The following is a 108,715-nucleotide window of genomic DNA, read 5'->3' on the forward strand; positions in this document are numbered from 1 at the left end:
GAACCTCCGCCGGGTCTTTCTGCTGGTCGATTCCCGCCGCGGCCTCATGGACACTGACCATGAAGTCATGGACATGCTGGATTCAGCGGCCGTGACCTATCAGATCGTTCTCACCAAGGCTGACAAGATCAAGAAAACTGAAGCCGACGTCGTGCGCGCCAAGGTGGCTGAAGCGCTCAAGAAGCGCCCGGCCGCTCACCCGGTCATCAGGCTGACCTCCGCCGAAAAAGGCGGCGGCCTGCCTGAACTTCGCGCCGAGATCTATCAGCTTACTGTCTGACGACACCGCGATCGCGGTCACGCCGGCTGATCGGCTCGGGGCGGCCGCCGCGTAGTTCATCATTGGACTGATTGTTATTGTTCTGCGCCTGGCGGGCGCGGTCGCGTTCCTGCAGGGCTTCACGGCGTGAAACGCGGCGTTCCTGACGCGCTTGCTGGGCAGCTTGCCGGGCCTGCTGGCGGTTATTGTTCACGTTCGCGCCCTGCTGGCCGCGATTTCCACGTCCCCTGTTTCCCCGGTCTTCCTGGTTACGGTTACCGTAATTGCGATGGGAGCCACGCTGATACTGAGTGCCGGACTGCTCGCCGCGGTTTGCGCCGCGATTGCCCCGGTTGTCGCGATTGCGATCGCGGTTGCCACCACCGCCGTCGCGGCGCTGGTCGCGATTATTATAGCGGTCGCGATTTCTGTCCCGATCGCGGTCCCTGCCTCGATCACGGTCGCCATAGCGGCCCCGGTCGCGGTCATAGCGTGGGCGGTCTGGACGCTGGTCGCGGACATTGTCCGGGCGCTGATCGCGGAAGCGAGGCGGCACGCCGCGTCGTCCGTCCTGTCCCCGATGGCCGCGCTGGGATGGCCGGGCATCGCGGTGGCGGTAATTCCTGTTATGGCGGTTCAGCCAGCCATCGCGGGTCGGGTAGTAGACATATTGCGAATAAACGATGGAACTGCCGGAGTAATAATAGCCGTCACCATAATAACCCGCGCCGTAATACCCGTCGCTCAGATAGCCCGTGCCATAGCCGCTGTCATAGTAATCGTCGGAATAGTAGCCGTCGCCATAATAGCCATCATCATAGTAGCCATAGGCGTCATAGGTGGTGCAGGCCGTTGCAAGAAAACCTGCAGAAACAAGGCCGAGCAACATTCCTGCGCGGCGGAAAGAACGGGACATGATGTCTCCAGTACGTGTCGGTTTCGGTCAGTCTGCATTCAGACTAACAGCCCCCGCCTGACTGTGACATGAACGTAAATTCAGGCCCGGCAAGCCCGCGACAACCTTTAGCGCTCGCTGGCTTCAGCCGCGTCGGAAGCTGGCATTTCTGCCTCCTTCGCCGTCTCAGTCTGGACGGCTGGCTGAGCGCGAAGTTTCCCGCTGGCGGAGGCGTTTCCGTTATAGTTCGCGGTATAGGCGGCGTTGGCGACGCCTTCGCTCGACATGTAGGGGACCGCCTCTTTTCGTGGGCCAACGCAGGCGGTGAGCGCCATGCCGGCGAGGAGGAGGGCGAGTGTTTTCACGTGTCGGGATCTGGATGCCATGCCTGCCAGCATTGAGGTTTTCCGCTTTCGTTTCAAGCCGTCCTTTCAGGGCCGGTGTCACAAGATTTTGGCTTGCAAGACGGCCCGCCGCGCGGCAATTCTCCTCCTCAAGATGACCGTTTCCATCGCGCCCGCCAACCTCGACGCAGAGGATTTCAGAGGCCTCATCGGCGCTCACAAGGCGCTGATGCTTGAAACGACCCCGCCGGAAAGCTCCCACGCGCTCAAGATTGAGGCGATGCGCGCGCCGGACCTGACGGTCTGGGAAATGCGCGACGGCGACAAGCTGGTCGGCTGCGGCGCGCTGAAAAGCCTGTCTGACGGAAAGTCAGGGGAAATCAAGGCGATGCACACGGTCGCCCAGTTCAGGCGGGGCGGGCTCGGCAAGTCGATGCTGCGCCACATCCTCTCGGCCGCCAATGAGCGATATTATTCAAAGCTCTACTTAGAGACCGGCAGCCAGCCTGCCTTCCAGCCCGCGCGTACCCTCTATGAGAGCCACGGTTTTGTCTCCTGCGGTCCGTTCGGAGACTATCGGGAAGACCCGAACTCGGTCTTCATGGTGAAGGCTCTGGCCTGAGTAGCACGTGCGGCCGCGCTGCTAGTGGGCAGGGCGGTTCAGATTTCAATTTTTATCCGCTCATCCCGGCGCAGGCCGGGATCTCGTGAAGCAAGCTCACACCCGAATTGGCCGAGATCCCCGCCTTCGCGGGGATGAGCGGTTTTTCTCTAGGTGGCGGCGCGCGCGCCGCCGGGTGCACCCCGGGTGGTGCATGGAGGGTGCAGCCACGGTGTATGGGCGGTGTTTCTGCGGTGTACGGGTCTGGCAGCGGCCAGGCCGGCGCAAGGTCCGGGTCGAGGCGTGTCCAGGGGGAATAGTCGAAACTGCGGGGCAGGGCGCCGCGCGCCGTGCGCTCGTCGTCTGACTCCGGCCAGTGCGTGACGCGGATGACGCCTGTCTTCAGAAGCTCCCATCCAAAGCCGCCGCGCCCTTCGGCGCGCGCAAGCTCTGCGGTGGCTTCCAGTCTAGCAAGATAATGCCAGAGGACCGGCCAGTACCAGACGGGTACGAGCGCATGCGCTTTCACAAGTGTTGGCCAGTCCAGCATGCGGGGAAGTGTAGGGCTGGTTCCTGGGGAGGGGGATGTTTTGGGTTTTTCCTCGGGGGGGGTGTGGCGCCCTCGTCCTTCGACCCGCATGGTGAGCCTGACGAACCTCGCTCAGGATGAGGGCGTTTGAGGCGGTGGATTTGAATTGTTGAGAGGGGACGAAAGTCTTCTCCAAGTTCGCCGGAGATACCTGCGCAGGCAGGTATCCATGGAGCTGCGTCAAAGCTGGTGCTTGGCTGATAGGAGGCACCATGGACCCCTGTCTTCACAGGGGGCTTCGGGACGGTGGAGATGGGTTTGGGAGATCGGTTTAAGTCGGCGTCACCCTCGACCGCGTAGCGGTCTGAGGGTCCATCTTCTGACGTCGGTTTCAGTGCCTGCAGCGGTGGCAGGAGATAGGCTCCCAGATGAGCTTGCGCTCATCGGTAGTGACGCCGGAGAGCGGGCGGCCCGCCCCTGCCTAAGGCACCATATTCAGGTCCGGCCAGCCGCCGGGGGGCGGGGTTGCGCTGGCGACTTCGCGGTAGGGTTTCCATTTGCCGTCATGCTTCTTGAGCAGCATGAGATAGGTGTCGCGCAGCTCCAGCGGCTCTGTGCTGCCTTTGGGGGTGTAGGTGATGATCGAGGTGCCGAAATCATAGGCCCAGGTCTCATTGATCACGACGGTTTCGGTGGGCGTGATCTCTATGGTGGCGCCGGCCGGGAAGGACGGCTGCTCGGCCTGTTCATACATTTTGAGGTGCTCTGGCCCGCCGGGCACGACCATGATGACCTGCGGATGGAGGAGGGCGCCCAGCTCTGCCATTGCGCCGGTGGAGATGGCGTCCATGAAGCCGGTGCGCGCCTCATCAATGGCGGCGGCTTCGGCGGCCGGGTCAAACTCTGCGTGATTGTCGGCGAAGGCCGCCGGTGCGGCGGTAATGGCCGCAGCGGTGAGTGCGGCGGCGATATTGGTGGAAAGTTTCATGCGTGTCCCCCTCTTGATTGGCAGGGAGGATGCGCGGGGTTCGCCGGGTTGGCAAGGTTGGGGGGATTGAGGGGCCTAGCTATGGGGGCTTGCATTAATTGAGCGGGGGCGCGTGTCCGATCTGATTTTCCGGGTCAAGGGCGCTTCGCGTCCGGAGGATTACACCCTTGGCCCGGAAAAGCAGATCGAAAGAGGCTGGCTGTGGCCGAATGGCAGGCTCTGCCATTCGGCCTTACGCTTCTTCTCCCTTCTCCTTGGGGAGAAGGGCCGGGGATGAGGGGGAGCTATTTCTCGGCAGGCGGTGACAGTGGCAGTGATGTCCTGTCCGGAGCATCACTGCGGCTCTCAATGATTGGTGCGGGCGTTGTACCCCCTCACCCCTAACCCCTCTCCCCAAGGAGAGGGGAATTCGAACTCACTGTCTGAAAACCAGCGGCTCTGTCGCAAAGCCCTTTTCGCGGGCGGCGTTCAGCATGCGGTCGATCACGGCCTGCTCGGGCGTTTCCTCGCGGGCGAGGATCCAGAGGTATTTGCCGTCGGGGGAGCCTACGAGGGCAGCTGAATAGTCGGCCTCCAGCGCGAGGATCCAGTAGTCGCCCCAGGCGAAGGGCACCCAGTCCGGGGCGAACTTGACCTCGAGCTTGGAATTGTTCGAGCCTTCGACGACGCGGGCCGTACCCTCGGCGCGTTTTGTCTCGCCGGTTTCGCTGTTGGTGCACTGATTCACGACGCTGACCGTGCCGTCGTCATTCAGGGCATAGGTCGCCGTGGTGTCGATACAATTCTTCTCGAAGCTGTTGGGATAGCGGGCAATCTCATACCAGGTGCCGGCATAGCGGGTGAGGTCCACCTCATCGACGGTGGCGGGCTCTCCGCTGGCCTCGCGATAGTCAAGCTGGCTGAGCGCGCAGGCCGCCGCCAGCGGGATCAGCGCGAGAAGGGGGAGGGCGAAATAGAGTTTGCGCATGCGGGCTCTCGAGGGTTGTGGATTGGATGTCGAGAGCGGGTAACGCGTGAGGTTGGGATTGGTTGGCTTCGCTTTTGAGCTAATCAACTAAGCCGAGATTGGACAATAGCTTTTCGAAACTTTTTGGGGCCAATTCGTCGATCAAAATTAGGTCGAGAACTTTATTGTATGCAGATCTGATAATCTCCTTTCTGGTGTCTATGCTCCAGTCTTTGAGAATATCTTCATGCCTCATTTCATTTCCACGAAAACGTAGTTTTTGATAAGTGAAATCGCCTGGAGTAACTGCTCCATTGGTTCCATGCAGAGCGAGTTCCAGGGACACAGGTAGGTCGGCTCCATATTTCTGTCCGAATTTCGCGGCACTCCGTAAAAAATTCCACCAGTGCTTGAGAGCGAACGTTGGGGCCACTACCGGCCCTTCGCCGAAACTATTCATGCGTGACCAGCTTCTGAACTCTCCTTCTTCACTGAAGTATTTTGTGATTCCTCGAGCTTCCGGCACCTGATTAGAGCCAGCGAACCATATGTTGACAAAGCCGTCTTCGGTCGCGCCAGAGCTGCCGTTGCTTGCTCCTCCAGCTGGGCAATATACCTGTTCGTCCATTGGTAGATTAGAGTACTTCGCCGCAGACAGTGGCTTTGGATTCCAGCTCACGGGAGCAAACCTGCTAAGCGAGCAGGCCCCATCAGGGACAATAAAATTCTGATCTGGTTCGCCGGGGAATGCCCCGCCAATAGTAATGTGCTCTGGATATCCTGCCCACAATGTCCGGGGTATCGCCTTACTCCCAATCTTGCCTTCCACCACTAACTTGCGTGAATTCTGATGATGGCTCAAATTGAGTTTAAGTGCCGAAGACAATTGGGTAACCAAATATTGTTTGGCTGATTTGATCTGCGATTTTGTTGCATCGGCTGGGCAATTATATGTAATGCAACGTCGGTTTCTTAAATCGAAGGGCAGATCGTTTGGAGAAGAACCGAACGCTTCGTTTAGGACAAGAATTGTTCGCTCAAAACCCACTGAATGCAACGCGAAACCAAGCTCGATCAATACATTAGGATTGGGCGAATGCTTTCCCCTGTCGGTCACAAAGATAGGTGTGATATCGGCGATGAATGCATTTGACTCCGATATTTTTCGGAAAAGAGCTTGGACGATATCGACGGCACCAGGTTCGCCCTTTGTGTCGTGATCCAAATGCAAGCGCTCAGCTTCCTTGATTTCCAGTTCAAGTTCGACCTGCTTTATCGCTCCCGTTATTGCTGACTTTATCAGATGTCTGTTGCTCTTATTACTTAAGTCGCTTTGCCAGGACCAAAACACCTTCATCTCTGAAAGATCTCCGCATCTTAATATTTTAAGGTAGAATGAGTCGGAGATTTCTTCCTACCTTCCCCCACCCGCCAAAACCCGCTAAACGCAGCGCCATGAGCGACACCCCCCATATTCCCGCACAGTTTACCGCTGAAACCCTGTCTGAGGCGCTGCCCTATATCCAGCGTTATGACCGCCAGACCGTGGTCATCAAGTATGGCGGGCATGCCATGGTGGATGAGGCCTTGTCTGAGGCGTTTGCGCGCGATGTCGTGCTGTTGAAGCATCTGGGTGTGAACCCGGTCATCGTGCATGGCGGGGGGCCGCAGATTGCGAGCCTGCTGGACCGGCTGTCCATCAAGTCAGAGTTTCGGGACGGCCTGCGGGTGACCGATGATGCGACGATGGAAGTGGTCGAGATGGTCCTGTCTGGCCCGATCAACAAATCCATCGTGCGGGCGATCAACAAGGCGGGCGGCAAGGCGGTGGGCCTCTCTGGCTCTGACGCTGACATGATGCGGGTGAAGCGGGCAACGCGCACGACGCGCGACCCCGATAGCCATGTCGAGCAGGTGATCGACCTTGGCTATGTCGGTGAGCCTGAAGCGGTCGATGTGGCGGTGCTGAAACTGCTCACCAATTACGACCATGACTTCATCCCGGTGATTGCACCTGTGGGCGTCGATGCGAATGGGAAGAGGTATAACGTCAATGCCGATACGGCGGCGGGGGCAATTGCCTCTGCGCTGAAGGCGACGCGCCTTCTGCTGCTGACCGATGTGGCGGGCGTACTGGACGGCAAGAAGGAACTTATCCGTGAGCTTCAGGCCGATGATGTGCCCGCGCTGGTGCGCGATGGGGTCGCGTCCGGTGGTATGATACCCAAGCTTGAAACGGCCGCGTCCGCCGTGAAGAATGGCGTCGGCGGGGCGGTCATTCTGGACGGACGTGCGAAACATGCGCTTCTCATGGAGCTTTTCACCGAACACGGGGCCGGGACGATTGTCCTTTAGGCGGTTTGTAAGCGGGCTTTTCGCGGGCGCGGCGCTGGCTGTGGCGCTGCCCGGTGCGGCGGTGGGCCAGGGCGATAGCGGCCTTCCGGCGAGCCCCGGCGGCTGGCAGCTGTGTAACCAGACAAGCTATGTGGTTGAGGCGGCGACCGGCCGGTTCGAGGGCCAGGGCGTGACGGTCGAGGGGTGGACGCGGCTGCGGCCCGGGGCCTGCGAGGTCGCGCTGGAAGGGCCGCTGGAGCCGGGGGTGCATTACCTGTTCGGGCGGTCTTCGTCGGCGCACCGGGGCGGTCGCAAGGTCTGGGGCGGGGACAATGCCTATTGCGTCGATACGACGGGGAGCTTCTCTGTCGAGAGCCCGTCGCAATGCGCGTCCATGGGGCTGTCATCGCGCAAGTTCAGGCCGGTCCTGATCGAGGAGGCGGATGCCTGGACGACGAGTTTCAAGGAGCTTGAGGACTATGACCTCGAGACGGCGGCGGCGGCTGGTGTGCAGCGCCTGCTGAACGAGGCGGACGTCTATGAGGGGCGGATCGACGGCTATATCGGGCGCAATACGCGCGGTGCGATCCGCACTTTCCTGAATGAGAATGAGCTGAGCGCCGAGACGAGCGATGCCGAACTGGTCGATGTGCTGGAACAGATTGCGCGCGAGAAGGGGCGGGAGGTTGGCCTCACCCTCTGTAATCGTACGCATGAGCGGATCTGGGCGGCGATTGCGCGGCGCAAGGGCGAAGGCTGGGAGAGCCGCGGCTGGTGGCAGCTGGAGTCTGGCGGCTGCGCGCGGGCGATCGATGATGCGCTGCTGAACGCGCCGCACTTCGTGTTCGCGGAGATGGAGACAGAGGATGGTACGCGGCGCCTCAAAGGGGCGAGCGACCTTTTCTGCGTGTCGCGCGGGCGGTTTGCGATTGCCGGGCGTGAGGATTGCGAGGCGTCGGCCTATCGCACCGTGTCCTTCAAGGGCACGGCGCCGGCGGCGGACGGAAAGCTCACCTATGAGTTCTTTGAGCGCGATTTTGGTGAGGCGGCGGGCTGATGGCGTTGGCAGGTGAGTTTGAGGCGCTGGCGGGGCGCGACACATGGGTGTTCGACCTCGACAATACGCTCTATCCGGCCGAGTGCGACCTCTTCGCCGAGATCGATCAGCGGATGACGGACTTCGTCGCGGGATTCCTTCGCATGGAGCGGGAAGAGGCGAGGGCGCTGCAGAAGCGGTATTATGCCGAGCATGGCACGACGCTGCGCGGCATGATGACGATGCATGGCATGTCGCCGGAAGACTTCCTCGCGCATGTGCACGAGATCGACCTCTCACCGCTGCCGCACCTGCCGGACCTCTGTGAGGTCATCGCGGCGCTGCCGGGGCGCAAGCTCGTCTATACCAATGGCTCTCGCCGTCACGCCGAGCGCGTGACCGAATACATGAAGCTGGGCGCGAGTTTCGATGGCCTGTTCGGCATCGAGGACAGCGACTACACACCGAAGCCGACCCAGTCTGCCTATGACGCCTTCTGCCGCCACCATGATGTCGACCCGGCGCGGGCTGTCTTCTTCGAGGACCTGGAGCGCAACCTGAAGCCAGCCCATGCGATGGGCTTTGCCACAGTGCTCGTCCACTCAAAGAAAGACTGGAGCCATGAGCCGGTCGAGGCGCGGCCTGCGGGGGCGAATGACGCAAATCACCCGCATGTCGATTATCTGACCGACGACCTCACGGGCTTCCTGCAAGGCGTCCTGCAGGTGGTGCGCCCGGAGGTCATTCGCGGCAGCTAGGCGAGCGTCAGGACGTCACTTTCTTGAAGACCGTCAGGCCGAGGATGAGCAGGGCGGCGAAGATCACCAGTGCGGCGATGAAGAGGAACATCGCAATGTCGACGGCGACGCCGGCAATGCCTGTGAGGCCAAGCAGGCCTGCGATCAGGGCGATAATGAGAAAGACGAAGGCGAGCTTGATCATGGGGTGCGCTTTCACGGTCGGTTTGAGTTCGTTCTGATGAGAAAACCCTGCTGACGCTGATCCGGTTCCGCACGTGTATTGTGCGGGCGCGAAAACTGTTGCCGCCGCGTGAGCTGTGCCTCTGCAGCAACGCTCTTCGAGCAATCCGCCGTGCATCTCGCCCCGCTTGCAAGTAATTCTCATTAACAGGCTTTACACGCCGCCTCAGCTGTCATTATGCGGATGCGAATAAGTTGCAATCGCGTGGGCGAGGGGACGAACGACATGAAGAAGACCATATTGATCGCATCGGCGAGCCTGTTCGCCCTGGGTGCGGCTGCGCAACAGCCCGGTGAGGCGCCGACCGCTGATGCCGGGATGCCCGCTGAAGCCCGCCAGCAGACCGTGATCGTCAAGGGTCAGAAGATCGACACCGAGCTGCAGGATGTCGCCGCAAGTGTGGAAGTCGTGACGGGCTTTGAAATCGCGCGTGAGCCGGTCAGCGATCTCTATGACATCGTCGAGCGTATTCCGAACGTGACAACCTCCTTCGGTGACCTCGGCTTTGCCATTCGCGGGATCGATCAGAGGGGCATTGGTGGATCTGGCCGGGGGCAGACACTGACCGTCTATGTCGATGACGCCTCGCTTGGAAACTACACGACGTTCTTCGGGCCGCTGGATGCCTGGGACCTTGGCCAGGTCGAAGTGTTTCGTGGGCCGCAATCGACGAATTTCGGGCGCAACGCACTGGCCGGCGCGATCTATGTCCGCTCGCAGGACCCCTCCTATGACAGTGACTTCCGTCTTCGCATGGAAGGCGGCGAGTATGAGACCTACCAGCTGGCGGTCGCAGGTGGCGGAGCCATCATCGATGACAAGCTGGCCTGGCGCGGCTCCGCCCAGCAGCGCAGCAGCGAAGGCTTCATCGACAATGTGTTTCTGGACGAACCTGCCGACGCGTCGGAACTGACCTCTGGGCGCTTCAAGCTGCTCTGGGAGCCGACGGACGATATTTCGGTCATCTCCACGACGTCCTACACCGACAACTTTGCCGGTGAAGACGGGGTCACGCCGACCAATGATTTCCGCCGTGAAGCAAACTATGATGTTGCCGGATCGGAAGGCACCGAGACGTGGCTGCAGTCGGTGAATGCGACCTGGGCGATCAACGATACCTGGGAAGTACAGTCGATCACCGCCTGGCAGACCACAGATTACACGCGCATCGAAGACTACGATGTGACGCCAGCACCTGTCTCTTCACTCGACCGGCTGGGCGAGGACACGTCGATTTCACAGGAAATCCGGCTGAAGTATTTTGGTGAGCGGCTGAGCGCGGTCGGCGGCATTTACTACACCGATGCGTCGACCGACTATACGGACAGTTTCACGCTGCCGCTGACCTTTGTCTATCCACAGCTGCCGGTGAACAACCTCGTCTCGCGCGAAAGCTTCATCGAGTTCGGCGCCGAGAATTATGCCTTCTTCCTGGACGGCGAGTATGAGTTGACCGAGCAGGTCGACCTGCTGTTCGGCGCGAGATACGACAATGAGAAACAGACCAATGACGCAATTGCGGACACGCAGATCCTCGGCCAGCTGCCGCCTTTGCCGCCACAGATCCTGGCGCTGCTTGAATCCCAGACGGGCGTAACCCGCCAGGTCAGCGAAACGGAGTATGACGCGTTCCTGCCAAAGGTTGGCGTGCGCTTCGAACCTACGGACAATTCAACCTACGCCTTTGTGGTACAGAAAGCCTATCGTGCCGGTGGCTCTGAGATTTCCAATCTCGACGGATCGGTCACTTTCTATGAGCCTGAATACCTCTGGAACTATGAGGCGTCCTCACGCCAGCGGCTCATGAATGGCCGTCTGATCTGGAATACCAATGTCTACTACGCCGACTGGACCGATCAGCAGGTCTCGGTACAGGTCCCGAATTTCCCGAACTTTTTCTCCACGGTGAATGCAGGCGAGTCGACGATCTACGGCCTCGAAAGCGACCTCACCTACATCGTGTCCGAGCAGGTCGAGATCTATGGCGGACTTGGCTATGCGCATACCGAGTTTGACGACTTTCCGGACCCGAATAATCCCGGCAATAACCTCGCCGGAAACAGCTTCCCTTTTGCCCCGGAATGGACGGCAAATGCTGGCTTTGATTACGAGGCCGAGAACGGCCTGTTCGGCGGCGTCGATGTGAGCTATCAGGCGTCGAGCTATTCGGATCAGGATAATCTGGAGCTCAATGAGGTTGATGCCCGCACGCTGGTCAATATTCGCGTCGGCTATGCCTTCAACGACCAGCTGCGCCTGTCCTTGATCGGTCGCAATGTGCTGGATGAGGAGTATTACAGCTTCCTCAATCGTTCAGCGACGGGTGGTTTTGCGCGACTTGGCGACCCGCGTGTTCTGAGCCTGCGTCTGGACGCAAACTTCTAGGGGGCGGACCTCAGCGGAATGATCGCGACGGTAACAGGAATTGGAACGCTTATGGGCGGGCTGGGCAGTCTGCGCCTTGCCTGGTCGCGTCCGGCGACCAAGCGCCCCGTAATGATCCTTGCTGGGTGGACGCTTGTCGCAATCTCTGTTGCTGCCTTCGGCTTTGCCATAGGCTGGGAGACAGGCATTCCGTTTGCGCTCGCTATGCTGCCGGTGGCGGCGCTAGGTTTCGTTCTCGCCAATCGTGAAGTCCGCCCGCGTAAGGAAGGGCGTGAGCGCGAGGCGGTGATCGACCCGTCAGACCGGAAAAGCCGGTGGTGGCGCGGCGTGCTGCGTGTCGTTCTGGCCGGGCCGCTATCGGGTGCGGCGGCGATCCTTGTTGGTGTGGCGCTCGCCAAACAGCTGCCACTCAGCGATGTCGATGCTATCGCGATCGGGGGGCTCACTGTCCCGCTCCTCTGGGCTGGCGGCATGGCGTGGACATTGTCAGACGACAAGATTCTGAGGGCGCTTGCTGCACTTCTGCTTGTTTCTGGCGCCTCTTATGTCGCAGCATTCGTCGTCTAAGGGGGACCGATGGCTCAAACGATCTGGCCGAAAGTCAAACCAAGCTTCGTCAGCTCCATGCTGGCAGGCCACTCGGCGCTTGGGCTTCTCTTTGCGGCGCTCATCTATGTGGTCTGCATATCTGGCACTGTGTTGGTGCTCGCGCAGGAGATCGACCGGTGGGAAAATCCCAACGCGCCGATGATGGAGACGGTCGAAGCCCCGATACTCGCCGCAGCATTGCAGGCCGGTATCGCTGAAGCGAAGGCGGCCGGAGTCACTGACTATGTCAATGTGACCACGCCCAATGACGGCACGCCAAATCTTTCTGTGCGCTATGTCGACTTCGCCACGGGGGATGAGAAGGTTTTCGCGCTGGACGAGACGGGCGCCATTGCAGGCGAGCGCGCAGACGGCTTCGGACATTTCATGGAGCACCTGCATTTCTATCTCCATCTGCCCCATACGATCGGTCTTTTCGTTGTGGGCCTTATCGGTGTCGCGCTGCTTTCGTCGGTCTGGTCCGGTGTGTTGTCGCATCCGCGTATTTTCCGCGATGCTTTCCGGTTCAGGCGGGGCGGGACAAAGCGGTTGGAAGAGGCCGACCTGCACAACCGCCTGAGTGTCTGGGGCCTGCCCTTCCATATCGTCGTGCCGCTGACCGGTGCGATCCTGGGGCTTTCGACGCTGGTGCTGGGCATTCTCGCCATGGCCGCCTTTGATGGCGATCTGGAGCGCGCCGCCGAAGTTGTTGGCGGCCCAAGCGTCGAGGCGAACGAAGCCGCGATGGCAGTGCCGGATGTTCTTCCAATCATCGAAGGATTGCTGGCAAACCATCCAGACGCCAGCGTCGCGCGGCTTGGCATGCGCAATATCGGCACGGCTGGGCAGTCCGTGCAGGTGGACCTTTCCACGGCTGACGACCTGACCATCACCGACCGTTATATTTTTGACGGGGCAGGTACCTATCTCGGCTCGCGAGGGTTTTCCGATGGATCGCTGGGTAATCAGGTGATCGGTGCGCTGGGTCCGCTCCATTTTGGCTGGTGGGGCGAAGGGGCTTGGGCGGGCCTGATCAAGGCGGCCTATGTAATCCTTGGCTTTGCGCTGACCTTCATCACATCCAGCGGCGTTGCGATCTGGATTGCGCGGCGCAAGGCCAAGGGCAAGCCTGTGCCCGGTTGGGAAAAAGCCTGGATCGCGGCTGTATGGGGCCAACCTGTTGCTTATGCCGGCGTTGCACTTGGAGCGTTGGCCGGTGTGCCCGTTTCCGATCTAGCGGTTTACCTGCTCGTCTGTCTGGCGGCCTTTGTGCCTGCGTTCTTTATCTCCGCGCTGTTGCTTTCGCGGATCTTGCGAATTGCATCTGCGGTTGGGGTGACGCTCGTCGTGCTGGTGCATGTTGGCAAGCATGGTCCATTTCCGCTCGACCCTGCAGCCATCTGGATGAATGGCCTTCTACTGGTAACGGCAGGGATTCTGGCCGCGACCGTCGTGAGACCAGGTGAGGCCCGTGCCCATCAAGGGCGGAGCGTCGCTGCAGAATAGCGGCCAACGCTGCCAGACACATCCCGTCAGACGGGGGCCAATCGCACCGCTTTCCCTTGCGTGCACGATTGCCATAACGCGTTCCAAAAGCGAGCATGGCAGCAAAAGACAAGGGAGAGACAGGCCATGAAACTGGATATTGCGACAACTGCATTGCTGGCCCAGTTCGCACAGGCGGACGGCCCGCCCATGTATGAGCTGAGCCCGGACGAAGCCCGGATGATCGGCGAGGGCATGGCGAGCGCCTATCCCGACGGGCCGGAAATGGCCGAAACGCGCGACATCGAGATCCCGGCAAGCGACGGCGCCAAGATCCGCGCGCGCATCCATCGCCCGGTCGACAAGCCGAAAGGCGTGATGGTCTTCTATCATGGCGGCGGCTGGGTCCTGTCGAACATTGACCAGTATGATTGCGTCGGGCGCCAGCTGGCCGAGCGCACCGCGTGCACCGTGCTGCTGGTCGACTACCGCAAGGCCCCTGAGCATCGCTATCCGGCGGCGGCGAATGATGCTTGGGACGCGCTGAACTGGACGGCAGCGAACCTGAAAACGCTGGGCGGGGACGACCTGCCCATCATGGTGGGCGGCGACAGTGCGGGCGGCAACCTGGCCGCGATCGTCTGCCAGAAGGCGAAGGCCGCTGGCGCACCGAAGATCGCGCTTCAGATGCTGGTCTATCCGGTGACTGATTGCGACATGACGCGGCCGTCCTACGCGAACATGGACAACCAGCTGCTGCTCAACACGCCGATGATGAAGTGGTTCTGGGACCATTACGCGCCAAACGAGGCCGACCGGAAGAATGTCGATGCGTCGCCGCTGCACGCCAAGGACCTGTCCGGCCTGCCGCCAGCGGTTGTGGTGACGGCGGAATACGACATCCTGCGCGAAGAGAGCGAGGCCTATGCCGACGCGCTGCGCAAGGCGGGCGTGCCGGTCACCTTCAAACAGTTCGACCGGCAGATGCATAATTTCTTCGCCATGCCGGGGCTATTGCCTGCGCAGGCAAAGGCCATCGACTATGTCGGCGACCAAATCGACCAGCATCTGGGGCGCTATTCGCAGGCCGATGCGGTTGTCGTGGGCGCGGGCTTTGCGGGCATGTACCAGCTCAAGCGCCTGCGCGAGATGGGCCTCAAGACACGCGTCATCGAGGCGGGCGACGATGTCGGCGGGACCTGGTACTGGAACCGCTATCCGGGCGCGCGCTGCGATATTGAAAGCCTTGGCTATTCCTATGGCTTCGACCCGGAGCTGGAGCAGGACTGGAGCTGGAGCGAGCGCTATGCGACGCAGCCGGAAATCCTGTCCTATGCCGAACATGTCGCCAAACGCTATGACCTGAAGAAGGACATCACCTTCGAGACGCGCGTGACGCGTGCGGTCTATGATGAGGATACGTCGCGCTGGACGATCTATACCGATACGGGCGAGGCGATCTCTGCAAAGTATTTCATCATGGCGACGGGCTGTCTGTCTGTGCCGAAGGAGCCCGATATCGAAGGCGCTGACAGCTTCAAAGGCCCGACCTATGTCACCGGCCGCTGGCCGCATGAGGGTGTCGACTTTACCGGCAAGAAAGTCGCAGTGATCGGCACCGGCTCCTCAGCCATCCAGGCCATTCCGCACATTGCAGAGCAGGCAAGCCAGCTGACCGTCTATCAGCGCACGCCGGCCTATTCGCTGCCTGCGGGCAACCGGCCGCTGACCAATCAGGAAGTCTCTGACATGAAGGGCCGCTACCGCGACTTTCGTGAGGAGCAGAAGTATAATTTTGCGGGCATTCCAAAGCCGGAACGCGCGCTGGAGCCTGCGGCCATGGTGCCCCCTGAGGAGCGCCAGCGGCGCCTCGAAGAAGGCTGGACGCAGGGCCTGACGGGGCTGACGACCAAGTTCGCGGACGCGCTCGCGGACGAGGAGTCCAATGCGATCATCGCTGACTTCATTCGCGAGCGGATCAAGGCGCGCGTGAAGGACCCTGAAATTGCCGAAACGCTGACGCCGTATTCCTATCCGTTCGGCACAAAGCGGCCATGTCTCGACACCAATTTCTATGAGACGTTCAACCGCGATAATGTGACCCTCGTCGACCTTCGCAAGACGCCGATGGAGAAGGTCACACCGAAAGGCATCAAGACGAGCGCAGGCGAGGAAGCCTTCGACGTGATCGTCTTTGCGACCGGGTTCGATGCGATGACCGGTGCGCTGCTCAAGGTGGATATTCGCGGCAAGGGCGGCACGGCCCTTCGCGACAAGTGGGCGAACGGGCCTCATACTTATCTTGGCATTGCGATTGCCGGTTTCCCGAACCTCTTCACGATTACCGGGCCGTCCAGCCCGTCGGTTCTTTCCAACATGATGGTCTCCATCGAGCAGCATGTGGACTGGGTGAGCGACTGCATCGGCTGGATGCGGGGGCGCGGTCTTGAAACGATCGAGCCAACGGAGGCCGCCGAAGAAGAGTGGGCCGAGCACAATGAGGCGATGGCAAACCAGACGCTCTTCCCGCAGGCCAATAGCTGGTACATTGGTGCCAACGTGCCGGGCAAGCCGCGCACCTTCATGGCCTATGTGGCAGGCGTCGATGTCTATCGCATCATCTGCGACCAGATCGCCGCCAGCGGCTATCACGGCTTCGAAACGGCAAAGGCGAAACAGCGGCTGGAAGCGGTTTCAGCTTAGGCTTCGCCGAGCAACTGTCAGTGACAAAAGGCGGGCAAGCCCCCTCGAGGGGCTTGCCCGTTTTGGCATTTGTTCAGGACGTGGTCGCCTCTGCCGTAGCAGGGACTGTCTTCTTTTTCGGTAGAAGGTGGTTGAGCGGGTAGAAGGCTTCTTCAGCCCAGTGAGGTTGCTCGCCCGGCACGCCGTAGCGGGATGGTTTGCCCTCTGGCAGGTAAAGCGTACCGAAGGCCCAGTCGAAGACGGCGAGACAGAGGCCGAAATTCTTGTACATCTTGCCGTTCTTGCCATAGCCGTGATGGGCATGGTGCATGCTGGGCGTGATGACCACGTGCATGATGGCGCGGCCGAAACGAGTGTTGATGAATTTGCCATCCACGCGCCAGTGCATGTGCGTCAGCGTGTTCCAGACATACATGACGATCAGGGTCAGCGCGATGCCCGCCTCCATGCCGAGATAGACAAAGAGCGCGGTCAGCCAGATGTGCGGCGTGAACAGGGCCCAGAAGATGTTCTGGCGCTGGACGACCGTGACATTGATTTCGGTCGCTGAGTGGTGCGTGCGGTGCACTTTCCACAGCCAGTTGAGCCGATGTCCCTTCTTCTGGCCTTCATGGGACCAGCGGTGGATCCAGTAGAAAACGAATTCCGAGGCTACGAAGGTGACAAGGAACGCCGCCCAGAGCGGCACGCCTGACCCGGCGCCTGCATAGGCCGGTAGTGCCCAGGCCGCGAGGAGGCCTGCGCCGAAGCCGAAAAGGGGGCGCGTAAGCGCCGAGTTGGAAAGAAAGCAAAGCAGGGTGAGGCCAAAGTCGCGGCGCGTGCAGTTTTTCAGCTGCCCGGTCACGATCTCTCCAGCGAGTACGACAAAGGTTGCAAGATAGATCCAGAGCCCATCGGCGAGCGTGATTATCGGTTCATTCATGGCGGTCCTCCGAAAGCCCGGTCAGAAGCGAGCTGTTTGTGTATGGCGCTGGATTAATGCATATGCATTAAAAATGCAACGTATTTAGAGGTAATGATAGCTCTCGCTCCCAAATGGCGTCTGCCTGAAAGCGATTGCATTAGTGCTCCTGCTGTCGTCCTGGCCAGCGCGATCAGCAAATCTGGCGCTCCATGTGGAGCAAAGGCGGCGGATGGTTGCGAATTTAGCCTGGAGGATTCACCGCAAACAGACTGTCTAAGGCAGGCGTCTTAGACAGTACATTCAATCCGGGCGAACTGTGGTAAGCGGTGCGGAGTTACCGATTTAAGCGAGATATCCTATGCCGGATGGCGTGACCGAAAAACGAGACGGCCAGCATGCGATCCTGATCGCTGCAGAGCGTATGTTCGCTGATTACGGGCTGCATGGCGCGTCGCTGCGCCAGATCAGTGAGGCGGCCGGGCAGAAGAATACGTCTGCGATCCAGTATCACTTCGGCTCACGCGACAGGCTCGTCGAGGCCGTTTTCGCCATGCGGATGTCACTCATCAACCCACGTCGGCAAGCGGCGCTGGAGAAGCTGAGGGCTGCGGGCCAGACAGGGAATGTGCGAGCCCTTGTCGAAGTCATGGTCTGGCCGATGGCTGAAGAGCTTCGCCCGCGCGCCGAGGGCAATCACTATGTCCAGTTTCTCAGCCGAGCGAGCCGGGAGCGAAAACTGGCCATCGAACTCGCGCCCTCTGATTTCTTGTCTGCCTGGACCGATACGGTGAACCATCTGCGCGAAGCGATCCGCTATCTGCCCGAAAAAATCGCCGAGACCCGGGTGGAGCTTGCAAGTGAGCAAACGATTTCAGCGCTCGCTGCCTATGAGGCGCAGGATTTGGGGTCGACCGGGCAACTCGACCTGTTCGTAGAAACATTGATCGACATGATCGCCGCCGGCGTGACCGCCCCCGTGTCCTCGCAGACGCTTGCGGCCTATTCCTAGCATTCGCGCCGCGAGCAGCCTGATCAGCCAGTCGTCTCTTCAGTGAGGCCAGAAAGTTCATCGAGAAGGGATGCCCATGCCGCGTCCCTTTTTTCGTCCCAGCTCTCGCCCAGCGTATCGCGGCAAACGTCCCGAATGGCGGCAAAGATCAGGTCGAGATCGGCGGCGGTGAGGCCGTAGCCATCATGCTGGAGGCGGGCAGCTTCGAGATGAAAGCGCGGCGCCTCGCTGCCTGCGGCCTGCCCGAGGACACAATCGAAGCAGGTTTCGAGCATGTAGGCGCGCACGCCGCCGTCCCGGTCGAGCTCGAACATGGGTTCAAAGTCCGGGCGCAGTGTGAAGAGCCTTGCATAGATGAGCGGCTGCGGGTCACCGACGGTATCGGCGAGGCGCTGGAGCGTGTCTTCGATGAGGGCGGCTCTGTCGTCCATCGGGCGATGATAGGCAAGGCGCGCAGCATTTGCGAGTAAGTTCGCTGGCGGCTGCGATGATGACGCCGAACGCTAGCGCACCTATGCTGCGGGCAGAACGCGGAGGAGGCGCAGAAAATGACAGAACGCAAACCAGTCATACTGGTCCTTGGAGCTGGTGCCGGGATAGGCGGGCATGTGGCGCAGCGCTTTGCGGCAGGCGGCTATCATGCCGTGCTGTGCCGCCGCTCTGATGAGGAAGGCCTGCAGAAGCTCGTATCGGGGATACAGGACAGCGGCGGCGAGGCGACCGGCATGCTGCTCAATGCGGTCGAGGAAGGCGCGATTGAGGACCTTGTGTTCCGGGTAGAGCGCGACATCGGGCCGGTTGAGGTCGTCCTGTTCAATCTGGGGGCCCAGATCGGCAACCGGGCGCTTGGCGATACGCCGCTGAAGACGTTTGAGCTTGGCTGGCGGATGGCGACGTTCGGGCTTTTCCGGCTGGCGCAGGCCTTGCTGCCGCAGATGGAGGCGCGCGGGTCAGGCACGTTGCTGGTGACGTCTGCGACGGCTGCGGTGCGCGGCAATGCCGGCCAGCACTCGCATGCGGCCGCGATGGGTGGGCGGCGCATGCTGTGCCAGACGCTGAACGCCGAGTTCGCGCCAAAGGGCATTCATGTCGCGCACATCCTGATAGATGGGCCGGTCGAGGCGCCAGATACGCTGGGCAAGCTGCTCGGGCCAGCGCGGTTTGCTGAGCTGAAAGCCGCCAAGAGCGAAGGCAAGGATGAGCTGATCCTGCCGGGCGAGCTTGCGGAGACCTATTGGCATATCGCGCACCAGCACCGCTCTGCATGGAGCCATGAGATCGATATCAGGCCGTTCAAGGACAAGCCCTGGTGGAACAGCTAGGCAGCTGATTTCAGCATTGCAGGACGGCTTTTGCGGCGGGGCGGGCGCGGTAGCGTGTGTCCCAGTCGCGAAGGCGAGGGCGCTCGCCCAGAATGTCGATGTCGATGAAGCGGACGAATTGAAGGTGCGAGGCGAGGGTGAGGTCTGCAGTCGAGACGCTGTTGCCCGTTAGCAGCTCTCGCCCATCGCCCAGCGTCTCTTCAACGAAGTCGAGCGGGGCCTGGATCTGCTTTTCGATGGCGGCGGCCTGTACCGGATCAGGCGGCATGCCGAGTGGGGATTTCTTGTAGTGGACATAGATCGCGAGCGGATTGGCGATCTTGAGCTCGACGATGCGTTCAAGATCGCGGGCCCTGGCGCGGGTTTCGGGCTCAGAAGGCGCGAGGGCACCATCCGGATACCTGCTTTCAAGATAATCGATGATGGCGAGCGACTCGCGCAGATATGACCCGTCGTCCAGTTCGAGGACGGGCAGCGTGCCGAAGGGGTTGCGGGCCAGGTGTTCAGGCTCACGCTGGCGGCCCTTCAGCGTGTTCACGATTTTCTGTTCGATGGGCAGCGCGTGTCCCGCCTCTGCGCGCTCTGCAAGATAGAGCATGACTTTGGTCGGGTTGGGCGCGACGGGGACGGTATAGAGTTTCATGCACTGAGCATTCGCCCGAAGTCGCAGTTTTGGCAAGCTGACGCAAAGTTAGTGCTGGACGGGAAGGGGGCTGCCGGGGTGTATGTGCGGCAAGAAAAGGAGGCCTGATTTGGCTGTAGAAGACATGTTCGCCCCGATGACACTTACCCGCGGTCCGGCCTGGAAGAACCGGCTGGCGCTCGCGCCGCTGACCAACCAGCAGAGCCATGCCGATGGGGTTCTGTCCGATGAAGAGTTTCACTGGCTGACCATGCGGGCCGATGGCGGCTTTGCCATGGTGATGACGGCGGCCGCGCATGTGCAGGCGGTGGGTCAGGGCTTTCCGGGGCAGCTTGGCTGCTGGGATGACAAGCATATCGAGGGGCTGACGCGGCTCGCCGATGCGATCAGGGCCAAGGGAGCGGTTTCGTCGCTCCAGCTTCACCATGCTGGCATCCGGGCGGACAAGACGGCCGTGCCAGAACCTGTCGGCCCGTCGGAGCACGCCGAGACGGGCAGCCGCGCACTGTCACGCGCCGAGGTGGACGGCGTTCGCGATGGTTTCATTGCAGCGGCTAGACGCGCCGAGGCGGCAGGCTTTGACGGTGTCGAGATCCACGGCGCGCACGGCTATATCCTCGCTCAGTTCATGTCGCAGGACACCAATCAACGCACGGATGATCACGGCGGCAGTGTCGAAAACCGCACACGCCTGACGCGCGAGATTATGGACGGCATTCGCGCGGCCTGCGGGCCTGACTTTCAGATCGGCATTCGCCTGTCGCCAGAACGGTTCGGCCTCAGCCTGCCGGAGAATGTCGACTTCGTGCGCGAATTGATGGCGGGCGGAAAGCTCGACTATGTCGACCTCTCCTTCTGGGACTACAAGAAGCTACCGGATGATAAGGCGCTCCAGAGCAAGAGCCTGCTGGAGCATTTCGTGGACCTGCCGCGTCATGGCACGCGGCTCGGCGGGGCGGGCAAGATCCGCGATGGGGCGGATATTCGCGATGTGCTGGATGCCGGGCTCGATTATGCGATGATCGGGCGGGCGGCCATCCTGCACCACGATCTGCCAAATCGCGTGAAGGCTGACGCCGATTACAAGTCACCGCAAACGCCTGTGTCGGTTGCTCATATGGAAGCTGAAGGGGTCAGCCCCGTCTTCGTGACCTATTTGCGCGACACGTTCCGCATGGTTGAGCCCGCAGAGAGCTGAAAGGCCTGATCAGACTGACAGCGCGACACTGGAGGGTCTTGCCCATCCGGCTCAATCGCGCTTGAAGACGCGGGCTATAAGAACAGGACGGAGACCGCCATGACTGCAGCCCTCGAAACCGCGATTGAACAGGCTTGGGAAGACCGCGCCGGTGTCTCGACCGACACGAAGGGCGAGGTTCGCGATGCTGTCGAGGAGGCGCTTGCCATGCTCGACAGTGGCAAGGCGCGTGTTGCCGAGAAAGGTGCAGATGGTGACTGGACCGTGCATCAATGGCTGAAGAAGGCGGTGCTCTTGTCTTTCCGCCTGAATGCGAACGGACCAATCAAGGGCGGCCCTGACGGTTCGACCTGGTGGGACAAGGTGCCGAGCAAGTTCGATGGCTGGACGAGCGATGATTTCGCGTCCTCGGGCCTCCGCGCCGTGCCGAACGCTGTCGCGCGCCGTGGCTCCTATATTGCCTCCGGTGTCGTGCTGATGCCGTCTTTCGTCAACATCGGCGCCTATGTCGATGAAGGCACAATGGTCGACACATGGGCGACGGTCGGCTCCTGCGCGCAAATCGGCAAGAATGTGCACCTCTCGGGCGGCGCTGGTATCGGCGGCGTGCTTGAGCCATTGCAGGCCAACCCGACCATCATCGAGGATAACTGCTTCATTGGCGCCCGCGCCGAGGTGGCCGAAGGCGTGATCGTGCGCGAAGGCTCTGTGCTCGCTATGGGCACCTTCCTCAGCCAGTCGACCAAGATCGTACATCGCACGACCGGCGAAGTCGTCATGGGCGAAGTGCCACCTTATTCTGTGATCGTGCCGGGCTCTATGCCTGCTGCCGATGGCAAGGGGCCGGGCCTTTATTGCGCGGTCATCATCAAGACGGTGGATGAACGCACGCGTAGCAAGGTCGGCATCAACGAGCTGCTGCGGCCGTAGCTTCGCCACTGCGAGTGCTATGACCGAGACGATTGAGAAGCCGAAGGCGCAGGTTCTGGTCGGCGAGACCTCACCAGAGCCTGGTGGGCGTTGGGAACTTCAGCTGACCATTCGCACCAAGATGATCGGCGTTGGTGCGATCAAGGCGGTGGCAGATTTCGTCCGGATCGGGGCGCAGTTTGCAGGCCAGACGCAGATTGCCATTGGCGTGAAAGGCCAGGAGCTTCCGAGCCGGCTTGGTGACATCGAAGGCGAGATGACAGCAAGCGACGTTGCGCTAGACCTGCAGGTCCATGAAGGTTTTCTCAAAGCCTACCGGTTTCACTGCACGGGGCAGGCCGTCGATGACGGCGCCCGGTATGAAGGCAGCTGGCATGCGCCCTGCGTCCACCCTGCGGACTGCAATTGCGAGGGCACGACGGACGACTTCGTCATGGTCCGGCTGGACTGAGAGTTACTTAGCCTGCGGCCCACGGTGGCGATATTCTTCCATCAGTGTGAGGGCAGGCGCGTAGTCCGGGTCCATGAGAAGGGCGGATTCCAGAGCGTCGCGGGCCTCGTTCGGGTTTCCACGCTCATGGTGAGCGAGCGCGAGCGCCATCTGGTCCTGCACCCTGTCAATCTGGCTTTCGGGCCGAGCCTCTGTGGCTTCCTCGTTCACCGCTGAGACTGTGATAACGACCAGAGCCGTGAGACCTGCGGCAAGACTTATATGTCCCATATCTATCTCCCTGACGAAGTGGCTGCGTGTCATGAGTGGAAGATGAGGGGTTGAACCGGCGAGCGGTATTGGCGATATTGACATGATGTGGTCGATTTTTGCCAAACTTGTTTTCCTCTGCCCACCACCGGGTGCCGGCGCTTGAAACCGTCTGAGTTCAGCTTGCCGCACCGCGTTGTCGTGCTGGCCTATGACCAGCTCTGGCCACTGGAGTTTGGCGTTGCGGTCGAGATCTTTGGCTGGTCGCGGCCAGAATTTCTTGGGGCGGCCTGGTACGATTTTGCCGTCGCAGGCCCAGAAGAAGAGATACGCAGTCTCGGCGGCATGACGATGAAGCCCGACCTCGGCTACGAAGCCGCGGGCGATGCCGATACGCTAATCATTCCTGCCTGGCGGGACGTGAATGAGCGCCCGCCCGAAGACTTGCTGGAGGCGGTCAGGCTGGCGGGCAGGAATGGCGCCAGGCTGGTGTCCTTCTGCAGCGGCGCGTTCGTCCTTGCGCATGCAGGTGTGCTGGCGGGGCGACGGGCGACCACGCACTGGCGCGATTTCGACCTGCTGGCGCAGCGCTTTCCGGACATCGAACTCATCGATGATGTTCTCTATGTCGATGATGGCGACGTGATTACTTCGGCCGGGTCCAGCGCGGCTGTGGACTGCAGTCTTCATATCATCCGGCGCGATTTCGGTGGGGAAATTGCCAACAAGGTCGCGCGTAGCCTCGTAACCCCGCCTCATCGCGATGGCGGACAATCCCAGTATATTGAAGCGCCCTATCAGGAACGCGCGGGCCAGTCTGTCGCTGTTGTCCTCGACTGGGCGCGTGAGCATCTGCATGAGCCGATCGATATCTCCGACATGGCAGAAGCGGCCGGTATGAGTGGGCGGACCTTTCTAAGGCGGTTTCGCGATGGCACGGGCACGACGCCGCTGAAATGGCTTCGCCGGGAGCGCGTCCTGCGCGCGATGCGCCTGCTGGAGAAAACAGAGAGCAGCCTTGGCGATATTGCCGATCAGTGCGGCTTTGGCTCGGTCGAAACCTTCCGAACAGCTTTCAGGGACATTGCAGGCGTCGCGCCGCATAGCTACCGCAGGCGCTTTGATCCGGCCCGGCCAGCCGATGTGGCACCCCGTATCAGTTGATAGACACCTGCAGCGCCATAAGGCCGAAATAGGTCACGAGGATGCCGAGGCCTTCGAAACCAACGCCGCGGCGTTCCCTGAGGATGAGGCCCATCAGCAGGATCGTGGTGATCACCGTCGCGCCGATCAGCATCAGCCCGTCAGCCTGTGTCATGGCGTGATAGATCGAGCCATCACGGTAGGCGATGTCCGATAGTGACAGGAACAGGACGTCGAACGTATTGCCGCCAATGATGCCGCCAACAGCGAGCTGCAGCGCGCCCCGGCGGACAGCGGCGAGCGTGGTGACAAGCTCTGGCAGGGAGGTGGCCACCGCCGTCATCAGCGCGCCGACAATTGTCTGCGAAATGCCGAGATTTGACGAGATGACCGCGCCTGACTGGGCAATGGCGAAGCCGCAGCCGGCGAGAACCAGGCTGAGGCCGACGAAGATCGCGATCATCACCGGCAGGCTGTGGATCTGCGCCTCTTCCTCGTCTGGGGCGTCTTCGCGGGTCTCATCGGTCTCTCGCGGTTTCCACATGGGCTTGTTGCGCAACTGGACTGCTGCGCGTGTGCCAAAGAAGTAGACCGCAAAGAGAAGAAGCGAGACCGGGTGGATGCCGAACAGGGTGTATTCGGGGACGTAATTGGCCGCGAGGGGCAAGCTCATCAGGAGGACCAGCATGGCGGCCATGAGCATGTTATTGGCGTCGGCGGCGGCGTGCTCAAGGTTGACGCGCTTATAGATGAGGTCAGCGACAACGAGGAAGGCGGTTTGGGCCGCGATGCCGCCAACCGCATTGGAAACGGCGAGCGAGGCGAGACCGGCAGAGGCCGCCGTCAACGACGTTACGATGCCCGAGAGGGAAGTACTTGCGCCGAGAAGGACGCCGCCAAAAACCGCTTCGCCAAGGCCGGTTCGGTCTGCCAGCCTGTCTGCGGTTGAGATGATACGGATACCGGCAAGCGTGACGACGACCGTCGCCGCCAGAAAAACGATAATAGCGATCTGTGTAGAGATAGTGCGCGCCCCTTCAGCCCAGAATCGTGACCCTTTCTGAATGCGCGCCTGAGGGGCAGGTTCCGGAGGTCGCCGCTATGCGGGTGCCTTGGCCTTGATCGACCAGCATCCGGCTGTGTAGCGGACCTCATCACCGTCGATATAGGCGCCGTAAGCCTCTCGCACGGCAGCGCGGACAGCGTCCTCGTCGGCCTGCGGGTTCATTTCGAGGAGCCGGGGAAGCGGACCGAGCCTGTCGAGGAAGAGCGGAAGCTCACTGACCGGAAAGCTGCAGGGGACGTCTTCCGGCGTGATGTCGATGCCGGTCCATCCGGCGTCTTTCAGGATGGAGTGGACATAGTCCCTGTCTTCGAAGCCGAACTGTCCGGGGGCGTTTTTCTCACGCTTCGGCATCTCATCTAGAAAAGGGGCGGCGGCGCGTGTGCCGGCGCTCATGAAGGGATTGTCGGCGGGGCTGCGCCAGGCATAGAGGTGCAGGATGGCACCATCCGTGGCGGCGGATTTGAGGTTCGAGAACGCCTTTACCGGATCAGCAAAGAACATGACGCCGAAGCGGGAAATCATGAGGTCGAAATGATTGTCGCCGAAGTCGTGGGTCTCTGCGTCAGCCTTGATGAATTCGGCGTCGAGGCCTGCGGCGCTGGCCCGGCTGCGGGCCAGAGCGAGCATCGGGCCTGAGATGTCGATCCCGGTGAGGTGTGCAGACTGCGCTGCCTTGGCGGCTGCGAGTGTAACAGCGCCCGTGCCGCAGCCAGTGTCGAGGATGCGGGAGGCACCGCTTTGCGCCGCGCTGGCCGCGAGACGGCTCTCGATCCCTTCAAACATGGCGTCCATGACGGACTGGGCGTCGACCCAGGTTTCCCCGCCAGCGCCGTCCCAATGAGATTTCTGCTGGGCGCGGATGTCTTCGGCTTGGCTCATGCGGCGGGCTCGTCCTCAATCGGCGCCTCGGGGTCGCGGACCTTTATGAGGCCATTGCCGATGAAGCGCATGACGAGCTCATTGTGCTGGTTGTAAACGCGGTTCTCTGAGCGGGTGAGGCCCATATCGGGGCGGCTTTTCATGCGCCGCTTGGAGATCATCTCCATCTCGATGCGGATTTCGTCGCCCGGATAGACGGGCTTGATCCATTTCAGCTCATCAATGCCGGGGGAGCCGAGACCGGCCTGCGGTTCGCCGTCCTGCATGGTCTCGACCATGAGGCGCATCGTCATGGCGGCGGTGTGCCAGCCGGAGGCCGAAAGGCGACCGAAGAAGGTCTGCTTGGCGGCTTCATCATCAAGGTGGAAGGGCTGGGGGTCGTATTTGGAGGCGAAGTCTATGACCTCCTCACGCGTGACCTTATAGGACCGCGGCGAATGGGTGATCGTGCCCGGTTCCATGTCTTCGAAATAGCGCATGCGCTCCCCTTCCTTTTTGTTGCCGAGCATAGATGAGGGAGAGGGTGGGGGCGCGCAAGATGGCGGAGGGGAAGGTTGCCAAACAGGCTGACGCAGGCTTCATGGCAAAATGAGAGAGCTTCTTCCCCTTGCCGAGGAGATCGGCACCATCCTCAAGGCGCGTCGTCAGACCGTTGGCGTCTGGGAGTCTTCATCTGGCGGGCTTGTGTCGGCGGCGCTGCTCGCGCAGGCGGGCGCGTCGGCCTATTTCCGGGGCGGCGGTGTGATCTATGCGCCGGCGGCCTTTCGCGGGCTGGTCGGGCTGTCGAAGGAAGACCTTGGCGGAATGCGATCCTCGAGTGAGCCTTATGCGCGCTTTGCTGCCTCGACCATCCGTGAGCGGCTGCGCGCTGATTGGGGTCTATGCGAGACCGGTGCGGCGGGGCCGGACGGCAATGGCTATGGCGATGCGGCGGGGCACACCTGTACGGCGCTGGTCGGCGATGGCGTCGAGATTTCCCGCACGCTGGAAACCGGGCTGAGTGACCGGGTCACCAATATGGAGCTGTTCGCGCGCGAGGCGCTGGAGCTGCTCCTGGAGAATATTCGCTAGGCGGCGAGGTCAGGAAGGAGGAAGTCGGTCATGGCGGTCAATGTCGAGGCATGGCGGTTCGGGGCGCCGGTGGCGGGCTATGCCTGGCGGGTTGAGGGGGCGAAGGCGAACCTCCTCCTCATGCATGGCTATGGCGAGTATGCGACGCGCTATGTCGCCGAATACAACCGGTTGATCCCTGCGCTGAACAAGGCTGGCATCAGCGTCTTTGCCTTTGATGCGAACGGGCATGGCGCCTCACCGGGCCCGCGCGGCGCGACCGACATGAAACAGGCCGTGCACCATCATCAGATGGCCCGCGAGGCACTGGCACTGGAGAGCAAGGCGCCACTCCTTCTGTTCGGCCATTCACTGGGCGGCCTGATCACGGCGGCGAGTGTGGCGGGCAAACCAGCGGGTGTGCAGGCCGTGGTGCTGAGCGCGCCTGCCTTGCAGATCGAGCTCAACCCCGTGCTGAAGACGCTGGCCGGCCTGATCGCAGCGATTGCGCCAGCTGCACGTCTGACACCGCCGCTGGAAGCCGAAGCGATCTCGCGCGACGAGGCTGTGGTGGAAGCGTACCGCAATAATCCTGACGTCATCACGAAGCCGCCCGCTGCGCGCCTCGGCGCGACTGCCGTGTCGGTGCTGGAGACGGCGTGGACGAAATTCTCGGCCTGGAAAGCGCCGGTGCTGATCATCCATGGCGACGCGGACCGGCTGACGCCTATTGAGGGTTCGCAGCGCTTTTTCGAGACGATCGGTGTAAGCGACAAGACGCTGGACGTGTTCGAGGGTGGGTATCATGAGCTGCTCAATGACACTGAGCGCGATAGGGCGCTCGCGGTCATCCTGAGCTGGCTTGAGCGGCACCTGCCGTGAAACTTCGCACTTACAGGGCGGGCGATGCCGCGCGCCTGGAAGAGATATTCCGCGCCGCGATCCTTCAGCTGGGAAGCCGGGACTATAAAGCTGAGCAGGTCGCCGTCTGGTCCGGGGCGCGTGTGACGGCAGAGCGCCTGCACGAGATGTATATTGATGGCCGGGCGACATTCATCGCGGTGGACGAGGCCAACGCCGCCATCGCATTCAGCGATCTGGAAGCCGATGGCCATGTCGATATGCTCTATTGCCACCCGGACCATGCGGGCAAAGGCGTCGCCAGTGCGCTGCTCGCCGCGATCGAGGCCACGGCGCGGCAGGCAGGCATGACGCGTCTTCACACCGAGGCAAGCGAGACGGCGCGGCCAGTCTTTGCGCGGGCGGGCTATGAGACGGTGTTGCGCCGGCCGCTCGAAATTGATGGGGTGGCCCTCCATAACTGGAAGATGGAGAAGCTGCTTTGACCAAGCCCGTGGCCGAAACTGACATCGCTGTGCGCATCCATTCGAGCCAGGGCGACGGGTTGGAGCAGGCCGTGCGGGAAGCGTTTCCAGATGTCGAGGTGTTTCGCGGGCCCATGGAGAGCGATCGGCCAGAAAAGGTGCTCGTGACCTTCTATCCGCCAGAGGATGAGGATCTCTCCAAATATCGCTGGGTGCATTGTGTCGGCGCGGGCGTGGACGCGATCTGTAAGGCTTTTGCGGACATTGAACCTGCGCCGCTTGTGACCCGCACGACTGGCCGAATGGGCCAGCAGATTGGCGAATATTGTGCCGGGTATGCACTCTCTTGGCTGCAGAAGATGGCGCTCCGCAGGGCGCTGGAAGAGGCGCGCGACTGGGACCGGGAACGCGCAGCCCCTGCATATCTGTTCGAGACGCAGGTCGCCATTATCGGCACCGGCTCTATCGGGCAGGGCGTTGCTGGTGCGTTCAAAGGGCTGCAGGCACTAGTGCTGGGCCTGTCCCGGACGGGCGGGGCCGTGGAGGAGTTTGACGAGGTGATGCGTCTGGCGGATTTGTCGGCTGACGCCGGGGCGAAGATCGTGGTCGGGGCGCTGCCCTTTACGCCGCAGACCGACAGCGCCATTGGCGCGGATGTGTTCGACAAGCTGGACGGCGCGCTGTTCATCAATGTCGGGCGCGGGGCGACACTGGATGAGGGCGCGCTGAAGGCGGCGCTTGATAGCGGCAAGGTGGTTCATGCCGTGCTGGACGTCTTTCGCGATGAGCCGCTGGACCCCGGGCACTGGTTCTGGAGCGATGAGAGGGTCACGGTCACGCCGCACGTATCCGGACTGACATTGCCGAGTGATGGGCAGGCGCGCCTTCTCGAGCTGCTGGAGAGGCGTCTCAAAGGTGAGGCAATTGAGGCGGATGTGGATGTCGCGCGCGGCTATTGAAGCGCTTCGAGGGGTAGGCCGAGCGTACGGAGCATGAAATCGGCACGTGTCTCGACGCTCGTCTTCGGCAGGTCGATCAGGCGATAGCCGCGCGCCGGATAGGCGATGCGTAGCCAGTTGTATTCGCGCACGGCTTCTTCGAAAGGCAGCGGTCGCTCCTCATCCTGAACGTATAGGGCAGCCCATGGCGGCGCGAAGAATACCGTACGGTAATAGAGACAAGCCTCGCCCAGCGATTTGAGGTCGGCAGGCGTGTCGATGGACAGCCGTTCGAAATGGGCGAGCGCGTCCACGGCAGAGCGGTCGAAGAAGATGGGGCCATCAATGTCCCGCACGGCGCGCAGGCTTTCGGCGGCGATCTCGATCGCCCGGCGCACGAAGGCTTCCGGATTGATCCAGGGCAGGGCGTCGGAGCCCGTTTCCAGCGCTTCGCGGACGATCTGGCGACCGGGTTCTTCGACAGTCGCGAAGCCCCGCGTACCAAGCTCTTTCAGGAGGGTGGACTTGCCGCCCGACGAGCAGCCGGAAATGACGATCCGGCGCCGCTCCATATCAGTCCTGGTCGCCATACATGACGCGTTCGAGATAGAGCCCGTCCGCTGGGGCGACCGGGCCGCAGGCGGTGCGGTCGCGGGCTTCGAGGATTTCCTTCATCCATGCAGGCTCACGCATGCCGCGGCCGACCTCAACCAGGCTGCCCGTGATGGAGCGGACCTGACGGTGCAGGAAGCTGCGCGCCGTTGTGGTGATCTCCACCCGGTCTGCAAGGCGGAAGACTTCCAGCGTATCCAGCGTCTTCACCGGGCTTTTGGCCTGACAGGCTGCGTCACGGAAGGTGGAGAAGTCATGCTCGCCGATAAGGTGGTTGGCCGCTTCCTGCATGGCGTGGACGTCGATTTCAAACGGGATGCGCCAGATGAGGCCCTTGTCGAACGTCAGGTGCGCGCGGCGTGTCTGTATGATGTAGCGATAGGCGCGGCCCGTCGCATCAAAGCGGGCGTGGAAACTCTCATCGACTTCCTCCACGGCGAGCACGGCGACCGGGTCGGGGCGGAGATGGTAGTTCAACGCGTCGCAGAGCTTGCGGACAGGGCGCGGCTTCTGCAGCGTCACATGGGCGACTTGCCCCGTGGCGTGGACGCCGGCATCGGTACGCCCCGCGCCCTGAACCACGACTGGCTGACCGTCGAGCTTGGCGGCGGCGCGTTCAAGTGCGCCCTGCACGGTCGGCTGTCCGTCCTGTCGCTGCCAGCCATAATAGGGTCGGCCATCATATTCGACGAGAAGGCGAAGGCGCTGGCTCATTCGGCATCCATGAAAGCTGCTGGATAGGTAAGCGTGCCGGAGCGCGGCGCGGTTTCGAAAAGCTCGATCGCCATGAAGGCCTCCCCGGACCAGGGGGCATCATAACGGGCGGCAACGGCCGGATTGAAGCCAAAGCGCGGATAGTAGCCGGGGTGGCCGAGGACGAAGACAAGCTGGCGGCCAATCTGCTCGACCTGCGGCATGCCTGCTTTGATGAGCGCATAGCCGATGCCGCGGCGCTGCTCATCCGGGGCGGCGCACATGGGCCCGAGACCTGCGGCGACATCCTTGCCGTTCACGAGGATGCGGAAGAACTCGATATGGCCAATGAGGCGGCCCTCTTCATCTTCGGCGACGAGGGAGACGAGGCTGTCGCCATCCTTGTGAAGCTGGCGCGTGATGCGCGCTTCGTCCGGCGTGCCGAAGGCGGCGTCGTTGAGCGCGGCGACCGCATCGAGGTCAGCAGGGGTGGTCGCACGGACGGAGGCGCTCACGCGAAGCATGTCCCGGCCTTGATCTCGTTTCCGCGCAGGAAATCGCCTGCATCCATGGCGCGCGAGCCCGGCTTCTGCAGGCGGGTCAGGCGCACAGCCTTGCCGCCGCCGCAGGCGACGAGAAGCTGGTCATCGAGCAGCGTGCCGGGCGCTGCGTCATGGGCGTGATCGGCATATTCGCTCATCAGCGCCTTGATGCGCAGCGGTTCCTTGTCGCCCGGCGGTGTCCAATGAAACCAGGCGCCGGGGAAGGGGGAGAGGCCGCGTATCTGCTGGTCGATCTCATGGGCCGGGCCTGTCCAGTCGATACGCTGGTCGGCGGCGGTCAGCTTGGCGGCATAGGTGACGCCGTCCTCGCTCTGCGGCTCTGGGGTGAGCATGCCGCCTGCCAGGCCTTCGAGGGCGCGGGGGGCAAGCTGGGCGCCAAGGCTGGAGAGCCGGTCGTGAAGGCTGCCGCCGGTCTCATCGGCGGCGATTTCAGTCGTTTCTGTTGCGAGGACGGGGCCTGTGTCGAGGCCCGCTTCCATCATCATGGCCTGAACGCCCGTTACCTTGTCGCCCGCCATGATAGCGCGCTGGATCGGCGCGGCCCCGCGCCAGCGCGGCAGGAGCGACGCGTGGAGGTTCATGCAGCCAAGACGCGGCGCATCCAGAACGGCTTGCGGCAGGATGAGGCCATAGGCGACGACGACAGCAGCATCGAGCTCCAGCGCAGCGAAGGCGGCTTTCTCGTCCTCGCTTTTGAGGGATTTGGGCGTGCGCACCTCTATGCCCTGTGCCTCGGCATAGCGGTGTACCGGGGTGGGCGTCAGCTTCTTGCCGCGTCCGGCCGGGCGGGGCGGCTGCGAATAGACGCAGGCGACCTCATGGCCCGCCTCTATCAGGGCGGCGAGCAAGGGCACCGAGAAATCCGGGCTTCCCATGAAGGCGAGGCGCAAGGGTTTCGTCATGCTGCGGGGTCTATCGCGAGGCTCTGAAAGTGCAAGATGTTTGGGGGGACGGCCGCAGATGCCTGCGCAGGCAGGTATCCATAGAGTGTGCTCTCAGCAGGTTTGAGGCAGTTTAGAAGTCGCTCCATGGACCCCTGCCTTCGCAGGGGTCTGCGGGGCGGAGGCAAGACTGAACTCAGGCGTAGCGCATTGCCCCGGCCATACCATTTCCAGAAAGCCCATTGCCCGCGCAGATAATGACAATCAGCGCCGCCAGTATCAGCACGAGTGTCCAGCGGACCCAGGCTTTGGCGAACAAGCGGGCGATCAGGCCGCGCTTCTCGATTTGGATTTCGAAAGCTTGTCAGCGAGGCGCTTGGCCTTTTTCACCTTGTCGACGGCGCGCTGGCGTTTCAGGCGCGAGAGGTGGTCGATGAAGAGCGTACCTTCGAGGTGGTCCATCTCGTGCTGGATGCAGACGGCGTACATGCCCTCGGCAATCTCATCGACTTCCTTGCCATTGTAATCAAGGTATTTCACGCGGCAGCGGGTCGGGCGCTCCACTTCGTCGAACACGTCCGGCACGGAGAGGCAACCCTCTTCGTATGGGGCCAGATCCTCGGTCAGCGGCAGGATTTCCGGGTTCACGAAATAACGGGGCGCAGGCTCTTCATCCGGGCCAGCAAGGTCCATCACGATGACGCGCTTGGGCACGCCGATCTGGATCGCCGCAAGGCCAATGCCGGGGGCGTCGTACATGGTTTCCAGCATGTCATCCATGAGCGCGCGGAGTTCATCCGTCACGCCGCCTTCGACGGGCTTGGAGACTTCCTTCAGGCGCGGGTCCGGGACGGTGAGAATTTCGCGAATAGCCATGGCCGGAAAATAGGAGGAGGAGGCCGAGAAATCAACGCCGGGGCGCTGCTCGCTGGAGTAACGCCCTAATCCTCACCCAGATCAAACTCCAGCTCGCCGGTTCGGTCGGGCAGGGTGGCGCGTTTTTCTATGCTTTCGATTTCAGGCACGGATTTTTCCGGCGGTGCGATCTGCAGGTCTTCGAACTTGCGCGCGGCGGGCAGGACGCGGGAGGTGAGGCTGGAGCCCATCTTGTTATAGGCGTCGACCGCGGAATTGAGCGACTTGCCCATCTTCTCGACATGGCCGCCGAGCGTGGTCAGACGCGAATAGAGGTCCCGGCCAAGTTCTGCGGCTTTCTTCGCATTCTCTGTCGCCTGTTCCTGGCGCCAGCCATATGCAACCGCCTTGGCGAGAGCGAGCAAGGTCGACGGGGTCACGACGATGACCTGCCTTGCGGCTGCAAAGTCGAAGAGGTCCGGCTCAAATTCGAGTGCGGCGACATAGAAGCTCTCGCCCGGAATGAAGAGGGCGACAAAGTCGACGCGCTGGGAAAAGGCGCTCTGATAGTCCTTCGAGCCGAGCGTCTTGATATGATCGCGGACCTTGCGGGCGTGGGCGCGCATTAAAGCCTCACGGCGGGCGGGATCGCTTTCATCGAGCGCCTTGAGATAGTCCTCAAGCGAGACCTTGGAGTCGACGACGATTTCGCGCCCGCCGGGCAGCTTGATGACGACGTCGGGGCGCTGGCGGCCGCTTTCGGTCTCGCCGTGAACCTGTTCGGAAAAGTCGCAATGGGCAGACAGGCCAGCGTGCTCCATGACATTGCGCAGCGTCGTTTCCCCCCAGCGGCCACCGCCGCGCGGCGCTGAGAGGGCGCTGACGAGCTTGTTGGTCTCACTGGTATGGACTTTCAGGCTCTCGCCAATGGCTTTGACCTGTTCCTGCAGGACCGATTTGTCGTCGGCGCGAACTTTCTCAATCTCCGAGACTTTCTTGGCGAACTCCTCAAGGTTCTTGGTGATCGGGGTCATCAGCTCCTTGAGGTTGGTTTGCGCGCCTTCCTTGTGGCGTTTGAAATGCTCGTCGGCGAGTTCGAGGAATTGGGTGTTTGCGCGTCGCAGCACCCCTTGCGCGAGTTCTGCGAACTTCTTCTCGTCCTCTTCGCTGCGCGCTTCGGCCTTGGCGAGGTCGATGCGGGCCTGCTCGGCGACAGCGTCCTTGGTCTTCACCTGCTGGCGCAGTTCTTCGCGTTCGGCTTTCAGGGCAGCGACGCTGTCTTCGGCGTATTCAAGGTCCCGCCGGGCATTGGCTGCCTTTGCGCTGAGCCGGCCGCGAATGACGAACAGGGCAACGGCAAGGGCTATGGCCGCAAGCAGCAGGACAAGGTGAATGAGATCGAGGCCGATAGAGCCAATAGTGACGAGCGCTTCCATGGGTCCTGCCTAATCCGATTCGGGGCTTGACCTTTTCATGCCCGCATCTGAACATACGGGGAACAAATGGGCGCGTCCAGAGCGGGCGTCGTCTAGGGAGGATTTGGGGGCCGCCAGGATGACTGAGCCATGGGTAAGACGGCTGGGCGCGGTTGCGCGACGCCATGCAGGGCGGCCTGACGAGGCAGAGGATCTTGTCCAGCTCGCTTGCCTCGCAGCCGTGGAGGCTGGCCGGACCAATTTTGAGTCCGAAGAGACGCAAAAATGGCTGCGCGGTGTCATCCGCAACCAGGCCCGCCAGGTGGCCCGCACGGCTGTGCGTCGGCGTGAGAGAGAAACGGGCTGGCAGCAGGTGTCGGATACTTCGGTCGAGCTGACCGACAGGGATGCCATCCGTCTCGGCGGGCTCAGCCCGTCCCTGCGTGTGACGGTGCTGCTGGCGCTCAACGGGGCGACGCGTGCTGAGATCGGCTGGCTGCTTGGCCTGTCGGATACGGCGCTGCGTCAGCGTATCTCGCAGCTCAAGCGTAGTATCGAGACCTCGCCGGACGTGGATCTGACGCTGGATGAGGTGCTGCCCTATGGCGCGATGCGGCAGAGGATGAGAGCGCGGCTCGCCCGGCGCGGCGGGTTTCTGGCGAGCCATGATCCGGACGGTCATTTTTTTGTACTGACGACCTCACAGATTGCCGATCGGCGGCAACAGGTATGTGAGCGAACCAGCTAGAGGAGGTCTTCATGCTCACGAAAACAGGAATTGGTGCCATCGTCTTTTACGTGGCCGACATCGACCGCACAGAGGTGTTTTACCGCGACAGTCTCGAGCTCGACCTGACGCGCATGCCGGGCGAAGAGGGTGAGGCTGGCGGGGCCGACTGGCTCATGGCGGAGGCCGCGAATGGCGTGTCGCTCATCTTCTTCCAGCAGGACGGCAAGCGCGGCGACAGCCCTGTCGTTGTCTTTCATCTGGAGGAAGGCGGGATCGACGGCGTCGTGGAGGGGCTCGCCTCAAAGGGTGTGACGATCGTGACACCGGTCTCCCACGCCCCGGATGGCGGGCTGACGGCTGACTTTGCTGACCCTGATGGGCACACGCTGTCGATGTATCAATCGCCCGGTGCGCCGCGCTGACAAAAAGACATCCGCCTCGTGGTGAGCGTGGTTCGTCAGGCTCACCACGAGGCTGTGTTGGGTTTCCTTAGAAAACACCCATGGCGAGACCCGCGGCCATCGCGGCGCCGAGCTCGCGGCATTTGTCGAGGTCATCCTCGCTGATCTTTTTGTCGGCGAGGATGTCTGCGCGGGTCTGTGCGTGGGTACAGATGATGAAGGGTTCCTGCGCGATCTTGAGCCGCCAGCCTTTAGCAATGCGGGCGGTCTGGCGCATGGCGTTTTCACCGTCTGAGCCTGCGCAGATCATCTGCGCATAAGGGCGTCCTTCGATCTTGCCGAGCACCTCATAATAGGAGCGGTCGAAGAACTCCTTCATGCCGCCCGCAATGGCGGCGAGGTTTTCCGGTGCGCAGAAAATGTAGCCATCGGCGGCGAGGAGGTCTTCCGGGCCTGCCTCGGTCGCGAACTTCAGAATGGTCTCACAGCCTTCTTCGGACTGGGCGGCCTCATGTGCAGCCTTCGCCATCTGCTCGGCGCCGCCGGTGCGGGAGAAATAGACGATGAGGAGTTGGGGCATGGTGAGACTTCAGTTGCTCACTCGGATCAAGCAGGTCCGCCTCCCCAACGCAAGTTGGGGCCAATGGCGGCTGGGAGGTTCGGTCTCAACCGCCATGGGTCCCAGCTTTCGCTGGGAGGGCGGCGGTAGGCCGGGCTTCTACACGTTGAACCGGAAGTGCAGGACGTCGCCTTCCTTGACGATGTATTCCTTGCCTTCCTGGCGCATCTTGCCGGCTTCCTTGGCGCCTGCTTCGCCATTGTTGGCAACGAAGTCGTCAAAGGCGATCGTCTCGGCGCGGATGAAGCCTTTCTCGAAGTCGCCATGGATGACGCCTGCGGCCTGCGGAGCGGTCCAGCCCTTGCGGATGGTCCAGGCGCGGGCCTCTTTCGGGCCGACAGTGAAATAGGTCTGCAGACCGAGCAGCTGGTAGCCGGAATGGATGAGTCGGTTGAGACCCGGCTCTTCGAGGCCCTGCATCTCAAGGAATTCGGCGCGTTCGGCGGGCTCCAGAACGGCCATTTCAGCTTCAATCTGGGCAGAGATGACGACGGCCTCGGCGCCTTCCCTGGCGGCACGCTCCATCACCATTTCAGAATACTTGTTGCCGGTTGCGGCGCTGTCTTCGTCGACATTGGCGACGAGAAGGACGGGCTTGGCGGTCAGCAGCTGAAGCATGCGCCAGGCCTTCATCTCTTCTTTGGGCACCTCAGCCATCCGGGCCGGGCGGCCTTCATTCAGCTCAGCCAGGGCAAGGTCGAGCAGGGCGAGCGTTTCCTTGGCGTCCTTGTCGCCGGATTTTGCTTTCTTCTCGACGCCTGCGCGGCGCTTCTCGAGGCTTTCCATGTCGGCGATCATCAGCTCGGTCTCTACGATGTCGAGGTCGGCAATCGGGTCGACGCGGCCCGCAACGTGCGTGATGTCGTCATCCTCGAAACAGCGCAGCACATAAAGAATGGCGTCGGTTTCGCGGATGTTGGCGAGGAACTGGTTGCCAAGGCCTTCGCCCTTTGACGCGCCTTCGACGAGGCCAGCGATATCGACAAAGTTCATCCGGGCCGGGATGATTTCCTTGGAGCCCGCGATCGCGGCGAGCTTTTCAAGACGCGGCTCTGGCACGGCGACTTCGCCGACATTCGGCTCAATCGTGCAGAATGGATAGTTGGCGGCTTGCGCAGCTGCCGTCTGGGTCAGGGCGTTGAAGAGGGTGGACTTGCCAACGTTTGGCAGGCCGACGATCCCGCATTTGAAACCCATGTGCGCGCTCCTTCTTGCCGATGGTGTACCGGTCTGGTCTGGCGCGCGGCATAACGCATTTTCGCCGTCAGAACAGGGGGGAATGTCGGGTTGGGCTGGTATTCAATTGTGTCTGGCACAGGTAATGTTCTTATAAAGGCATCCGCCGAGAAGAGGTTTTCATGGCTTTCGACGTGCTGCTGGTCTCTGCAATGGGGGACAGCAAGAAGGCAACGGTACTGGCACGGCGGCTGCGGGCGCTGAAATTCAGGGTGCGCCACGATGCAAAGCGCGCCCATACGACACCAAGTGCGCGTGACCTTAGCGATTGTAACAAAGCGACCAGCGTCCTGGTGCTGTGGTCGGCCAAGGCGTGCGACAGCGACGGGACTGACAGCGACTGGGTGCATGCGATAGCGCATCTCGCACGCTCGCGTCCGGGCGCTCTGGTTCAGGCGGACCTTGATGAAACGGTGCCTGACGAGCCGTTCGACAAGGATCAGCGTTTTGATCTTGCCGGGCTGACGGCGCGCGCGACGCCTGAAGGGTTCAAGGCCCTGTGTGAGGCGCTGGGCGAAAAGGATGGGCGCGAAGGGCTGGCCGACTGGCTGTCGCTCTCTTCTGGAGATGAAGAGAGCAAGGCAGAATGGAAGGCGGCGCACCCGAATGATCCGCTGGCGCAGAATGGCGGCGGACGCAAAGCCGCCGCGGCACCCGCGCCAGAGCCCGCAAAGCCTGCAAACAAGCCGAAGAAAGATGCTGGCGAGCGGGTTACGACCGCTGCGGCTGCGAGCGCTGCGGCGACTGCGCAGCTCGTGGATGCAGCGGCTGGAAACAGGCTGGAGCTCAACCCGCCCAAGCCTGAAGTGGACTTTGCGCGCCCTCAAACGGAGCGTTCGAGCGGGCTGTTCATGCTAGTGCCGACCGGGCTTCTGCTTGTTGGTATGATGGTGATGGCATTCATGTCCCGGACCTCGCCTGCGCAGCTTTCTGGCGGCGGCGGTGGCGGCATCGTCAATATCGTGGAGAGCTGTCCGGCCGGGCAGGTGCCGCGATCACTGGTGCACAGCTCGTTATTGCCGTCCGAAGACGATGCAGGCGGCGACATGTCGGAAGCGCCTGACGAGGCTAGTGGCAACTAGTCCGTCTGCTTCGGATCGCGCTTTGGAGCGGGGGCAAGACGCATGACTTCGGACTGGAACCGGTCGTCATTGTCTTCAAAGAGAAGCGGAAGCGCGCGCGAACATGCGTCCAGCGTGGCCTCAAGCCAGTCTTTCTCTGCCTTGGCAAAGTCGTTCAGCACATACGGCATGACCAGCGACTTGTCGCCGGGATGGCCAACGCCGAGACGTATGCGGCGAACGTCCGGGGAGAGGTGGGCGAGCATGGAGCGCACGCCATTATTGCCTGAATGACCGCCGCCGCGTTTGACGCGAACCCGGCCGGGAGCAAGGTCGATCTCGTCATGAAAGACGGTGACGTCATCAGGGCCGAGCTTGTAGAAGCGCGCCGCTTCGCCAGCGGCACGTCCGCTCTCATTGTAGAAGGTCTGGGGTTTCAGGAGCAGAAGCTTGACCGGGCCTGACGCGGTCTGAATCGTGCCTTCGGCAGCTTCGCTCTGAAATCTGGATTTCCACGGACCAAATCCGTGATCGGCGGCGATCCTGTCGAGGACCATGAAGCCGATATTGTGCCGGTTGCCAGCATATTTGGCACCCGGATTACCCTGTCCGGCAAGAATATGCATGACAGGCTCCGTCGGACCGGTGCCCGCAGTAGCGGGCTGGCCCGAAAGCCAGCCCATAAGTTTGCGGACTATTCCTTGGATTCTTCTTCGCCTTCGCCTTCAGCGTCGCCTTCACCGTCCTCATCGGACTGGTTGATGGCTTCGACGTCGCCGGCTTCGGTTTCTTCCTCGGTCTCTTCGACGATCTCAGCCATCTTGCCGACGATGGTCGCGATGGTGAAGTCGCGGTCGGTGATGGTCGGCTCTGCGCCTTTTGGCAGAGTGATGTCGGAGATCTTGACGTTGTCGCCAACGTCGAGGCCGGTGAGGTCTGCTTCCAGAGCTTCCGGGATGCTGTCCGCGCGCACGTTTAGTTCGACTGCGAAGCGAACGATGTTGAGCGAGCCGCCCTTCTTGAGGCCTGGCGCTTCTTCTTCATTGGTGAAGTGGACCGGAACTTCGACCGCGATGACCTGGCTGGCCTTCACGCGGTAAAGGTCGACGTGCAGTGGCATGTCGGAGACAGGGTCGAGCTGGATCGCTTGCGGGATAACCAGCTGCTTCTTGCCGTCATGGACGAGGTTTGCGGTCGAGGTCAGGAAGTGGCCGGAATTGATGCCCTTGATGACTTCGTTGAGCTTGAGGTTCACGGCAACCGGATCTTCGCCGCCGCCATAGAGAACGCCTGGCACCTTGCCATTGCGGCGGGCTTCGCGTGCGCCGCCCTTACCGGTGCGCTCACGGATTTCGACGTTGAAATTAAGTGTATCAGCCATTTTGCTTCCTTTCGTCCTGAAGTCCGCCGCCGGTCTCTTTGCCGGTCAGTGACAGCCTGACAGGTACGGCCTCGCGCCGTCCTTTCTGAAGCTGGGGCCAATACACCAGCGGGCCTGCCTTCGCAACCGGCGAGCTGACAGGGGTTGACGCATGCGTGTTACAACTGTAACGACACTACAGATGTAACGCGGAAGCCCTTCATGTCGAAACCCAATTCCTCCGAACTTGTGATCCTGAAACAGCTCTGGGCGAAAGGCCGCCAGACAGCGCGTGAGATCCACGAAGCCGTCGGGCCCGAACAAGGCTGGCAGCTCTCGACCACACGGACTGTCATCAACCGGATGGAAGGCAAGGGCTGGGTGAAGCGCGACGGGGAAGCACCCGACAATGCTGCCTTCTATGCGGCCGTACTGGACCGGGTCGAAACGCTTGGTGGTCTGGTGCGCCAGCTGGCTCGGCAGGTTCTGGACCTGAAAGGCCCGCTGCCAGCGTCGCTCTTCGCAGATAGTCCGCATCTTTCTGCCGAGGAGCTTGATGAGCTCGACGCGATTATCAATGCGGCCGAGGAGCGGGCAGACGACAATACGGGCGGCAAGTCATGAGTGCGGCCTGGTTCATCACGCTGTCGCTGGTGTGGACGGGCGGCCTTGCCGGGCTGGCGCGGTTGCTGACAGGGCAGGCAGCTGGCGCCCGGTATGCGCAGCTTGTCTGGCGCGGCGCGGCCTGTCTCTCGCTTGCGCCTTGGCTGATCCTGGGCGTGCTGTCGCTCCTGCCGAGACGGTTTCCGGAAGGCCTGCCTGAAATCCCGTATCTATACCCTCTGTCTGAAACAGTTGAGACTGCGTCGACCGGGCTTCGCGCTGTGGTGGCTCGGCCTGACTGGAGCGTTGCCGAGGCGGCGCTTCTGGTCATCCTGATTACGGGATGGGGTGTTCGTGCGGGTTTGTCGCTTGCAGGGCAGGTGCGGCTGCAAAGGCTGAAAGCAGCCGCGGTGGAGGCAGACGAGAACGCTCTGGTTTCGCCGCGGAATATGCCGCCCCTGCGCATCATACCGGCCGGGTCGCCCTTTATTGCCGGGCTGTTGAAGCCTGCCATCTATATTCCAGAGGCGATGAAGTCGTCCGAGGACCGACGTCATGTCGTCATCCATGAATGTGTCCATATGGAGCGCGGCGACCTGATCACGCGTCCTTTCGAACGGCTCATCGCAGATATCTTCTGGTTCTCACCCTTTGCCTGGACGATCCGGCGCGAGCTCGACTTCTGGCGCGAGGCGGTGTGCGACGAGATTGCCGCTGAGCGTAGCGGCAACCCGATCGGCTATGCCCGGACGCTGGCACGCGCGGCCCGTTCCAGTACGCCGCTCAGAACCCTTCCCGTTTCAAGTTTCATCCTGCCCCGCAAAAGGAGCCTACCCATGCGATTGACCCGTATCCTCGATAAACAGCAAAAACGGCAAAGGCCGGTGCTCGCGACCGTCGCAGCCCTGCTTGCCCTATCGGCTGCTCCGTTTGCGGTCGGGCAGGGAAGTGCGCTTTCCTCCAGCATCACCTACACCCACCCGGTGCTGATTGAAGCGAGTGCCAAGGTGACGAGCCAGTACGGCATGCGCACCCATCCGATCAGCGGCAAAGAGCTGATGCATAACGGCATGGACATCAAAGGTCCGATGGGCACGCCGATCTTTTCGCCCGCAGAGGGCGAGGTCGGCTTCTCTGGCTTTAAGGATGGCTATGGCGAGATGATCGAGGTCATCTATGCCGACGGTTCGAAGCTCATCTATTGCCAGCTGTCGGAACGCCTTCTGGAGACTGGCGATACGGTTGCGGCTGGTGAGAAAGTTGGCCTGCTGGGCGCCAGCGGCCGGGCAACAGGACCTCACCTACATGTGGAATACTGGCGGCCCGTCACAGCGGCCGACGGGACGGTCGAAATGAAGAGCTTCGATCCAGCTTCGGTGGACGGGCTCGTCATCTATCAGAACTAGGTGACGCCTGAGCGCACAAAAAAAGGCCCTGCCGGAATGGCAGGGCCTTTCGCTTTTAAGGTGTAATGGTTCGGGCCTAGCCTATCACATTGATGGCTTTGGCGTTCACGAACTCTTTCATGCCGAAGCCGCCATGCTCGCGGCCATAGCCGGAATTCTTGACGCCGCCGAATGGCATGTTGGGCTGGGCGAGACCGAAGCCATTGATGAAGACCATGCCGGTGTCGAAATACTTTTCGGCAAGCTCGATGGCCTTTTCTTTGTCCTTCGTGAAGATGCCGCCGCCGAGGCCAAACCGGCTGTCATTGGCAATGCGCATGGCGTCGTCGGCATCCTTGGCACGGATCAGCGAGGCAACGGGGCCGAACAGCTCATCATCATAGGCAGGCTGGCCGGGTTCGACGTTGTCGAGGACGGTCGCTGGATACCACCAACCCTTCTGGTCCGGCTTCTCGCCGCCGCAGAGGATCTTGGCGCCTTTCTGGACGCTCTTCTCGACCTGCTCATGGAGGTCATCTCGAAGATCTTCGCGCGCCATCGGGCCGATATCGCCTTCATTCTTGGATGGGTCGCCCATCTTGACGTTTTTCATGGCTTCGACGAAGGCGTCTCGAAATTGGTCATAGACGGCATCGACCACGACGAAGCGCTTTGCCGCGACGCAGGTCTCACCGTTATTGAACACGCGGCCCGTCACGCACTGTTTGACAGCCTGTTCCATGTCGGCGTCTTCAAGAACGATGTAAGCGTCGTTCGAGCCAAGCTCGAGCACAGTCTTCTTGAGCTGCTCGCCCGCCTTCTTGGCAACGATGGCACCAGCGCCAGAGCTGCCCGTCAACGTCACACCGCGGACCAGCTTGTGCTCGATGACCTTGTCGGACTGGTCATGGCTGATCCGGAGGACGGTGAAGAGGTTCTTCGGAAGGCCTGCATCCTCGAAGATTTCTGCAAGCATAAGCGCGGAGCCGGTGACAGACTCGGCATGCTTCAGGAGGACGCCATTGCCCGCCATTAGGTTGGCGATGGCATAGCGGACGACTTGGTAAGCGGGGAAGTTCCATGGCTGAATGCCATAGATCACGCCAATCGGTGAATAGGTGATGACGCCCTTGCCGCCATTCGGCAGCTCACGCTCTTCATTCTTGAGCTCTTTCGGGCCGTTCTGTGCTGTCCAGTCACAGATGCCGACGCAGAGATCAATCTCCGCTTCGCCCTGATTGACGAGCTTGCCCATCTCATCGGTCATCAGCTTGGAAAGCTCAGACTTTTTCGCCTTCAGGCCTTCGCCAATTTTCTTGATGATTTCGGCGCGCTTCTCTGGCGCTTCGTGGCGCCAGGTCAGGAACGCTTCGTGGCATTGCTCGATCGCTGTCTCATATTCGCGGTCGGTCATCACCGGGTAGCGATCGAGTTCTTCGCCGGTCGCCGGATTAATGGTCGTGAGCATGTCGCCCAGTCTTTGACTGTCAGCCATTTCTTGGCCCTTCCTTCTTGCTGGATAAGTTACCTAACCAACACAAAGGGGGCAGGGCCGTTCCCGCCTCAAAGGGCGGTGCGACATTACAAATCAGTCGAAGAGTTTCGAGACACTCTCATTGTTCGCGATCCGCCGGATGGCCTCGCCGAGCAGCGGCGCAACAGAGAGAACGCGCAGGCTTTTGGACTGAAAGTCTTCCTCGGTCGGACGGATCGTGTCGCAGATGACGATCTCGTCCATGACGGAGTCTTCGATCCGCTTCACGGCATTATTAGACAGCACGCCGTGCGTGACATAGGCGCTGACGCCGACGGCGCCGGCATCTTTCAGGGCAGCGGCCGCATTCACCAGCGTGCCACCGGAGTCGCAGATATCGTCGACCAGGATGCAGCGGCGACCGGTCACGTCACCGATGATGTTCATCACTTCCGATTTGCCAGCTTCCGGCCGGCGCTTGTCGACAATCGCAAGGTCGCAGCCAAGACGGTTGGCAAGGTTACGGGCCCGCACCACCCCGCCAACGTCGGGGGAGACGACCATGAGGTCGGCGCCGTTGTGGGTCATGCGGATATCATTCTCGATGACCGGCATGGCGACGAGGTTGTCGGTCGGCACATCGAAGAAGCCCTGAATCTGCCCCGCATGGAGGTCCATGGTCAGGACGCGGTCGGCGCCTGCGGTGGAGATCAGGTTTGCGACCAGCTTGGCAGAGATGGGCGTGCGGCCATCGGTTTTGCGGTCCTGACGGGCATAGCCGAAATAAGGGATGACGGCCGTGATCCGCTCTGCCGATGCGCGGGCCAGCGCGTCGATAGCGATCAGCAGCTCCATCAGGTTGTCATTGGCGGGCTTGGATGTGGACTGGATCAGGAAAACGTCTTCGCCGCGGACATTCTCATTGATCCGCACGAAGATCTCATCATCGGCGAAATTCTTGATCTCCGCCTTGGAGAGAGGGCAGTCCAGATGGTCGGCAATTGCCTCGGCCAGGGGACGGTTCGCATTACAGGTAATGAGTTTCATCGCGGGGGCTGCCTTCCCTTGAGATCAGTTTCGAGGTGCTTGTGGCGCACGAGGGGCAGAGTCGCAAGAAAAAGGGTGCAGGTATTGGCCCTGCTGCGTCGCTCAGCTCAAAATATATCTGCTTCATCCTTCGACAGGCTCAGGATGAGGTGGAGTTTGATTGCGGCGCGGCAGAAGGCCTCATCCTGAGCCTGTCGAAGGAAAAGGCCTTTCAGAGGGGCAGTCCTACCCCTCCAGCATGATCACTGAGCCCTGACGGCCATAATCCGGTTCGCCGAAGTGATTGCGGCGGCGATTGGAGAAGTACATGTCTTCCAGCTCGCACGTGTCGTGGCCGATCACATCGACGAAGGCGAGGCCCGCCTTGACGAGGCGGTTCTTCACGAAGGTCTCGATATTGAAGTGGTAGCGGTCGCCTTCGCCCGGATGAAACAGGTTTCCCGCCCATGGGGCGCCGCTGAGGATTTCATCGCGAAATTCCGGGCCGACCTCATAGCTTTTCTGGCCGATGCAGGGGCCGACCGCGGCGTAGATGTCTTTGCGGTTCGCGCCGGTCTCTTCCATCTTGGCGATGGTCGCTTCGCAGATGCCGGCAAGCGCGCCTTTCCAGCCCGCATGGCAGGCGCCGATGACGCTCGCTTTCCTGTCAGCGAAGAGAACCGGCACACAGTCGGCGGTCAGGATGCAGAGCGCGATACCGGGTAGGTTCGTGACCATGCCATCGGCCTGCGGGCGGTCCGGTCCCCAAGGCATCGTGGCCAGGATCGCGCGGTCAGAATGGACCTGATAACAGGAGAGCATGTGATCGACTTCGCGCGTGCCGATCAGGTCTGACACCAGCCGCCTGTTGCGCATCACGGCTTTCGGTTTGTCATCAGAGCCGATGCCGAGGTTCAGGCTATCATAGATGCCTTCGGACGTACCGCCCTGACGCCCGAAAAAGCCGTGCTTGATGCCGTTCATTCCGGCAAGCCGGGGCGCGAGGACGTGAGGGATCTTGGTCAAGGATAAGGCCTAGCTTGGCTGGTGTTCTGTGGTTGGCTCGTCTGGCGCGGACGTCTGCAGGTCTTCGTCGTCCTTGTCACGTGACTTCCTGCCGAACCGGCCAGCGATCCAGCCTGCGCGCTCTTCCATCTTGCGAAGCTCACCGTCGAGCTTGGCCATGGTGCGCGAGAGATCGCTGCTGTCTTCCTTGCGCCAGGCAGTTTCTGCCTGCGCCAGCGCCCAGGCGATCGCCGTGGTGCGGATCGGTTTCGGAAAGTCGCCCGAGCCATCGAGGCCTGAGCAGGACAGCGCCCAGCTGGCAGTGGTGTGTCGGGCGGCGATGAGGTTCAGCAGCCGGGCAGGCTGTGTCTGGCGCCATTCGATCAGGGAGAGCATCGCTTCGCGGTGCTCTTCCATCCTGTCGAAACGCATCATGATGACGTCGAACAGCCGCGTACGTCGGGTCTCGTCTTCGCTGGTGGAGCCTTCGCTCATCGCTTCGTCGAGCCAGTCTTCGACCGCGTCAGAGATCTTCGCCTTGTCGGCGACGCCGTGAAAGTCTTTCAGCGACAGGCCAGCGCGCTCAGCGATTGCGCTAAGCGTCAGATCCCGCCAGTCGATGGTCTTTGCGAGTTCGAGCGCGGCCTCAACGCCCTTGTTGAGTAGGTCCTTGCGCGCGTCGCTCATGTGTCAGTCTCCTGAAAGCTCGCGGTCGCGCCGGATGGCTTCTGCGACCGCCTCCTTCATCAGAGATGGCATGCCCCCGTCCCGCATCAAGACGTCGAGCGCTGCCTTGGTGACACCGCCGGGCGAGGTGACGTTCTCACGAAGCATCGATGGCGGCTCATCGCTGTCCATCATCAGGGCGCCTGCGCCCTGCACGGTTTTCTGCGCAAGGCGGAGGGCAAGCTGCTCATCAAGGCCGTGAGCGACACCTGCGGCGGCCATGACTTCGGCAAGCAGGAACGCATAGGCGGGGCCGCAACCGGAAAGAGCGGTGGCAGCGGAAATCTGGTCCTCGCCGAGCGGGCCTTCGACGGCGCCGAGGGGCGTCAGCAATTCCTGAAGATAGGCGGTGTCATCGCTTGCTGCGTCTTCTGGCATGCAGAGGAGGGTCATGCCTTCGCCGACAAGGCCGGGCGTATTGGGCATGGCGCGCGCGACGCGGGACGTGCCGAGCTTCTTAGCCAGTGAAGACAGGGTGATGCCCGCCATGATCGACAGGACCAGCGTGTCCGGCCCGACAAAGGCGCGAAGGTCATCGAGGATCTTTGGAAAGACCTGCGGCTTTACCGCGACGATGAGGGTGCTGGCCGGGACCGGATCAGGGTTGAGGCTGATCTTGCCTGCGTCGTTCCAGGATTTCAGCTGGTTCGATGGTGCCGGGTCGTGGATGGCTATCGGGCCTGCATAGCCGGATTTGATCCAGCCACCCGCCAGTGCGGAGCCCATGCGACCACCGCCGACAAGCGTCAGGCCCGGCTCAGGCCTCGCCATCGGTTTCGAACATCGCTGCGTCGATGGCTTCTTCTGGTGTCTTGCCCGCCCAGATGACGAAGTTGAAGGCAGGAACGAACATGTTCACTGCGTCAGTGGCGGCTGCCATTACGGCGCGGATTTCGCCGGCTTCCGGTTCGACGCGGTCGAGCAGTGGAAGCGTGTGGCGGAAAAGAAGGACGCTGTCCTCGACCCAATAGTCGAAGTGACCAAGCCAGAGGCGCTCATTCGCCATCAGAACCAGCTTGGCGATCGCGTTCGAGCGCGCGGCGGTCGGCTTCAGGTCCAGCGTAATGGTAAAATGGAGGGCAGGCGGTTCGCGGCGCGACGCGATGAGCGCGCCCATCTCACCCCAGCGGGTCTGGGCGATGCATTGAATGGCGGCGTCGTCTTCGCGCTGGTGTTCCCAGCCTGCGTGCTCAAGACACGCTTCGACCATGTCGAGCGGGTCGCCATCCATATTATAGCTTTGTTCGAGATTGAGGCTCATCGGCGATTTCCTCCGAATCAGCGTGGCAGGCCGCCACTGGTCGAACGGTAACACGGGGCGGCTCCCCTGCAACCTGACTCCAAATTTCATTTGTGGAAGCCTTCCTGCTCACTCGCACGCCTTTGGACCCGTTTCAATTGATGAGCACAGCTATACGGAATGGGCGCGCGGCCGCTCGATCTGTATGCGTTGCTGACAGATATGCAGGGTGCTAGACGATTGAAATGTCGAGATTGCTCTGGATCAGACGTGCCGGGATGGCTTTCGCACTGCCTCTCGCCCTGATCGCGGGCTGCGGGCAGGCGCATCAAGGCGACGTGATGGTCGCGGTCGCCACCAACTTCCTCGATACGGCAAAAGTGCTCGAGGCGGAGTTCGAGGCAGAGACCGGTCTGGAGGTCATTCTTTCGTCAGGGTCGACCGGCCAGCTCTATTCGCAGATCGAGAATGGGGCGCCCTTTGACATCTTCCTTGCCGCCGATACAGACCGCCCGCGCCGACTGGTTGATGCCGGAAACGGCGTGGAGGGCACACAGTTTACCTATGCGACCGGGCGCCTGATCCTGTGGATGCCAGCGTCGCAGACGCCTGATTTCGATGGCGAGAATGAGCTTCGGGACGGGAGCTATCGCGCTCTGGCGCTCGCCAATCCGGCTCTTGCGCCATATGGCGCAGCCGCCGAGGAGACGCTGGTCTCTCTTGATCTGGCGAACGCCCTGTCGGACCGGATCGTCTATGGCCAGAATATTGGCCAGGTCTACGCACTCGTCGCCAGCGGTAATGCCGAGCTGGGCTTCGTTGCGGCGTCGCAGCTGGTGAAAGGTGAGGCAGGTGAAAAGGGCGGGGTGTGGAGCGTGCCGGGTGACCTTCATGCGCCGATCCGGCAGGATGTCGTCCTGATGCAGCGTGCGGCAGGCAATGAGGCCGCATTGCAGTTTATCGCCTTCCTTCGAAGCGACAGGGCGCTCTCCATCATGCGCGACTATGGTTATGAGGAACGCTGACCCGTGATGCCTGATCTTGGGCCGGTCCTGCTCAGCCTGCATCTGGCGGCGGTGACAACCGTGATCCTTCTCGTGATCGGTGTGCCGCTGGCCTACTGGCTTGCGACGACGCAGGCCCGTCTGAAGCCCGTGGTCGAGGCCGTGACGGCGCTGCCGCTAGTTCTGCCACCGACGGTGATCGGCTTTTATCTCCTGATCCTGATGAACCCGTCAGCGCCGCTTGGCGCGGCCTGGGTCAGCCTGACGGGCGGGACACTCAGCTTCTCTTTTGCGGGGCTGGTGTTTGCCTCTGCCATCTATTCGCTGCCCTTCATGGTGCAGCCGCTCCAATCGGCTTTCGAGGCAGTCGGGCGCGGGCCGATGGAGGCGGCGGCAGCGCTGCGGGCGTCGAGACTGGACGCCATCTGGACTGTGCTACTGCCGCAGTCGGCGCGGGGTATCCTGACGGCGTGCGTGCTGACCTTTGCGCACACAATCGGAGAGTTCGGCGTCGTGCTGATGGTCGGCGGCAACATCCCGGAACGTACACGGGTCATCTCCATCGCGATCTATGAGCACGTGGAATCCGTTGAATACGCTGAGGCGCATATTCTCTCGGCGGGGCTTCTGGTGTTTTCGTTTGTGACCTTGGTTGGCGTCTATGCCCTGAACAGGAGCTACCGCCTCCGTGTCAGCTGATCGCCTCTCTCTCGACATTGTGCTTGCTCGCCAGACGTTCAGCCTGAAGGTGCGCGAAGACGTGGCGCTGGAAGGTGTGACGGCAGTGTTCGGACCGAGCGGTAGCGGCAAGACGACCCTGCTGAGGGCGATTGCCGGGCTGGAAGCGCAGGGCGAGGGCCGTATCGGCTTCGGAGAGACTGTCTGGCAGGACAGTGCCGCGGGCGTCTTCGTTCCGGCGCATCAGCGCGCTGTCGCTTACGTGTTTCAGGACGCGCGCCTCTTCAGCCACCTTGATGTTCAGGGCAATCTCGATTTTGCGGCGAAGCGAGCGCGCAAAGCGGGGCGAAGCCCGGATATGGGTGCAGCCATTGCTACCTTCGGCATCGAAGGACTGCTGGAGCGCCGCGCGGTCTCTCTATCCGGCGGCGAAAGCAGGCGGGTGGCATTGGCGCGGGCGGTTCTTTCCTGTCCTGACCTCATGCTGCTAGATGAGCCGCTGACCGGCCTCGACAGGGCAGCACGTCGGGACATCCTGCCATTCCTGAAAAGCCTGCCAGAGCACTCGGGCTGCCCCGTCCTATATGTCAGCCATGACCTGGAAGAAGTGGCGGCGCTAGCATCCGGTATTGTCGTGATGGAGGCCGGGCGGGTGCTGGCGAACGGCCCGGTTGCCGAGATAGGCAGGAGCCTTGACCTCGGGCCGCTGTCTGAGGGCGCTGGGCCTGCGTCCTTGATCGAAGCGACGGTGGCGCGGATTGATGCCGATAGCGGCCTCATGGCGCTGGAGGCAGGTGGCGAAACTCTTCTTCTGCCAAATGTCGCTGGCGCGCGTCAGGGTGACAAGCTGCGCCTCTTCATCGATGCACGGGATGTCGCGATCGCCGTAGAGCGTCCGGGGCCGATGTCGATCCGGAATGTTCTACCTGCCCGTGTTGGCCGAATTGTCTCGAGCGATACGGCGGCGGACGCGCTGGTCGATCTCAAGATTGGCAGTGAGTTGATCCGCGCGCAGATCACGCGCCATGCCCTGTCAGAGCTGAAGCTTGAAACCGGCCAGCAGGTATTCGCCCTGATGAAGAGCGTCCGTCTGGCCGGTGATTTTCGCTAAAGAGCTATTTCTTCTCGAGTGCTTCGACGCGCGCTTCGAGCGCCTCGACTTTCTCAAGTGCACTGATTGCGATGGCCCGAAGAGCCTCGACTTCGTCACGCTCGACAAGGTCCATGTCCGCGATGAATTCGCGCACACGCGACTGAACGGCGGTGCGCGCCTCTTCGCCTGCAGAGCGGGCGGCGCCCATGGCGCCTGTCATCAGACCTGCGAGATCATCAAGCAGTGGATTTGTATTGGCCATGCGGTTACTCCTTGCCGCGACTAAGGGGAGAGACTAGCCGGTATCGGTCAACAGATAGGCGACGCCGCGCGACGGGAAAAGGCAGGCAATGCACGCACTCTATACAGCAGCGCTCAGTTTTCCGGAGTTCAATCCGGCGCTTGTCGAGATTGGAAGCTTTCCGATCCGCTGGTACGCCCTGGCTTATATCGCCGGTCTGGTCCTTGGCTGGCGCTATGCCGTGATGCTTGTGAAGCGCGAACGCCTCTGGGGCGGAACGAGCCCGGCAACGCCCGACGATATCGATGATATCCTGTTCTATGTGACGCTGGGCGTCATCCTTGGCGGGCGTATTGGTTACATCCTATTCTATCAGCTGCCCTTCCAGTTCGAGACGGTGCAGCGCGACCCGTGGAGCCTGCTGCGCATCTGGGAAGGCGGCATGTCCTTCCATGGCGGCCTGCTCGGCGTTGCGATTGCCATTCTGATCTCGGCAAAGATGCGCGGCGTGAAACTGCTGCCGCTTGCCGACATCGCGGGCGCTGTCGCGCCGATCGGCATCTTCTTCGGGCGCTGCGCGAACTTCATCAATGCAGAGCTCTATGGCCGGCACACCAATGCGTCGGTCGGCATGGTCTTTCCGGAAGCCAATACGGGCGGCACGCCGTCAGCCTATGACTGGCAGTCCAATGAGTGGATTTATTGCCGCGACCAGAACCCGGCCTTCCGTCTGTGTGAGCCGGAAATGCCGCGCCACCCTAGCCAGCTCTACGAGGCTTTCCTCGAAGGCCTGCTGCCATTCCTCGTCATCTCATTCCTGATCTGGAAGTTCGATCTCCTGAAGCGGCGCGGCCTCGCGGCTGGCATGTTTCTGCTCTTCTATGCGGCGGGTCGCACGATCTCCGAACAGTTCCGGGAGCCTGATAGCTTCACCATGGGCGTGCTGCCTGACTTCATCACGATGGGGCAGTTGCTGTCGCTGCCCATGTGGATCGGCGGGGCGTTCCTCGTCTGGCACGGCCTTAGCAAACCGCCGGCTGGCGCTGCGAGGGCATGACGGGACTGAAGGCAAAGCTGAAGACGCTGATCGAGGCGGGCGGGCCGCTGCCCGTGTCGGCCTATATGAATACCTGCCTGCATGACCCGGAATTTGGCTATTACGCCACACGGCCGGGCATTGGCCGCGACTTCATTACGGCGCCAGAGATCAGCCAGGTGTTCGGCGAGTTGCTGGGCCTCTGGAGCCTGCATGAATGGCAGGCGCTTGGCGGACCAGATCCGTTCGACCTGATCGAGGTCGGCGCTGGCCGTGGCACGATGATGGACGACATGATGCGGGCGATCGCCAGTGTCGGCGGGGGCGAGCGTTTTCGGCTGTCCATCAGCGAGGCAAGCCCGGTCTATGCGGCCGCCCAGAAAGCACGGCTCTCAGAGTTTCACCCCGACTTCCTTGGCGCCTTCGAGACGCTGGGTGAGCGGCCTTTTCTGCTTGTTGCCAATGAGTGGCTCGACTGCCTGCCTGCGCGCCAGTTCGTCAAGGGCGGCGAAGGCTGGCTGGAGCGGGTCGTCGGCCTGACAGACGCGGGCGACCTCACTTTCGGCCTTGCGACGGACAAGGTGGAGAAGCTGTCGGGTGAGCCAGCAGAGGGCCAGACCTCAATTGAGGTGCAGCCGGCGCTCGATACGCTTTGCGAAACGCTGGCGAACGCCTTTGCCCGCGCGCCGGGACGGGCGCTGCTGATCGATTATGGGCCTGCAGGCAGTGCGCCCGGAGATACGCTGCGCGCCTTCAAGGATGGGGCGCAGGTCGGGCCTCTCGACATGCCGGGGGAGAGCGACCTCACCGTCGATGTGGACTTTGCGCGGCTGGCCCGTCTGGCAGAGAAGCGCGGGCTTGAAGTGTCTGGCCCGGTCGAGCAGGGGCCGTTCCTGATGGCGCTTGGCGCAGAGGCGCGGATGCAGACGCTTATCAAGGCCAATCCGAACCGCGCTGAACAGATCTATGAAGGCGTGAAGAGGCTCGTCGATCCAGCTGAACTGGGAAGCCGGTTCAAGGTGATCTGCCTCAGCGCGCCGGGCCTTCCGCCGCCAGCAGGCTTCTAGGCAGGCAGACGCAGGCGCACCCGCAGGCCGCCAAGCGGGCTTTCCTCAAGCCGGATATCGCCGCCATGCTGGCGGGCCGTGTCACGCGCGATGGAAAGACCAAGGCCAGTACCGGGCACATTCTGGTTTCGCGAGTCATCGAGGCGGTGGAAAGGCTTGAAGGCTTCCTCGCGCTTTTCCTCAGGGATGCCGGGGCCGTCATCATCGACAATCAGTTCGGCCATATGCGGGCCTTCGATGACCTCGATCTCCACCTTCTCAGCAAAGCCCTGGGCATTGGAGATGAGGTTTGAAACGGCGCGCCGGATCAGCCCCTGTCGCGCGATGATCGTGACAGGCGTCGTTGCGCGGATGTGCGCCTGCCCGCCAAGGGCGGCCACGATCTCGTCGACCAGTTCGTCGAACCGGAAGGTGGCCGACTGTTCGCCTTCCTTGCCGCTCGCAAAGGCAAGGTACTCGTCCAGCATGACCGACATTTCCTGAAGGTCCTGACGGGCGTCCTGTATCTCCGGCGTGTCGTCCATCATGGCGAGTTGCAGCTTCAGCCGCGTTAGCGGTGTGCGCAGGTCATGGCTGATGCCGGCCAGCATTGTGGTGCGTTCTTCGGCGAAGGTCGTGAGGCGAGTGCGCATATCCATCACGGCGCGAGCGGCGTCACGGATCTCGGTTGCGCCAGATGGGCGGTAATTGCCGGCATCGCGGCCCCGGCCATAGGCCTTCGCCGCCTCGGTCAGCTTCAAGATCGAGCGGACCTGATTGCGCAGGAAGCCAAGGGCGAGGGCGATCAGGATGCCCGTGGCACCGATGACCCAGACGATGAAGATGTGGCCTGTGGTCGAGAACGTCCGGTCGCGTTCTGCAAGGAAGCGCAGGACATCGTCGCCGTCCTGCACGCGGATCTCGACCGTTTCGCCATAGCCGGAAATGTCAAACCAGAAAGGCTGGTCGAGCGACACGTCGAGCTCTCGCGAAAGAATGTCGTCGAGCGCGGAGAAGAAGAGTTCTTTCTGTTCGGTTGGCAGCGTCTCATTCTCAAGCACGGTGACGTCGAGCTGCATCGCTTCGCGCGCATCATCGCGCAGCATGTCGAACTGGCCGGGATACCTGTCGCGCAGGCCAACCATGAACTCGATCTCGCTCGCCATGGTCTGGCTCAGCTTGCGCGAGGTGTGGCGCCAGTGGCTGTCATAGAAGATGTAGGTCACCGCGCTTAGCAGCAGGATCACCGGCAGGATTACCATAAGCACCGACCGCGGATAGAGCCCGCGGGGCGTAAAGTCTCTTAAGCGAAGGCGAGGGAGGCGGGACATCAGCTGCAAGCCTTAGCGGCGGGCGGGCAATTGGCAAAGCGGCACATGTAAGCCGGTCAGTCAGGCATCAGGCGGTAGCCAATGCCGCGAACAGTCTGGATGTGGATTGGCTGGCGAGGGTCAGGTTCGATCTTGCGGCGAAGGCGTGTCACCTGGACGTCGATTGAGCGCTCGGTGCTGTTGGGTGACTTCGACGCCAGCTCCTCGCGGCTGACCGGTTCGCCCGCTTTGGCGGCGAGCATGGAGAGAAGCTGCAGCTCTGCCTCAGTGAGGCGGACACGCCGGGCACCGGAAGTCAGCTCCTGGTGCTTTGCATTGAAGACGAGGCCCGACATCTCGATTTCCTCAGGCGGCGGCTCGACATGGGTGCGCCGCAGGATGGCGCTGATGCGAAGGAGTAGTTCTTCAGGTTCAAACGGCTTGGAGAGATAGTCGTCCGCGCCAGCTTTCAGCCCTTCGATCCGGTCGCCTGTCTCTCCTTTCGCCGTTAGCAGCAGGACCGGGACGCGCTTGCCAGAGCTGCGGAGGCTCGCCAGCAGCTCTAGTCCTGTCTCCCCCGGCATCATGATGTCGAGAATGGCGAGATCGAAGTCGAACGTCGTCATCAGCTTGCGTGCGCTCGCAGCGTCGGCGGCAGCGGTGACCCGGAAGCTGTTGCGGGTGAGGTACTTCTTCAGAAGGTCGCGAATGCGGTTGTCGTCATCGACGACGAGAATGTGTTGGGCCTCACTCATTGGGTCAGGGCCTCCAGAACGGCGCGGGTGCCGGATACGGCGTTGGCGCCAGCGTCGCGGTATGCTTCGCGCAGGGCAGAGCGCAACTTGTCCACAAGCGGACGCAGCATCTGTTCGCCCTCAGCAGACAGGGTCAGCCGGCGGCGCCGGGCATCGCGGCCACCTTGTGTTTTTACGACAAGGTTCTTCTTGTCGAGCTCCCCCAGAAGCCGCGCAATTGTCGGCGTTGTCGCGCCCATCTTGTCGCGCAGTTCCGTCACTGTCAGGCCAGGTTCAAAGCGGATCGTCATGAGAAGCCGCAGCCCTGATGCGTTGAGGCCTGTCTGGCGCTGCGCCTTGCGCGTGATGTCGCTGATAATGCGCTCACTGGCGAGCAGGAGTGCAATACCGCTATCGAGCTCTTCCTCCCTGAGAAAAAGCCGCGGATCGACACGAGCGCTTTCGCCTGTCTTCTGGTTGACTTCGGATGCCACAGTCTGAGAATGGAGCCTCTTTCGAGTATAAGTTCAAGCAAGGACAAGAAATAATGGCCGACGCCTCCACACCGTATCACGACCGCGATGGATACATCTGGATGGACGGCGAATTCGTACCGTGGCGTGAGACGACGATTCATGTCCTGACCCACGGCCTACACTATGCGTCGTCCGTATTCGAGGGTGAGCGTGCCTATGGCGGCCATATCTTCGAATCGCGCCGGCACACTGAACGTCTTCACCGGTCCGCCAACATCCTCGGCTTTGAGCTTCCTTACACGGTCGATGAGATCGAGAAAGCCAAGCACGAGACGCTGGCGAAATCCGGTCTTGAGAATGCCTATGTGCGCGCCTTTGCGTGGCGCGGCTCAGAGATGATGGGCGTCTCGGCCCAGAACAACAAGATCCACGTCGCGATCGCTGTCTGGCACTGGGGCGACTATTTTGCCGACAAGATGAAGGGCATTGCGATGACGCATGCCCAGTGGCGCCGCCCGGACCCGAAGACAGCCCCATGCGAAGCCAAAGCGGCTGGTCTTTACATGATCTGCACCCTGTCCAAGCACGCCGCAGAGAAAGACGGGTTCGCCGATGCGCTGATGCTCGACTATCGCGGCCATGTGGCAGAGGCGACGGGCGCGAACATCTTCTTCCTGCAGGACGGCGCGCTGCACACGCCAACGCCTGACTGCTTTCTGAATGGCATTACGCGCCAGACGGCGATCAAGCTGGCCAAGGCGCGCCAGATCGAGATCGTTGAGCGGACCATCATGCCGGATGAGCTGAAGAATTTCTCCGAATGCTTCATCACGGGCACCGCCGCCGAGATCACGCCGGTTCGCCAGATTGGCGATGTGAAATACAAGCCGGGCAGCGTCACCGAGGCGCTTGTCACGGATTACTCCGATCTCGTGAACGGCAAGATCAAGATGCCGGCCTAGGCCACTTCGCCTGAAGGTGCGTCTGAAGCTTCCAGACGCACCAGCACGGCGCTCGCATCGTCTTCCTGCTTCACGCGCGGCGCGGCCGTGCGGTCCGGGTCGCCTGCCTCGAGCGCACGCAATTCTTCATAGAGCGGATCGAGCCCGCGCTGGAGCGCTGCGTCGAGCAGCCTTTCGGGCGTATAGGCGTGGAAGTGGTCGATCAGCCGCGCAAAGCCGTCTGTCATCATCAACAGGTCCGCAGGGCTGCGCAGGCACAGCGTGCATTCGGTAATGTGGCTTGCCGCCTCTGGCGCAATCGAGAAAACCCAATAGCCATCGGGCTTGTTCATGCGGCTACGCTGTTGCTGCAGGAAGGCGCGCAGCTCGTCTTGAGCTGTCTCGCTTTCATCGCCGTGAAAGGCAGCAAAGCGGTCCAGCATATGCGCATCGCCGCCGCTGGAGAGGTCGCCGATAATGTGAAGCAGTCCGGTCGCCTCGCGCACGATCGCGCTGCAATCGCCAAGGCCGGAAAAGCGGATATGGACGCGGTGGCCGCTCTGTTCCCAGCCGCAATAGAGCGCGGCGGCGGACGGAATGGCGAAGTCAGGCACGGTGGAGGGGGATGCCTGCAGCAGGTAGTCGTCGCGCACCCGTCCGATGATGCGCCGAAGGGCGACGCGGATCGGCTCGGACGTCTGGGGCAATTCAGCGAAATGCGTGTCGAGCTGGGCAGCCAGCCAAGCGGCATCGCTGCCTTCAGTACTGACATAGGTCTGGTCGCTGACCCCGGTTGCCCCATCAATCACCCAGGCATGCCCTCGCGATGCGCCCTCAGCACCGTTGGCGCGGTCATCATTGGGCGAGATTCCGCCCGCGCGGGATAGGGATTGAATGAAGTCGAGGGCCGCCATGATTCGCGTATGACGCGATTCTTCGACAGATTTACGTCTGAGACGTGAAGGTTTTCTGTCACGGCCGACGGGGCGCCGTTTTGGTCAGCGCGTGCTGATGTGTTAGGCTTGGGGTGCGAGAGAGGGAGTTAGCTATCCGACAGAAAGCGAAATCAACGCCGCGCGCACAGGGCGCCTTGAAGCGTCTGCAGACCATCAGGGCGGTCTATGATGCGCCTGATCGCGTCCGACGTAAATTCGGGCTGAAGCGTCGCCGCCTCAGCCCGAGTCAGAAATTGATCAGAATGTTTAGCCGATCATTCGGCTGACGGCATCACGGCCAGCCCAGGTCCGGTTTACTTGTTCGGCTGCGCCGTGGTGCGCAGATAGGGCTTGATCGTCTTGTAACCCTTCGGGAACATCTTGTCGGCGTCCTCATTGGACACGCTCGGCACAATGATCACGTCTTCACCATCCTGCCAGTTCACTGGCGTTGCGACCTTGTAGCCGTCGGTGAGCTGAAGCGAGTCGATCAGGCGCAGGATCTCATCAAAGTTACGACCGGCGCTAGGCGGATAGATGATCGAGGCGCGGATCTTCTTCTTCGGGTCGATCACATAGACAGCGCGCACCGTCACTTTCGCATCCGCATTCGGATGGATCATGTTGTACAGCGTCGCGATCTTCCTGTCCGGGTCGGCGATAAGGGGAAATTCCACTTTCGCGCCCTGGGTTTCCTCGACATCCTTGATCCACTCCTTGTGATCCTCAAGGCTGTCTGCAGAAATGACGATCGCCTTTGCGCCGCGCGCAGCCAGCTTGTCTTTCAGCTTAGCCGTATAGCCGATCTCCGTCGTGCAGACCGGGGTGAAGTCTGCCGGGTGGGAGAAGAAGACAACCCAGTCATCCCCGATCCAGTCGTGGAAGCTGATATTGCCTTCGGTCGTTTCGGCGTCGAAATCGGGTGCTGTATCACCTAGCAGAAGGCTCATGGCATTCTCCGTTGATTGCTATATCTTCGCCACACAAATTGGCGTCGACGGGCTGGAGGACAAGTTCAGGGTGCTGATTTCGGTCTTTAATTTTACTAAGGCCAAGCTGGCCGTCGAGCACGCATGAAACGTCTTATCCTGCTTCGCCATGCCAAGACCGAGCTCTGGAATGAGGGCGTTTCGGACCGGGACCGCAAGCTTGTGGCTCGCGGGCACAAGGATGCCGAAGCGATTGGCGATGAGCTGAAGGCGAGAGGCTGGGTGCCGGACGCAGCGCTTGTCTCAACCGCCCGGCGCACGCGGGAGACATGGCGCCATCTGCACGACTTTTTTCCGGGCTGCGAGGCGACGCTTTCAGACGCGCTTTATCTCGCCAGCGTGCCGACCATTATGGACCAGGTTTCTCTGGCGGCACCGAAGGTCTCTACACTTCTTGTGGTGGGGCATAATCCGGGCATGCACGAGACGGCGCTGTCGATCCTTCAAAAGGCTGGAACGTGCGATGACGCTGCTGCCCGCAAGCTTGGCGAGAAACTGCCAACTGGCACGGCTGTACTTTTCGAGTCCGAAGAGGACGAAGCTTTCATCCCGGTTCACTTCAGGATGATCGGCTGGATAAGGCCAAAATTTCTTCGTGCCTAAATGTAGAACCGCCCTGCCGGGCGGGGCAGGGCGGTCAGTTTTCAGGGCCCCGACAGGAGGGGCGCGATGAGAGTGAGAGTTCCTGCCGGGGTTGCCTGAAGCTTGATCAGACGCGTCCGGCAAGCCTGTTCTGGCGGCGGCGACGCTGGACCAGAAGAGTAGGCTTCCAATTTCCAGCATTGTCGTTAGCGGCCTTTCCGGACACGCGTCCGGCGGTGCCTGCGAGCACCGGCGTCATGCCGGTTCTGGTCGCAGTCTGTTCCAGACGGGGTTGGCGGGTCTGGGAGGCGAGCGGTTGCATCTGATATAACTCCTTCGTTGCAAGTTTCCGGTCTTCTTGTGCCGGTTGGTTGGTTGTCTGCCGGGGCGGGTTTGTCTCTGTGCCGCCGACGAGATTGATCTAGCAACGAAATTATTGCTTTTCAATAAGCAATTATCGAAAAACAATGCGATTTCTTAAAATCTGTATATGATTCAGGGGGATAAAAATTACTGTTTTTCGATAAACAGGCTTGCGTCAGCCCTTTTTGGCTTCGCCGCGGCATCGTTTGGAACAGTAAATCACCTCGTCCCAGACCGATTCCCACTTCTTGCGCCACGAAAAGGGGCGCTGGCAGACCGGACACGTCTTCTGCGGAAGGTCGCTCTTGCGGACCATTTTGTTGGAGGTGCGTTTTCTGTCTGACATGAACCTTGCCTTCCTCGCCGGTAAACTAGGTCTTTGGCGGGAGCAGGAGAAGTCGCAATGACGATAGCAATCATCGGTGCAGGTGTCGCAGGCCTCAGCGCAGCCGCAAGTCTGAAGGCCGCAGGCCGCGAGGTCGTCCTCTTTGATAAGGGGAGGGGCGCAGGCGGGCGTCTGTCGACCAGGCGTGCCGCGTCTCCAATCGGAGAGGTCCGCTTCGATCATGGTGCGCAGTTCTTCACCGCGCGCGACGAGGGTTTTCGCAGACTGGTAAACGACCTCGAAAAGCGCGGCCACGTCGCAAAGTGGATGCCGAGGCGTGTTTCCCTCTCGAAGACGGACGGGTTCTGGACTGCAGCGGCGCTCCAATCAGACGATGACTGGTATGTCGGCGCGCCGTCGATGAATTCACTCGTCAAGGCGATGGCGGAAGGCCACGAGGTGCGCTGGGGAGAGCGGGCGACTGCGCTCTCGATCCGCGAGGATGGGCGATACGTACAATTTGATCCGTCCAGATGGCAGGGGCCGTTCGATGCAGTCATTCTCGCCGTTCCCGCTGAGCAGGCAAAAGATCTTCTGGCTGAGACGAACGCCGAACTTGCCAGTGACGCTGCTGCATCGGAGACCGCGCCGTGCTGGGCGGCGATGCTGGTTTTCGATAGGCCTCTAGAGACAGGATGGGACGTCGCCGAGGTCGCAGGCTCGCCTCTGGGACTTGCGGTTCGCAACAGCTCCAAACCGGGGAGAGGAGATGAAGAAACCTTCGTCCTTCACGCCACGCCAGAATGGACCCGGGCAAATGTCGACATGGCCAAGGACGATGTCGCTGCTGAGCTCAGCCGTCTCTTCTGTGAGATGACGGGCGCAGATACGCCTTTGTTCGCTGCTGCCCATCGCTGGCTCTATGCGAAAACAGAGACACCTGCCGCCAGCTCCTTCGGCTGGGATGAGAGGCAGCGCATCGGTGTAATCGGCGACTGGCGAATTGCGCCGCGTATCGAGGCAGCGTGGCAAAGCGGTCACGCACTCGCCCGCGTCTTGACTGATTGAACAGCCGCAACCTTGAATTAAGCAATCATATTGCTTCTATCCGCCCATGCGAGTGGGGGGACAGGAAGACAATGTCGTCTGGTTGGATCCGGGCGAACCCAAGCCGGCGGCTGGCGCGCCGCGGCTTCTGGAGGCGCTTGCCTTCTCGCAGGCCCTTCCGCCCATCCTCAGCGCCCGTGAGCGCCTGACCAGATGGCAGTGGGAAATCTTCGGCGCGTTCCTGACGTTGGTGATCATCATGCTCCTGCTGTGGCCCGTCCTCCTGGGGGTGGCCGCGAAAGTTGTATTCTGGTTGCTCTTCTCGCTGACGGTCGTCTGGCGGCTGGCCCTGACAGTTGTGGGCGCGCTAGAGCGGGTTGCGGGGGCGCGGCAGCCTCCGCTCACGGATATTCCAGATGATGAGTTGCCGATCTATTCGGTCCTGATCGCGCTTCGTCATGAGCGGAACATGATGGAGCAGCTGGCGGCCAGTCTGAAAGCTATCAACTGGCCAGCAGAGCGCCTCGATATCCTTCTGCTGATCGAGGAGGATGACGTGTCGACCTATGAAGCGGCGATGGACGCGGATTTCCCCGTCGGAACGGTCTGCGTCACCATCCCGCCCGGTGAGCCGATGACGAAACCGCGCGCATTGAATTATGGCCTCGCCGCAGCCTTGGGCGAATTCATTACGGTCCTCGACGCTGAAGACCGCCCGCACCCCGATCAGCTGCGCGAAGCATATGCCGCATTCTCACAGCGGGGCGACGGTGTGCGCTGCGTGCAGGCGCCGCTTATTGCCAGCAATGGCGCCGATGGCTGGCTGCAGGCCCAATGGACGCTTGAATATGCCGTACAGTTCGGCCTGCATGTTCCCGCACTGGCAAGTCTCGGACTGCCGGTCATGCTGGGCGGAACGAGCAACCATTTCCGCCGCCACGATCTCATCGCGTTTGGCGGTTGGGATGCATGGAACGTGACAGAAGATGCGGATCTCGGGATACGGATCGCACGCCTCGGTGGGCGGACCGCAACGATCCGTTCCGGAACGGAAGAGACCGCACCTGAATCGCTGCCCATCTGGACCAGCCAGCGCAGCCGATGGATCAAGGGCTTCGTCCAGACCTGGCTCGTCTGCATGCGCACGCCTGTCACCCTAATGCTCGAACTTGGGCTGCTCCGCTGGGTGAGCCTTCAACTTACGCTGGGCGGCGCGATCGTAAGCGCGTTCCTCTATGGGCCGATGGTTCTGATGATTTTGCTAGGGACGCTGTTTCCATCCCTATTCAACTACACACCGGTGGACTTCGGCCTGTTCATGGCCGGGATGACGGGCTGCGTCGTTGCAGACTGTCTGGCCCCCGGAAAGTGGACGGTGTCACGCGTCATCGCAATCGTCACGCGGCCATTCTACTGGCCGCTTATGACAGTGGCGGCGGCAAAAGCAGTAATCGGGCTTGTCCTGCGGCCTTTCTACTGGGCGAAGACGCCCCATATCCCTTCGGCATAAACCCTTGGGACTTTCATGCTGGACTGGATCGTATCCATCGGGCTCATCGCCCTTTTTGGCGCCGTCATCGTCTACTCAAACCTGCGCCTCGGAAAACCGCGCCGGGACGGACGGCCGAACAAGCTGCCATGGGGCTTCATCATGGTGTTCTGCGTCCTCGGCATATTCCTGATGGTCGTGCATTTGTTCAACCTTGCAGGTTTTGAGACCGGCCCGGAACACAGCCTCCTCGGGCGCTTCTAGCTCCTATCCAGTTTGTGCTTGCCGGAATTTCGTTTCGGGTCTAGAACAAAGTGAGAACATGAGAGATGGAAATGAGCAAAGATTCATTGAGATCCGTTGGTGAGACGCTCGTCGCGGCAAATAATGATGGCAGTTACAAGGATCTGATCAACACGATCTATGCCGCCGATTGCGTGTCGGTCGAGGCAGCCGCGCCGCCCGGCGGGAGCGCGGAGGCGCACGGCATTGAGGCCATCAAGGGCAAATGGGCGTGGTGGGAAGACAATCATGACGTCCACGATACTGAGGCTGTTGGTCCGTACCTGCATGGTGAGGACCGTTTCGGCGTCGTTTTCAGCATTGATGTGACGAACAAGGCCTCCGGTGAGCGTGTGAAGATGCAGGAAATTGCTCTCTACACAGTGAAGGACGGCAAGATCGTGCGCGAGGAGTTCTTCTACTAGGCAGGAATTTGGCGTCATTCTTCGACGATGCGTCAGATCGGCCTTGTCGCAGCGTCGGGTCGTGACGCAGAGCGCGGCAACGGCTATGTCACTATCAGATACGACAGGATAGCTTGAGGGAGCCGAAACAATGCCATTTGACGCGCCATCCGATCCAGATGCCTTCCGCGAGAAAGTTCGCGGCTGGCTCGAGGAAAACTGCCCGGAATCCATGCGCACGCCGATGCCGGAAGACGAAGTCGTCTGGGGCGGTCGCCGTGAGAAGTTCAAGAACCCGGACTCCAAGGTCTGGCTTGAGCGTATGGCCAACGAAGGCTGGACGGCCCCGACCTGGCCAAAGGAATATGGCGGCGGCGGTCTGACCCGCGAGCAGGCCAAGATCCTTGAGCAGGAAATGGCACGCATCGGTGCACGTACGCCGCTCTTTTCGTTCGGTCTCTGGATGTTTGGTCCGGCCCTCATTGAATTCGGCAATGAAGAGCAGAAGAAGCGCTTCCTGCCTGATATTGTCCATGGCCGGACGCGTTGGTGTCAGGGCTATTCCGAGCCAGGCGCCGGCTCTGACCTTGCAGGTCTGCAGACCAAGTGTGAGGACAAGGGCGATCACTATCTGATCAACGGTCAGAAAGTCTGGACCTCCTATGCGAATGAGGCCGACTGGATTTTCTGCCTCGTGCGCACCGACAATACGGTGAAGCATGAGGGGATCAGCTTCATCCTGTTCGACATGGAAAGCGAAGGCGTTGAGACCCGTCCGATCAAGTTGATCTCCGGTTCGTCGCCTTTCTGTGAGACTTTCTTCTCTGACGTGAAAGTTCCCAAGGACCAGCTGGTCGGCGAGGTGAATGGCGGCTGGAAGATCGCCAAGCGCCTGCTTCAGCATGAGCGTTCCTCGATCTCGGCAAGCGGCTTCGGCTCGACCCGTGGCACTGGCATGTTGGAGCTTGAGGAATATGCAAAGATCCACGTCGGCACGGATGGCGATGGAAAGCTTCTCGACGGTGACCTGCGCGGCCGCATTGCGGACCACCAGATGTATGCCAAGGCGTTTAATCTGACCGTGCAGCGCAGCCAGCAACAGGCTAAAGCTGGGCAGGAAGTCGGCCATACCGCCTCCATCATCAAATACGCTGCGGCAAAGATGAACCAGGACAAGCACGAACTGATGGTCGAAGCGCTCGGGACTGAAGGGCTCGGCTGGGAAGGCGAAGGCTTTGACCGCGGCGCCAAGATGGTGACCCGTGGCTGGCTTCGCTCCAAGGGCAACTCGATCGAGGGCGGCACGAGCGAGATCAATCTCAACGTGGTTTCCAAGCGCGTCCTCGGCCTGCGGGACCACCAGTAATGCGCGCTCTGATCGCCGCTGGCATGGTGCTGGCCATCGCGCCAGTCGCCACAGCCGACCCGGCCGCAAAAGGCTGGTGCTTCAAGCATCCCGCCGCTGATGCACAGGCGAACATCTTCGCGACGACGCTGAGCGAAAGTTCAGGCGTAAAGAAGCTGGTCTTCACCGATGCTGAAGAGCACCAGAACACTTTTGACCTGAATGCTGTCGGCGTGAACGAATACGCGCTGAAAGGCGGTCGGGATGGCGACGGCGTCATCTTCCGCGCTGACGGCCACCTGGAAATGTATGACTCGGATGGCGCGAGCGGATCTGCCGCGCCCAGCACCGAGCAGGACTGTATAGGATAAGAGACCGATGACCTTCATTCTGACTGAAGACCAGGAGATGCTGCGCGATACCGCAGTGAACTTCACACGTGACGAACTGCCGGTTAAGCACCTGCGTGCGCTTCGCGACGCTGGCAAGAACGGCGTTGATCCCGAAGCGCGCCAGAAGCTCGCAGAGCTCGGCTTTTTCGGGGTGCTGATCCCGGAAGAGTATGACGGCGTTGAAATGAGCATGACCGCTTTCGGCCAGGTTATGGAAGCACAAGGCCGTACACTGGCCTCGACCCCGCTGCTGCAGACCGCTTGCATTGGCGCCAGTGCCATCCTCATGGGCGGTACTGAAGCCCAGAAGAAAGAGTGGCTGCCAAAGATCGCGGCTGGCGAAGTGACGACCGCTCTGGCGCTCGATGAGACAAGCCATCACAATCCTGCGGGCGTCGCCACCGAAGCAGAACGTGACGGGCAGGGCTACACGCTGAACGGTGCCAAGAAGTACGTTCAGGACGGCCATCATGCCGACATGTTCATCGTCGTCGCCCGCACTTTTGGTGAGGCAGGCGATAGTCACGGCCTGACGCTGTTCCTCGTGCCGCGCGATGCGAAGGGCCTTACGGTACAGGCACTGAACACGGTCGATAGCCATGGTGCAGCTCACCTGACGCTAGACGGCGTCCACGTTGATGACAGCCACGTGCTCGGCGCCGCCGACAAGGGGATGGACATTCTTGAGCCTGTCCTCGACCGCGGCCGTATCGCGCTCGCCGCCGAGATGCTGGGCTCATCGCTCGCTGCATTCGAGATGACGCATGAGTACATGCAGACCCGCAAACAGTTCGGCCAGCTGATCGGCTCCTTCCAGGCGCTGCAGCACCGCGCTGCAAAGATGTTCACTGAGCTGGAGCTGACCACCTCTTGCATCGCAGCGGCGCTTTCTGCCGTCGACAGCCAGCGCAACGATATCGCTGAACTGGCAAGCCTCGCCAAGGCCCGCGCCAGCGAGACTGTGCATCTGGTTTCAAACGAGACGGTTCAGTTGCATGGCGGCATCGGCATGACCGACGATCACGACTCTGGCTTTTACATGAAGCGGGCACGTGTTCAGGAAGCGCTGCTGGGCTCTGCGAGCTTCCATCGCGATCGCTACGCAAAGCTGAACGGCTACTAGGCCCTTTTTGCCTGCCACCAAAATGAAATGGACCGGAGCCATAAGGCTCCGGCCCATCATCCATGCACAGGTGAATGGTCCGGATACGCGTGCATGGAATTACGTTCTATCTACAATTCAGGAAACAAGGTCAGGGCAGCGAGGTTCCGCCCGAAGCTGTAGGTTTGGCTGAATAGTGCAGCTTGCGCGGTCCGGGTCGGCGCCGATTGATCTTGGATGACGGCGTGCTAGCTCCTTGCGCGTCGCAGATACGGGATCGTCCGGCATGTATCGTTTTCTTCCGCTCTTCGCTTCGCTCTCCATGCTCGCGCTGTTTTGCGCGATGATCCCGGTCAGCTCATTCTTCTGGATCGGCGTCATCCTGATGGGCGGGCTATCGGCGCTCGGCCTCTATGATTTCTTCCAGACGCGCCACACGCTGTGGCGAAATTTCCCGATCGCGGCCCGCATTCGCTGGATCGCGGAAGAGCTGCGCCCCTTCTTCCGCTCCTATATCGTCGAAAGCGACACGGAGGGGCGGCCCTTCAACCATGAAGAGCGCGCCATGGTGTATCGCCGGGCCAAGGATGTCTCATCGGTGGAGCCGTTTGGCAGCCAGCTGGATATCGACAACCCGCCCTATGAGTGGCTGTCCCATTCCATCGCGGCGCGCCATCCAAAGAATAAAGATCCGCGCGTGAAGGTCGGTGCGCCGGGCACCGCCAAGCCGTATGAAGCAAGTGTCCTGAATATCTCTGCCATGAGTTTCGGGTCGCTCGGTGCACACGCCATCGAAGCGCTGAACCGTGGCGCGGCGAAGGGCGGCTTCTATCACGACACCGGCGAGGGCGGCGTTTCCAAATATCACCGCGCGGGCGGCGGCGACTTGGTCTGGGAACTCGGCTCAGGCTATTTCGGCTGCCGCGCGAAAGATGGCGGCTTTGACCCGGCCCGCTTTGCCGATGTGGCGGCGGATGACCAGGTCAAGATGATCGAGATCAAGCTCAGCCAGGGCGCAAAGCCCGGCCATGGCGGCGTCCTGCCGGGCAATAAGGTCACCGCAGAGATTGCCGAGGCCCGCGGCATCCCGATCGGTGAGACCTGCTATTCGCCTGCGGCTCACACGGCATTCTCCACGCCCAAAGAGATGATGGATTTCATTGCCCAGCTACGTGAGCTTTCGGGTGGCAAACCGGTGGGCATCAAGCTCTGCGTCGGCAATCGCTGGGAAGTGCTCGCGCTCTGCAAGGCGATGCGGCAGACGGGTATCATGCCGGACTTCGTCGTTGTCGACGGCGCGGAAGGCGGCACGGGCGCGGCCCCGGCAGAGTTCATGGACCATATTGGCGCACCGCTCCGTCAGGGGCTTGTCCTTGTCCGCAATGCGCTGGTCGGCTGCGACCTCAAACAACATGTCCGCGTCGCCGCCAGTGGCAAGCAGATCTCGGCTTTCTCCATGGCCGCGTCGATGGCGCTCGGTGCGGACTGGATCAATACGGCGCGCGGTTTCATGTTCTCGCTGGGCTGTATCCAGTCGCTCAACTGCCACAACAATACTTGCCCGACCGGTATCGCGACGACGGACAAGGGCCGCCAGCGTGGTCTCGTCATCCCGGAAAAGGCAGAGCGCGTCTACAATTTCCACCGCAACACGATCAAGGCGCTGATGGAGGTCGTGGGCGCGGCCGGGTGTGAGCATCCGGGCGAGCTGACGCCGCGCCACATCATGCACAAGGTCACACAGGACGTCGCCCAGCCGGCACACCGTGCCTACAATCTGCTGGAGCCGGGGGTGCTGATCTCCGGCGCCGAGGACACGCATCTCGCGCGTGAATGGGGCATGGCGCAGGCCGATAGCTTTGCGCCGCTCCGGCTCGATTAGACTCTACTGCGTTGCTGAGAAGGCCGCGCCGACATCACGGTAGAAAGCGATGCGCCTGCGTGTCTGCGGCGACAGCGTCACGAGCGAGCCGGCACCTGCCAGCGGCTGAGGCTCCAGCTCCTCATGGGCGATCACCATCATGTCATGCCAGAGCGTTGCCGGAAGGCCGCCGCCAGTGACGCGGGTCATTGGCGTATCGTCATCATTGCCGACCCAGACACCGCCAAGCCGTGCGGCTGAAAAGCCCACAAACCATGCATCGCGCCAGTCCTGGCTGGTGCCCGTTTTGCCTGCAACCTGCCAGCCTTCAAGCTGGGCGCGCTTGCCCGTGCCATCGGTGATGACGCGCTCCATCATGGCGACCATGGTCTCAGCATCGCGCTGGTTCATCACGCGCTGGGGGTCGTAGGCCGGGCGCTCATAAAGAACATCGCCGCGCGAATTTGAAATACGCTCGATAAGGTATGGATCGACCCGCGTGCCCCCGGTCATGAAAGCACCATAGGCGCGCACGAGATCGCGCAAATTCATGCCCTGGCTGCCCAGTGCGATGGACGGGAAGGGCTGGAACTCCCCGCTCACGCCGAGCGACTTGATGAGGGAGATGATATTCTCCTCACCGACTTCCTGACCAAGCTGGGCGGCGATGGTGTTGACCGAATCCTGCAGCGCTTCGGTCAGTGTCATTGGCCCCGCATAATTGCGCGAGTAGTTCTGCGGCGACCATCCATCGATCGTCGTCGGCTGATCCCGGCGTACATCATAGGGCGTCAGCCCCTGACGGATCGCGGCGGCATAGACGAAGGGTTTGAAGGAAGAACCCGGCTGGCGGCGCGCCTGCGTCGCCCGGTTGAACTGGTTCTCGGTGTAATCGACGCCGCCATACATGGCGAGGATACGGCCCTTTTCATCCATCAGAATGCCGGCTGCCTGACCTGCATTCTGGCCAGCGCCTTCCTCTTCCATACGCTTGTCAAAGGCGTCGTTAATGCGCGCCTGAAGGTCCGCTTCGATGGTCAGCGTGACGACCAGGTCGCCCGGCAGGCTAGGCAGGATCTCGTTCACGCGTTCAGTGGCGGCATCTAGGGCATAGCCAAACTGCGGGTCACGGGCAGGCGGCTCAGCCAGCTCCACTTCTTCTGCAGCGGCGCGCGCGGCTTGAGACTCAGACAGGAAGCCAGCCGCAACCATTTCGCGAAGAACATAGGACTGACGCTGCTTTGCATCGGTCATGTTATTGGTCAGCGCTAGGCGGGACGGGGCCTGCGGCAGCGTGGCCAGTAGGGACGCTTCGCCAACGGTCAGCTCTTCAGGCGCCTTGCCGAAATAGAAGCGCGACGCTGCGCCAAGGCCGTAGAAGCCGGCACCGAAATAGATACGGTTGAGGTAGAGCTCGAGGATCTCATCCTTGGAAAGACGCTCTTCCAGCTCCCGCGCAAGGCGCACTTCCTGCGCCTTCCTGCGAAGGGTCTGTTCTGGCGTCAGGACAAGGTTCTTGATCAGCTGTTGGGTAATAGTCGACGCACCGGAAACCGTCTCACCGGACGTGAAGTTCGCCCAGGCCGCGCGGATGATGGCCTGCGTATCGGCGCCATTATGCTCATAGAAGCGCTTGTCTTCAGCGGCGATAAAGGCCTGTGCCACATGCGGAGGTAGTTCCTCGACGCGTACGGCGCGGCCATAGCGCGGGCCCCGGATCGCAATTGTATCGCCGTCGCGGTCGACAAATTCGATGGCTTGCTCGCGGCCTTTTGCCCAGAGCTGCTCTGTGGTCGGCAGGCTCGGCATGCCGCGATAGAGGCTCTGGACATAGATCCAGCCTGCCAGCAGCCCGATCACCATCAGGGCGAAGATGGCCACGAGGCTCCATGTCAGGATTGGGCGGCCTGCCAATATGCCGCGCCCGGAGCTGCGCTCGCGGCCGTCATAGGTCGGCGGGCGATCCCCTGGCGATCCGAAGTTCGATTTGCCGGCCAAGTGGGTCCTTACCTGAGAATAGCGAGCGAGATTGCCCGCGCATCATGGCTTTAAATGGGGCAGGGTGAAGGCGGTATGAATGTCAGAAATGCTGACAGGCGCAATACGTTGCAAATTCAGCGCAGCGGCGGCGGACAGTCTGCGCCGTCAGGGCGGCGGCGGCCCGGTGCGGCACGCCTGGCGAGCACGTCCGCGAGCGCCAGCCGGTTCTCGATCATCTCCACGCTGTGACGCTTGTCGACGCAACTGATCGGCTCGCCCGTGTCAGACGCGATCAGGATCGCCATGCCTGTATAGCCGCCATACCAGTCCCAGATATAATCAGCCTTGTGAAAGCTGAGCAGGGCTTTCGACGCATCAATCGTGGCTTGCCGGCTGTCAGAGCCTGAGCGCAGATGCGTAAGGTCGATCGTGACCAGCTCGACATCCTCTCCTGTGACGCTTTCCAGCGCGCGGCTGAGCTTTGGCTCGAAGATGCGGCAGGACACGCACCAGTCGGCTGTCAGATTGACCACTTTGACCGGCGCCTGCGCGGCGCTTGTGCAGACCGGCAGCAACAGGAATGCCGTCAAAAATTTCGCTGGGCTGGCTATTTGTAACCAGCGGCGCAGCTGTCTATGACGAGACTGTAATAACGATAACAGGGCGAGCATGCTGAATTTTCTGAACGACCTCATCAACGGCAAAATTCTCATCGCCGTTCTCATTCCACTGGGTCTTATTTTTACCATCTGGTCCAGAGGGGTACAGTTCAGGCTGTTCGGGTCCATGTTTTCCGTCCTTGGACAGGGGTTCCAGCACGAAACGGACCAACCGTCATCCTTTCAGGCGCTGGCACTGTCAGTCGCAGGCCGCGTCGGTGGCGGCAATATCGCCGGTGTGGCCGCTGCGCTGGCGATTGGCGGGCCGGGCGCGATCTTCTGGATGTGGGTGGTCGGCCTCGTCGGCATGGCGACCAGCTATTTCGAATGTACGCTTGCGCAGGTCTACAAACAGAAAGAGCCGAATGGCGATTTTCGCGGTGGTCCGGCCTATTACATCAAGCATGGTCTTGGAAAGAAACTCGGCAAGGCAGGCCCCGTCCTCGGCTTCGTGTATTCCCTGCTTCTGCTCGTAACCTTCGGCTTCGCGTTCATCTGCTTCCAGAGCTTTGCGACCACCAGTTCCATGGAGTCGGCCTTCGGTGCGGAGCGCCTCTGGTCGGGCATCGGGCTGGCGGTTGTGGTCGGCCTCGTCATCTTTGGCGGCGTGCGCCGGATCGCCAGTGTGGCGGAGTTTGTTGTGCCAGCCATGGCGGTTTTCTATGCGCTGCTGGGCCTGTTTGTTCTGGTCACGCACCTGCCGCAGATACCGGGCGCCCTCGCCATGATCGTCACCAGCGCTTTCGGGTTCAATGAGGCGATTGGCGGGGGCATGGGCATCGCCATCATGATGGGGGTGGACCGCGGACTGTTCTCGAACGAGGCGGGCCTCGGCTCGGCCCCGAACGTGGCCGCTGCGGCCTATGTGGAACATCCGGCCCAGCAGGGCATGGTGCAATCGCTTTCGGTATTCATCGACACGATCATTATGTGCACGGTGACCGCGCTCATCATTCTCTTGTCGGCGCAGAGCTATTTTGGCGTGGACGATGCAACGCAGGGCGTGCTGACGCAGCTCGCGCTGGCTGACCATACCGGCATCTGGGCAGAGTATTTCATCGCCGTGGCGCTGTTCCTCTTCGCCTTCTCCTCGATCATGTATTCCTACTATCTCGGGGAGAATGCGGTTGACTACTACATCCCGAACAACCGCGTCGCGGTCTATGTCTACCGCTTCATCGTGATCGGTTTTGTCGTGCTTGGGGCGAAGGTGAGCCTTGGTGAAGTGCTGAGCTTCTCCAGCCTGACCATGGGGCTGCTGGCGATGGTGAACCTCTTCGCCGTGGCGCTCCTCTTCCCAATCGGACTGCGGATCATGAAGGATTTCGACGCCCAGCGGAAAGCCGGCGTGAAAGTCCCAATCTTCGACCCGGACAAATTCAGCGATCTCAATATCGACAAGTCGGCCTGGCAGCTGACCGAACGCCCCGGCGGGCCCGCAGACTCATAGCGCTGGCCCCACCCCGACCCTCTCCAGAGGGGAGGGGGCTATGGTCTTAGATGTCATGCAGAGGCGCCCGCGTGGTTCGACTTCGCTCACCATGCGGGCTTCTTCTGACGTCGCTAAAGGCCGCATGGTGAGCGAAGTCGAACCACAGGCCGCTGGTAAAACGTTTAAGCGAGACCCAACGCCATCCCCCGCCCAGTTTCTCCTGAGCTTGTCGAAGGAGGGAAAGCAGGGTGGGACTAGTTGAACACCCGGTCGAAGATCAGGTCGACGCGCTTGAAGTGGTAGTCGAGGTCGAACAGCGCTTCGAGCTCAGCATCGCTGAGTTTTGAGGAAACCTCTTCATCGCCTTTCAGGAAGTCGAGGAACGCCCCTTCACCCGCCCAGGTGCGCATCGCGTTGCGCTGGACGAGGCGGTAGGAATCCTCACGGCTGACACCGGCCTCGACCAGGGCGAGCAGCACGCGCTGTGAATTATGCAAGCCGCCAAGACGCATCATGTTGGACATCATACGTTCTGGATAGATCAGCAGGTTCTCAACGACGCCCGCGAGGCGATGCAGCGCGAAATCCATATGGATTGTCGCATCAGGACCAATTCCGCGCTCGACCGACGAGTGCGAGATGTCCCGCTCATGCCAAAGGGCGACGTTCTCCAGCGCAGGGGTCACAGCCGAGCGGATCAGGCGCGCAAGGCCCGTCAGGTTCTCGGTCAGCACCGGGTTGCGCTTGTGCGGCATGGCGGAGCTGCCCTTCTGGCCCTTGGAGAAGAATTCTTCGGCTTCCAGAACTTCGGTGCGCTGCACGTGGCGGATCTCGGTCGCAAGACGCTCCACTGATGAGGCAATGACGCCCAGCGTTGCAAAGAACATGGCGTGACGGTCGCGTGGAATGACCTGCGTCGACACAGGCTCTGCAGCGAGGCCGAGCTTTTCGGCGACATGCTCCTCAACGCGCGGATCGATATTGGCGAACGTGCCGACAGCGCCTGAAATGGCGCAGGTCGCGACTTCCTTGCGCGCCGCGACGAGGCGCTCACGGCCACGCGCGAACTCTGCATAGAAAGTCGCCAGCGTGACACCAAAGGTCGTCGGCTCTGCGTGGATGCCGTGGCTGCGGCCAATCTTTGGCGTGTACTTGTGCTCTTCGGCACGCTTCTTCAGCGCGGCCAGAACGCGGTCCATACCGACCAGAAGCAGGTCAGAGGCGCGCACAAGCTGAACATTGAGGCAGGTATCGAGCACGTCAGAGGAGGTCATGCCCTTGTGCAGGAAGCGGGCAGGCTCTCCGACATGTTCGGCAACGTTGGTCAGGAAGGCGATGACGTCATGTTTGACCTCTGCTTCGATCTCATCGATGCGGGCGACTTCAAAGCTCGCCTTGTCGCGAACAGCCTTCGAGGTGCCAGCCGGGATCTGGCCCAGCTCTTCCATGGCTTCGGCGGCGAGTGTCTCGATCTCCAGCCAGATGCCGTACTTGCTTTCAGGCGACCAGATCGCGGTCATCTCCGGGCGGGCATAGCGTTCAATCATGTCGGGCCTCTCTCGCGCTTATGGCGCGGGTTCTACGCGCGCAGGCGAGAGTCGCAAGGTTTCGAATGCTGGAAAATCACAAGAGCCCCCTCCGCCCTGCCGGGCACCTCCCCCGCAAGCGGAGGAGGCTGGCACAACATCAGTGGCAATTCTTCTTCCCCCGCCCGCGGGGGAAGTTGCCCGCGAATGCGGGTCGATGGGGGCTAAACCTCCGCAGCGAGCACGCGCGGGAGTTTGAAAGTCACGGTCTCTTTCGCAGTCGTGACGTGCTCGACTTCAATGTCGAAGCGGGCGCGGCAGGCGGCTATGAGGCCCTGGACGAGGTCTTCAGGCGCCGACGCACCGGCGGTCAGACCCAGCGTGCCAACACCTTCAAACCAGTCCCATTCGACATTCGCCGCACTGGCAACGAGGCGCGAATCCTTTGCCCCGGCGCGCAGGGCCACCTCGACGAGGCGTTTGGAGTTGGAAGACGTCTCCGCCCCGATGACCAGAAAGAGGTCACATCCATCCGCCATTGCCTTTACCGCTTCCTGACGGTTGGTTGTGGCATAGCAGATATCTTCCTTATGCGGGGTTGCAATGCCCGGGAAACGGTCCTGGAGGATGCTGACAATGTCGGCGGTGTCGTCGACGGACAGCGTGGTCTGGGTGACGAAGGCGACATTCGCCGCATCGCGCGGCTCGAAAGCGCGGGCATCGTCTTCGGTTTCTATCAGCGCAATGGCGCCGTCCGGCAGCTGCCCCATCGTGCCGATGACTTCCGGGTGGCCTGCATGGCCGATCAGCACGATTTCCTTGCCTGCCCTGTGATGGCGCTCTGCCTCGACATGGACCTTCGAAACGAGTGGGCAGGTCGCATCGACATAGACCATATTGCGCCGCTCTGCCTCTGCCGGCACGGCCTTGGGCACGCCATGGGCGGAAAAGACGACAGGCCGGTCAGGCGGGCACTCATCCAGTTCTTCGACAAAGACAGCGCCAAGCGATTCGAGCCGTGAGACCACGTGCTGATTGTGCACGATCTCATGGCGCACATAGACGGGTGCGCCCCACTTGCCGAGGGCTTCCTCGACAATCTGGATGGCCCTGTCGACGCCTGCACAGAAGCCGCGCGGAGCGGCGAGCCTGATTTGCAGTTTTTGGCGGTCCATAAAAATCCTCCTGCACACGACGCAGATGGGGCGTTGCGCCATTTGCTGGTGCCCGGTAACACTGCATCTCTTACATGGACAGCCTCGCCCGCGAGGCCAAGACCACAAGGCATGATTATGCGCGTTCTAGCTGTACTTGCTGCCGGACTTATGCTCGCGGCCTGCGGAAGCAACCCTCTCACGCGGGCGCTGGATTCGCGCCAGAATGCGGGGCCGTGCCCGCCTGTCGCCGCGCTCTACGATGCCTCGCGCATTGTCGAGTTTTCTGGCGACAGCAACTCGTTCAACGAAATCTCCTATACCGGCGAGATCACCGGCGTAGAGCTTGTCTGCCGCTATCTCGACGATCAGCCGATGCGCGCCGAAGTCGAGATCGACTTCGCATTCGGCAAAGGCCCGCAAGCGGATTCGAACCGACATACCTATCGTTACTGGGTCGCCGTGACACGCCGCAGCTCCAAGGTTCTGGCCAAGCAGTACTTCACGGTCGATGCGAATTTCGCTGGCAACACGGTCGATGGCCGCCGCGAAGTCATTCAGGACATTCTGGTGCCGCGCGCTGATGAGACGATTTCGGGGTCGAACTTCGAAGTGATTGTCGGCTTCGATCTCACCGATGAGCAGCTTGCCTTCAACCGTGAAGGCCGCCGCTTCCGCCTCGACGCCGGCAGCTGACACTAGAAACTTCCGGAAACGGCCATGATGGATCTCGTTACGCACCTGTCGAAGGTATTCGAACAGGCATTTGAAGCTGAGGGCTTTGAAAACCGCTGGGGCGCTGTGCGCCGCTCGGACCGGCCGGAGCTTGCCGATTTCCAGTGCAATGGCTGCATGGGCGCTGCCAAATCCAAGGGCCTCGTGCCGCGAGATCTGGCCGCCACCATCGCTGAGAAGGTGCAGGGCGACGAGGCGATTGAGCGCGTCGATGTTGCTGGCCCCGGCTTCCTGAACATCAAGGTGACGTCCGCTGCGCTGTCGCGTCAGGCCGAAGCGGTCCGCGCAGATGACAAGGCTGGCGGCGGTGCTGTCGTATCGCCTGAAAAGGTCGTGATCGACTTTGGCGGCCCGAACGTCGCAAAGCCGATGCATGTCGGCCACCTTCGCTCTGCCGTCATCGGCGACACGCTCTGCCGTCTTTTCCGTTTCCTTGGTGAGGATGTGACGGGTGACGCGCACCTTGGCGACTGGGGCCTGCAGATGGGCCACCTCATCACAGAGCTTCTCGCTGAGCAGCCAGACCTCATCTATTTCCGTCCCGACTTTTCCGGGCCTTATCCGGAAGAGTCGCCGGTCACGATCGAAGACCTCGGCCGTCTTTATCCGCAGGCCTCTGCCAAGGCCAAGGCCGACCCGGCCCGTAATGAGGCAAGCCAGCTTGCCGTCGCAGAGATGCAGGCCGGCCATCCCGGCTACCGCGCGCTGCTGCGCCACTTCATCAATGTGTCAGTCGAGGCGCTGAAGATCGACTACTCATTCCTGGGCGTCGAGTTCGACCTCTGGAAAGGGGAGAGCGATGTCGATGGGCTGATCCCCGGTATGGTGGAGGACCTGAAGGACAAGGGTCTCGCCAAACTGGATGATGGCGCATGGATCATCGACGTTGCCCGCGAGAGCGACAAGAAAGAAATGCCGCCCTTCATGGTCATCAATTCGCGCGGTGGCACCGGCTACCACGCGACCGACCTTGCGACGATCGTCGACCGGGTTGGGACGCTGCATCCCGATCGCATGCTCTATGTGGTGGACCAGCGTCAGGCGCTGCACTTTGAGCAAGTCTTCCGCGCTGCCGACATGGCAGGCCTCATGGCTGAGGATCGGCTGGAGCATATCGGCTTCGGCACGGTGAACGGCACGGACGGCAAACCGTTCAAGACGCGTGAAGGCGGCGTGCTTCGCCTCGCAGACCTCAACCGCATGGCGCTCGAAGAAGCTGAAAAGCGGATCGGTGAGACTGGCCTGTCCGGTGATATCGGTGAGGACGAACGCGCAAAGATCGCCGCGCTAGTGGCGCGCGCCGCCCTTCGCTTTGCCGACCTGCAGAATGTGCGCACGACAAACTACGTCTTCGACCTGGAGCGGTTTACCAGCTTTGAGGGCAAAACAGGCCCGTACCTTCTCTATGCAGCCGTGCGTATCAAATCGCTGCTGCGCCGCGCGAAGGAAGCTGGTCATGCCGCAGGCGAGATCCGCGTCGAGAGCGACACTGAGCGCGCGCTGGTCCTGGCGCTCGATGGGTTCGCAGGCGCGCTCGAGCAGTCCCATGCAAAGCGCCAGCCGCACATCCTCTGTGAGCATGTCTATTCGCTCGCCCAGGCCTTCAGCGCGCTCTATGCCGCCCACCCGATTGCCAATGAAGAGGATGCGGCTCTTCGCGCCTCGCGCCTTGGCCTTTGTGAGGCTGTGCTGAAGCAGCTTGAGGCAGGCCTCGCCATTCTCGGCATCGAGGCGCCAGAGCGTATGTAGCGACCGGTTAACAGAAGCGCCTGCTTCGTTAACCCTTTCAGCCCCGATTCAAGAGCCTGCGCCGCAAATCAGCGCTTCGGCCCGTCATGCCGGTAACCTTCGTGCAAGGCCTCTTTCCTATGCTGCTCATGAAAGCGGCGCCTGAAGGAGAGCCTCATGCTTAAAGACATCATCTCGGTGGCAGCAATTGAAACGGGCCTCGAAGAGCCGGTGGCTCGTCACGCGGTCGGTATCGTCTTTAACGCAGCGCAGAGGCAGGGCAGCGACCTTATCGAACGCGTCTTCGCACAAGTGCCGGGTGCGCGGACGTTGTCGGCCTCAACCGCGACCCGCGAAGGTTCTCCCCGCAGCCCGATTGCCCAGCTGATTGAACAGACCCTTGGCGGACGTCGCCACGTGTCCTTTGACATGTTTCTTCGTCTGCAGCGCGCAGGTCTCGGCCATGCCGAAATCGCGGCGCTCATGACATCGATCAGCCGCGTCCTAGGCACGCGATTCTCCCTCGGAGAGACGGCGCTTCTCGCGGCGCTCTTTGAAGGCAGCACGCCGGAAATGCCAGAAGAAGACCAGGGCCGCAGCAGCGCGGTCGCCTGACGGCTTAGCGACCACCTCAACATAACGACATGCGCCGCTAGCGCTGCGAGAGGGCTTCCCAATCGCGGGCGCGCAGCTTAGCACCCATTGCATGACGACAAGCGACCAGATCCAGACCCTTCCGTCCCTCACTGTCGAAACAGATAGCCGGGCGAGCTTTACCTCGGACGCACTTGATGCTGGCGCGCTATGTGCCCTGTCGATCCGGGCGATGCAGGCAGCGGCCGCCGCGCTTTCTGGCCCTGCGAGCGCGCAGCTAGTCTCCATCAGCCACGATGTGACGGGAAAACCCTTCGAAGGCGGAAGCGCGGCCATCGATAGCCGGACGGATCGTCAGACACGTACACTGATTTTCATGGGGGCAGAGCTTTCCTCTGCGGCAGGTCTGCACATTCGATCCACCGCGATTTTCCGGCTGGACGCGGCCTGACTCCGGACGCCTGAGCAGATTGGCAACACCCTGCACGCTGCGTGCAGCACAGCCATCGTGTTTCACTTTACAACTCTTTCCGTGTGCGTGCAGACTCGGCGCCGGCTGATAGGAAAAAGGGGCTGGCGTCCGTCCACATGATGATGCACCGCCGAACAACTGAGGGCCCCGAAGAGGGGGCTCACGCCTCCGTCCATTTCGGGGACGAATCGCGTGATCTCGCCGCGCTGTGGCTACATGCGACGGGCTTTAACGGCATGACCTACAAGTCGATGCTGGCCCCGCTTGGCGAACGCCACCGGGTCGCCGCACTTGACATGCGCGGGCATGGCCTCACCAGCCTGCCTGCAGATCCGAAGACGCTGAAATCCTGGCATGTCTACCGCGATGATGTGATCGACTTCCTCGAGAAGGAATCGACCGGACCTGTCGTGCTTGGCGGCCATTCCATGGGTGGTTGCGTCTCGCTTCTGGTGGCGGGCAAGCGGCCTGACCTTGTCGCTGGGCTCGTGCTGGTTGATCCGGTCGTGCTCAACCCGCGCTTTTACTTCTGGCTCCACGTCCTGCCTTTCGTGCGCCAGACCAACCAGATGTCGCGTCAGGCGAAGCGCCGCCGCGCCGAATTCACGAGCCGTGAGGCCGCCTATGAGGCCTATCACGGCAAGGGCGCCTTCAAGAGCTGGCGTGAGCCTTTCCTGAACGACTATCTCGAAGATGGCGTCCGGGAGACGACCAATGAAAAAGGCGAATCAGTCGTCAGGCTGACCTGTAACCCGGCCTGGGAGTCGGCGACCTTCTCTTCACAGCGCAACCAGCCCTGGGGCGCACTGAAGAAGATCGAAAAGGTACAAACGCCGATCGTCGTCTTCCGCCCGAACATCAAGCCAGTGATGACCAACAAGGTCACCAATCTGATGATGGCGCATTACCGTGAGCTGGTCCTGCGGGAGCGTCCCGGCGCAAGCCACTTCCATCCGATGGAAGTGCCTTATGACGTGCGCGATGAGATGGCCCGCCAGATCGCCTATCTGATTGACGGCTACTCGCCCGCGGAAGACGGCCTGCTACGCCGCACCCTGCATGGGAGCCAGTGGGACGATTACGACTAGGCTTCTTGCCTAGAGTTTGAGGTTTCCGGGTGCGATCTCGGCCAGCTCTTCCATCAGGTCCGGCGGCGTTGCCATTGTCTTGCGCGTGACCAGATCGAAGGTGACGGCGACCGCTTCGCTCGTCATCCAGGGACGCCCGGTCACAGGGTCGAGCATCCAGTGCGTGAGGGCGTGCACCTTTTCCTCAGCCCGCGACAGCGCGGTGCGGATCTGGAACAGCTCGCCAGCCTTTGGCCATCCGCGGAAGATAATCCGGTTCTCCAGAACGGCGGCGCCCATGCGGCTGCCTTCGACGGCCTGGGCGACTTTTTCGCGCCAGTTATACAGCAGGTTCGGCACTGAGTCGGAAACGCGGCCAATGAACCAGTGCGGCTTCATGCGGCCGAACACGTCGCAATGTGCCGGCTCGACCATGCCCTGACCGATCAGCTTGACGCCCCGGCTCTCTGCAACACCAAGCGTCACTTCCTCATTCGCGAGCGGTTCGACACTGAGGTCGATGCCGCGCGGCGCTGTGGCTGCCGGTGGCTCTTCGATCAGGTCGGTCAGCGCCTTGCGGGTGCGGTCGCTCCACGGAAAGGGGCGCATATCGTCGGCCGACGCATGGATCAGCCTGGTGCGAAAAGCGGCAGCCGGCGTGCCGTCGCCATGAAGCAATTCCTGATAGACAGTGACCCGCGTCTCATCGACGTCGAGGACGCAGCCGCGCATGTGTAGCGGGCGGCCGGGGTGAACCTCGCGCATGAAGCGGATGTGCTGTTCCAGCGGGATCAGCGTCGACGGCGATCCGGTCTGGTAGACATGGCTCATATGACAATGGGCGGCCAGCGTGCCGAGGCCTTCGAACGCCTTTTCCAGATAGATGCGGACATTCATATGCCCCATCTCATCGCAGTCCCAGGTATTCGCGCTCCCCTTCCAAAGGTCGATCAAGCTGGTTCCTCCGGCTGGCTTGGCCCTATCTTGTGGGGAGAGTTAGCCGCGCTCGGCGCGGGGGGCAACCTGTCGTCAGGCCGCGCAATCGCGGCAGATGCCGCGCGCTTCGATGACGGCCTGGCGCACCTGGAAACCTGCCGCCGCCGTTTCAGCCTTCAGCGCGTCATTGGTCGCAACGGCGTGCAGCTCTTCCGCTGCGCCGCATTTTTCGCAAATCAGGAAGACCGCAGAGTGTTTGTGGCTCGTATGGCCACACGCGACATAGGCGTTGAGGCTCTCGATCTTGTGGGCGAGGCCCTGTTCCTGAAGGAAGTCCAGCGCGCGATAGACGGTTGGCGGTTTGGCCGCGCCTTCGCCGTCCAGATTGGCAAGCAGGTCATAGGCCTTTGACGGCTCATCGCTTTCCAGCAGGAGACGCAGCACCTTGCGGCGGATCTTCGTCAGGCGCTGGCCACGTTGCGCGGCGAGCGCTTCGGCCTCGGCAAGGAAGGTCTCCACATCCTGCGGGCTGCAGGGCGTGTTCGCATGGATGTGCGTATGTGCATCAGCGTGGGCCATGACCATCAATGTCGGATGTTTCGAGCGGAATTTCCAGTCAGAAACGCTGTCTCAGCCTTCGTCGATACGGTGAGATGCGTAGTCGGGCGCATATGACGCGCGGTATGGAGGCGCGCGACAGAGAGGCCAATATTCCGTTTCACGACAAGTGTTTAGCTCGCCTCATCATCAATGAGGAAGGGTCTCATGAAACTTCATATTCTTGCCGGGCTCGCTGCGGCGACAGCTCTTGTTTCCACCGCGCCAGCCTTTGCCGAACCGGGCGACTGGATGGTCCGTGGCCGCGTTCTCGGCGTTCTGCCCGATGAGAGCGGCGCGCTCAGCGTCGGCAACACACGCCTGCCGGGCACGGTCGACATTGGCGACCAGTACGTCCCAGAACTCGATATCACCTACTTCTTCACCGACCACATCGCTGCAGAGCTGATTCTTGGTGTGACGCCCCACGATGTGAAGGCGACGAATGTCACCATTCCGGGCGTGATGACCAATGCGACGGTCGACCTTGGCGATGTTTGGCTGCTGCCACCGACGCTAACCCTGCAATACCACTTCGATACCGGATCCGCCTTCAAGCCCTATGTCGGGGCAGGGGTAAACGCGACCTTCTTCTTCAACGAAGACGAAGGCCCGGTAGCGGATGCGATTGATTACGATCCGACCGTCGGTTTCGCCCTGCAGGCAGGCTTTGACTATGACCTTGACGGCGTCGAGGGCGGCTGGGCCTTCAACGCGGATATCAAGAAAGTCTGGATTGAGCCGGATGTGAAGGTGAATCTCACCAGCGCCCTGGGCCCTGCTCTTGGTACCGCGCCGGTCATCGTGAACGCCGATGTCGAGATCAACCCGGTCATTGTCGGGCTAGGCCTCGGCTACCGTTTCTAGCTGCGCCTTACGCACCTCCGATACAGCTAGGAAAACTGAAAGGCCCTCTGCAGGAAGCAGGGGGCCATTTTTGTAGGGAACTAGATGGCCGGACAGGCACCGCCATTTTCGCGCATGCCGTCCAGCATGCCGTTTACGACACGGTTAAAGGTCGACAGATTGTCAGCGAAGGTCTGGCCGTCACCTGCGCCAGCATCTTCAGGCAGCAAGGCGCCAGAGACGAGCGCGTCTGTTGCTTCCTTGGCGCTTTCATCAGCCGATGACATGCGCGTCGACACACGCTCGAAGAAGGTCGCGATCATCTCACGCTCATCGCCGCCATCGTCGAGCGTCGCTTCGAGACACGTACAGGCGGCGTCCGGCGTCGTGTCAGCTTCGCGAAGGTTCGGGCTGAGCGAGCGGTCACCGAGCACAATTCGGCACTGATTGAACATCTCTGCCTTGTCTCCATCGCTGGTGCCGCAGGCTGGCAGGATAAGCGATGCGCCGATCAGGCATGAGGCGAGGATTGTATTTTTCATTATTGTGCTCCTGAGTTTGTCCGTGCGCAGCAGGCCTTGTCGCAGGTGAGACCCGCGCCGCTTCACCAGACTTAACGAAAATACAGAAAGCAGGGTTCCGCCCGCGACAACTCTAACCAAGGGCAGTCAGGCTGTAGGCGAGGACAAAACCGACCGCAGTCGCGAAACCGGCGAGCAAGTGATCTTCCCGGTAGGCCTGCGGGAAGACCTCTGTACCGAGAGAGGCAATCACCGCGCCGGCTGCGAATGCGCGAATAAGCGCGAGTGCTTCCTGCGGCGCACCTTGTAGCAGGAGATTGCCGATAATGGCGGACGCAGCGAGCATGGCGGCAGCTGCGGCCCAGAGGCCGAACGCCTTTGATTTCGACAGGCCGTCGTTTCGCATTTCCTTCGCGCCGCCTGCCGCTTCGGGAAGGTTGGACAGGAAAATCGACCCTGCAAGAGACGCGACCTGAAGCGGGCTTGCGCCAATCAGCGCGACACCCAGGGCGAGGTTTTCCGGGATTCCGTCCAGAGTGATCGCGGCGAGCAAACCTCCGCCACCGCCGCCAAATTTCTGCTTCACGAAGTAGTCGAGCACCAGAAACACAACCGCGCCCAGCATGAGCGCGGCCATGACCCACAGGAGCGGCGCGTTTTGCGATGCTGGCTCGACAAGTTCAGAGACAACAGAGACGATCAGCGCGCCGCCTGCGGTCGCAATAAGGAAGCCTTCAACCCGTTTTGGAAGCGCGCCGAACAGGCCCCAGGCCGCCCCGGCCAGCAGGGCGGACGTCACCACGATGACGACAATAGCCATGGTCATGTGCGCGTATCTCCTTGCCGGACTAGACGGCCAAGGACGCAGACAGTTCCGGATGCCGCCCTAGAGACCGAGCTGGCGTGAGGCGAGGTCGCGCATGATCTCTTCAGAGCCGCCGCCAATCGCCATGACGCGGACCTCGCGGTAGATGCGTTCCACCCGGTGACCGCGGATAAAGCCCGCGCCGCCGAGGATCTGCATCGCCTCGCGCGCGCAGAACTCCATCGTCTCGGTCGCCTGCACTTTCAGCATGGCAAGCTCTGCGATCGGCTGTTCGCCGTTCTGGACCCGCCAGGTCAGCTGGTCGAGCATGGCGGTGGTCGCCCAGACCTTCTGGCACATGGCCGCGATCTTGTGGCGGATGACCTGATGGTCGGCGAGACGCTTGCCGAATGTCTGACGCTGCTGGGCCCAGGCAGCGGCGTCCTCGATACAGACACGCGCACAGGCAGCGGCCTGCGCGGCCATGCCGAGACGCTCACCATTGAAGTTTGCCATGATGCTGACAAAGCCGCGGTCGACTTCGCCAATCAGGTTTTCAGGCGGTACGAAGACATCATCGAAATGGATGGTGGCGGTATCGGACGCCCACCAGCCCATCTTCGGCAAGGCGGTGCGCGAGACACCTTCGGCCTCAAGGTCGATCAGCATGAGCGAGATGCCGCCCATGCCTTCGCCGCCTGTGCGCACAGCGGTCGTCAGCCATTTCGACGTGCAACCGCCCGTAATGTAGGTCTTCGACCCGTTCACGACCCAGCCATTGCCAGAGCGTTTGGCGCTGGTCTTCAGCTGCGCGACGTCAGACCCGCCGCCCGGCTCCGTGATGCCGAGGCTGATCTGCTTCTTGCCGGAGAGGACCTGCGGCGCGATTTCGCGCTTCATGTCCTCACTGCCGCCCACCATGACAGGGGGCAGGCCGATGCCGTGGATCATCAGGGCAGAGGATACACCGCCCGCACCCATGCGGGCCAGTTCCTCGGACGTGACAGTGCCGTGGAAGCGGTCAAAGTCCGTGCCTGCGCCGCCATATTCCTCGGGATAGCCCATGCCGATCAGGCCAGCTTCCGCCGCCTTGGGATAGACGTCGCGCGGGATCTGCCCGGCCGCTTCCCATTCCTCGATGTGGGGAACGAGTTCCTTTTCCACGAAGGCGCGAACGGACTTGCGCCAGATGGAATGGGTATCGTCCATCCAGGGGGCTGGGGGACGAAGACTGTCGAAGGTGATTTCTTGTGCTTTTGCCATGCGCGCGATGGTGTCCAGACGCGCAGCGAAATCAATTCGTGACGCAGGGGCAGGTTTTCGCAGAAAGTGAAGACACTGTAACACCTCGCTGCCTTTACCGTGCCGCATTGTGTGTCTTAGATGTCACTGTGCGATATCATACTTCCCCCGAGATGCTGAGCGGCCGCCCCGAGCCGCTTTTCAACAGGCTGCCGCCCGTCGTGCTGATGCTGACGGCGATCATCACGATCGCGTCGACCGTTCAGATCCTGTCGCAATCCCAGCTTTTCCTAGATCGCTGGATCGCGGCCTGGATGTTCGATGCAGGCGCGATTGCTGGTGGGCCTGAGTTTGACGGCGTCTATCGCCCGCTCGGCAACATCGCGCCGCTCATTCTGCACGTCTTCCTGCATGGCGGCATCTTTCACCTGGCGATGAACATGATGGCGCTTGTCGCCTTCGGCCCGCCCGTGGCGATTGCGCTTGGGATTGACCGGAAAGGCGCCTTTGCCTTCCTGCTTTTCTTTGCAGGCTGCGCCATCTCCGGCGCGCTCTTCCAGATCGGGTGGAGTGAGTTCACAGGCCAGTCAGAGCTGGCCATCGGCGCTTCATCGGCGCTTTCAGGCTTCATTCCTGCGGTTGGATGGCTTCGCGGCGGCCTCAAAGGCGCTGTGCGCATTTCCGTGCCCTGGATCGTGATCAACATCGTTATCGCCGTCGTCGGCGAGTTCATGGCCTCGATCATCGGAATCAGGCTTGCCTGGGCGGCTCATATTGGCGGCGTTGCGGGCGGTATCGTGCTCTTCCCGCTCATGCTGGCGGTGTTCAATACGCGCCTCTGGCGGCTGGTAAAGCGTCTCTAAAGCAAGTTCGGAGCAAACGGCATCGTTTGCGAACGGATACTTGCGCCAAGCGAGGACCTTTCTACGGTTCGCGCCGCAGCGCCGGGGCAGCAATGCCGATCGCTGCGCTTTTCCTCACGCGTTCACGCATGAAGCGGTAAAGCTCTGCCGGGCGCCCGCCAGTGCCTGCCTTCATCTCACCCGTGCCGCAGACCAGCCCCGTGCGATCCAGCGCGCGGCGGAAGTTCTGCTTGTGCAGTGACAGGCCGAGTAGGCCTTCGCAGGCGATCTGAAGGTCTGACAGGGTGAAACGGTCAGGCATCAGTTCGAAGACGACCGGCCGGTAGCGGATCTTGCCGCGCAGGCGCTCCATCGCGGTCGCCAGGATACGGCGGTGGTCCGACGCCATCGGCTCCCCTAGGCGGACATCAGGCAGCGGCAGGTCCGCATCGCGCGCGCACTCGATCACGAGGCCTGCCTCATAGAGCAGCTCATAGCGCTCCAGCACGCGGTCCTCGCTCCAATCCTGACCATTGAGGCCGAAGGCGAGGTCGATCCGTGTGCGGCGCGAATCAGAGCCTGCAGCCCAGGTCGCAAGGCGCGGCGCGATTTCGCGGTCGATGAGGTCCGGGCGGCCGGTGCGATGGTCTTCCCATGGGAAATGGCTGTACCAGCCGCGCCACTGTGCCTCGAGCCGGTCCGGCAAGCGCTGCTGGTCCGGTGTCAGGGCAAGATAGCCGACCGATACGACGCGCGCATCTGCCGGGGCATCGGCAAGCGTCGCTTCAGGCGTTTCGCGGTCGCGGTCACCGAAGGTATACAGCTGCTCGACGTAACCAAGGTCAAAGCCGGTCTGCTCCCGCACCCAGCCGCGCAGGGCTATCTCGAAGGTACGGTGGCCTTCCGGGTCGAATGTACCGAATGGCAGGCCGCCAAGCCCGCCATCGCGGCGCGTAACGAGGACGCGCGGCGTGTCGCCGTCGCAGGCGACGATCACGACCGAAAGACCGATGATCAGCGGGATCGCCATCAGGCCGCGCGCTCCATCTCATGCAGCAGTGTCTCATGCCGGGCGACAAAAGCGGCCTGCGCCTTCGTCGGTGCGCAGGGCGCAAGCTCCAACGTAATGCCTTCGGGCGGCTTTCCGAAGAAGCGGTCTGCCTCATCGGTGGAAAAGCCAGCCAGCTGCGTCGCCTCATACCAGGCGCAGATATGATCGGCCCGCTTGATCAGCTTTTTCAGCTTGGCAGGCAGGCGTGCTGGCAGGCCAAAGCGGACATGGATCGCCTCGGTCAGGCGGTTCTCAATATCTTTATAGCCATCGCCAAGCACCGTCTTGAATGGGGAGATCATGTCCCCGATCACATATTCGGCGGCGTCATGGTGCAGCGCCATCAGCCGGTCAGCGGCAGGCAAGGCAGGCTCCAGCTGGCCGCAGATCTGTTCGACGATGACGCTGTGTTCGGCGACGGAAAAGGCATGGTCGCCAAGCGTCTGGCCGTTCCAGCGCGCAACCCTTGCAAGGCCATGCGCAATGTCATCGACTTCGATGTCCACGGGCGAGGGATCAAGCAGGTCCAGCCGCCGGCCGGACAGCATGCGTTGCCAGACGCGGGCTGGCGCTTTCTTCGAGGTTGTTGAGGGGCGGGAACTCATGTCGTCTATGTATACATCTGCCTGACAGGGTAAAGAAAACGCCTCATTTCGCTTACGAACTGCCCCGTTCTTGCCGCGAACTGGTGAGACCTCGTTAAGGCCTCTCCGGCATAAACACACTCAAAGACAACGGCAAAGCCGAGGCGGAGTGATTATGGTGGATATGGTGATGCATGCGGCGGAGAACGCGCTCGCACCGTGGTGGGTACTGGCTGGGGCGGCACTGATCATAACGGTCGAGGCCGCCCGCAGCTGCAAGTCCATTCTCTGGAGTGACCTCGGCGACGACGAGGACTAGAGCGTTTCCGACTTCGCCGGAAACGCGGAAGCGAGCAAGGCGAGCCCGGCGCGAATGCGCCGCCCCCGCTGAAAGCGGAATTGGTCTAGGTGTTGACCGGCTCGCGGTTAAACTTGCCAGCCTGATAGTCGACAATCGCCTGCCTGATTTCAGCTTCAGTATTCATCACGAACGGCCCGTGCGCGACGACGGGCGCCCCGATCGGGTCTGCATGACCGTAAAGAAGATAGCCGCCATCAGGCGCGCTCACTTCAATCGCGTCGCCATCATCACTGAACTCAACCAGTTCGAACTTCTCGGCGCGCGTATCGCCAAGCGAAACCGCGCCCCTCACGACATAGAAGAAAACATTCCGTCCCTTCGGCGCGGGCAGGGTGATCTTGCCTCCTGGCGGCAGGTCGACCATCGACATCATCACGCCGGTCAGTGAAACGACTGGCCCGCTCTTGCCATCGAAGGCGCCAGAGACGAGGTGCAGCTTCGCGCCGCCGTCTGCTTCAATCGACGGGATGTCCGGTGACTGAAGGCCGGTATAGCGGGGCGTCGTCATCTTCAGCTCTGGCGGCAGGTTCACCCAGAGCTGCAGGATTTCCATATCGCCGCCATCCCGCTTGAATTCCGGCGGCGACAGCTCTGCGTGGATGAGGCCAGAGCCTGCGGTCATCCACTGCACCCCGCCTGCATGGATCACGCTTTCATGCCCGCCCGTATCCATATGGGCGAGGCTGCCTTCAAGGATGAAGGTGACCGTCTCGAAGCCGCGATGCGGGTGCGGGCCGAAAGGCAGGCCGTTATTGCCAGCCTTGTAGAGCTGCGGCCCATGATGGTTAAGAAAAAGGAATGGGTCGACCTGGTCCAGCCCCCGGTTCGGCACCGGGCGGCGGGTTATCAGGTCGGAAATATCGTCTCTATGGGCGCTGTGTTTCGCCTTGATCGTGCGTGCTGTCATGGCCCGCATGTAGGGCGGTCAGGCGACCTTTTCCACAAAGACTGTGCCTGCCGAATAGCCCGCGCCGAAAGAGCAGATGAGGCCCTTTTCCCCGGCCTTGAAGTCGGCCGAATGCTTGTGGAAAGCGATGATCGAACCGGCAGAAGACGTGTTGGCGTATTCGTCGAGGACAGTCGGGCTTTCATCCTCACTGGCCTCATGTCCGAGTACCTTGGTCGAGATGAGCCTGTTCATGTTCGCATTGGCCTGGTGGAGCCAGAGCCGCTTCAGCTCGTCCGACTTGAGGTCGAGGCGCGTCAGCTCCGACAGGATCATCTCTGACACCATCGGCACGACTTCCTTGAAGACCTTGCGGCCTTCCTGGATGAAAAGCTTGTCGGCCTTGCCTTCGCCGGACGGGTCCGCCCGGTTCAGGAAGCCAAAGTTGTTGCGGATATTGTTGGAGAACTTGGTCTTGAGATGCGTGCCGAGGATCTTCCAGTGCTGGGCAGGTGCGACCTCTTCGGCTTCAATCAGCACCGCCGTGGCGACATCGCCAAAGATGAAGTGGCTGTCGCGATCGGTCCAGTTGAGGTGGCCGGAGGTAATCTCCGGATTGACCATCAGCACGGACTTCGCATGGCCCGCACGAACAAAGTCAGCGGCCGTCTGGATGCCGAACGTCGCCGATGAACAGGCGACATTCATGTCGAAGGAGAAGCCTTCGATGCCAAGCGCTTCCTGGACTTCAATCGCCATCGCCGGATAGGCGCGCTGCATGTTTGAGGCGGCGCAGATGACGGCGTCCACGTCTTTCGGATCACGGCCAGCGGTTTCGAGCGCCTGTTTGGCGGCTTTCACCGCGATCTCGGCGAGGATCGAAATCTCATCATTGGAGCGTTCGGGGATGTTCGGACGCATGACAGCCGGGTCCACGACGCCGGACTTGTCGACGACATAGCGCGACTTGATGCCGGAGGCCTTCTCGATGAATTCGACATTCGAGTGGGTCTTGGCTTCCAGCGTGCCGGCTTCGATCTCGGCCTTGTTCGCCTCGTTCCAGCGGTCGGCCCAGGCGTTGTAGCTTTCGACCAGTTCAGCATTCGTGACGGTATGCGGCGGCGTCCAGAGACCGGTCGCGGAAATGACGGGTGTCATTGAAATGTCCTCCCTGCGCACGCCCCTCGGTGCGTCAGACTTCTGTTTCAAATGAAATTAGACAGGCTTGCAGGCCGCGTCGACCTTTAAGGTGCGCTCGCGTCCTCGCGCTCTTTCTCTTCACGCTCGCGGCGGCGCTCCTCGCGCCACTGATCCTCGGCGCGTTCGGCCCGGTCGATGCAGTCGAGACGCTCGCGCGCGTCGACGATTTCATCGCACGCACTGCTATTGTCGAGATAGGTGCCGCCATAGTGCTCACAGCCAGCGAGAACCAGAAGCCCCGCCAAAGCTGCGCCAATCTTCGTTCTCATGAGTGTAGCTCCTGTATCTCGCCGTGACGCGGGCAGCGCGTCTCATGATCGTTGACCATACCAACGGCCTGCATGAAGGCATAGACGATAACAGGCCCGCAGAACTTGAATCCGCGCGCCTTCAGCGCCTTGGCGATTTCCTCTGAAAGCGGCGTCTTGGCGGGCACTTCTGTGATCTCGCGCAGCTGGTTCACAATCGGCGCGCCGCCCGTAAAGCTCCAGAGCCATTCAGAAAAGTCCTCGCCCTTTTCCTGCATATCAAGGAAAGCGCGGGCATTGCCGATCGTCGCCTTGATCTTGGCCGGGCTGCGGATAATGCCCGGATTGCTCAAGGCTTTTTCGATGCGCTCCTGATCCCACATCGCGATCTGTTCGGGAATGAAGCTGTCGAACTCCTCGCGGATGGCGTCACGCTTTCGAAGGATGGTGATCCAGGATAGCCCCGCCTGCATGCCGTCGAGCTGCAGCTTCTCCCACAGGGCGCGCGGGTCGTACTCTGGCACGCCCCATTCGTGGTCATGATAGGCGCGGTAGAGCGCGTCTTCGGCCGGCGCCCAGCGGCAGGGCAGGGTCTCGTCGGATGAGAGATTCATGCCCATGCAGTGCGTCTCCTAGTCTGTCTCGTTCTCGGCGAGGACGGCGGCGAGCTCTTCCTTTAGCCAGTCCGGCCCGAGGATACTCACCGGATTTCCTTCGACCGTCAGTGTATCGCCAGCCTTTGCGAGACGGTCAACGCGAACCGTGGCGAGCGCTTTGCCAGAGGTCGAACTGCTGATCTCACCCACGGGCGTCTCACCCTCAAGGCTTTGACCTTTCTGGAGATTTTCACCCTGAATGATGATGGTGCGCTTGCGCAGCTTGCCGCGCCTGTGCATGCGCGAGACGACTTCCTGGCCGACAAAGCAGCCCTTTTTGAGGTCCACGCCGCCCTGCCGGTCCATGTTGATTTCCCATGGAAAGACTTCGCCGCCCTGAAAGTCGCGGCCCCATTCAGCGACGCCTGCCGGAATGCGGATGGCGTCCCAGTCCTCGTCGCTAATCGCTGGTGCTGAGCCGTCTTCAACAAAGGACCGTTTCGGAAGCTCTGGCGAGCGGGGGTCGGCAGTGCCCTCATCGCCAATGGCGACGGCTTGTTTGCCATCGACATTGATCTCGACCTTGGCGCGAAGGCGGAACATCTGCAGGCGTTTGGAGAGGTCACCAACCGCGTGGGTCGCGACGTCGAGAAGCGCGCCAGCCTCTGTGCGGTGGGCAATGAAATCGGCGATGACCTTGCCCTGCGGCGTCAGGAGGGCGCCATAACGCGCCTCGCCCGTCGCCCAGTCATGCGTGTTGTTCGTGACGAGGCGTTCGAGCAGGGCGATCGTGTCGGGACCGTCCAGAACGAGCACGGATCTGTCGGAAAGAATCTTTGTGTCCATGCCCGCAGATTTAGGGTTTCCGACCGTATCCGCCAGCCCCGTCCCCGCATTTGCACGGTGCAGTGACGGTGTACTGGCGGTGTATGGGCGGTGTTTTCTAGCCGCGCTGGCGGTAGCGGCCCGGAATAGCTGCGATAATCGCGGCCGCGAGCGCCGATTTGATCACCGCGCCGACAAGGAATGGCGCGACGCCTGCGAGGAAGGCCGCCTCTGCGCCAACCAGCGTCGAAAGCCATGCCCAGCCCGCGAGAAGGATCACGCCATGCAGGCCAAGAAAGCTCGCAAAGCGGCTGACATGACCGCGCGCGATCGTGCGGGCAGCGACACCCGCAAGATAACCTGCAACCGGGAAGGCGAGGAGGAAACCGGCCGTCGGGCCTGTGAAGGCCAGCAGCCCGGCCTTGCCACCAGAGAGAACGGGCAGGCCAAATGCGGCGAGCGCCAGCCAGGAGACGATCATCGCAAGACCCAAGCGCGGACCGGCCAGCGTGCCGACCAGAAGCACGGCCAGCGTCTGCATGGTGACAGGCACCGGCACCATGGGCACGGCGACATAGGAAGACGCCGTCAGGACACCGACCCCGGCGAGGAGAAGGGCGATCTGGCGGGTTGGGGCGAGGCGGTGTGTCATCGATGTGGTCTGCATGGGGGAGGCACGCTCATAGTTGTATTCATTATCGTTGGGCCGGGTGTGCGCCGGTGCGGCGGCGGGGTCAAGGCGGCGCCGGGACTTGCAAGCGGGGGCAGGGCAGCAAAGACTGGGCCTTCGACCTGCTGGCGATTCGCTTTGGAGCAGGTGAGCCTGAGGGAGCCCACGCCTTTGACGCCGAGAACTGTTCTCCTTCCGCTCGCGCTGCTGCTTTTTGCGTCTGGCTGCCAGGGCTACAAGACGCGCGGGGCGTGCGATGATGATGTCGATCGCCTGCAGGGCGCGATCCGCGATACGACGACCTATCTCGACGCGCTTCGCCCGGAGCTACGCGCAGGCTTTGCGGAGCTACACGATTGTGACCGGATCAGTGAAGGCTGCGACGCCGAGACATGGCTGCTGCGGGCCCAGAACATGCAGCGCGCGCACCAGGATGTGCGCACCCGCTTTGCCCGCGCGGTCGAGCTCTGGTCGCCGGACGCCTGCGTGCCGCACCTGCAGAACTACACCCTCAGCCCGCCAGACCCGGCCACCTGGCGCGGCTATTTCTTCACCCTCGACGAGACCGGCGACCAGATCGATGAACTCGTCGACCGGTTTGAGCGCCGGGTGGGGTAGGGCGGCGTTGCAGTATTTATTTCCACACCCGGTTCTATCGAGTTTAGGTTGATCTGCTACGAGCAGAACTACTCTCCTTCCTGAGAGCAATCGGGAGCCTTAATGAAACGATTGATTATCCTCGCGGTGCTGGCATTCGCGTCGCTGTTTTTGACTGCGCAGGCAAAGGCGTCGCCATATGGGCCACCTTGCGAGGCCGAGGACTACAACGCTTGTTACGCCGCAAAAATCTTGCGGTTCAAAAGCGACTTCGGTGTCCTTTCGCCGGAGCGCCCATTCGATTTGTTCAGTCAGGCGTGTGAGCGGAACGATGCAGATGGTTGCTTTGGACTGGGGACAATGCTGCGCCGGGACTTTAGCAATGACAATTCGGATGCAAGCCTTCCCGAGAATGTTGAGGCTGTAACGCCTCTCGACCGAGATGCGGGACTTAGAGCTTACGAAAAGGCATGTGAACTGAACTCGGCGATGGGCTGCGCGACCTATGGTGTCGAGTTGCTTGAAGACGCAGGTGGTGATTTCGAGGCGGCAACGCCTATTATCCAATCTAGCTTTTTGAGCGTCCTTAAGCGGTCTTGCCTGCTGGGCTGGTCGACGAGTTGTGAGACCTATCTCGATCAGGTCAGGCTTGTGAACACGGATGGCGAATGGCCATCGTCTTTCGCGTCGCTCTATGACGATGAGTTCGATGTGGCGATGCAGCTGTGTGGGCCTGATGACCGTATGGCTTGTCACCAGGCGGCTGTTGCGAAGCTTATGAAGGCATTTGAGCCGGAAGGCACCGATGCAGAAGGATATCAGGGCGCGCGGTTGCTCGTGGAAACGTGCGAGAATGGCTACGCTGAAAGCTGCGAACTCTGTACGAGGCTAGAGGACACTTGTGATCCTGAAACCTGGCCTGAGAATTAGGACTGGCAGATGGGACATTGATGACCGCGCTATTTTGGACCCCTGTCTTCACAGGGGTCTGCGGTAGTAGGTTTTTCGCCAGTTTTTATATGAGCCGTCACTCTCGATGAGCGTCAGCTCATCTGAGACTCCATCTCCGGTGTTCTGAACAGTGCGGTCACCTTGACGGCGGTCGCTGGACCCTCAGACCGCCTTTGGCGGTCGAGGGTGACGCAGGATGGGGACGGTGTGGTTTGTTTGGCAGTGTGGTGCGTAGGCTCGTCCTTCGACTTCGCTCAGGATGAGCCTTTTCTGACGTTTGAAGGATAGCTCGCCCTGAGCGAAGTCGAAGGGCTAGCGGGCGGCCTGATCCCGGCCTCGTGACTCAGGCGGCCAAGAAGCGCATAACGCCCCCATGACCGAGACCTATGATCTGATCCTGAAGAACGGCACCGTTGTTTCGCCTGGCGACGAAGAACATGTCGATGTGGCTGTGCGCGGCGGCAAGATTGTCGCGATTGGCAAGTTTGATAGCGCGCAGGCTGGCGAGACCTATGACGCGACAGGGCTTCACATCCTGCCGGGTGTGATCGATAGCCAGGTCCACTTCCGCGAGCCGGGCCTGGAATACAAGGCAGACCTTGAGACCGAAGCGCGCTCTGCGGCGCTTGGCGGTGTGACGGCGGTGTTCGAAATGCCGAACACGAACCCGTCGACCACGACGCCGGAGATGCTGACCGACAAGCTGAACCGCGCCAAGGGGCGCATGGATGTCGACCATGCCTTCTATGCGGGCGCGACGCACGAGAATACCGGTCTCCTCGGCGAGATGGAGCGCATGCAGGGCTGCTGCGGGGTCAAGGTTTTCATGGGCTCATCGACTGGCGACCTGCTGGTGCATGATGACGAGGGTGTCGAGGCGGTGCTGCGCGCAATCAAGCGCCGGGCGGCTTTCCACTCTGAGGACGAGTACCGTCTTGCAGACAGGCAGAAGCTTGCTGTGCAGGGCGACTGGCAGAGCCATATCGTGGTGCGCGATGTCGAGGCGGCCGTGAGCTCCACCCGGCGGCTGCTGCGCCTTGCGCGCAAGACTGGCAAGCGCATCCATGTGCTGCATATCTCGACGGCTGAAGAAATGGAGCTCTTGCGCGATGCCAAGGATGTGGCGTCGGTCGAAGTGCTTCCGAACCATCTGACGCTGGCAGCCCCTGATTGCTATGACCGCCTGAAAGGCTTTGCCCAGCAGAACCCGCCCATCCGCGAGCAGCGTCATCAGGATGCCCTGTGGCGGGCGCTGAATGCAGGCATCGTTGACGTAGTCGCAACTGACCACGCCCCGCATGCGCGCGAAGAGAAGCTGCGGCCTTATCCGGCTTCGCCATCGGGCACGCCGGGTGTGCAGACCTTTGTGCCGATCATGCTGACGCATGTGAATAATGGAAAGCTGACACTGCGCCGTTTCGTGGAGCTGACCTCTGCTGGCCCGCAGCGGGTCTTCGGTATCGCGAACAAGGGTCGGATCGCCGAAGGCTATGACGCGGACTTCACTGTCGTGGACCTGAAGCGCAAGGAAACGATCACCGAGGAATGGACCAAGGCCAAGTGCGGCTGGACGCCCTATGACGGCTTCGAAGCCACTGGCTGGCCGGTCGCGACCATCATTCGCGGCCAGTTCGTCATGCGTGATGGAGAGATCACCCAGAAAGGCGGCGGCAAACCGGTCAAGTTCAATGAGACGCTGGAGCCGGAGGCGGTCTAGTCTCGCTCAACCGAGCTCTGCATTGACGGCTACAGGGACGTAGCCGATTACAAATTTAATCAATTGAAATCATTCAGGTGGGGACCCGATGATCAAACCTCTATTTGCTTGCGCGCTTTTTGGGCTGTTGTCTGCCACGGGCGGACCAGCTGGGGCGCAATCTTCGGGGGTCGAGCAATCAACTTGTACGACGCTGCAAGCGTGTTACGGGCTAGGTGGTCAGGCGTTCAATGCGCGAGATTACTCTGCAGCCGTGCCTCCTTTTGCGAAGGGGTGCGAGATGGGGCACGGCCAATCGTGCTTCTACGCGGGCGAGGCGTCGAAGAATGCAGGCGATCGCCCCGCCGCGCGCAATTTCTACAGACTAGCCTGCGAGCGGATGTGGGAGGCGGGTTGTCTGTCATATTCCCGATCGCTGCTCGACGAGCGCGGTGGGCCGGTGGATCACAAGAAGGCGATCGAACAGTTGACAGACGCCTGCAATGAGCCCGGCGCCAATCAGGCCGGTGCGTGCCAGACACTGGCATCTGCCTATTCAGTCGGCGAATATGGTCTGCCGCTCGACAATGCTAAGGCGAAAGCCATTGCTGAAAAAAGTTGCGACCTTGGTGATGGCTTTGGATGCCTGCTCGCGGCGCAGTACGAGGATTGAGGGAGCCAGGACGGAGGCTTCGTTCTGAAAGGCTAGCCCTGCAACGATTATGAGCATTCCAACGGAACTGATCGACGGCCTCAAAGCCCGGTACGCTGAGCCGCAGCGCCACTATCACACATGGGGTCATATCGAGGCGCTCAAACGTCATTTTGATAGTCTGAAGGCGCATTGGCACCGGCCTGAGCCCGTGCTCTGGGCGCTTTACTGGCATGATGCGATCTATGATCCGACGCGGCCCGACAATGAGGAGCTGAGTGCGCAGCTGCTCGAGGACGAGGGGGCTTCGCATCTGGAAGCCGCAGACCTCGCCTTTGCGGCCGAGATCATCCGTGCGACGGCAAAGCATGACGTGCCAGATGGTCTCAGCGATGACGACCGCGCAGACCTCGCGCTTTTCCTCGATATCGACCTTTCCATTCTGGGCGCGCCGGAACCGGTCTTTGACCAGTATGAAGTGAATGTCCGGAGGGAATACGCCTTCGTGCCGGAAGAGGTTTTCCGGGCGGGCCGCGCGAAAGTGCTGAAGAGCTTTGCTGACCGTCCGGCCATCTATTTCACAGAAGAGGGCCGCAGCCGCTGGGACGCGCAGGCCCGTGGGAATCTTTCTAGGTCGCTCGCGCAGCTGGCAGGCTGAGCGCCGGGAAGCGCCGCAGTCCGGTTCGGGTCGAAAATCTATAGCTGACAGGCGTCGTCATCTGACTATGGTCTCGCGAGTCGGCCCGCCGTTTCGCGGTCATTTGAATTACGGAGTTTGCCCCATGTCATTCAGGATTTCACTACTCGCTGCGGCTGCTGCCGTTTCGATCGCGCCGATCGCCAGTGGCCAGGAGCGTACCGAGTTCGAGCAGCAGGCACGGGAAATCTATCGCAATGTCGTCGAAGTGCGCTCTGCGCGCGGGCATGAGAATGTGCCGAAGATCGTCGACTATGTGGTCGGTGAGCTGAAAGCGGCGGGCTTCTCGGACGACGACATTGAAGTCACCGATTATGACAATGATGGCGAGGCGACGCAGGGCCTCGTCGTCTGGTACCGCTCACCTGATCCGCAGGACAAGCCGATCGCGCTTCTGGCGCATATGGATGTCGTTGACGCACTGGCCGAGGACTGGGTGCGCGAGCCTTACACGCTGATCGAGGAAGAAGGGTATTTCTTCGGGCGCGGGACGGCGGACAACAAATATGGCGTGACCAGCCTGGTCGCGACCTTCATCCGCCTCAAGGAAGAGGGTTTCGAGCCGACGCGTGACCTCGTCATGGTGCTGTCCGGCGATGAAGAAACCGGCATGGTGTCGACGCGGGCGCAGGCCAACTGGGTGGCTGAAGAGGTCGACCCGGCCTTCGTGCTGAACGCTGATGCGGGCGGGCTGTCGCTTGGCCCGGATGGAGAGCCGCTCGACTATGGCGTGCAGGGCGCAGAGAAGACCTATGCGACCTTTGAGCTGACCGTCACCAATCCGGGCGGGCACTCTTCTGCGCCGCGCGCCGACAATGCGATCTATGAGCTTGCCGATGCGCTAAAGAAGATCGAGGCTTACAAGTTCCCGGTCCGCTATAACGATCTGACGCTGGCCTCGATTGAGGCGGCTGGCCGCAAACGGCTAGACCAGCTTGGCAACGCCCAGCGTGCCTTTGCCGCCGACCCGACCGATGAGGACGCGATCGAGGTGCTGCGGGCCAACCCGGCGACGGTCGGCCAGATCGGCACGACCTGTATCGCCACCATGCTGCGCGCGGGTCATGCAGAGAATGCACTGCCACAGTCTGCGACCGCGACCGTCAATTGCCGGATCTTTCCGGGTGTCGGCATTGAGGCGACCGAAGCCACGCTGAAAGACGTGGTCGCCAATGAGGACGTGCAGTTCAAACTCATCTCGGACCTCGTCGAGAGCCCTGAGTCCGGCATGCGCGACGATGTACTGGCGGCGGTCCAGACGGCGCTTGAGGCTCGCGGCGTCACTGATGTGGAGATCATTCCGCACATGTCGGCAGGCGGCACGGACGGCATGCACTACCGCAACCTCGGCTATGACACCTATGGCGTCGGCGGGGCGGCCGCCAAGCAGAACGACACGTTCGCGCATGGCCTCAATGAGCGGCTGCTGGTCTCCAGCTTTTATGACGGTCTCGACCACTTCTACGTGATCCTGAAAGAACTGGCTGGACCGCAGGAAGGCTGATCCCGGCCGGCCGCCGCGCCAGTAGCTTTTTTGGCCTGTCCCGCTAAGGTTCATCCTTGGGGGGACAGGTGCCATGATTTTGCGGCGGCTTTCGCGCTATGTTGCCGAGCAGAACTGGATTGCAGTCGCGATCGAGTTCGTTCTCATCGTGCTCGGTATCTATCTTGGCTTGTGGCTCGGCAATCTGAATGAAGACCAGCAGGACCGTGAGCTTTACGGCGAAGCCTTCGGCCGCGTGATTGTCGAGCTGGAAAACAATCTGGCGGGGATCGAGGCCGAACAGGAGACGATCCGCGAACATCTGCCTGTCGTGCAACTGGCGCTGGGCGACTTGCGGGCCTGCCGCACGGGCCCGGCGGCGGAAGCGAATGTGCAGGCTGCCCTCGCGCCAATTGAGTGGGATATCGAGTTCATCCTCGATACGCATGCGCTAGATCAGCTGATCGCGAATGAAGCGTTCCTGCCTTACCAGGACGCCGACACGCGTGAGACCCTCATGTCGCTGATCAGCTATATCGATCAGTTGCAGCGCTATTCGATCGAGATGAATGACAAGCTGCAGAGCGACCCGCTCAGCACGCTGCACATCGCAGCGCCCGGTGAGCTTAGCTATGCAAGCCCTGATGAGCTTATCGCTGAGCTCGAAAGCGGCGACGTGGCTGGCTCATCGATCTGGCGCGAGACAGAGCTGATCGTGCCATTGGAGGAAGCCTGCCAGGACAAGGCCTTCCTGATGGAATTCTACGCCTGGGAGGTGTCCGCCTACTGGCACGCGGCAGCGGCCCACAGCCTTGCAGAGACGATCCGCGAGGGGCTGGCAACCCTTCGAGATGGGAGGACTGGCGCAGAAACCGAAGGAGCCGCGCAATGATCCTGCGGCGCCTCTCCCAATCCATTCGCAAGCAGGACTGGTTCACGGTTTTTGTTGAGACCATGATCGTGGTGCTGGGTGTATTCATCGGTCTGCAGGTCAATAACTGGAACGCTGAACGCCAGCGCCAGGCGAGCGAGCGCGACTATCTGGAGAGGCTGCACCGCGATGTCGTGGAGCTGACGCAGCGGCGCGCGACTTATGCTGAAGGTCGGCCGGTCATTCTGCGGGCGCTGGAGCTTCTGACGGAGTTCGTCAATGGAGAGCGCGAAGACCTCAGTGCTGCAAAAGAATATGTCCGCAGCGCTGTGCCCGCCCAGAGGGACACGTCGGACGAAGAGCTCGACTCACGCTTCTGCGGACTTATGGACGGATCATCCTATCTGACGCCTCCCCCGTCGGAGCTGCCCACGGCGACTGAACTTGTCTCGGCCGGTCGCATCGACATGATCACGTCGGACAAGGTGAAGCTCGCGCTGCTTTCCTATCTGCAGCAGGTCGAGAGATCGCAGGAATTCATTGAAGTAAGCCAATTGGGGGTTATCGAGCTTTCCGCTGCTTTCCCGGACCTCTTTCGCATTCGCTATGTCATGGGCGTCGACTATTCCCAGGGCGCCGAAAGCCACCCGGTTTATGACTGCGACTATGAGGCAATGGCGCAGAACAATGCTTTCCTGAACGCACTCAATCGGAACCGGGCCCAATATCATGGCTATGTCGGGCGCGCCGTTCAGCCTGCAAGTGATAGGCTAGCGGAGTTACATGCTGCCATCGACGAAGCGATCGGGATTGAGCATGAGGGCGATACGGAGACGGCAGAATGATCCTTCAGCGTCTCGCCACATCGATCCGCAAGCAGGACTGGTTCACGGTGGTGATAGAGACGCTGATCGTGGTGTTCGGCGTGTATCTCGGTATCCAGCTTGGCAACTGGAATGGCGCGCGGGCGGACCGCGCGGAAGGGGAACGTCTTGTCGGGCAGCTTTACGAGGAGCTGACGACCTCTCTGGATACGGGCGCAGTGTGCATTGAGCGCGCAGAGGCAGTCTTCGAGCGGGCGCGGGACGTGTATGAGATGCTACGTCAGGGCGAGGCGGGGGATGGCGGCGATGCAGCGTTCCGCGAAGAGTTTCTGCAGATTGGTCCGTGGACGGACCTTTGCGTTATCCGGTCAACGCTCGACGAATTGCATGCCGGCCGCATCGCACTCGTCGATGATGAGGGGCTGAAGCAGCAGATCCTGCACTTTCGCGATACGATGGATGGATATGAGACGAGTATCAACAATCTTGGCGCTTCCTACATGACGACGCTCGAGGTCATGTTCTCTGAGGTCGACTTTGACTGGAGCGGCGGCAGGCGGGCGCTGACGACACCTTTCGACGAGTTGGCGAACAATGTCGTGTTCATGCGCAATCTGGAATCGGCGGCGTTTCTGCTGTCGCAGATCCACCGCTATCACCTCATGTTCGAGGACGATCTCCTTGGCATGCATGAGGAGCTCGCCGTCTATCTGGGCGAAGAGATTGAGGCGGCGCCCTGACGGGCGGCCCGCCTCAACACGGGGCCTCCCGTTAGTTGCTGCGGCCGCGATATTCACCCGGCATCGAGAGGTCACGGTTGATGTCCATGACGTCTGGCCGTGGCAGGTGGATCGCCGGACCAGAAGGCTGGGCCGTTTCGGATGAGCGGAATGGCTGGACGCTGGAGGCGCTGCTGGAGCTGGTCGGCGCCGGGCAGGAGCCATTGGCGCGGTATTGCAGGGCTGCCCCGATCAGCGGGTCGCCGGTCGTGCCGAGGGGCGCTACAAGGTCATCGGCCACCTGACAGCCCGGTGCGCGCACGCCGAACTGGAAGTTCGCGTTCTGCGGGACGAAACCGTCCGCATAGTCGCCGAACCCTTTCTCGTTCACCCCCTGGAACTGGATCGTGTAATAGGTCCGCCCGCAATTATCCGTCGGGTAGAAGCCAAACGGCTTGCCGCAGGTGATATCGCCAATCAGCACGACTTCGACATCGATGCCGCGAAGCCCGTTGATGACCGCCTCACTGGCCGAACAGGTGCGCGCGGTTGAGAGGATGTAGACCCGGTTCAGATTGAGGGCAGGCAGGCTCTGTCCACTATTCACGGAAAAGCCCTGGCCGGTCGAGTAGAACGGGATCGGGTTGTTCACCCGGCCGGTTACCGGGTTGAGGTTGCCGGCGCGGTCATTGAAGCGCAGGAGCTCAAATGTGCGGTTCGCGGTCCGGGACTGACCCGCGATCATGTATGAAACCTGGCTCGCGACCGCCAGAAGGCCGCCGCCATTATAGCGAAGGTCGAGGATGAGGTCGCTGACGCCCGCATCGCTCATTTGCTGCATTGCGTTCACGATCTGCTCTTCGGACGAGAAGGGGCTGAACGTGGTGAAGTGGATGTAGCCGACCTGGCCGCTGGCCGTGTCGAAGATTGCGGTCTCATTCACAGGCTGCCGGGTGATGCTGCCGGCGGCGACAGTGACCGTGCGCTCTGTCCCGTCAGGATCGCGCAGGCGGAATTCATGCGTTTCACCTGCCGTCGTTGGGAAGAGACCATTATTGAGCGTGTCGATACCGCTTTGCGTGTTAACGTTCACAAAGTCGACGCCGTCAATTTCGAGGATGCGAGAGCCGCGCTCAAAGTTTGGCTGGCCATTGACGGTCTGGGCCGCCGGAGAGCCCGGCTCAGTATAGGTGACGCGGAAATCGCGCGGCGGCGTGGACGAAATGGCCCGGAAATTTACGCCATAGCCAGCGGTCGGGGCCGAATTGCGCGAGGCGAGATAATCCTCCGTCGGCTCACTGAAGTGGAAGTCATCTTTCGGCGTACCGGATGGCAGGACTTCGCTGGTCTTCAGGAGGTCGAAATAGGCGACGCGGTCGTTGTAATTATACGGATTGAGATCGGGTACCTCATTGCGCCAGAGATAGGTCTCGTCCGTCCATGAGCGCAGCCAGAACAGCTCCTCAACGAGAAGACCCTGCTCGTCCGGGAAGGGATTGCCCTCAATGTCTACGCCGGAGCGTGGATTGGCGCACTGGTCCTTGAACTGACTGGCCGCCGGATAGACGCCCGCCTGATAGGACGGCCCCGATGGTGGTGGGGGCGGCGGCGGAGGAGGAGGGGGCGGTGGAGGCGGAGGCGGCGCCGCTGCATTCCCGCCGCCTCCGCCGCCGCCGCCACCGCCACAGGCCGATGCGAGGCCAAGCGCGGCAGATGCCAGCAGAATCTTGAGAAGACGGCTTGAGGAAGCTGGGCGCATGGGACGGGTCCTGTCGCGGCTGTTGAACTATAAGCTACCAGCATGCTTGCACGCATTGCCGAAGAGGAACAGACCTCTTCAGCGCGTCAGCTGCGACTTTCTGAAACGCGGGGTTTAAAAGGTGCCGGCCCTCAAACCCGATCCGTCATGGCGTGGAGGCGGGCGGCATCTTCAAACTTGATGGTGCCATAGCCGACAGAGATGACGCCCCTTTCGGTCAGGGCTCTCAAGGTCTGGTTGACGGTCACCTTGGACAGGCCAAGCATTTTGGAGACATCGGCCTGGGTGCAGGTGACAAGCCTCTCATCCTTCATCAGCCGCTCGACGAGGGAGAGGAAGTTGATGATGCGCTGACGTGCGGGGAGGCGACGCGCATCGTCATAAAGCTCAAGCAGCAGCGCCAGACGGGCCGTGGTGACAAAATGGAAGGCGCGAAGGTATTCGGGGTCGCTGGTAAAGAGGCCGCGAAGATCCTCAGCAGCGATTTCGTTCACGACGGTGCGCCCTTCAGCGACTGCAGCAAGGCGTCTCAAAGGCGTCTCACCGAGCGGACTTGAGAAGGCGCTGAACTCACCGAAGTGATGACCCGGCCCAAGGCGGGCTAGCGTGTGAAAGCCTTCCTCCTGAAGATATTTTCCGAAAAGCAGGGCGCCGCTTTCAATCCACCCCATCGAATCGGCGACATCGCTCGGCTGGTGCAGGATTTCGCCGTCACGATATGTCTTCGGGCGGGCGAGTTTCTGAAGCTCCGAACGCTGTGGTTCAGCCAGTACGTCGAAGAAGGCAGGCAATCCAAAGTCGAACAAGGGCTCTCATTCCTCCCGCTTTGATTTTTCGCGAAGTGTCCCCCCTCGCTATGCTCAGCTATATAGAAGTCACTGAATGTTTAAAGAGTGAAAGGTTTGTGCAGCTGCGCGCATCTGTGCTGCAGCGCGAAACAGTGACAATCCAGAGTTGGGGCTTTGCTCTTTCTATTGATCTGGCGACAGGCGCATGTGACACCCCGAAGCAATGAGCAAACGGACAGGTTTGAATCGCCAGCTTTTCTGGCTTTACGAAGGCACGGGCAGGGCTTCCTTCTGGTTCCGCTGGGCGCTGCTTGCTTTCGACTTCGTGACAATCGCGTACTTTCTCTGGGCGCCGTTCAACCAGCGAGAGCGCGGACATCACTTCATCGATTACGTCATTGGCGGGGTAATCCTGTTGGACCTTCTGGCCAGGCTCTACATCGCTAGCCCGCGCCACCGTTTCTTTCTGAGGTGGATCAACTGGGCAGATATCGTCGTCGTGGTGACGATGTTTGCGCCTCTGCTCGTGTCGAACTTCGCCTTCCTGCGCATTTTGCGCGCTGTCAGGGCGATCCGCGCCTTCACATTCATCCGCCGTGTGAAGGTGCTGACGCCGTTCTTTCAGCGTCATGAACGCATCATTGACAAGGTCACCAATCTCGTCGTGTTCGTCTTTGTGATGTCGGCGATTACCTATGCGACGCAGGTCGGCCGCAACGAAGATATCACCACTTATACTGACGCGGTCTATTTCACCGTGACAGTGCTGACCACGACCGGCTTTGGCGACATCATCATGACCGATGAGTTCGGCCGCTGGCTCGCCGTCTTTACGATGGTGCTTGGCCTGTCGCTCTTTTTCCAGTTACTGCGTGCCATCGTCGAACCTGAAAACAGGGTCGATTGTGAGTGCGAGACGTGCGGGCTGATGCGCCATGACCGCGATGCGGTTCACTGCAAGCATTGCGGCGCACCCATGAAGATCAAGACTGAAGGCCTTTCATGACCTCTGACGTTCCTTTCCGCGATATTCCGTACCTGCCGCAAAAGCTTGAGGTGGAACGGCGCAGCGATGGCTCGATCGTCCTGCGCAACGGCCAGCCGAAGCGGCCCCACCCACCGCATATGCTGGCGCCTCTGGTCTATTGGGCAAGTGCGCGGCCAGACCAGGTCTTCCTTGCGCAGCGTGACCCGGATGACCCGTCAAAGCCCGGCTGGAAGACGGTGACCTATGCTGAAGCGCTCTATCAGGTGCGCGCGCTGGCTCAGGGCTTCATTGATGCAGGCGCCGGTCCGGACAAGCCGCTGATGATCCTGTCGCGTAACGCGATTGAGCATGCGCTTGTCATGTACGCCGCGATGTGGGCGGGTAGCCCTGTCGTGCCAGTAACGCCTGCCTATGCAACGCTGAGCGAGGATTTTGCGCGGTTGAAGCATGTCGACAAGCTGACAGAGCCTGCCTTTGTCTATGTCGAGGACGGCATCCAGTTTCAGCGCGGCCTGAAAGGTATGGGCGTTGGTGAGCGGCTGGTGATCTACCGCAAGAGCGCGCCGGACGTGCACAATTCGATCTCGCTGCATGATTTTGCGAAGAAGCCGACGAGCAAGGTCGATCTCGCCTATGACCGCCTGTCGGAAGACGCGGTCGCCAAATACATGCTGACCTCCGGGTCTACCGGAGAGCCAAAGGCCGTCATCAACACGCACGGCAATATCGCTTCCATGGTGAAGATGATCCGCTCCGTCTGGGACGTGGAGAAGCTGGAAGAGATGGCCGATGGCCCGCAGGTCATGGTAAGCTTCCTGCCGTGGAGCCATACTTATGGGGCCAATTCCATCCTTCATTCGATGCTCGACTGGGGCGGCACGCTCTATATCGACTGGGGTGCGCCGACGCCTGCGCGCCTGCCGGAGATGCTACGCAACCTGAAGGAAATCGCGCCGACACAGCACACAACCGTGCCAGCCGCATGGGCCGCGATTGCGACCGAGCTGGAACAGGACCGCGCGCTGGCGGAGACGTTCTTCTCCCGCATCATGGTCATGGCCTATGGCGGCGCAAGCATGGGCCAGGACATCTATGAGCGCATCCAGAAAGTCGCCGTAGAGGTAACGGGTGAGCGGATCAGCCTGTCGGCAGGCTATGGCGCGACTGAAACCTCCCCGACCATTTCGAACGTCCACTGGCCGAGCGATACGATGGGCCTGCTCGGCCTGCCGCTGCCGGGCGTCGAGATGAAAATGGTGCCTGCAGGCGAGAAGATGGAGCTGCGCGTGCGCGGGCAGGGCATCACGCAGGGCTACCTTAAGAACCCGGAAAAGACCGCAGAAGCCTTCGACGAGGAAGGCTTTTACAAGCTGGGCGATGCGGTGAAGTTCAAGGATTCGGAGAACCCCGAAGAAGGCCTCGCCTTTGACGGGCGGCTGGCAGAGGAATTCAAGCTCGCCAATGGCACCTGGGTGTCAGCGGGCACGGTGCGCGTAAAAGTCGTCGAGGCGGTCGATGGCGCGCTGTCGGATGTCGTGGTCTGCGGCCTAAATAAGGATGACATCGCCCTGATCGGCTTCCTCAATGAGGCCTGGTGCAGACGCAAGACAGGGCGCAATGTGGCCCTCGACGAGTTGGCGCACGACGATCAGGTACGCGCGTCGGTGCGCGAAGGCATTGAGCGCTATAACAAGGCGAACCCGAATGCGGCCAAGCGCATTGCGCGCATCCTGCTGCAATGGGACCAGCCCAAGGCCGACGCAGGCGAGATCACTGAAAAGGGCTATATCAATCAGGGCCGCGTGCAGGCGCTGCGGGCGCGTGAGGTCGAGCGGCTCTACAAAGCGCCATATGACGACGAAGTGATCCTCGTCGACTAGAAGATCAGACAACATCAAACGGCGGCGCTGAGCGCGGCCCGGTAAAGAAATTATCAGGAGGACGCCATGGCGGAACAGAAACTGACAGGCGCAGACGCATTGGTCTCAACGCTGGCGGATAATGGGCTGGACGCCTGTTTCGCAAACCCCGGCACGTCGGAAATGCACCTTGTGACCGCGCTCGACCGTGAGACGCGGATCAAGTCGGTGCTCTGCCTGTTCGAAGGCGTCGCGACGGGCGCAGCCGATGGCTATGCCCGCATCGCTGGCAAGCCGGCCATGACGCTGCTGCACCTCGGCGCGGGCTACCTCAATGGCGGGGCGAACATCCATAATGCCAAGCGCGCGCACACGCCGATGATCAATGTGATTGGCGATCATGCCGTCGATCACCGCAAGTATGATGCGCCGCTGAACTCTGACATCATGGGCCTTGCGGGGCCCAATTCGGTCTGGATCAAGTCAGCGGACAATGTGAAGGCGACCGGCAAGCTGGCCTCAGAAGCCTTCGCCGCGAGCTTTGGGCCTGTCTCTGGCCCCGTGTCCCTGATCCTGCCTGCGGATACCGCCTGGCTCGAAGGCGGCGAGAAGGGCGGCAAGGCGCAGCTGCCTCAGATGCGCCAGACATCGGCCGAACTGATCGCTGAGGCCAAGGAAGCCATTGGCAAAGCGAAAGCGCCTGTCATCCTTATCAACGGCACCGCGCTGACCGAGCAGGGGCTCGCCGCAGCGGCGCGCCTCAAGGCCGCAGGTGTGCGCGTCATCACCGACACTTTCTACTGGAAGATGCGCCGGGGCGCTGGCGTCTTCGCGCCGGACCGCATGCAGTATTTCGCTGAAGGCGCGATGTCAGACCTAGAGGGCGCAGACCTCATGCTGGTCGCGGGCACCAGCCTGCCGGCCGCCTTCTTTGCCTATCCGGGCAAGCCAAGCCTGCTCGTGCCGGAGGGCTGCGAGACGCTGGACCTTGGCGGCGCGGATACCGATAGCGCCAAGACGCTGCTCGCGCTCGCCGATGCGATGGGCGCGGCCGACATTGCCGATCCGATGCCGCTTCGCAAACCGGACGCGCCTAAGGGTGATCTCAATGCCGCGGCGGTCGGTGCCAGCGTGGCGCGCCACATGCCGGAAAATGCCATCGTGTCTGATGATGGCGTCTCCAACTCGCTGCCTGTCTTCCTGTCGACCATGACGGCAGAGCCGCATGACTGGATGATGCTGACGGGCGGCGCGATCGGGCAGGGGCTGCCGCTGGCGCTTGGCGCCGCTGTTGCTGCGCCTGACCGCAAGGTCATCGCGCTGACCGGCGACGGGGCCGGCATGTACACCAATCAGGCGCTGTGGAGCATGGTGCGCGAAGGCGCTGACGTGACCACGATCGTCTTCGTCAACCACACCTATCGCATCCTGAATATCGAGCTTCACCGCACGGGCGCGGGCAATCCGGGGCCGACGGCCAAGGACATGCTGGCCATCGGTGAGCCGGATATCGACTGGGTCAGCCTTGCTGAATCCATGGGCGTCGAGGCGACAGCCGTTACCACGGCAGAGGATTTCGACGAGGCCTTCGAGAAAGCGATGAAGTCCAGTGGGCCGAAGCTGATCGCGGCCATTGTGCCGGGCTGATCAGGCGCACATGGCCAAAGTCGTCATTCTCAACGGGACGAGCAGTTCGGGGAAGACGTCTCTGGCCCGCGCGATCCAGCGCCTCGCGAATGGCCCCGTGTTGCGCGTCAGCATGGACGACTTTCTTGAGATGATGCCGCCGCGCTTTGCCAATGACGATGAGGCGTTCAGCTTCCGCCAGGTCCCGAATGCGGAGCCTGCTGAGGTCGAGATCGGGACCGGCTCTTACGGAGAGGCGCTCATGCGCGGCATGCGAGCCTCTATTGCGGCTCTCGCCGATCAGGGCCTCGATCTGGTGGTCGACGATGTCATGCTGGGGGCAGACGATCAGGCTCATTACCGCGACGTGCTGGCCGAACACTGCGTTACTTTTATCGGGGTGCGCTGCGCACTCGAGACAGTAGAGCGGCGTGAGCGGGACAGGGGCGATCGTGATATCGGCATGGCCCGCTGGCAGTTTACCCGCGTCCATGCAGGCCGGGACTATGATCTTGAAGTCTCGACCGACGAGGTGTCGCCGGATGAGGGCGCGCGGGTCATTCTGGATGCCGTCGGGATGTAGCGCTTTGCGGCTTCATCCTTCGACAAGCTCAGGATGAGGAAGCTGTGTCGTGGATGAGGTAAGATCTTCGCGACCCGATACAAAACGGCCTCACCCTGAGCTTGTCGAAGGGCGAGGCCGATTGATTTTTACTGCCTTGGCAGCCTAGTCGACATACTCCCAGCGGTCGCCGCCGACATTACAGGCGGTGCGTTCGCGGTTGCCTTGGTAGACGATGCGGCACTCACCGCTGTCATAGCCCTGACTCTGGTAGCCGGTATTATAGCCGGTCGTGGTCGCGCCATTGCTGTAGGTGGTGCTGGTGCGATAGGTCCGCTCACCGCCGTAAAGCTCATCCTGGCTATAGGTCCGGTTATAGGTGTCGTTGCCATAGCTGCCCCGATTATAGGCGTTCGGATCGTAGCGATTGTCATAGGTAACGCGTGACGGAGGATTGGTCCGGTTGCCGTACTGATAGGTCGGCTGGGCCTGCGCCCGGCGGGCACAGTCATCGCTGCCGCTGCCGCCAAGGGCAGAGCCTGCAACACCGCCAACGATTGCGCCGATCACGGCACCGGCGATCTGGTCACCATCATTATTGTCGCGGTGGTGACGCCCATAGCCGCGCCGGTTGTAGCGGTCATAACGTCCATAGCGGTCGCGGCGATCGTACCGGTCATAGCCGCGGTGGCGGTTACGATAGCGGTTGTCATCGTCGTCATCGGCAATGGTCGCCCCGAGCAGGCCGCCTGCGATTGCGCCGACCACGCCTGCGGTCTGCTGGCGTTGGCGGCGCTCTCGTTCACAGTTCAGGTAGGCGGCATTGCTGTTGGCCGACTGGTTATAGCCGGATTGGCCATAGCCATAGCTGTCATAATCGGAATAGCCATAGTTCTGGGCGCCAGCCGGCAGCGCGATTGCGAGCGCTGCGGCGCTGCCCAGAATTGCTGTACGCATCTTGAACATCTGGTCTCCTTTGCCGGGGCGAACATCGCCCCCTGTTTCTTCATCTGCCACCTTAGCATCTGCGCCTGAACGCAGGCTGAAGGGTAAATTACAATTAATACAACCTTCTAGACTTGCGGCTGGACGAAGCGGGCTTGCTGCCCCATTTTTCCTATATGGCTATCATGCAAGAAACGGGAAAGACGCTTGCCCGGGCGCGATATGGCGCGGCGCAGGCGATGCGCGCGGCTTGGTACGGCGCGCAGTACACGATCGCGAAACGCCGCTCTGCAGGCTTTAACCGGCCGGGCGAACCAGAGTTTAAGCCGATCAATCCGGTCGACACGAAAGAGCTGCGCCGGGCTTATCTCGGCCTGTTCGCAAAGGACCGCGCCAATATAGAGGCGGGGCTCTATCCATCCCCCGAAGATGTCCGGCTCGCGGACCTGCCAAAGGCTGTCAGCCGGGCGCGCTATTTCATGCGGGACGTGGCCGATGTGGACCGCAGGCGCGTTGCGCGTGAAGGCGACGAGGTGAGAGAACAGTTCGAGGGCAGCAATCGCTACCCGGACTATTACCAGCAGAACTTCCACTACCAGACCGATGGCTGGCTGTCTGATGACAGCGCCAAGCTCTACGACCATCAGGTCGAGGCGCTGTTTACTGGCGCGGCAGACGCCATGCGGCGCGGGGCGCTGGCAGAGATTGCACGAGAGATGAAAGGCCGCGACCAGAGAGAGGTGAAGCTGCTCGATCTCGCCTGTGGCACGGGCCGCTTCCTGCGTGAGACAATGCGGGCCTTTCCGAGGCTGCAGGCGACCGGTCTGGACCTCTCGCCCAATTATGCAGACCGTGCCCGCCAGCTCGTCGCGCCATGGCCGCGGGTTGAGATCATCGAGGGGCAGGCCGAAGTGCTGCCGCTGGAAGATGAGAGCCTCGACATGATCGTGTCGATCTATCTTTTCCATGAGCTGCCAGAGGAGGTGCGTGCGAAGGCCATCGCTGAGGCTGCGCGTGTTCTCAAACCTGGCAGTGCCTTCATCGTAGCCGATAGCCTGCAATTCGGGGATAATGAGGGCCTCGACGGGATCCTTGAATATTTCCCTGAAGGTTTTCACGAACCCTATTACAATGCCTATCTCGCATGGGACTTTGCGCCTGCCATGGAGGCAGCGGGTTTCAAACTGGAACGGAGAGAGCTTGCATTCCTCACCAAGGTGAATGTCTGGCGCAAGACGGAAGGATAGGCAGTATGGCAGGCAACAGGCTCGCACTTATCACGGGCGCATCGGCAGGCATCGGCGCTGAATTTGCGCGCCAGTATGCGGCGAAGGGGTGGGATGTCGCACTGACGGCGCGCCGTCTAGACAGGCTGGACGGCCTCGCGCGCGAGATTGAGG

The 108,715-nt window shown here is 61.4% G+C and carries 122 protein-coding genes (2 of these 122 only partly in view); 64 read left to right on the plus strand and 58 right to left on the minus strand.

Annotation, left to right across the window (positions count from 1 at the left end):
* On the plus strand, nt 1-280 hold the 3' end of the coding sequence (yihA, locus tag D1222_RS14215; RefSeq protein ID WP_119454922.1) for a ribosome biogenesis GTP-binding protein YihA/YsxC. 365 nt of this gene lie to the left of the window's left edge; 280 of the gene's 645 nt are visible here — the last part of the coding sequence; its start codon lies off the left edge, out of view; its stop codon occupies nt 278-280.
* On the opposite strand, the gene D1222_RS14220 is transcribed toward yihA, so the two are convergent.
* Together D1222_RS14220 and D1222_RS14225 are read right to left on the minus strand one after the other, a co-directional pair.
* Nucleotides 270-1,175 carry a hypothetical protein gene (locus tag D1222_RS14220; RefSeq protein ID WP_147371889.1) on the minus strand — a complete coding sequence of 302 codons (906 nt, stop codon included), beginning with the start codon at nt 1,173-1,175 and terminating at the stop codon, nt 270-272. The two genes, yihA and D1222_RS14220, sit on opposite strands and share 11 nt — an antisense overlap.
* Nucleotides 1,176-1,282: 107 nt before the next feature.
* Nucleotides 1,283-1,540 (minus strand): hypothetical protein, encoded by a 258-nt coding sequence (locus tag D1222_RS14225; RefSeq protein WP_119454924.1) that lies wholly within the window; start codon nt 1,538-1,540, stop codon nt 1,283-1,285.
* On the opposite strand from D1222_RS14225, the gene D1222_RS14230 reads away from it, so the two are divergent.
* Nucleotides 1,539-2,120 carry a GNAT family N-acetyltransferase gene (locus D1222_RS14230; RefSeq protein WP_233348790.1) on the plus strand — a complete coding sequence of 194 codons (582 nt, stop codon included), beginning with the start codon at nt 1,539-1,541 and terminating at the stop codon, nt 2,118-2,120. The two genes, D1222_RS14225 and D1222_RS14230, sit on opposite strands and share 2 nt — an antisense overlap.
* A 52-nt stretch (nt 2,121-2,172) precedes the next feature.
* Here D1222_RS14230 and D1222_RS14235 read toward each other — a convergent pair whose 3' ends face one another.
* The 4 genes from D1222_RS14235 to D1222_RS14250 form a co-directional block, all read right to left on the minus strand.
* Nucleotides 2,173-2,649 (minus strand): hypothetical protein, encoded by a 477-nt coding sequence (locus D1222_RS14235; RefSeq protein ID WP_119454925.1) that lies wholly within the window; start codon nt 2,647-2,649, stop codon nt 2,173-2,175.
* Nucleotides 2,650-3,109: 460 nt separating this feature from the next.
* Entirely contained in the window at nt 3,110-3,616 is a 507-nt protein-coding gene (locus D1222_RS14240) for a nuclear transport factor 2 family protein (RefSeq protein ID WP_119454926.1), read from the minus strand.
* 415 nt (nt 3,617-4,031) lie between these two features.
* Nucleotides 4,032-4,583, minus strand: coding sequence for a lipocalin family protein (locus tag D1222_RS14245; protein WP_119454927.1), 552 nt, complete (start codon nt 4,581-4,583; stop codon nt 4,032-4,034).
* A 79-nt stretch (nt 4,584-4,662) separates the two neighbouring features.
* Nucleotides 4,663-5,919, minus strand: coding sequence for a hypothetical protein (locus tag D1222_RS14250; RefSeq protein WP_119454928.1), 1,257 nt, complete (start codon nt 5,917-5,919; stop codon nt 4,663-4,665).
* A 98-nt stretch (nt 5,920-6,017) separates the two neighbouring features.
* Here D1222_RS14250 and argB point away from each other — a divergent pair, with 98 nt between their 5' ends.
* The 3 genes from argB to D1222_RS14265 are packed head-to-tail and all read left to right on the plus strand — an operon-like array spanning nt 6,018 to nt 8,690.
* On the plus strand, nt 6,018-6,917 hold the full coding sequence (argB, locus tag D1222_RS14255; protein WP_119454929.1) for an acetylglutamate kinase: 900 nt from the start codon (nt 6,018-6,020) through the stop codon (nt 6,915-6,917).
* Nucleotides 6,907-7,953 (plus strand): DUF1036 domain-containing protein, encoded by a 1,047-nt coding sequence (locus D1222_RS14260; RefSeq protein WP_233348791.1) that lies wholly within the window; start codon nt 6,907-6,909, stop codon nt 7,951-7,953. Before argB ends, D1222_RS14260 begins: the two co-directional genes overlap by 11 nt.
* The gene (locus D1222_RS14265; protein ID WP_119454931.1) at nt 7,953-8,690 is read left to right on the plus strand and encodes a pyrimidine 5'-nucleotidase; all 738 of its coding nucleotides are present in this window, start codon (nt 7,953-7,955) and stop codon (nt 8,688-8,690) included. Before D1222_RS14260 ends, D1222_RS14265 begins: the two co-directional genes overlap by 1 nt.
* Before the next feature lie 7 nt (nt 8,691-8,697).
* Here the strand turns inward: D1222_RS14265 and D1222_RS14270 are convergent, their stop codons facing one another.
* Nucleotides 8,698-8,874, minus strand: coding sequence for a DUF1328 domain-containing protein (locus tag D1222_RS14270; RefSeq protein WP_119454932.1), 177 nt, complete (start codon nt 8,872-8,874; stop codon nt 8,698-8,700).
* Nucleotides 8,875-9,138: 264 nt separating this feature from the next.
* On the opposite strand from D1222_RS14270, the gene D1222_RS14275 reads away from it, so the two are divergent.
* From D1222_RS14275 to D1222_RS14290, 4 genes are all read left to right on the plus strand, one after another.
* A complete protein-coding gene (locus D1222_RS14275; RefSeq protein WP_119454933.1) occupies nt 9,139-11,298 on the plus strand; it encodes a TonB-dependent receptor in 2,160 nt (719 codons plus the stop codon).
* Between the two features lie 18 nt (nt 11,299-11,316).
* Nucleotides 11,317-11,865: a hypothetical protein gene (locus D1222_RS14280; RefSeq protein ID WP_147371890.1), complete on the plus strand. Its 549-nt coding sequence runs from the start codon at nt 11,317-11,319 to the stop codon at nt 11,863-11,865.
* Between the two features lie 9 nt (nt 11,866-11,874).
* Nucleotides 11,875-13,392 (plus strand): PepSY-associated TM helix domain-containing protein, encoded by a 1,518-nt coding sequence (locus D1222_RS14285; RefSeq protein WP_119454935.1) that lies wholly within the window; start codon nt 11,875-11,877, stop codon nt 13,390-13,392.
* A 126-nt stretch (nt 13,393-13,518) separates the two neighbouring features.
* Nucleotides 13,519-16,074, plus strand: a complete 2,556-nt coding sequence (locus tag D1222_RS14290; RefSeq protein WP_119454936.1) for an alpha/beta hydrolase fold domain-containing protein — start codon at nt 13,519-13,521, stop codon at nt 16,072-16,074.
* A 73-nt stretch (nt 16,075-16,147) separates the two neighbouring features.
* Here the strand turns inward: D1222_RS14290 and D1222_RS14295 are convergent, their stop codons facing one another.
* The gene (locus D1222_RS14295; RefSeq protein WP_119454937.1) at nt 16,148-16,996 is read right to left on the minus strand and encodes a sterol desaturase family protein; all 849 of its coding nucleotides are present in this window, start codon (nt 16,994-16,996) and stop codon (nt 16,148-16,150) included.
* A 352-nt stretch (nt 16,997-17,348) separates the two neighbouring features.
* Between D1222_RS14295 and D1222_RS14300 the strand changes: the two genes are divergently transcribed.
* The gene (locus tag D1222_RS14300; RefSeq protein ID WP_182482001.1) at nt 17,349-17,987 is read left to right on the plus strand and encodes a TetR/AcrR family transcriptional regulator; all 639 of its coding nucleotides are present in this window, start codon (nt 17,349-17,351) and stop codon (nt 17,985-17,987) included.
* 23 nt (nt 17,988-18,010) lie between these two features.
* Here D1222_RS14300 and D1222_RS14305 read toward each other — a convergent pair whose 3' ends face one another.
* Nucleotides 18,011-18,418, minus strand: a complete 408-nt coding sequence (locus tag D1222_RS14305; protein ID WP_119454939.1) for a globin — start codon at nt 18,416-18,418, stop codon at nt 18,011-18,013.
* Between the two features lie 117 nt (nt 18,419-18,535).
* Here D1222_RS14305 and D1222_RS14310 point away from each other — a divergent pair, with 117 nt between their 5' ends.
* The gene (locus tag D1222_RS14310; RefSeq protein ID WP_119454940.1) at nt 18,536-19,309 is read left to right on the plus strand and encodes an SDR family NAD(P)-dependent oxidoreductase; all 774 of its coding nucleotides are present in this window, start codon (nt 18,536-18,538) and stop codon (nt 19,307-19,309) included.
* A 10-nt stretch (nt 19,310-19,319) separates the two neighbouring features.
* Here D1222_RS14310 and D1222_RS14315 read toward each other — a convergent pair whose 3' ends face one another.
* Entirely contained in the window at nt 19,320-19,952 is a 633-nt protein-coding gene (locus tag D1222_RS14315) for a glutathione S-transferase family protein (RefSeq protein WP_119454941.1), read from the minus strand.
* A gap of 124 nt (nt 19,953-20,076) precedes the next feature.
* Between D1222_RS14315 and D1222_RS14320 the strand changes: the two genes are divergently transcribed.
* From D1222_RS14320 to D1222_RS14330, 3 genes are all read left to right on the plus strand, one after another.
* The gene (locus D1222_RS14320) at nt 20,077-21,150 is read left to right on the plus strand and encodes an NADH:flavin oxidoreductase (RefSeq protein WP_119454942.1); all 1,074 of its coding nucleotides are present in this window, start codon (nt 20,077-20,079) and stop codon (nt 21,148-21,150) included.
* A gap of 99 nt (nt 21,151-21,249) precedes the next feature.
* Nucleotides 21,250-22,080, plus strand: a complete 831-nt coding sequence (gene dapD / locus D1222_RS14325) for a 2,3,4,5-tetrahydropyridine-2,6-dicarboxylate N-succinyltransferase (RefSeq protein ID WP_119454943.1) — start codon at nt 21,250-21,252, stop codon at nt 22,078-22,080.
* A gap of 19 nt (nt 22,081-22,099) precedes the next feature.
* On the plus strand, nt 22,100-22,531 hold the full coding sequence (locus D1222_RS14330) for a hypothetical protein (RefSeq protein ID WP_119454944.1): 432 nt from the start codon (nt 22,100-22,102) through the stop codon (nt 22,529-22,531).
* 3 nt (nt 22,532-22,534) lie between these two features.
* Here D1222_RS14330 and D1222_RS14335 read toward each other — a convergent pair whose 3' ends face one another.
* Nucleotides 22,535-22,801 (minus strand): hypothetical protein, encoded by a 267-nt coding sequence (locus D1222_RS14335; protein WP_147371891.1) that lies wholly within the window; start codon nt 22,799-22,801, stop codon nt 22,535-22,537.
* Between the two features lie 141 nt (nt 22,802-22,942).
* Between D1222_RS14335 and D1222_RS14340 the strand changes: the two genes are divergently transcribed.
* Nucleotides 22,943-23,944 carry a helix-turn-helix domain-containing protein gene (locus D1222_RS14340; protein ID WP_119454946.1) on the plus strand — a complete coding sequence of 334 codons (1,002 nt, stop codon included), beginning with the start codon at nt 22,943-22,945 and terminating at the stop codon, nt 23,942-23,944.
* On the opposite strand, the gene D1222_RS14345 is transcribed toward D1222_RS14340, so the two are convergent.
* From D1222_RS14345 to D1222_RS14355, 3 genes are read right to left on the minus strand one after another with little or no spacing between them, the layout of a single operon-like run.
* Nucleotides 23,937-24,989: a sodium:calcium antiporter gene (locus D1222_RS14345; RefSeq protein WP_325049246.1), complete on the minus strand. Its 1,053-nt coding sequence runs from the start codon at nt 24,987-24,989 to the stop codon at nt 23,937-23,939. The genes D1222_RS14340 and D1222_RS14345 overlap by 8 nt on opposite strands.
* 33 nt (nt 24,990-25,022) lie before the next feature.
* Nucleotides 25,023-25,868 carry a class I SAM-dependent methyltransferase gene (locus tag D1222_RS14350; protein WP_119454948.1) on the minus strand — a complete coding sequence of 282 codons (846 nt, stop codon included), beginning with the start codon at nt 25,866-25,868 and terminating at the stop codon, nt 25,023-25,025.
* On the minus strand, nt 25,865-26,347 hold the full coding sequence (locus D1222_RS14355; protein ID WP_119455185.1) for a MaoC family dehydratase: 483 nt from the start codon (nt 26,345-26,347) through the stop codon (nt 25,865-25,867). Before D1222_RS14355 ends, D1222_RS14350 begins: the two co-directional genes overlap by 4 nt.
* Before the next feature lie 109 nt (nt 26,348-26,456).
* Here D1222_RS14355 and D1222_RS14360 point away from each other — a divergent pair, with 109 nt between their 5' ends.
* The 4 genes from D1222_RS14360 to D1222_RS14375 are packed head-to-tail and all read left to right on the plus strand — an operon-like array spanning nt 26,457 to nt 29,202.
* Nucleotides 26,457-26,939: a CinA family protein gene (locus D1222_RS14360; protein WP_119454949.1), complete on the plus strand. Its 483-nt coding sequence runs from the start codon at nt 26,457-26,459 to the stop codon at nt 26,937-26,939.
* Between the two features lie 30 nt (nt 26,940-26,969).
* A complete protein-coding gene (locus D1222_RS14365) occupies nt 26,970-27,800 on the plus strand; it encodes an alpha/beta hydrolase (RefSeq protein WP_119454950.1) in 831 nt (276 codons plus the stop codon).
* Nucleotides 27,797-28,264: a GNAT family N-acetyltransferase gene (locus tag D1222_RS14370; protein ID WP_119454951.1), complete on the plus strand. Its 468-nt coding sequence runs from the start codon at nt 27,797-27,799 to the stop codon at nt 28,262-28,264. Before D1222_RS14365 ends, D1222_RS14370 begins: the two co-directional genes overlap by 4 nt.
* Nucleotides 28,261-29,202, plus strand: a complete 942-nt coding sequence (locus D1222_RS14375) for an NAD(P)-dependent oxidoreductase (RefSeq protein WP_119454952.1) — start codon at nt 28,261-28,263, stop codon at nt 29,200-29,202. The genes D1222_RS14370 and D1222_RS14375 overlap by 4 nt, the downstream gene beginning before the upstream one ends.
* Here D1222_RS14375 and D1222_RS14380 read toward each other — a convergent pair.
* The 6 genes from D1222_RS14380 to rmuC form a co-directional block, all read right to left on the minus strand.
* Nucleotides 29,196-29,771 carry an AAA family ATPase gene (locus D1222_RS14380; RefSeq protein ID WP_233348794.1) on the minus strand — a complete coding sequence of 192 codons (576 nt, stop codon included), beginning with the start codon at nt 29,769-29,771 and terminating at the stop codon, nt 29,196-29,198. The genes D1222_RS14375 and D1222_RS14380 overlap by 7 nt on opposite strands.
* Complete coding sequence (truA, locus tag D1222_RS14385) at nt 29,755-30,507, minus strand: tRNA pseudouridine(38-40) synthase TruA (protein WP_119454954.1); 753 nt, start codon at nt 30,505-30,507, stop codon at nt 29,755-29,757. Before truA ends, D1222_RS14380 begins: the two co-directional genes overlap by 17 nt.
* A complete protein-coding gene (locus tag D1222_RS14390) occupies nt 30,504-31,001 on the minus strand; it encodes a GNAT family N-acetyltransferase (protein ID WP_182482002.1) in 498 nt (165 codons plus the stop codon). Before D1222_RS14390 ends, truA begins: the two co-directional genes overlap by 4 nt.
* Nucleotides 30,998-31,951: a methionyl-tRNA formyltransferase gene (gene fmt, locus D1222_RS14395; protein WP_119454956.1), complete on the minus strand. Its 954-nt coding sequence runs from the start codon at nt 31,949-31,951 to the stop codon at nt 30,998-31,000. Before fmt ends, D1222_RS14390 begins: the two co-directional genes overlap by 4 nt.
* 306 nt (nt 31,952-32,257) lie before the next feature.
* Entirely contained in the window at nt 32,258-32,806 is a 549-nt protein-coding gene (gene def, locus D1222_RS14400; RefSeq protein WP_119454957.1) for a peptide deformylase, read from the minus strand.
* Between the two features lie 65 nt (nt 32,807-32,871).
* Nucleotides 32,872-34,221 (minus strand): DNA recombination protein RmuC, encoded by a 1,350-nt coding sequence (gene rmuC / locus D1222_RS14405; RefSeq protein WP_119454958.1) that lies wholly within the window; start codon nt 34,219-34,221, stop codon nt 32,872-32,874.
* Between the two features lie 118 nt (nt 34,222-34,339).
* Here rmuC and D1222_RS14410 point away from each other — a divergent pair, with 118 nt between their 5' ends.
* Nucleotides 34,340-34,948 carry an RNA polymerase sigma factor gene (locus D1222_RS14410; RefSeq protein ID WP_119454959.1) on the plus strand — a complete coding sequence of 203 codons (609 nt, stop codon included), beginning with the start codon at nt 34,340-34,342 and terminating at the stop codon, nt 34,946-34,948.
* A gap of 11 nt (nt 34,949-34,959) precedes the next feature.
* A complete protein-coding gene (locus D1222_RS14415) occupies nt 34,960-35,352 on the plus strand; it encodes a VOC family protein (RefSeq protein WP_119454960.1) in 393 nt (130 codons plus the stop codon).
* Nucleotides 35,353-35,419: 67 nt separating this feature from the next.
* Here the strand turns inward: D1222_RS14415 and D1222_RS14420 are convergent, their stop codons facing one another.
* Both D1222_RS14420 and ychF read right to left on the minus strand, forming a co-directional pair.
* Nucleotides 35,420-35,911, minus strand: a complete 492-nt coding sequence (locus D1222_RS14420) for a flavodoxin family protein (protein WP_119454961.1) — start codon at nt 35,909-35,911, stop codon at nt 35,420-35,422.
* A 138-nt stretch (nt 35,912-36,049) separates the two neighbouring features.
* Entirely contained in the window at nt 36,050-37,147 is a 1,098-nt protein-coding gene (gene ychF / locus D1222_RS14425) for a redox-regulated ATPase YchF (protein WP_119454962.1), read from the minus strand.
* 161 nt (nt 37,148-37,308) lie between these two features.
* Between ychF and D1222_RS14430 the strand changes: the two genes are divergently transcribed.
* Nucleotides 37,309-38,268, plus strand: coding sequence for a hypothetical protein (locus D1222_RS14430; RefSeq protein ID WP_119454963.1), 960 nt, complete (start codon nt 37,309-37,311; stop codon nt 38,266-38,268).
* Here the strand turns inward: D1222_RS14430 and pth are convergent.
* Together pth and D1222_RS14440 are read right to left on the minus strand one after the other, a co-directional pair.
* Nucleotides 38,265-38,873 (minus strand): aminoacyl-tRNA hydrolase, encoded by a 609-nt coding sequence (gene pth / locus D1222_RS14435; RefSeq protein WP_119455186.1) that lies wholly within the window; start codon nt 38,871-38,873, stop codon nt 38,265-38,267. The two genes, D1222_RS14430 and pth, sit on opposite strands and share 4 nt — an antisense overlap.
* A gap of 68 nt (nt 38,874-38,941) precedes the next feature.
* The gene (locus tag D1222_RS14440; protein ID WP_119454964.1) at nt 38,942-39,628 is read right to left on the minus strand and encodes a 50S ribosomal protein L25/general stress protein Ctc; all 687 of its coding nucleotides are present in this window, start codon (nt 39,626-39,628) and stop codon (nt 38,942-38,944) included.
* Between the two features lie 201 nt (nt 39,629-39,829).
* Between D1222_RS14440 and D1222_RS14445 the strand changes: the two genes are divergently transcribed.
* Both D1222_RS14445 and D1222_RS14450 read left to right on the plus strand, forming a co-directional pair.
* A complete protein-coding gene (locus D1222_RS14445) occupies nt 39,830-40,231 on the plus strand; it encodes a BlaI/MecI/CopY family transcriptional regulator (RefSeq protein ID WP_119454965.1) in 402 nt (133 codons plus the stop codon).
* On the plus strand, nt 40,228-41,616 hold the full coding sequence (locus tag D1222_RS14450; RefSeq protein WP_119454966.1) for a M23/M56 family metallopeptidase: 1,389 nt from the start codon (nt 40,228-40,230) through the stop codon (nt 41,614-41,616). The genes D1222_RS14445 and D1222_RS14450 overlap by 4 nt, the downstream gene beginning before the upstream one ends.
* 76 nt (nt 41,617-41,692) lie before the next feature.
* Here the strand turns inward: D1222_RS14450 and D1222_RS14455 are convergent, their stop codons facing one another.
* The 6 genes from D1222_RS14455 to D1222_RS14485 all read right to left on the minus strand — a co-directional run bounded on the left by D1222_RS14455 (nt 41,693) and on the right by D1222_RS14485 (nt 47,087).
* Nucleotides 41,693-43,090: an NAD-dependent succinate-semialdehyde dehydrogenase gene (locus D1222_RS14455; RefSeq protein WP_119454967.1), complete on the minus strand. Its 1,398-nt coding sequence runs from the start codon at nt 43,088-43,090 to the stop codon at nt 41,693-41,695.
* Nucleotides 43,091-43,183: 93 nt separating this feature from the next.
* Entirely contained in the window at nt 43,184-44,116 is a 933-nt protein-coding gene (locus tag D1222_RS14460) for a ribose-phosphate pyrophosphokinase (protein WP_119454968.1), read from the minus strand.
* A 225-nt stretch (nt 44,117-44,341) separates the two neighbouring features.
* Nucleotides 44,342-45,121, minus strand: a complete 780-nt coding sequence (gene pgeF, locus D1222_RS14470) for a peptidoglycan editing factor PgeF (protein WP_233348796.1) — start codon at nt 45,119-45,121, stop codon at nt 44,342-44,344.
* A gap of 9 nt (nt 45,122-45,130) precedes the next feature.
* Complete coding sequence (locus tag D1222_RS14475) at nt 45,131-45,787, minus strand: TetR/AcrR family transcriptional regulator (protein WP_119454971.1); 657 nt, start codon at nt 45,785-45,787, stop codon at nt 45,131-45,133.
* A 3-nt stretch (nt 45,788-45,790) separates the two neighbouring features.
* Nucleotides 45,791-46,597, minus strand: a complete 807-nt coding sequence (gene proC, locus D1222_RS14480; RefSeq protein ID WP_119454972.1) for a pyrroline-5-carboxylate reductase — start codon at nt 46,595-46,597, stop codon at nt 45,791-45,793.
* On the minus strand, nt 46,584-47,087 hold the full coding sequence (locus D1222_RS14485) for a type III secretion system chaperone family protein (RefSeq protein WP_119454973.1): 504 nt from the start codon (nt 47,085-47,087) through the stop codon (nt 46,584-46,586). The genes proC and D1222_RS14485 overlap by 14 nt, the downstream gene beginning before the upstream one ends.
* A 224-nt stretch (nt 47,088-47,311) precedes the next feature.
* On the opposite strand from D1222_RS14485, the gene modA reads away from it, so the two are divergent.
* From modA to modC, 3 genes are read left to right on the plus strand one after another with little or no spacing between them, the layout of a single operon-like run.
* Nucleotides 47,312-48,091: a molybdate ABC transporter substrate-binding protein gene (gene modA, locus D1222_RS14490; protein ID WP_119454974.1), complete on the plus strand. Its 780-nt coding sequence runs from the start codon at nt 47,312-47,314 to the stop codon at nt 48,089-48,091.
* Between the two features lie 6 nt (nt 48,092-48,097).
* Nucleotides 48,098-48,769, plus strand: a complete 672-nt coding sequence (gene modB, locus D1222_RS14495) for a molybdate ABC transporter permease subunit (protein WP_119454975.1) — start codon at nt 48,098-48,100, stop codon at nt 48,767-48,769.
* Nucleotides 48,759-49,859: a molybdenum ABC transporter ATP-binding protein gene (gene modC / locus D1222_RS14500; protein WP_119454976.1), complete on the plus strand. Its 1,101-nt coding sequence runs from the start codon at nt 48,759-48,761 to the stop codon at nt 49,857-49,859. The genes modB and modC overlap by 11 nt, the downstream gene beginning before the upstream one ends.
* Nucleotides 49,860-49,863: 4 nt before the next feature.
* Here the strand turns inward: modC and D1222_RS14505 are convergent, their stop codons facing one another.
* The gene (locus D1222_RS14505) at nt 49,864-50,103 is read right to left on the minus strand and encodes an accessory factor UbiK family protein (protein WP_119454977.1); all 240 of its coding nucleotides are present in this window, start codon (nt 50,101-50,103) and stop codon (nt 49,864-49,866) included.
* Nucleotides 50,104-50,191: 88 nt separating this feature from the next.
* On the opposite strand from D1222_RS14505, the gene lgt reads away from it, so the two are divergent.
* Complete coding sequence (gene lgt, locus D1222_RS14510; RefSeq protein WP_119454978.1) at nt 50,192-51,139, plus strand: prolipoprotein diacylglyceryl transferase; 948 nt, start codon at nt 50,192-50,194, stop codon at nt 51,137-51,139.
* Nucleotides 51,136-52,185 (plus strand): class I SAM-dependent methyltransferase, encoded by a 1,050-nt coding sequence (locus tag D1222_RS14515; protein ID WP_119454979.1) that lies wholly within the window; start codon nt 51,136-51,138, stop codon nt 52,183-52,185. Before lgt ends, D1222_RS14515 begins: the two co-directional genes overlap by 4 nt.
* On the opposite strand, the gene D1222_RS14520 is transcribed toward D1222_RS14515, so the two are convergent.
* The 3 genes from D1222_RS14520 to D1222_RS14530 form a co-directional block, all read right to left on the minus strand.
* Nucleotides 52,182-53,426 (minus strand): sensor histidine kinase, encoded by a 1,245-nt coding sequence (locus tag D1222_RS14520; protein ID WP_233348856.1) that lies wholly within the window; start codon nt 53,424-53,426, stop codon nt 52,182-52,184. The genes D1222_RS14515 and D1222_RS14520 overlap by 4 nt on opposite strands.
* Before the next feature lie 125 nt (nt 53,427-53,551).
* Complete coding sequence (locus tag D1222_RS14525) at nt 53,552-54,229, minus strand: response regulator (protein WP_119454981.1); 678 nt, start codon at nt 54,227-54,229, stop codon at nt 53,552-53,554.
* Nucleotides 54,226-54,702 (minus strand): MarR family winged helix-turn-helix transcriptional regulator, encoded by a 477-nt coding sequence (locus D1222_RS14530; protein WP_119454982.1) that lies wholly within the window; start codon nt 54,700-54,702, stop codon nt 54,226-54,228. The genes D1222_RS14525 and D1222_RS14530 overlap by 4 nt, the downstream gene beginning before the upstream one ends.
* Nucleotides 54,703-54,755: 53 nt before the next feature.
* Between D1222_RS14530 and D1222_RS14535 the strand changes: the two genes are divergently transcribed.
* Nucleotides 54,756-55,646: a branched-chain amino acid aminotransferase gene (locus D1222_RS14535; RefSeq protein ID WP_119454983.1), complete on the plus strand. Its 891-nt coding sequence runs from the start codon at nt 54,756-54,758 to the stop codon at nt 55,644-55,646.
* Here D1222_RS14535 and D1222_RS14540 read toward each other — a convergent pair.
* Nucleotides 55,643-56,539 carry a protein phosphatase 2C domain-containing protein gene (locus D1222_RS14540; RefSeq protein WP_119454984.1) on the minus strand — a complete coding sequence of 299 codons (897 nt, stop codon included), beginning with the start codon at nt 56,537-56,539 and terminating at the stop codon, nt 55,643-55,645. The genes D1222_RS14535 and D1222_RS14540 overlap by 4 nt on opposite strands.
* A gap of 335 nt (nt 56,540-56,874) precedes the next feature.
* Nucleotides 56,875-57,510 (minus strand): peroxiredoxin, encoded by a 636-nt coding sequence (locus tag D1222_RS14545; RefSeq protein ID WP_119454985.1) that lies wholly within the window; start codon nt 57,508-57,510, stop codon nt 56,875-56,877.
* On the opposite strand from D1222_RS14545, the gene D1222_RS15920 reads away from it, so the two are divergent.
* Both D1222_RS15920 and D1222_RS14550 read left to right on the plus strand, forming a co-directional pair.
* Nucleotides 57,509-57,637, plus strand: coding sequence for a hypothetical protein (locus D1222_RS15920; protein WP_267896094.1), 129 nt, complete (start codon nt 57,509-57,511; stop codon nt 57,635-57,637). The genes D1222_RS14545 and D1222_RS15920 overlap by 2 nt on opposite strands.
* Nucleotides 57,634-58,152 carry a SixA phosphatase family protein gene (locus D1222_RS14550; protein WP_119454986.1) on the plus strand — a complete coding sequence of 173 codons (519 nt, stop codon included), beginning with the start codon at nt 57,634-57,636 and terminating at the stop codon, nt 58,150-58,152. Before D1222_RS15920 ends, D1222_RS14550 begins: the two co-directional genes overlap by 4 nt.
* A 106-nt stretch (nt 58,153-58,258) precedes the next feature.
* Here D1222_RS14550 and D1222_RS15670 read toward each other — a convergent pair whose 3' ends face one another.
* Entirely contained in the window at nt 58,259-58,453 is a 195-nt protein-coding gene (locus D1222_RS15670; RefSeq protein ID WP_147371892.1) for a hypothetical protein, read from the minus strand.
* Between the two features lie 216 nt (nt 58,454-58,669).
* The gene (locus D1222_RS15925; RefSeq protein WP_119455187.1) at nt 58,670-58,810 is read right to left on the minus strand and encodes a DUF2256 domain-containing protein; all 141 of its coding nucleotides are present in this window, start codon (nt 58,808-58,810) and stop codon (nt 58,670-58,672) included.
* Between the two features lie 87 nt (nt 58,811-58,897).
* On the opposite strand from D1222_RS15925, the gene D1222_RS14560 reads away from it, so the two are divergent.
* The 8 genes from D1222_RS14560 to D1222_RS14595 all read left to right on the plus strand — a co-directional run bounded on the left by D1222_RS14560 (nt 58,898) and on the right by D1222_RS14595 (nt 66,762).
* On the plus strand, nt 58,898-59,887 hold the full coding sequence (locus D1222_RS14560) for an NAD(P)/FAD-dependent oxidoreductase (protein WP_119454987.1): 990 nt from the start codon (nt 58,898-58,900) through the stop codon (nt 59,885-59,887).
* A 46-nt stretch (nt 59,888-59,933) separates the two neighbouring features.
* On the plus strand, nt 59,934-61,376 hold the full coding sequence (locus D1222_RS14565; RefSeq protein WP_119454988.1) for a glycosyltransferase family 2 protein: 1,443 nt from the start codon (nt 59,934-59,936) through the stop codon (nt 61,374-61,376).
* Nucleotides 61,377-61,391: 15 nt separating this feature from the next.
* Nucleotides 61,392-61,619 carry a hypothetical protein gene (locus D1222_RS14570; RefSeq protein ID WP_119454989.1) on the plus strand — a complete coding sequence of 76 codons (228 nt, stop codon included), beginning with the start codon at nt 61,392-61,394 and terminating at the stop codon, nt 61,617-61,619.
* Nucleotides 61,620-61,690: 71 nt separating this feature from the next.
* Nucleotides 61,691-62,062, plus strand: coding sequence for a SnoaL-like domain-containing protein (locus tag D1222_RS14575; protein WP_119455188.1), 372 nt, complete (start codon nt 61,691-61,693; stop codon nt 62,060-62,062).
* 130 nt (nt 62,063-62,192) lie between these two features.
* Nucleotides 62,193-63,407: an acyl-CoA dehydrogenase family protein gene (locus tag D1222_RS14580; RefSeq protein WP_119454990.1), complete on the plus strand. Its 1,215-nt coding sequence runs from the start codon at nt 62,193-62,195 to the stop codon at nt 63,405-63,407.
* Nucleotides 63,407-63,757 carry a hypothetical protein gene (locus tag D1222_RS14585; protein ID WP_119454991.1) on the plus strand — a complete coding sequence of 117 codons (351 nt, stop codon included), beginning with the start codon at nt 63,407-63,409 and terminating at the stop codon, nt 63,755-63,757. The genes D1222_RS14580 and D1222_RS14585 overlap by 1 nt, the downstream gene beginning before the upstream one ends.
* Before the next feature lie 7 nt (nt 63,758-63,764).
* The gene (locus tag D1222_RS14590; protein WP_119454992.1) at nt 63,765-64,901 is read left to right on the plus strand and encodes an acyl-CoA dehydrogenase family protein; all 1,137 of its coding nucleotides are present in this window, start codon (nt 63,765-63,767) and stop codon (nt 64,899-64,901) included.
* 265 nt (nt 64,902-65,166) lie between these two features.
* A complete protein-coding gene (locus D1222_RS14595; RefSeq protein WP_119454993.1) occupies nt 65,167-66,762 on the plus strand; it encodes an FMN-binding glutamate synthase family protein in 1,596 nt (531 codons plus the stop codon).
* Between the two features lie 3 nt (nt 66,763-66,765).
* On the opposite strand, the gene D1222_RS14600 is transcribed toward D1222_RS14595, so the two are convergent.
* Both D1222_RS14600 and D1222_RS15805 read right to left on the minus strand, forming a co-directional pair.
* Nucleotides 66,766-68,739 (minus strand): transglycosylase domain-containing protein, encoded by a 1,974-nt coding sequence (locus D1222_RS14600; RefSeq protein ID WP_119454994.1) that lies wholly within the window; start codon nt 68,737-68,739, stop codon nt 66,766-66,768.
* Between the two features lie 116 nt (nt 68,740-68,855).
* Complete coding sequence (locus D1222_RS15805) at nt 68,856-69,254, minus strand: thioredoxin domain-containing protein (protein ID WP_182482004.1); 399 nt, start codon at nt 69,252-69,254, stop codon at nt 68,856-68,858.
* Nucleotides 69,255-69,390: 136 nt separating this feature from the next.
* Between D1222_RS15805 and D1222_RS14610 the strand changes: the two genes are divergently transcribed.
* Nucleotides 69,391-70,830, plus strand: coding sequence for an alanine/glycine:cation symporter family protein (locus tag D1222_RS14610; protein ID WP_119454995.1), 1,440 nt, complete (start codon nt 69,391-69,393; stop codon nt 70,828-70,830).
* A gap of 236 nt (nt 70,831-71,066) precedes the next feature.
* On the opposite strand, the gene purB is transcribed toward D1222_RS14610, so the two are convergent.
* A complete protein-coding gene (gene purB / locus D1222_RS14615; protein WP_119454996.1) occupies nt 71,067-72,359 on the minus strand; it encodes an adenylosuccinate lyase in 1,293 nt (430 codons plus the stop codon).
* A gap of 203 nt (nt 72,360-72,562) precedes the next feature.
* Complete coding sequence (ispH, locus tag D1222_RS14620) at nt 72,563-73,513, minus strand: 4-hydroxy-3-methylbut-2-enyl diphosphate reductase (protein ID WP_119454997.1); 951 nt, start codon at nt 73,511-73,513, stop codon at nt 72,563-72,565.
* Nucleotides 73,514-73,624: 111 nt separating this feature from the next.
* Between ispH and D1222_RS14625 the strand changes: the two genes are divergently transcribed.
* The 5 genes from D1222_RS14625 (at nt 73,625) to D1222_RS14645 (ending at nt 78,109) form a co-directional block, all read left to right on the plus strand.
* A complete protein-coding gene (locus D1222_RS14625; RefSeq protein ID WP_233348799.1) occupies nt 73,625-74,188 on the plus strand; it encodes a hypothetical protein in 564 nt (187 codons plus the stop codon).
* A gap of 24 nt (nt 74,189-74,212) precedes the next feature.
* Complete coding sequence (gene argS / locus D1222_RS14630; RefSeq protein WP_119454998.1) at nt 74,213-75,976, plus strand: arginine--tRNA ligase; 1,764 nt, start codon at nt 74,213-74,215, stop codon at nt 75,974-75,976.
* A 156-nt stretch (nt 75,977-76,132) separates the two neighbouring features.
* Entirely contained in the window at nt 76,133-76,570 is a 438-nt protein-coding gene (locus D1222_RS14635; protein ID WP_119454999.1) for a hypothetical protein, read from the plus strand.
* Between the two features lie 91 nt (nt 76,571-76,661).
* Nucleotides 76,662-77,000: a hypothetical protein gene (locus D1222_RS14640; RefSeq protein WP_119455000.1), complete on the plus strand. Its 339-nt coding sequence runs from the start codon at nt 76,662-76,664 to the stop codon at nt 76,998-77,000.
* A 137-nt stretch (nt 77,001-77,137) separates the two neighbouring features.
* The gene (locus D1222_RS14645) at nt 77,138-78,109 is read left to right on the plus strand and encodes an alpha/beta fold hydrolase (protein WP_119455001.1); all 972 of its coding nucleotides are present in this window, start codon (nt 77,138-77,140) and stop codon (nt 78,107-78,109) included.
* Nucleotides 78,110-78,118: 9 nt separating this feature from the next.
* Here the strand turns inward: D1222_RS14645 and D1222_RS14650 are convergent, their stop codons facing one another.
* Together D1222_RS14650 and D1222_RS14655 are read right to left on the minus strand one after the other, a co-directional pair.
* On the minus strand, nt 78,119-79,042 hold the full coding sequence (locus D1222_RS14650) for a thioesterase family protein (protein WP_119455002.1): 924 nt from the start codon (nt 79,040-79,042) through the stop codon (nt 78,119-78,121).
* A gap of 75 nt (nt 79,043-79,117) precedes the next feature.
* Complete coding sequence (locus D1222_RS14655) at nt 79,118-79,603, minus strand: transcriptional repressor (protein WP_119455191.1); 486 nt, start codon at nt 79,601-79,603, stop codon at nt 79,118-79,120.
* Nucleotides 79,604-79,789: 186 nt separating this feature from the next.
* Here D1222_RS14655 and D1222_RS14660 point away from each other — a divergent pair, with 186 nt between their 5' ends.
* The gene (locus tag D1222_RS14660; protein ID WP_119455003.1) at nt 79,790-80,488 is read left to right on the plus strand and encodes an OmpW/AlkL family protein; all 699 of its coding nucleotides are present in this window, start codon (nt 79,790-79,792) and stop codon (nt 80,486-80,488) included.
* 80 nt (nt 80,489-80,568) lie between these two features.
* Here D1222_RS14660 and D1222_RS14665 read toward each other — a convergent pair whose 3' ends face one another.
* From D1222_RS14665 to D1222_RS14675, 3 genes are all read right to left on the minus strand, one after another.
* Nucleotides 80,569-81,009, minus strand: a complete 441-nt coding sequence (locus tag D1222_RS14665; protein WP_119455004.1) for a hypothetical protein — start codon at nt 81,007-81,009, stop codon at nt 80,569-80,571.
* 112 nt (nt 81,010-81,121) lie between these two features.
* Nucleotides 81,122-81,814: a ZIP family metal transporter gene (locus D1222_RS14670; RefSeq protein WP_119455005.1), complete on the minus strand. Its 693-nt coding sequence runs from the start codon at nt 81,812-81,814 to the stop codon at nt 81,122-81,124.
* 60 nt (nt 81,815-81,874) lie between these two features.
* Complete coding sequence (locus D1222_RS14675) at nt 81,875-83,056, minus strand: acyl-CoA dehydrogenase family protein (protein ID WP_182482005.1); 1,182 nt, start codon at nt 83,054-83,056, stop codon at nt 81,875-81,877.
* Between the two features lie 128 nt (nt 83,057-83,184).
* Here D1222_RS14675 and D1222_RS14680 point away from each other — a divergent pair, with 128 nt between their 5' ends.
* Nucleotides 83,185-83,898 carry a rhomboid family intramembrane serine protease gene (locus tag D1222_RS14680; protein WP_147371893.1) on the plus strand — a complete coding sequence of 238 codons (714 nt, stop codon included), beginning with the start codon at nt 83,185-83,187 and terminating at the stop codon, nt 83,896-83,898.
* A 61-nt stretch (nt 83,899-83,959) separates the two neighbouring features.
* On the opposite strand, the gene D1222_RS14685 is transcribed toward D1222_RS14680, so the two are convergent.
* Both D1222_RS14685 and D1222_RS14690 read right to left on the minus strand, forming a co-directional pair.
* Nucleotides 83,960-84,907 (minus strand): NUDIX hydrolase, encoded by a 948-nt coding sequence (locus tag D1222_RS14685; RefSeq protein ID WP_119455007.1) that lies wholly within the window; start codon nt 84,905-84,907, stop codon nt 83,960-83,962.
* Nucleotides 84,907-85,533 (minus strand): HD family hydrolase, encoded by a 627-nt coding sequence (locus D1222_RS14690; protein ID WP_233348801.1) that lies wholly within the window; start codon nt 85,531-85,533, stop codon nt 84,907-84,909. Before D1222_RS14690 ends, D1222_RS14685 begins: the two co-directional genes overlap by 1 nt.
* A gap of 148 nt (nt 85,534-85,681) precedes the next feature.
* Here D1222_RS14690 and D1222_RS15810 point away from each other — a divergent pair, with 148 nt between their 5' ends.
* Nucleotides 85,682-85,831 (plus strand): hypothetical protein, encoded by a 150-nt coding sequence (locus D1222_RS15810; protein WP_182482006.1) that lies wholly within the window; start codon nt 85,682-85,684, stop codon nt 85,829-85,831.
* An 85-nt stretch (nt 85,832-85,916) separates the two neighbouring features.
* Here the strand turns inward: D1222_RS15810 and D1222_RS14695 are convergent, their stop codons facing one another.
* From D1222_RS14695 to D1222_RS14720, 6 genes are all read right to left on the minus strand, one after another.
* Entirely contained in the window at nt 85,917-86,780 is an 864-nt protein-coding gene (locus tag D1222_RS14695) for a pirin family protein (RefSeq protein WP_119455193.1), read from the minus strand.
* Between the two features lie 18 nt (nt 86,781-86,798).
* On the minus strand, nt 86,799-87,917 hold the full coding sequence (locus D1222_RS14700; protein ID WP_119455009.1) for a beta-ketoacyl-ACP synthase III: 1,119 nt from the start codon (nt 87,915-87,917) through the stop codon (nt 86,799-86,801).
* A gap of 86 nt (nt 87,918-88,003) precedes the next feature.
* Nucleotides 88,004-88,228, minus strand: a complete 225-nt coding sequence (locus D1222_RS14705) for a hypothetical protein (protein WP_119455010.1) — start codon at nt 88,226-88,228, stop codon at nt 88,004-88,006.
* Complete coding sequence (locus D1222_RS14710) at nt 88,225-88,827, minus strand: DNA-3-methyladenine glycosylase I (RefSeq protein WP_119455011.1); 603 nt, start codon at nt 88,825-88,827, stop codon at nt 88,225-88,227. Before D1222_RS14710 ends, D1222_RS14705 begins: the two co-directional genes overlap by 4 nt.
* A 12-nt stretch (nt 88,828-88,839) precedes the next feature.
* A complete protein-coding gene (gene ygfZ / locus D1222_RS14715) occupies nt 88,840-89,649 on the minus strand; it encodes a CAF17-like 4Fe-4S cluster assembly/insertion protein YgfZ (protein WP_119455012.1) in 810 nt (269 codons plus the stop codon).
* 97 nt (nt 89,650-89,746) lie between these two features.
* Nucleotides 89,747-90,295: a biotin transporter BioY gene (locus D1222_RS14720; protein ID WP_233348803.1), complete on the minus strand. Its 549-nt coding sequence runs from the start codon at nt 90,293-90,295 to the stop codon at nt 89,747-89,749.
* Between the two features lie 174 nt (nt 90,296-90,469).
* On the opposite strand from D1222_RS14720, the gene D1222_RS14725 reads away from it, so the two are divergent.
* From D1222_RS14725 to D1222_RS14765, 9 genes are all read left to right on the plus strand, one after another.
* Nucleotides 90,470-90,916, plus strand: a complete 447-nt coding sequence (locus D1222_RS14725) for a hypothetical protein (RefSeq protein ID WP_119455013.1) — start codon at nt 90,470-90,472, stop codon at nt 90,914-90,916.
* A gap of 102 nt (nt 90,917-91,018) precedes the next feature.
* A complete protein-coding gene (locus D1222_RS14730; RefSeq protein WP_147371894.1) occupies nt 91,019-91,825 on the plus strand; it encodes an SEL1-like repeat protein in 807 nt (268 codons plus the stop codon).
* Nucleotides 91,826-92,219: 394 nt separating this feature from the next.
* Nucleotides 92,220-93,563, plus strand: a complete 1,344-nt coding sequence (locus tag D1222_RS14735; protein ID WP_119455015.1) for a dihydroorotase — start codon at nt 92,220-92,222, stop codon at nt 93,561-93,563.
* Nucleotides 93,564-93,843: 280 nt separating this feature from the next.
* Complete coding sequence (locus D1222_RS14740) at nt 93,844-94,215, plus strand: SEL1-like repeat protein (RefSeq protein ID WP_119455016.1); 372 nt, start codon at nt 93,844-93,846, stop codon at nt 94,213-94,215.
* A 49-nt stretch (nt 94,216-94,264) separates the two neighbouring features.
* Entirely contained in the window at nt 94,265-94,852 is a 588-nt protein-coding gene (locus D1222_RS14745; protein WP_119455017.1) for an HD domain-containing protein, read from the plus strand.
* A 124-nt stretch (nt 94,853-94,976) separates the two neighbouring features.
* Nucleotides 94,977-96,395: a M20/M25/M40 family metallo-hydrolase gene (locus tag D1222_RS14750; RefSeq protein ID WP_182482007.1), complete on the plus strand. Its 1,419-nt coding sequence runs from the start codon at nt 94,977-94,979 to the stop codon at nt 96,393-96,395.
* A gap of 73 nt (nt 96,396-96,468) precedes the next feature.
* The gene (locus D1222_RS14755; protein WP_119455018.1) at nt 96,469-97,266 is read left to right on the plus strand and encodes a hypothetical protein; all 798 of its coding nucleotides are present in this window, start codon (nt 96,469-96,471) and stop codon (nt 97,264-97,266) included.
* Entirely contained in the window at nt 97,263-98,090 is an 828-nt protein-coding gene (locus tag D1222_RS14760; protein WP_119455019.1) for a hypothetical protein, read from the plus strand. Before D1222_RS14755 ends, D1222_RS14760 begins: the two co-directional genes overlap by 4 nt.
* Nucleotides 98,087-98,809, plus strand: a complete 723-nt coding sequence (locus tag D1222_RS14765; RefSeq protein WP_119455020.1) for a hypothetical protein — start codon at nt 98,087-98,089, stop codon at nt 98,807-98,809. Before D1222_RS14760 ends, D1222_RS14765 begins: the two co-directional genes overlap by 4 nt.
* 31 nt (nt 98,810-98,840) lie before the next feature.
* Here the strand turns inward: D1222_RS14765 and D1222_RS14770 are convergent, their stop codons facing one another.
* Both D1222_RS14770 and D1222_RS14775 read right to left on the minus strand, forming a co-directional pair.
* Nucleotides 98,841-100,547: a S41 family peptidase gene (locus tag D1222_RS14770; protein WP_119455021.1), complete on the minus strand. Its 1,707-nt coding sequence runs from the start codon at nt 100,545-100,547 to the stop codon at nt 98,841-98,843.
* Nucleotides 100,548-100,678: 131 nt separating this feature from the next.
* On the minus strand, nt 100,679-101,353 hold the full coding sequence (locus D1222_RS14775; RefSeq protein WP_119455022.1) for a Crp/Fnr family transcriptional regulator: 675 nt from the start codon (nt 101,351-101,353) through the stop codon (nt 100,679-100,681).
* Between the two features lie 205 nt (nt 101,354-101,558).
* On the opposite strand from D1222_RS14775, the gene D1222_RS14780 reads away from it, so the two are divergent.
* The 4 genes from D1222_RS14780 to D1222_RS14795 all read left to right on the plus strand — a co-directional run bounded on the left by D1222_RS14780 (nt 101,559) and on the right by D1222_RS14795 (nt 106,391).
* A complete protein-coding gene (locus D1222_RS14780) occupies nt 101,559-102,341 on the plus strand; it encodes an ion transporter (RefSeq protein ID WP_119455023.1) in 783 nt (260 codons plus the stop codon).
* On the plus strand, nt 102,338-104,203 hold the full coding sequence (locus D1222_RS14785) for a feruloyl-CoA synthase (protein ID WP_119455024.1): 1,866 nt from the start codon (nt 102,338-102,340) through the stop codon (nt 104,201-104,203). Before D1222_RS14780 ends, D1222_RS14785 begins: the two co-directional genes overlap by 4 nt.
* Before the next feature lie 66 nt (nt 104,204-104,269).
* Nucleotides 104,270-105,829 (plus strand): acetolactate synthase large subunit, encoded by a 1,560-nt coding sequence (locus D1222_RS14790; protein WP_119455025.1) that lies wholly within the window; start codon nt 104,270-104,272, stop codon nt 105,827-105,829.
* A gap of 10 nt (nt 105,830-105,839) precedes the next feature.
* Nucleotides 105,840-106,391, plus strand: coding sequence for a chloramphenicol phosphotransferase CPT family protein (locus D1222_RS14795; RefSeq protein ID WP_119455026.1), 552 nt, complete (start codon nt 105,840-105,842; stop codon nt 106,389-106,391).
* Nucleotides 106,392-106,535: 144 nt separating this feature from the next.
* Here D1222_RS14795 and D1222_RS14800 read toward each other — a convergent pair whose 3' ends face one another.
* Complete coding sequence (locus D1222_RS14800; RefSeq protein ID WP_119455027.1) at nt 106,536-107,336, minus strand: hypothetical protein; 801 nt, start codon at nt 107,334-107,336, stop codon at nt 106,536-106,538.
* A gap of 164 nt (nt 107,337-107,500) precedes the next feature.
* Here D1222_RS14800 and D1222_RS14805 point away from each other — a divergent pair, with 164 nt between their 5' ends.
* Both D1222_RS14805 and D1222_RS14810 read left to right on the plus strand, forming a co-directional pair.
* Nucleotides 107,501-108,562 (plus strand): class I SAM-dependent methyltransferase, encoded by a 1,062-nt coding sequence (locus D1222_RS14805; protein WP_233348805.1) that lies wholly within the window; start codon nt 107,501-107,503, stop codon nt 108,560-108,562.
* 5 nt (nt 108,563-108,567) lie between these two features.
* Nucleotides 108,568-108,715, plus strand: partial view of an SDR family NAD(P)-dependent oxidoreductase gene (locus D1222_RS14810; RefSeq protein ID WP_119455028.1) — the 5' end (the start) only. Its footprint extends 662 nt past the window's final position; 148 of the gene's 810 nt are visible here — the first part of the coding sequence; its start codon is at nt 108,568-108,570; its stop codon lies off the right edge, out of view.

Source organism: Henriciella algicola (assembly GCF_003576245.1).
Taxonomy (GTDB): Bacteria; Pseudomonadota; Alphaproteobacteria; order Caulobacterales; family Hyphomonadaceae; genus Henriciella; species Henriciella algicola.

Bases quoted from the DNA above. Each gene is read 5' to 3' on its own strand.
- D1222_RS14275 (WP_119454933.1), top strand. From the start codon at position 9,139: ATGAAGAAGACCATATTGATCGCATCGGCGAGCCTGTTCGCCCTGGGT.
- D1222_RS14415 (WP_119454960.1), top strand. From the start codon at position 34,960: ATGCTCACGAAAACAGGAATTGGTGCCATCGTCTTTTACGTGGCCGAC.
- D1222_RS14320 (WP_119454942.1), top strand. From the start codon at position 20,077: ATGTTCGCCCCGATGACACTTACCCGCGGTCCGGCCTGGAAGAACCGG.
- D1222_RS14270 (WP_119454932.1), bottom strand. From the start codon at position 8,874: ATGATCAAGCTCGCCTTCGTCTTTCTCATTATCGCCCTGATCGCAGGC.
- D1222_RS14475 (WP_119454971.1), bottom strand. From the start codon at position 45,787: ATGAGCGACGCGCGCAAGGACCTACTCAACAAGGGCGTTGAGGCCGCG.
- D1222_RS14350 (WP_119454948.1), bottom strand. From the start codon at position 25,868: ATGAGCCAAGCCGAAGACATCCGCGCCCAGCAGAAATCTCATTGGGAC.
- D1222_RS14645 (WP_119455001.1), top strand. From the start codon at position 77,138: ATGATGATGCACCGCCGAACAACTGAGGGCCCCGAAGAGGGGGCTCAC.
- rmuC (WP_119454958.1), bottom strand. From the start codon at position 34,221: ATGGAAGCGCTCGTCACTATTGGCTCTATCGGCCTCGATCTCATTCAC.
- D1222_RS14520 (WP_233348856.1), bottom strand. From the start codon at position 53,426: ATGGTAATCCTGCCGGTGATCCTGCTGCTAAGCGCGGTGACCTACATC.
- D1222_RS14560 (WP_119454987.1), top strand. From the start codon at position 58,898: ATGACGATAGCAATCATCGGTGCAGGTGTCGCAGGCCTCAGCGCAGCC.
- D1222_RS14355 (WP_119455185.1), bottom strand. From the start codon at position 26,347: ATGCGCTATTTCGAAGACATGGAACCGGGCACGATCACCCATTCGCCG.
- D1222_RS14610 (WP_119454995.1), top strand. From the start codon at position 69,391: ATGCTGAATTTTCTGAACGACCTCATCAACGGCAAAATTCTCATCGCC.
- D1222_RS14460 (WP_119454968.1), bottom strand. From the start codon at position 44,116: ATGAAACTCATTACCTGTAATGCGAACCGTCCCCTGGCCGAGGCAATT.
- D1222_RS14220 (WP_147371889.1), bottom strand. From the start codon at position 1,175: ATGTCCCGTTCTTTCCGCCGCGCAGGAATGTTGCTCGGCCTTGTTTCT.
- D1222_RS14360 (WP_119454949.1), top strand. From the start codon at position 26,457: ATGAGAGAGCTTCTTCCCCTTGCCGAGGAGATCGGCACCATCCTCAAG.
- D1222_RS14310 (WP_119454940.1), top strand. From the start codon at position 18,536: ATGACAGAACGCAAACCAGTCATACTGGTCCTTGGAGCTGGTGCCGGG.
- D1222_RS14295 (WP_119454937.1), bottom strand. From the start codon at position 16,996: ATGAATGAACCGATAATCACGCTCGCCGATGGGCTCTGGATCTATCTT.
- argS (WP_119454998.1), top strand. From the start codon at position 74,213: ATGATGGATCTCGTTACGCACCTGTCGAAGGTATTCGAACAGGCATTT.
- D1222_RS14485 (WP_119454973.1), bottom strand. From the start codon at position 47,087: ATGAGCCTCAATCTCGAACAAAGCTATAATATGGATGGCGACCCGCTC.
- D1222_RS14575 (WP_119455188.1), top strand. From the start codon at position 61,691: ATGAGCAAAGATTCATTGAGATCCGTTGGTGAGACGCTCGTCGCGGCA.
- D1222_RS14330 (WP_119454944.1), top strand. From the start codon at position 22,100: ATGACCGAGACGATTGAGAAGCCGAAGGCGCAGGTTCTGGTCGGCGAG.
- D1222_RS15920 (WP_267896094.1), top strand. From the start codon at position 57,509: ATGGCATTCTCCGTTGATTGCTATATCTTCGCCACACAAATTGGCGTC.
- D1222_RS14675 (WP_182482005.1), bottom strand. From the start codon at position 83,056: ATGGCAAAAGCACAAGAAATCACCTTCGACAGTCTTCGTCCCCCAGCC.
- modA (WP_119454974.1), top strand. From the start codon at position 47,312: ATGTCGAGATTGCTCTGGATCAGACGTGCCGGGATGGCTTTCGCACTG.
- D1222_RS14365 (WP_119454950.1), top strand. From the start codon at position 26,970: ATGGCGGTCAATGTCGAGGCATGGCGGTTCGGGGCGCCGGTGGCGGGC.
- D1222_RS14595 (WP_119454993.1), top strand. From the start codon at position 65,167: ATGTATCGTTTTCTTCCGCTCTTCGCTTCGCTCTCCATGCTCGCGCTG.
- fmt (WP_119454956.1), bottom strand. From the start codon at position 31,951: ATGACGAAACCCTTGCGCCTCGCCTTCATGGGAAGCCCGGATTTCTCG.
- D1222_RS14590 (WP_119454992.1), top strand. From the start codon at position 63,765: ATGACCTTCATTCTGACTGAAGACCAGGAGATGCTGCGCGATACCGCA.
- D1222_RS14745 (WP_119455017.1), top strand. From the start codon at position 94,265: ATGAGCATTCCAACGGAACTGATCGACGGCCTCAAAGCCCGGTACGCT.
- ygfZ (WP_119455012.1), bottom strand. From the start codon at position 89,649: ATGGACACAAAGATTCTTTCCGACAGATCCGTGCTCGTTCTGGACGGT.
- D1222_RS14735 (WP_119455015.1), top strand. From the start codon at position 92,220: ATGACCGAGACCTATGATCTGATCCTGAAGAACGGCACCGTTGTTTCG.
- D1222_RS14380 (WP_233348794.1), bottom strand. From the start codon at position 29,771: ATGGCGACCAGGACTGATATGGAGCGGCGCCGGATCGTCATTTCCGGC.
- D1222_RS14280 (WP_147371890.1), top strand. From the start codon at position 11,317: ATGATCGCGACGGTAACAGGAATTGGAACGCTTATGGGCGGGCTGGGC.
- D1222_RS14695 (WP_119455193.1), bottom strand. From the start codon at position 86,780: ATGACAGCACGCACGATCAAGGCGAAACACAGCGCCCATAGAGACGAT.
- D1222_RS14315 (WP_119454941.1), bottom strand. From the start codon at position 19,952: ATGAAACTCTATACCGTCCCCGTCGCGCCCAACCCGACCAAAGTCATG.
- D1222_RS14450 (WP_119454966.1), top strand. From the start codon at position 40,228: ATGAGTGCGGCCTGGTTCATCACGCTGTCGCTGGTGTGGACGGGCGGC.
- D1222_RS14665 (WP_119455004.1), bottom strand. From the start codon at position 81,009: ATGAAAAATACAATCCTCGCCTCATGCCTGATCGGCGCATCGCTTATC.
- D1222_RS14225 (WP_119454924.1), bottom strand. From the start codon at position 1,540: ATGGCATCCAGATCCCGACACGTGAAAACACTCGCCCTCCTCCTCGCC.
- D1222_RS14245 (WP_119454927.1), bottom strand. From the start codon at position 4,583: ATGCGCAAACTCTATTTCGCCCTCCCCCTTCTCGCGCTGATCCCGCTG.
- D1222_RS14525 (WP_119454981.1), bottom strand. From the start codon at position 54,229: ATGAGTGAGGCCCAACACATTCTCGTCGTCGATGACGACAACCGCATT.
- D1222_RS14635 (WP_119454999.1), top strand. From the start codon at position 76,133: ATGCTTAAAGACATCATCTCGGTGGCAGCAATTGAAACGGGCCTCGAA.
- modB (WP_119454975.1), top strand. From the start codon at position 48,098: ATGCCTGATCTTGGGCCGGTCCTGCTCAGCCTGCATCTGGCGGCGGTG.
- dapD (WP_119454943.1), top strand. From the start codon at position 21,250: ATGACTGCAGCCCTCGAAACCGCGATTGAACAGGCTTGGGAAGACCGC.
- argB (WP_119454929.1), top strand. From the start codon at position 6,018: ATGAGCGACACCCCCCATATTCCCGCACAGTTTACCGCTGAAACCCTG.
- D1222_RS14730 (WP_147371894.1), top strand. From the start codon at position 91,019: ATGAAACGATTGATTATCCTCGCGGTGCTGGCATTCGCGTCGCTGTTT.
- def (WP_119454957.1), bottom strand. From the start codon at position 32,806: ATGGCTATTCGCGAAATTCTCACCGTCCCGGACCCGCGCCTGAAGGAA.
- D1222_RS14455 (WP_119454967.1), bottom strand. From the start codon at position 43,090: ATGGCTGACAGTCAAAGACTGGGCGACATGCTCACGACCATTAATCCG.
- purB (WP_119454996.1), bottom strand. From the start codon at position 72,359: ATGATTGAACGCTATGCCCGCCCGGAGATGACCGCGATCTGGTCGCCT.
- D1222_RS15925 (WP_119455187.1), bottom strand. From the start codon at position 58,810: ATGGTCCGCAAGAGCGACCTTCCGCAGAAGACGTGTCCGGTCTGCCAG.
- D1222_RS14335 (WP_147371891.1), bottom strand. From the start codon at position 22,801: ATGGGACATATAAGTCTTGCCGCAGGTCTCACGGCTCTGGTCGTTATC.
- D1222_RS14570 (WP_119454989.1), top strand. From the start codon at position 61,392: ATGCTGGACTGGATCGTATCCATCGGGCTCATCGCCCTTTTTGGCGCC.
- ychF (WP_119454962.1), bottom strand. From the start codon at position 37,147: ATGGGTTTCAAATGCGGGATCGTCGGCCTGCCAAACGTTGGCAAGTCC.
- D1222_RS14290 (WP_119454936.1), top strand. From the start codon at position 13,519: ATGAAACTGGATATTGCGACAACTGCATTGCTGGCCCAGTTCGCACAG.
- D1222_RS14640 (WP_119455000.1), top strand. From the start codon at position 76,662: ATGACGACAAGCGACCAGATCCAGACCCTTCCGTCCCTCACTGTCGAA.
- D1222_RS14700 (WP_119455009.1), bottom strand. From the start codon at position 87,917: ATGACACCCGTCATTTCCGCGACCGGTCTCTGGACGCCGCCGCATACC.
- D1222_RS14690 (WP_233348801.1), bottom strand. From the start codon at position 85,533: ATGAGTTCCCGCCCCTCAACAACCTCGAAGAAAGCGCCAGCCCGCGTC.
- D1222_RS14670 (WP_119455005.1), bottom strand. From the start codon at position 81,814: ATGACCATGGCTATTGTCGTCATCGTGGTGACGTCCGCCCTGCTGGCC.
- D1222_RS14540 (WP_119454984.1), bottom strand. From the start codon at position 56,539: ATGGCGGCCCTCGACTTCATTCAATCCCTATCCCGCGCGGGCGGAATC.
- D1222_RS14585 (WP_119454991.1), top strand. From the start codon at position 63,407: ATGCGCGCTCTGATCGCCGCTGGCATGGTGCTGGCCATCGCGCCAGTC.
- D1222_RS14765 (WP_119455020.1), top strand. From the start codon at position 98,087: ATGATCCTTCAGCGTCTCGCCACATCGATCCGCAAGCAGGACTGGTTC.
- ispH (WP_119454997.1), bottom strand. From the start codon at position 73,513: ATGGACCGCCAAAAACTGCAAATCAGGCTCGCCGCTCCGCGCGGCTTC.
- truA (WP_119454954.1), bottom strand. From the start codon at position 30,507: ATGAGCCAGCGCCTTCGCCTTCTCGTCGAATATGATGGCCGACCCTAT.
- D1222_RS14720 (WP_233348803.1), bottom strand. From the start codon at position 90,295: ATGCAGACCACATCGATGACACACCGCCTCGCCCCAACCCGCCAGATC.
- proC (WP_119454972.1), bottom strand. From the start codon at position 46,597: ATGGCGAGGCCTGAGCCGGGCCTGACGCTTGTCGGCGGTGGTCGCATG.
- D1222_RS14505 (WP_119454977.1), bottom strand. From the start codon at position 50,103: ATGGCCAATACAAATCCACTGCTTGATGATCTCGCAGGTCTGATGACA.
- lgt (WP_119454978.1), top strand. From the start codon at position 50,192: ATGCACGCACTCTATACAGCAGCGCTCAGTTTTCCGGAGTTCAATCCG.
- D1222_RS14770 (WP_119455021.1), bottom strand. From the start codon at position 100,547: ATGCGCCCAGCTTCCTCAAGCCGTCTTCTCAAGATTCTGCTGGCATCT.
- D1222_RS14790 (WP_119455025.1), top strand. From the start codon at position 104,270: ATGGCGGAACAGAAACTGACAGGCGCAGACGCATTGGTCTCAACGCTG.
- D1222_RS14440 (WP_119454964.1), bottom strand. From the start codon at position 39,628: ATGGCTGATACACTTAATTTCAACGTCGAAATCCGTGAGCGCACCGGT.
- D1222_RS14550 (WP_119454986.1), top strand. From the start codon at position 57,634: ATGAAACGTCTTATCCTGCTTCGCCATGCCAAGACCGAGCTCTGGAAT.
- D1222_RS15670 (WP_147371892.1), bottom strand. From the start codon at position 58,453: ATGCAACCGCTCGCCTCCCAGACCCGCCAACCCCGTCTGGAACAGACT.
- D1222_RS14800 (WP_119455027.1), bottom strand. From the start codon at position 107,336: ATGTTCAAGATGCGTACAGCAATTCTGGGCAGCGCCGCAGCGCTCGCA.
- D1222_RS14750 (WP_182482007.1), top strand. From the start codon at position 94,977: ATGTCATTCAGGATTTCACTACTCGCTGCGGCTGCTGCCGTTTCGATC.
- D1222_RS14235 (WP_119454925.1), bottom strand. From the start codon at position 2,649: ATGCTGGACTGGCCAACACTTGTGAAAGCGCATGCGCTCGTACCCGTC.
- D1222_RS14535 (WP_119454983.1), top strand. From the start codon at position 54,756: ATGGCCGACGCCTCCACACCGTATCACGACCGCGATGGATACATCTGG.
- D1222_RS14445 (WP_119454965.1), top strand. From the start codon at position 39,830: ATGTCGAAACCCAATTCCTCCGAACTTGTGATCCTGAAACAGCTCTGG.
- D1222_RS14760 (WP_119455019.1), top strand. From the start codon at position 97,263: ATGATCCTGCGGCGCCTCTCCCAATCCATTCGCAAGCAGGACTGGTTC.
- D1222_RS14515 (WP_119454979.1), top strand. From the start codon at position 51,136: ATGACGGGACTGAAGGCAAAGCTGAAGACGCTGATCGAGGCGGGCGGG.
- D1222_RS14740 (WP_119455016.1), top strand. From the start codon at position 93,844: ATGGGGCACGGCCAATCGTGCTTCTACGCGGGCGAGGCGTCGAAGAAT.
- D1222_RS14430 (WP_119454963.1), top strand. From the start codon at position 37,309: ATGGCTTTCGACGTGCTGCTGGTCTCTGCAATGGGGGACAGCAAGAAG.
- D1222_RS14305 (WP_119454939.1), bottom strand. From the start codon at position 18,418: ATGGACGACAGAGCCGCCCTCATCGAAGACACGCTCCAGCGCCTCGCC.
- D1222_RS14705 (WP_119455010.1), bottom strand. From the start codon at position 88,228: ATGAGAACGAAGATTGGCGCAGCTTTGGCGGGGCTTCTGGTTCTCGCT.
- D1222_RS14685 (WP_119455007.1), bottom strand. From the start codon at position 84,907: ATGGCGATCCCGCTGATCATCGGTCTTTCGGTCGTGATCGTCGCCTGC.
- D1222_RS14230 (WP_233348790.1), top strand. From the start codon at position 1,539: ATGCCTGCCAGCATTGAGGTTTTCCGCTTTCGTTTCAAGCCGTCCTTT.
- D1222_RS14795 (WP_119455026.1), top strand. From the start codon at position 105,840: ATGGCCAAAGTCGTCATTCTCAACGGGACGAGCAGTTCGGGGAAGACG.
- D1222_RS14625 (WP_233348799.1), top strand. From the start codon at position 73,625: ATGATTATGCGCGTTCTAGCTGTACTTGCTGCCGGACTTATGCTCGCG.
- D1222_RS14805 (WP_233348805.1), top strand. From the start codon at position 107,501: ATGCAAGAAACGGGAAAGACGCTTGCCCGGGCGCGATATGGCGCGGCG.
- D1222_RS14565 (WP_119454988.1), top strand. From the start codon at position 59,934: ATGCGAGTGGGGGGACAGGAAGACAATGTCGTCTGGTTGGATCCGGGC.
- D1222_RS14420 (WP_119454961.1), bottom strand. From the start codon at position 35,911: ATGCCCCAACTCCTCATCGTCTATTTCTCCCGCACCGGCGGCGCCGAG.
- pth (WP_119455186.1), bottom strand. From the start codon at position 38,873: ATGCATATTCTTGCCGGACAGGGTAATCCGGGTGCCAAATATGCTGGC.
- D1222_RS14265 (WP_119454931.1), top strand. From the start codon at position 7,953: ATGGCGTTGGCAGGTGAGTTTGAGGCGCTGGCGGGGCGCGACACATGG.
- D1222_RS14755 (WP_119455018.1), top strand. From the start codon at position 96,469: ATGATTTTGCGGCGGCTTTCGCGCTATGTTGCCGAGCAGAACTGGATT.
- D1222_RS14250 (WP_119454928.1), bottom strand. From the start codon at position 5,919: ATGAAGGTGTTTTGGTCCTGGCAAAGCGACTTAAGTAATAAGAGCAAC.
- D1222_RS14580 (WP_119454990.1), top strand. From the start codon at position 62,193: ATGCCATTTGACGCGCCATCCGATCCAGATGCCTTCCGCGAGAAAGTT.
- D1222_RS14660 (WP_119455003.1), top strand. From the start codon at position 79,790: ATGAAACTTCATATTCTTGCCGGGCTCGCTGCGGCGACAGCTCTTGTT.
- D1222_RS14240 (WP_119454926.1), bottom strand. From the start codon at position 3,616: ATGAAACTTTCCACCAATATCGCCGCCGCACTCACCGCTGCGGCCATT.
- D1222_RS14655 (WP_119455191.1), bottom strand. From the start codon at position 79,603: ATGGCCCACGCTGATGCACATACGCACATCCATGCGAACACGCCCTGC.
- D1222_RS14545 (WP_119454985.1), bottom strand. From the start codon at position 57,510: ATGAGCCTTCTGCTAGGTGATACAGCACCCGATTTCGACGCCGAAACG.
- D1222_RS14780 (WP_119455023.1), top strand. From the start codon at position 101,559: ATGAGCAAACGGACAGGTTTGAATCGCCAGCTTTTCTGGCTTTACGAA.
- D1222_RS14710 (WP_119455011.1), bottom strand. From the start codon at position 88,827: ATGGGCATGAATCTCTCATCCGACGAGACCCTGCCCTGCCGCTGGGCG.
- D1222_RS14410 (WP_119454959.1), top strand. From the start codon at position 34,340: ATGACTGAGCCATGGGTAAGACGGCTGGGCGCGGTTGCGCGACGCCAT.
- D1222_RS14785 (WP_119455024.1), top strand. From the start codon at position 102,338: ATGACCTCTGACGTTCCTTTCCGCGATATTCCGTACCTGCCGCAAAAG.
- D1222_RS14285 (WP_119454935.1), top strand. From the start codon at position 11,875: ATGGCTCAAACGATCTGGCCGAAAGTCAAACCAAGCTTCGTCAGCTCC.